The sequence below is a fragment of the Spirochaetota bacterium genome, from assembly GCA_035477215.1.
Taxonomy (GTDB): domain Bacteria; phylum Spirochaetota; class UBA4802; order UBA4802; family UBA5368; genus MVZN01.
Genome location: DATIKU010000041.1, coordinates 1 through 94753, shown reverse-complemented (window position 1 = coordinate 94753; position 94753 = coordinate 1). Strand labels below are relative to the sequence as shown.

Sequence of the window (94753 nt, the reverse complement as noted above, 5' to 3'; positions counted from 1 at the left end):
GGAATACGTCCGGACATCAGACTCTTTGCATCCGGCAAGGCCCCCCGGGGCCCCTGTACTTCGCAGGCCCGGGAAATGTGATTTCGTGAGATGTAAATATTCTTGTTGAAACTGAAGATGAGGAATGATACAAGAAAAATGGCGTGTGCGAACGGTTATCCGCGAAACAAATCCGGGGAAGGCATGGACGAAAAGAAAGAAAAAGCCGTAAAGATAGTCAAATCCATAAAGCTCCTCGAGGGAGTACAAAAAACGACCTCCGATCCGAAGCAGCGCGGCAGGGTTAAAAAAGACCTTGAAAGCCTAAGGAACTCGCTGCAGCAGATGTATCCCTCGGCTGTTGTCAAAGAGCTTGAGGATGCAATCTATTCCGAAACGATGCTTGCCCAGGGGAATTCCGCCGGTATGGATCATGGGACGCACATCGCGCTGCGCGATGTTGAGTTCGAGCAGGTGTCTCCGTATCCAAGTGACGAGGAAATCAACAGGGCCGCGAGTATCATGAAACACTTCGGCGAGAGGGTATGGGGCGTTATTTCCGACCAGCACACGAAACTGGATTTTTCGAACTCCGGTACACGCGACGCCCTGTATCGAAGGCTCGAGCAGTGCGGAAGATCTCTCGAATTGTTCTCTCAAACCATCTCGGATATCGGGAGGTCCCGTTCCCCGGAATACAGCAGCCAGCTCCAGATGATGCGTATCAAACAGGGGCGCGTTTTATTGTTCGATCTCCACGAATTTTTCAAGGAGGCGAGGGAATTCGTCACTTCGCTCCTGTCCGATGCCGAATTCGGCGGCACCATGGTCCTCAATCACGATGAGATCATTTCGTACGCGGATTATGAAACCCATCATACATTTGCCGGATTCAGCGTTGCCGAGGCACTGAAGCGTTTGAGACAGTTCATCGAGGAGGCGCTCGAGGTGATCAACCTGCCGGAGATCAAAAAACTTGAAAAGCCGCGCTGAACAAAAACGGTGGCCCGGCATAATTGCTGTTGACATTTTCCCTGACGGACATATTGTATTATCCCGTTATCGGAATAAACGAACTTTCAGGCCTCCCCGCCGGGTTCGGGCGCGTGTGCGTATGATCCTTCCGAGGGCGGGCGGTTGATCGGCGGTTTCTCCCCTGTGTGCCGGATGGAGAAATCATGGGGTGTTCATTTTGCAGCAAATCTACGACGCTTCTGAAATCTGAACGACAGGAAAGGGAATGCAATGGCGCTAACAAAGATCGGCGGCGATATCGCGAGCAACCTCATCGGTGAAAATTCCTATTTTACCGGCAGGTTCCTGATCAATGGATCGCTCAGGGTTGATGGGAGGTTTGAGGGAAAGTATTTGCAGGCCGACCAGCTTTACATCGGACCGACCGGAAAGGTGAAAACGAATATCAACGCGGTATCCGTAATCGTTGAAGGACTTATAATCGGCAATATCAACGCCTCGAACCGCGTGCTCCTCATGCCGACGGCGAAAATTTACGGCGATATCAAGACACCCGAGCTCATCATCCAGAACGGAGTTATCCTTGAGGGACGGTGCAATATTTCGAACGACCTCAAGTCATCGGCCAAGGACCTTATCGAGACGGAATATGAGAAGAATAAAATCATCCCCGAGGAGTTTCTTGGCAAGGACTGACATTCGCCTTGGGATAACCCTGGGCGATCCCGCAGGAATAGGCCCCGAGGTCATGATCGGGGCCGCCAATCGACTGGCCGACCCGTCTGTAGTTCCGGTGCTGATAGGACGCGCGTCCGTGGTCGAGCGTTTATACGGCGATCTCGCGACGGGTTACGAAGCCTTGGATGCCGGACGCTGTTCGCCGGCGGATTTTAAAGCCGGCGGGAGGTATCTCGCCGCGGTGGTTGGAGGCTGGGAGGAGCCCGCTCCGGGGAAGGGAACGGTCGCGACCGGCAGCGAATCGAAGGCATATATAGACGCCGGAATAGATTTATGGAAGCGCGGGGTAATCGATGCGCTGGTGACGGGGCCCGTCAACAAGGGTTTCATCGAAAAAACCGGTTGCAGCTTTACGGGCCATACCGAATATATCGCGTCCTCCCTCGGGGAGGACGCTCCGCGCATGCTGATGTTCTCCCGCGACTATCGGGTACTGCTTGTAACCACCCATATGCCGCTGGCCGCGGTGAGCGGGGCGGTAAATGCAAATGGCATCCTCACCGCGATACGTGCGGGAAGGGAGGCGATTGCATTAATCGATGAACGCGAGCCGCGCATCGCGGTCGCGGGACTGGACCCGCATTGTGGAGACGACGGGGCAATCGGTGAATTCGACGGAAAGGTGACCGCGGATGCGGTGAGGATCGCCCGGTCCGAGGGGATCGACGTTGAAGGGCCGATGGCCGCGGATACGCTTTTCCTGCCTGACCGCTGGCGCAGGTACGATCTGGTGATTGCACAGTACCATGACCAGGGGCTGATTCCGTTCAAAATGCTCGCGTTCGATACCGGTGTAAACATCACCATCGGCCTTTCGATAACGCGGACATCACCGGATCATGGTACGGCTTACGACATCGCCGGCAGGCGCATTGCGGCGAACGGCAGCGCGCTTGAGGCTATGAGGCTGGCCTGCCGCCTTGCCGTACAGAAACGTCGCTAACGCTTCGGAAGGATCGAAGTCCTGAATCCCGCCCCGGAGAGCCTTGCGGCGATTTCCCTTGCGGCGTTTTTCAGCAAGTGCTCGTCCCCCTCCCCGGATGCCTCGGCGAAAAGCACCCCCGTCGTAAACCCGGACTTTTTGATTTTAACCAGCACGGCGATACTCATGTTTTCCTCGATGTTTTTTACCGTTGCGTGTTCGTCGCCGTTGTACAGAAAAAGCTCCCTGCCGCGTGAATGCCCATAGACGAACAATTCGATCGTTGTGTCGGAACCGGCCGGCGCGCCGTCGAGGAGCAACTTCATGGATTTTAGAAGCATTGTGGTGTCGACAGGTATTCCCGGAGCGACGGTGATGGTAAGGGCCGCAATTCCGGAATTGTCACTAACGGTGCCACGGGCGCAGGCGGAGAGGAGGACGAGTATGACCACGACGGGGATTGCCGGCGACAATCGGCGCCGTACCGATGGGATAACGCCCGGCAAACCGGTTTTATGCCTGTTATGGGTTCGAGACATGGCCTGCGATTTTAGGAATCTCCCCTGTGTCGGTATCGGATAAATATTTATGGCTTAATTGCGGTATGCTATCTACCGATAGTGGATATTGTAAAGTTTTTTAAAAAGATACGGCTGACCCGGCAATGGAAAAAGCGCTTCTCGTAAAATCGATTTTCTTCTTTATCGCCCTGTGGAGCCTGACAACGGTATTCCTTTGGTTTCGACCGCGCATAGAGTTTTTCTGGAAAATCGTCGCGACGTTGATTTTCGGATTTTATGTCTGGTTCTTCTGGAAAGAAATCTCGGGAGGATATGCTGCATTCACCGCGAACTGGTACCCGATGACGATTGATTTTTTAAAAGAGCTGGTGGCGCTCGCGTTCGTAAACCTTTTCTTTTTCTGGCCGCTTGCGCTGGTGATCGTTTTTTACAAGGCCGATGAAATGGGGGCCGAACGCCTGTTAAAGTTGATGTGCCTTATCACACTTGTGCTATGGGTGGTTTTTGTGGGATATGTTTATTATGACAAGGGTATCGACAAATTTCTCTACGAGAATCTTCGAGAGATGATACCTGATGCGAAATAAGCCCATTGTGCTCGTCGCCTTCCTCGTCGCTCTGGTATTTGTGCCGGCCATCCATGCGCGAACCAATTCGACGGTACTGTATAAAGCCGCCGAGCGGATGGCCATGGATGGTGATATCGATGGCGCCATTACTGCTTTCAGAAAAACCCTACAAATGAATTCCCACTACGCATTGGGGCATTACGGTTTGGGAAAGGTCTGCCTTTACCGGGATGGAATGCTTAAAGAGGCGGTGTATCATCTGGAGCAAGCGGTCGATCTGGATAAAGGCCTGGCCCGTGGGTACTTTTACCTGGGTATCGGCTACATGCTGTCAAAGCGTTACGGTCAGTCGCTCAATGCCTTTCATACCGCGTACGAACTCGACCGGGGCCTGGTGGAGGCTCTTTACAATATGGCCGTGGTGTATGATCTGACAAAACAGGGCACGAACGCGGTCAAATCGTACGAACGCTATCTTTTGGAGAAGAATAAACGGGATTCTGATATTCTGTTTTAGAAGAAAAAAAAGAGGCGGCCGCCGGGGCGTCCGCCTCTTTTTTGCGGGGTTTACTTCTCTACGGTCTCGATAACCGACTGCGGCGGAATTATGTCAACAAAGACTGAAAGAATGGTGCTGTTGGACATGTTGCCCATTTTATCGACAGCTTTGGCTTCGATAAGATGGTCGCCGTTGGTTGTGAAAGCGATCGGCGCCTTGTAGGCCATAAAATCGCCCTTGCCGTCGATACGAACGAGTATCGATGCCACGCCGGATTCGTTGTCCTCGGCGGCAACTGCATATTTATAGTCGACCGAGGCAATCGCCTTGGAGTCTTTCACGACAAGCTCCTTGTCCGGTGTAACGCTCACTTTCGGTGCAATATTGTCGATGAAGAGCTTGACCGCGGTCTCGCGGAGTTCGATTTCCTTGCCGTCGGCGTCGTCGATTACTTTAAGTGAAAACATCTCGGACAGGTTCGCGACGCGGTCGACGGACTTGGCCTTGAGTTCCACTTCGCCGTCGTTGATGATATTGAAGGGGGCCACGTAGTCGGAATAGTCGCGGCCGTTTATCGAGTACAGGGCCGATTCGATGCCGGAAAGGGCGTCCTTGGCGATGACCGTGAAGTTGACGGTCTTGGTGCTGTAGAGTTTGTCGCCGATTTTCACCACTGGTTTGCCGGCGATAACCGTAATATCCGGCGCGGTGTTGTCTATGGTGATTCGGAAGGTCTTTTCATCTTCCTTGTTGCCAAGCTTGTCTGTTCCGAAGAAGACGATGATGTGCTTGCCTTCATTGTCGATCACGAATGGCTCCTGGTACAGCGCAAGGGCTCCGTCATTAATACGGTACTCGATCCTGTCGGTCATCACGTTGTCTTTGGTGGTGAGCTTGAAGAGGACTTTCGAGTTGGCGTAGGTTGTAACGCCGTCGTAATACGTCTTTGCCTGCAGAGCGCTGATCGCTGATGACATCGCAGCGTCCTTTTTTACCGCCTCGTCTCCGGCCATATCCATGGTCTTTTTCTCTTCTTTCGCCGCCGGGCTGCCCTGTGAGAAGGACGGCGATGATGCGAAAATGGCGAAACTCAGGCAGAGAATCAATATGGTAAACCTTTTTAGCATAACGACCTCCGTTTTTTATTAATACGCGTTTATTAAATGCGTGAAAGTACAGAGCGTCAAGGCTGAGTACTTGCCGATTAGTGAACGGTGATTGATCGCCTTTACGGCACCCGGCGACTTTACCGGGCCGCATATTGCAGGTCAGATTGTTGATCGCCGCAGATTGAGCACCACAGACTAATCAAATCGCACCGTACACGGAATTTTTTCTGCTGTCAATAGATATTTGCGGCAATTTCGCGTAAATTTGACGGCTTTTTCGCAAACCGTCAGGTATGCGGCCCCGGCCTGGACAGGCGGCGGTAATCGCGGTCCGTCCGCGATCACCCTTCCGATTGAACGCGCATGGAAGAGAAATAGAGGCTGAATGCGGCGACAATTATCGTATGGTTGATGACGCCCTTTTCGATTAAATCCGGTATCTGATCCCTCCCGTACAGTTCCACGTCGATGTCCTCCGCCGGATCGAGCTTCTGTCCGCCCGTCTTTCTGCAACCGGTTGCAAGGTAGAAATATATGTAATTTGTGAGAATGGCCGGATTGGCGGAAAGGCGCTTCAGTAAAACAATATCGGCGGCGGTATAGCCGGTTTCTTCCTGGAGCTCGCGGAAGGCGGCGGCCGCGGGTTCCTCGCCGGCGTTGATAAGACCGGCGGGCGTTTCCAGCGTGCACTCGTCGGTGCCGAGGCGATGCTGGCGGACCATTATAAACCGGTTATCGTCCGTCAGGGCGACGACATTAATCCAGTCGGGCGTATTTAGAAGGTAAAAAGGATGTTCGATTTTATTTACGGGATGACGGCATTGCAGCCTTTGTATGGAAAAAACACCGGTCGAGATCAAGTCGGCGCGATCGAGTATCTCCCATTTTTTCATCGGACCTCCGTCGCTTTACGGTCTGTCGTCAAAGACGCGAGTGGCCTCATTATACTCTTTGTCACCCTGCGATCAGACGATAAACGCCGAAATATAAAATAATCACCGCGAGAATGAAAGGCGAGATATACTTGATCGTAACGGCCCACAGCTTTTCGATAAAGACGCTTTTTGTGTCAACGTCGAGCTCGTGCATTGTTTTTTCGAGGCCGTATTTCCAGCCCAGGCAGAGCGCGATTAAAAGACCTCCGACAGGCAGCATGTAGAAGGTCGTGAGCTTGTCCATGAAGTCGAAATAGGTATTGCCGAAAAACGGCCGGAATTCGGCGAGAACGCCGAATGAGAGCGCGGCCGGAATTCCGAGGATGAAGATCGCCGTCCCGAAAATCAACACGGCCTTTTTCCTGCTCCAGCCTTTTTCGTCGGTTGCATAGGCAACGACAACTTCAACAAGTGAGATCGCCGAGGTGAGTGCGGCAATAAACAGCAGGATGAAAAAAAAAGCCGCGAAAACGGTGCCGTAACTCATCTTTGAAAAAACGACGGGCAGGATGTTGAATGTAAGCCCGGGGCCCATTTCGGGGGTCATTCCCACGGCGAAGAGCGCGGGGAAGATGGCGAGCCCGGAGAGCAGCGCCGCCAGGGTGTCGAAGGCGACGATTTGAAGCGAAGAGCCGAGGACCTTTTCCTTCCGGGAGAGGTAGCTCCCGTAGGTTATCATGGCGCCCATACCGAGGCTCAGGCTGAAGAAACACTGACCCATGGCCTCGATAATGGTTTTAAATTCAATTTTAGAGAAATCCGGTTTGAGATAGAAGGCAAGCCCGTCGAGAGCGCCGTCCATGGTGAGCCCCTTGCCGACCAAGACCAGAAGTATGACGAGAAGAAGCGGCAGAAGCACCTTGCTCCACTTCTCAATGCCGTTTTTTATGCCGCGTATAACGATGAACATGGTGGCGGCCATGAACAGAAAGTGGCACCCTATCGCCTCGACCGGGTTTCGCACGAAACCGTCGAACACGGCTTCGGCGGTGGAGATATCCTTGACGGCATTGATCGCGCCCGACAGGCTTTTTGCGATGTAACCGAGGGTCCACCCGCCCACCACGCTGTAAAACGTCATAATGAAGAAACCGGAGAGTACTCCCATGTAGCCGATAAACCGCCAGCGGCTTCCGGCGCCGATTATCTTGAACGCGCCGACGGGGCCTTTCGCCGTGTGCCGTCCGATAACGATCTCGGCTATCATGATGGGAAGACCGACGATAAGGATACAGACAAGATACACAAAAACGAACGCGCCGCCGCCGTTTGCGCCGACCAGAGATGGGAATTTCCAGATGTTTCCGAGGCCGATAGCGGAGCCCGCGGCGGCGAAAATGAACCCGATTTTAGAGCCCCAGTGTTCCCTTTCGGGATTATCGCTCATGGCTTGCCCTCGACCGGGCGGTTGTCATGGTGCGCATGGGCGTCGAGATTGTCATCCCACAGGTATTTACGGGTCTCGGCGACGATAACGCCGCTCAATAGTAAAAGTGAAACAAGGTTTGGAATGGCCATCATCGCATTCATGGCGTCGGCGAGGTCCCAGACCAGCGGGAGGGCGGCGACCGAGCCTACCATCACGCCGAGCACCCAGAGGTAGCGGTACGGGCGGATGGCCCGCTTGCCCATAAGGTATTCGACGGCGCGCTCGCCGTAATACGACCATCCGAGAATCGTGGAAAACACGAAAGTAAGCAGGCCGACGGTCAGAAGTACGGGCCCTATCACCGGGATCTTCGCGAAGGCGGACCTGGTGAGCGCCGCGCCGGTGAGACCGCCGAGGTCCGCGGGATTGAGAACGATTTCGCTTACGAGCACCAGGCCGGTCAATGCGCAAATCACGACGGTGTCCCAGAAGGTGCCCGTCGAGGAAACGAGAGCCTGTTTGACGGGATTGCGCGTCTGGGCCGCGGCGGCGACGATGGGGGCCGAGCCGAGCCCGGATTCGTTCGAAAAAAGCCCCCGGGCGATTCCGAAACGGGCGGCCATCATCACCGTCGCGCCCGCAAACCCGCCGCCGGCGGCCTGGGTTGTAAACGCGGATTTAACGATAAGCGCTACCGTTTCGGGGATAACGCCTGCATTGATAAAAAGGATTATGATGCATCCGGTGATATAAAAAAAAGCCATAAAGGGAACGAGCTTTTCGCATACGCGCGCGATGGATTTGATGCCTCCGAGGATGACGACGCCGACCAGAACGCTCATCAGCGCGCCGGTGATCCATGGTGACACCGCGAAAGTTTCCTCCACCATTGCGGCGATGGAGTTGGCCTGTACGGTATTGCCGATACCAAAGGCCGCAATTGCCGTAAAAAAACAGAAGAGCATGGCCAGCCAGCGGGCGTTAAGTCCGCGCTCGAGCGCATACATGGGGCCTCCCAGCATGCTGCCGTCCGATGTTTTAACGCGGTATTTGACCGCGAGCACCGCTTCGGCGTACTTGGTCGATATACCGAAAACGCCGGTAAGCCAGCACCATAGCACGGCCCCGGGCCCGCCAAGCGCTACGGCGGTCGCGACACCGACGATATTGCCGGTGCCAATGGTGGCGGCGAGGGCCGTGGTGAGGGCGCCAAAGTGACTTACGTCTCCGTGTCCGTCGGTGTCCCTGGCGAACGAAAGCCGTATTCCGAGGCCGGTGTAGCGTTGTATGAAACGAAGGCGGACGGTCAGGAAGATATGCGTGCCGAACAGCAGTATGAGCATGGCCGGCCCCCAGAGGTAGCCGTTGATCGATTTGATGACCTCGTGGAATTCCTGCATATTCCCTCCGAAGCATGCACTGTGAGTATCGGGTTCTGTTATAACCCGCGCGACGTTCGACCAAAAGCCCTCCCGGCGCGGAATAGAACGACCGGACGCCGCAAGCATGGTGCACCGACGATCGTTCGTCAAGAATAATTGGAAGTGTAAAATGTGTTGACATGCAGTTTAAGTGGCTGAATATAGTTCACTAAATGAACGATATTCTTTAAGTGCGATTATGGGAGGTTCTATGGCCGTACTTGCCGGAATGCTGCTGTTCTATCTTCTTTTCCCCGTGGTGGCGATACAACTCTGCAGGCGGTTTTCTTCCATTGACAAATTAGGCGCGGTAGTGGTCTGCTACGTCGCCGGGATCATCGTCGGGAATATCGGCGTGATCCCGCCCGATTTTTCAAAAGTGCAGCAGCCGCTCATGCTGGTTAATATTTCGCTTGCGCTGCCGCTCATGTTTTTCTCGCTCGATGTGCGCCGCTGGACCCGACTGGCGGGAAAATCCATGCTCTCGTACATGCTTCAGATTATTGCCATTATCATTGTCGCCGTGGCGGGATACTTCATCTTCGCCGGAATTATCGGCCAGGAAACATGGAAGGTCGCGGGTATGTTCGTCGGCGTCTATACGGGCGGCACGGTGAACCTGGGGGCGATCGCGACGGCGCTTCAGACCGACCAGACTCTGTACATCGCCGCTCACACTTCGGACCTGGTCGTTTCGTCCGTATATCTGCTTTTTCTCATGACGATAGGGCAGCGGGTTTTTCTTAAATTTCTTCCGGCTTTCAGGAAGGCCGATAACGCAAGCGAAGACGTTTCTTTTTCTTTAAATTCATACGAAGGAATTTTTTCCAGGGCTGTTTTCCCGCCGCTTCTCGGCGCTTTCGGCCTTGCACTCGCGATCTTCATCACCGGCGGCGCGTCTTTTTTGCTTTTGAAAGAGGACACCGCGTTCGTCGTGGCGATACTGGTCATCTGCACGCTGGGCATTATCTTTTCGTTCATACCGGCCGTGCGGAATATTAAAATGACCTACCAGGCGGGTAATTATTTCATATTGATTTTCAGTCTTGTCGTAAGTTCCATGGCCGATATGAGCAAACTGGTTACGACCGCGCCGATCATGCTGGTCTATGTGGCCTTCACCATCATCGCCTGCCTGTTGCTGCATGTATCGCTTGCCAGGATCTTCAAAATCGACGCCGATACGGTCATCGTCACCTCGGTCGCGGGTATATGCTCGCCGCCGCTTGTGCCGATGGTCGCATCTGCTCTCAAGAACCGCGAAGTGGTGATCACCGGCGTGGTCACCGGCATTGTCGGTTGGGTGGTTGGCACCTACCTCGGTATTGCGGTCGCGTATACTCTTCGCAGTATAGCCCTATAAAACGTCAGCGTCGGGCTGTTCGTCCATGGGACCGTCACTTCCCGCGGGCGCACAGCCCGGCTGCACGTTAAGAAATCATAAATAATTGACGCTCCGGAGCGAAAAATATTTGTCTCCGGCGGGTTCTGGTGTGAAGAATGGCTTACTATTGAAAGAGAGGCAGAGGCTCCCGTGTTTGAGATTCAATCGTTGGTCAATTTTTACGAGCTATACGGCTATATCGCCGTGTTCGGCGTGCTCCTTCTGTGCGGTTTCGGTCTTCCCGTACCGGAAGACATCTCCCTGGTTGCGGGGGGCATCATTTCCGGCCTGGGATACACCAATGTGCACTTTATGACCGTCATCGCGATGGCGGGCGTGCTTATCGGCGACGGTACCGTTTACAACCTGGGCAGAATATTCGGCGAGCGCTTTCTCCGCCTTAAATTCGTGGCCAGGATACTCACCCCGGCGCGCTATGCCGCCGTTAAGCGACGATTCAATCGTCATGGATACTGGGTCATTTTCGCGGCACGCTTCATGCCGGGCCTGCGAACGCCCATATTCGCGACGGCCGGTATTACGCGCTTCGTCAGTTTCCCCAAGTTTATTGCGATCGACGGTTTCGCCGCGCTCATCAGTGTTCCCTTCTGGGTGTACCTGGGCTATTTCGGCGCTTACGAACGGGACACGCTCATCCGATGGATCACCCGGAGCCAGTTCGGGGCACTCGCACTGGTGGTTGTAGTGGTCGTGGTGGTGCTGATAAGCGCGTACCTGCGGCGGCGTATTAAAGAGACCGCGGGGCTGAACGGCAGCGGCAATAACGGCGCCGACAATCAGCGGGTTGATGGGTAAGTGGCGGAAACGGTCGGTCTTACCAGCGGTTGTAGTGGATGCGGGAAGGGTCGTAGCGGTCCGCGGAAGGCTTCTCCTCGGCCGGCCGGCCAATGGGTATGAGTGAGAAGGGGATGATGTGGTCCGGCAGGCCAAACAGGCCTTTCAGCCCTTTTACGCGGTCTTCCCGCGGATACACCCCGAGCCATACCGCGCCAAGTCCGAGGGCGGTCACTGCAACGAGCATGTTTTCCGTAGCCGCGGCACAGTCTTGTACCCAGTAACCCCGGTGCTTTTCGGCCGAAACATCCCCGCAAACCAGGATGGCGACCGTAGCTTCGCGTATCATGGATGAGTGCGGATGATGCTCTGGTATCGCGTCGAGAACGGCGCGTTCGTCGAGTACGATAAAATGCCATGGCTGCTGGTTGCCTGCGGACGGCGCGGCCATGCCGGCCTCGATAATCATCCGTATCTGATCAGGAGCGATCTTTTCCCCGGTATATCGACGAATGCTCCGGCGTGACATTATTGACTTGAGTATTTCCATATAACCCCCCGCATATTATCAAGCGGATGAAAGAACGCCGTATTTTGTATTCAAGGCAATCTCGAGCGTGCTTAGCATCCTCCGGCGGTAAATCCGGGGGAAATTCCGGGATTGCCGTCTTTCCGATTATACACCCTGTCAATTTTCAGTACTATGACAGCCTGTATTCTTTCGCAAGCACTATACTGCCGACGCGATGATTTTAGCGTTTGCTTACTTGTTTTCCGTACCGGCATAAACCTTGCCCATCGTTTGCGGATTGGCGGCGGCATTGGTACGGTTAAAAATACGCGAAGCGTCGGCGGTTATTTGTCGAAAAGTATAGGAGCGGGAACGTTTTTTCCGGAAGGCATATAATGTATCGACGACCAGGTTTTACCGCAGCTCATGCGACGCTTCTGGCGTTTGTGGGAATCGCCGTGTTTGCGGGATGGGCTGGCCTTACGGGCAAAACGTCGCTGGAATCCATGGTCCAGCCGATTAAACGCCGCTGTTACGCCGCCGTTGTCGTCTACAGGGGCCGCATTGTACAGTATCATGCGCATATTGCAAAAAAAATAAAAACGCGATCGTACGGAAGAGCGATGCTTGATGGAGACACACCGGCGCTGCCGGATTCCCACGGCGCGGATGAAGCCATGCCGGGACTCGCAGCCGCGCCGGTCGTATTGACCTATGCTCCGGGTACGGAGAAGCCGCCGCCCGAAAGCCTGCTGGTAAAGGGTAGACCGCCGGTGGCCCCGGATGCACCGTCGCGGCCGGCCCGGCTCGCCCCGGAATTAAGGCGTAAGCCGCTACGGCAAATACTGCGTCCGCCTCTTGTGCCCGGGCCGCAGCTCGGTCGAGTAATGGAATTGCCGCCCGTCGCGCCCCGGGTCTGGAAGCACGGCCCGCGGGAACGTCCGCGCGTCGCACTCAGTTTCGATTCCGGGGAGATAAACGCGGGCCATGAAGGCTGTAGCCGCCTGATCGACCACCTGGTCGCGTCGAAGACACCCGCGACCTTTTTCCTTACGGGACGGTTCGCGGAGGGCTTTCCGGAGATGGTACGTAAAATAGGAAGCGTCCGGCATTTCGAACTGGGTAACCATTCTCATACCCATCCCGATCTCACCGGAAAATCATCAGAATCGGTCACCGAAGAGATCCTGCGCGCACAGAGCGCTATTCATCGGCTGACGGGCAGGCAGGGGAGGCTTTTCAGGCCGCCCTATGGGAAGGTCGATCCGGTAGTGAGGGAGGCCGCCGCGCGAAACGGATTCCACACCGTATTGTGGGATGTCGCGGCCGACGATTACCGGAATGACGTAACACCCGAACAGGTGACAAGGGCCGTGCTTGGCGGCGTCCGAAACGGGTCCATTATACTGCTTCATATGCATGGAAATAAGACCGCTTCATGCGTCGCGGTCCCCGCCATCATTTCCGGATTGCGAAACCGGGGTTTTGAACTGGTAATGGTGTCTTCGCTTATCGGCGATACGGTGGTGGAGTAAAGAAAAACGGGGGAAACCCGATGTTGCCGAGATTTGCAACAGGTCTATTGTACAGTGTGATTTATTTTAAGGATGTGAATGAATAGGGACGAGCTGTTCCAGGGTATAAACGAGGGCATAGCAACGGAGCGGCAGCGTGCCTTTCGCGTAAACCTGAGAAAGAACCTGCCGTATATCAGGCGTTTCGGCGGCCTCAAGCGGGTCGTAGGGCTGTTATCGGGCAAACATGTCGTTGTTATCGGCGCGGGCCCCTCCCTCGATACCGAGCTCCGGGAGCTTAAAAAATACGGGAACAGGCGCGAGCTCGTCATAATCGCCGCGGACATGGCGCTTCGGCCCCTGGTTAAACGGGGAATCCGGCCCGGCTTCGTCATCTCTTGTGAAACCACTCCGGCCGGTTTTTTCGACGGAATCGAGACCGCCTCCATGCATTTGCTGGCTTTCAGCTGCATGGCGCACAGCACGCTTCTGGCCTGGAGGGGCGATGTTTCTTTTTACAACTGGATGCTGCGCGGCGAGCTCTACGATGAGCTCTGGAGGGAGGCGGGCGAGGATCTGGGATTTGTGGCCACCGGGAGCATCGTGACCACACAGGCGGTATCGCTCGCACTGGGGTGTCCCATCGGCACGCTCGCCCTGGCGGGGAATGATCTTGCATTTCACCGCTCCTTCTATCTGCGAGGAACACTCCGCCACGCGCGGTACATCGAGGCCTGTGACAGGTTCGCCGCGCCCGAGACCCTGGAATTCTCCGCCATCCGACGCGCGCGCGAATATGTGGTCGACAGAAACGGCAGGGCTTATTTCACCAACGGCCAGTTCCTCGCGGCGAAGATGTGGCTTGAGGACTTATTGCCCCGGCAGAGCCTGCCGATAATTGATAGCAGTGAGCCGGGCTGTTCGGAAAGGGCGGTCCGGAAAGCCCGTCTCGAGGAGCACCTGAGACTTCTCGACAGAAGGCGGAGGAGGTGAAATGATACGTGTCCACCGTTTGAATGGAGAGGAATTCATCCTGAATCACAACCATATCGAGCTCGTCGAGGCGCGGCCCGATACGGTCATCACCCTTACCAACGAACATAAGTACGTGGTCGCCGATCCAATCGATGATATTCTGAAAATGATACGCGATTACAACCGTTCGCTGTTTTTCAAGGACGGGGAATGACCATCGACGGATGAACGGGGTTTGCGAAATAAATTCGCCCCGGACGGCTCGCATACTTGAATAATTGGGCGTAAAGGCCGATAAACAAGAGAGGATGCGTCTCTCTGGCGCAGGTGCAATCTGGACTCATAGCGGAGTGTCTGCATGGACATAGCAACCATTATAGGTCTTATAAGCGGTTTCGTATTTCTGATTCTCGGTATCCTTTTCGCCAGGGGGAGCCTGCTTCTCTTCTGGGACCCGCCGTCGGTGATGATCACCATCGGTGGATCGATAGCCGCCATGCTTGTATCGTTTCCGCTGGTGAAATTCCTTAAAATATGGGATTATTTCAAGATCGCCCTGTTCACCCAGAAGTACAATCCCGGGGAGCTCATCATCACCCTGGTGTCATTTTCCGAAAAGGCGCGCCGCGAGGGGCTTCTGGCCCTGGAGGACGACCTCGACGAGCTCGATGATGAGTTCCTCCGAAAGGGGATACAGCTGGTGGTGGACGGCACGGACCCCGAGCTGGTGCGGCGCATCATGGAAACCGAGCTCGAAAACATGATGACTCGCCACGAAAGCAACAAGCGGATGTTCGATGAATGGGGTAATTACGCACCGGCATTCGGTATGATCGGAACCCTTATAGGCCTTATCCTCATGCTTGTCAACCTGGAGGACAGGGCAAGGATCGGCCCCTACATGGCGGTCGCCCTTATCACCACACTGTATGGCGCCATTTTCGCGAACCTCATAGCGCTGCCGATATCGACGAAACTCGATCTGCGCACCGGCGAAGAGGTGCTCCTGAAGTCGATCATGATAGAAGGAGTGCTCTCGATACAGTCCGGGGACAATCCACGCATCGTGAAGGACAAACTGGTATCCTTCCTGCCGCCGGCTGAGCGCGAGGCGATCTCGCAGGAGGTCGGCGAGTAATGGCGAAGCAGATGAAAAAGGCCGGGCGGCGAAGCACGCCCGGCTGGATGGTCACCATGTCGGACATGAACACGCTCATGATGACCTTTTTCATTATTATGATGGGCGACGTCACCACGGTGAGCCAGGAGGAGATGCAGATGACGATCACCTCCTTCCGCGGGGCGCTCGGGCTTATGGAAGGCGGGGCGTCGATGTCCAAGGGGCGCCTCATGGAGCTGGGCCATAACATGATGGCGCTTCCCGCCACCGAGCGGGCCAAACAGCTCTCCAGGGCGCTCCGGAAGGCCGAGGAGGTATTTAAGCCTGAGATCCAGTCCAAGCAGGTGCGGATCAGGGAGGATGAGCGCGGGCTTGTCATCACCCTTACCGGCGATTCGTATTTCGACACCGGAAGCGCGCGGCTGCGGGACGATATTAAGCCCGTGCTTCGCAAGGTGGGCGGCATCATACGGTCCATCAGCAATTTCGTGAGGATCGAGGGCCACACGGACGACAGGGCCATTCCGCCGGCGGGCGTGCGCCAGGGATTCGAGACCAACTGGGAGCTTTCCTCGGCCCGCAGCGTCAATGTGCTCAGGTATCTCACCGAAGAGGAGAAGCTCAATCCGCGCCAGATTTCCGCGGTGGCCTTCGGGCAGTATCGTCCGATAGACGACAACAACACCCCGGAAGGGCGCGGGTTCAACCGGCGCGTCGAGATCGTGATTCTGAAAGAGAAGGCCGTGGAAGAAAGCAAACACAGGGATATCCAGCGGCCGCTGCCCGGCGAGGAATGGCGGTAGGCGGCATGAAAGCCTGGAGACATAATTATAAATTAATTGACATTTTTGAATTAATATGATATCGTGTCAACAAAATGCGCGAATTTATTCATGAAATTAATTGAGCTCCTCCGCCGCGCCGGGGAGGGAACGCTTCCGCACGCCGACAGCGGACGCAGCAGGGAGAGGATATGGGGGACAACGAAAGGGTAGGTGTCGACGAGATAGAAGAGGAAGAGGGTGGCCGATCGGAAGAGGCCGCCGCCGGCTCCCGGGCCGACGTTTCCAGGATCGTCAAGATACTCCTCTACGTGGTAGGGGCGATACTACTGGTCTTCCTGATGATCGGCATATCCTATCTGGTGACCAAGTACGTGCAGGAAAAGAAGTACGAAAGGGAGCAGGATATCGTGGTGGCGCCGCCGCCGGCCCCGCTCGCGCACTTTGACCTGCCCGCGTTCTCGACGACGACCAGGGACCCGGAACCCCATTTCGCGAAGATAACGGTCTCGCTCGGCTATGACAGCAATCCGAAAATCAATCAGGAGCTGGTGCAGCGGACGGTGCAGTTCCAGCACATCATCAATATCATCCTTCGCTCCAAGTCGTATGAGGAGATGGACTCCGTCGAGGAGATCATCAATCTTTCGGAGGAGATAAAGGCGCATGTCAACGTGATATTGATCGCCGGCAAGATCAAAGAAGTGTATTTTAAGGAGATAGTGGTCAATTGATGTCCCCGGATCTTTCAGGAGGAAACCATGGGTGACGGTTCGTTATCGCAGGATGAAATTGATGCCCTGTTGCAGGGGGCGGATGATATGCTCTCATCGCCCGGGGCCGGTTTGGCAGCGGACATGTCGATGGGAGCGGGCTCCCTCTCGCCCGTCGATCGCGATTCCCTGGCCGATGCGCTCAACCGCGCCATGGCCGTTGCGGCGCCGTCACTTTCGGCCTATCTGGGGAAGAACATTAAAATCACCAACGCCACCGTCGAGCTGAAGGCGCCCGACGCCGTGCGCGCCGATTTCGGCCGGCAGTATGTGCAGGTGGCCATGGGATACTCGGGGAGCCTCAATGGCAGGAACCTGATCCTGTTCAGTTCGAACGATGCCGGCGTGATCTCCTCGCTGATGATGGGCGATGAATCGGGAACCCCTCCCGCTGAACTCACCGAAGCGCACCAGAGCACCATTCAGGAGTTCGTCAGCCAGCTTTTATCCTCGTCGGCCAATCAGTTCGCCGACAGGATGGGACGTCCGATCAACACAATGCCGCCGGCGCTTTCCGTTGCGGCCGGAGCGGCCGACCTGAGGCTTCCGCCCGGCGGAGAACTGGCGAAGATCACCTACAATATAAGCATTGAGGGAATTCTAAACTCCAAGTTTTATCATATAATGGAAGCTCCCATGGCCTCCGACCTGGCGCGCGGCGGAGCCGCAGAAGCGGCGCCGGCCCAGCAGCAGTATGCGGCCCAGCAGCAGATGGGTATGGGCCAACAGCAGATGCCGCAGGTCGGCATAAGCCCGGTCAAGTTTCCGCCGCTGGGCGAAGGACTTCCCTCCGGAGTGAGTGGAAACATAGGGCTTCTGCTCGATGTCCCGATGACGCTGACCGTGGAGCTCGGGAGGACCCGCCAGCTGGTGAAGGACATCCTGGGTCTGGGGGAGGGTTCCATTATAGAGCTCGACAAGCTCGCCGGCGAGCCGGTGGACCTTCTGGTAAACGGCAAGCTCATCGCGAAGGGCGAGGTTGTGGTTATCGATGAAAACTTCGGTGTCCGTGTAACGGATATCGTCAGCCCGGCTGAGCGGCTGAACAAGATACAGTAAAGCTGGTTCGTGCGTTGGATCTCGGGTTGTCGGGGGTCGCGTACGGTGTTTTATTTATGGGAAGAAAGTACGGACATTAAAGAGACATAATGAGACGAAACGGAAAAGCAGGTATACCGGACAGGCCGCTGGGAGCGGTTGCAGCCGCGGCGTGCCTTATTATTTTTTGTGTGGTGACTGGATTATGTCCCATATATGGCGCAGAGGCCGCGCGCGAGCGTGCCAGGGTGGCGGCAGCCGAGGATATGAAGTCCGCCCGGAACGACAAGGTCGACAAGGCCGTCGAGCGCGAGAAAAATCAGGCCGATTCGGAAAAGGGGGTCCCCGGGGAGCAGGTTGCCGATAATGGCGCCGCGTCCGGGGAAAAGAAAGCGAAGGATGCGCCCGAGGCGGGCGCCGAGGACCTCTACCGCTATGAAGAACCTACCGTGGAGGAGGAGTCCTACGCCTGGACCATCATCAAGACGCTCATTGTGATCGGCATGCTCGTCGGCGGGTTTTATTACTTCTTTAGGTTTGTCACCCGGCGCGCGGGGATACAGCTTCCCGGGGGCGCCGGCGTGCAGACGCTCCTTGTTTCACCGATGGGGCCGAATAAATTCCTCCAGGTGGTGGATCTGGCGGGCAGGGTGCTGGTGCTGGGTGTAACCGATAGCAGCATTAACCTTATCATGGAGATAAAGGAAAAGGACGAAGTGGACCGCATTCGTCTTATTTCGACAAAAAGTCCCTCCGCGCAGCCGGGGGGGTTCCATGAATTCCTGACAACCCAGCTCGGAAAAATAATAAAAAAAACGATGCCGTCCTCGCGGGAGCGCGGTCACTTTTCCGCCCGCACCGATGAGGGCCGGTCCGACAGGATAGATTACATCGTCCGTCAGCGCGAACGACTAAAGAAGCTCAACGGTATGAACGATGAGGAATAAAGTCTCCACCGCACTGCTCGCCGCAGTTTTTATACTGGTTCCGGCCGTCCTGTTCGCCCAGGAGGCGGGGGGCGTGCGCATGCCGATACCGCGCATAACCTTCGACATCCGCGAGGCCGCCAATCCCAAGGAAGTGGCACTGTCGCTCCAGATGCTCTTCCTTCTCACAATCCTCACCCTCGCGCCGGCGATCGCGATGATGATGACGTCATTTACCCGCGTCGTGATCGTCCTTGACTTCGTGAAGCGGGCGCTCTCGCTCCAGCAGATGCCGCCGACCCAGGTGATCGTGGGCCTTTCCATCTTCCTCACGTTCTTCATCATGGCCCCGACGTTTACCGAAATCAACGAGAAGGCCCTGCAGCCCTACCTGCAGGGCAAGATTTCGAACGAGAAGTTTTACGAACAGGCGATGGAGCCGCTGCGCAAGTTCATGTTCAAGCAGACCCGTAAAAAGGACATAGCGCTCTTTATAGAGCTCGCAAAGCTCGAGCGGCCGAAAAGCGAGAAGGACGTCCCCACGTACTGTCTGGTTCCGGCGTTCATGATTAGCGAGCTCAAGAGGGCCTTCGAGATAGGCGTGTATATTTTTATACCTTTCATCGTGATCGACATGCTGGTGGCGAGCGTCCTCATGGCCATGGGTATGATAATGCTGCCGCCGGTGATGATCTCGCTGCCGTTCAAGCTCGTGCTTTTTATACTCGTAGACGGGTGGAATCTCCTTATTCACGAGCTCGTGAAATCGTTCGGCTGATGACTTCCGTTACGGAGATTTAATTTGACTGACGTTATGGTAATCAAACTGTTGCGCGAGGCGCTCATGACGATCATGATCGTCTCTGCGCCGCTTCTGGGGGTCGGCATGCTCGTGGGCCTGGTGATTTCGATTTTTCAGACCACCACCTCGATCCAGGAGCAGACGCTCACCTTCGTCCCGAAGATCGTGGCGATCTTCGTAACGTTTATATTAATGGCGGCCTGGATAATCCATACGATGGTGAACTATACAAAAAACATCTTTCTCATGATATCGAAGATCGGTGCGGGATAGGATGGAATACTTCGCCTATCACTTCCAGGTTTTCCTGCTCATCATGATGAGGATGAGTTCGATGATGGTCATTGCCCCATTTTACTCAAGTGGGGTGATCCCGTTTAGGATAAAGGCGCTTTTCGCGTTTCTGGTCACGATCGTTATTTTTCCCGTGGTGGCCCAGAAGGGTTATGCTCTTACGGGAAACATGGGGCTCTATGCCCTCCTGGTGTTGAAAGAGGTCGGGATCGGGATTTACATAGGCTTCCTGGTTGCGGTGATCGTCGCGGCGTTTCAGCTCTCGGGCGAATTTTTTTCGGTGCAGATCGGTTTCGGTATAAATGAGGTATTCGACCCGCTCGCACAGGTGTCGATACCGCTGGTCGGACAGCTTAAGAACCTTATCGGGATGCTCGTGTTTCTTTCGATCGGAGGACACCATTTTCTCATCAAGGCGATTTATCGATCGTTCGAGCTCGCGCCGCTTCTCACGCTCGATACGGGGGCGACGGGGACGCTCGCGAAGCATGTCGCCTATGTCTTCAGCGGCATGTTCGTAGTGGCGCTCAAGATCGCGATTCCGGTGGTCGCGACGATCTTTCTGCTATCGATCAGCATGGGGGTGCTCTCGAAGGTGGCGCCCCAGATGAACATCATGATGCTTGGCTTTCCGCTGAAGATCATGGTTGCGTTCGGGGTGATGCTCGCGATTACCCCGCTTATCGTGAGGGTGATGTCGGTGTCGCTGGACCGGACTTTCCAGTTTATATACAAGGTGCTCGTATACTGGCCCGCGTGAGCTTTGCGGCGCGGGTTTGGTGCGGGTCAAATCAACGGTGGATGATGGCGGGTCGATGCTGAACGAGTTGAACATCAGGACTTTTAATATCGTGGAGGATGTGCCCGCGCCAAGGGGTTTCCGCTTCGACCTGCAGCGTTTCGCCTCCGAGGACGAGGGGCGGACCGAGGATCCCACCGACAAGAAGCTCCGCGAAGCGCGCGAGAAGGGGCAGGTCGCCAAAACCCAGGAACTGCCGCAGGCGGTGGTCGTAATATTCGGTTTCCTGATCATTTTTTTCTTCGCTTCCTGGATTTACGATTCGATGGTGGCGATGACGAAGTATTACATGTCGTCGTTCTCGCGCTTCTCGCTTACCGAGAGGAGCATTCTTATCGAGCTGTACCATGTGTCGGTCGAGTCCGCGAAGATCCTGATTCCGTTGTTCATCGGAGTGAGCATCGCCGCCTTCCTGGGGGACGTGGTGCAGGTCGGTTTCCAGGTGTCGACCCATCCCCTTAAATTCGATCCGTCGAAGCTGAAGTTCGATCCGGCCACCGTGCTGCGCAAGATATTCTTCTCCAAGCAGGTGGCGATGAACCTCTTCAAGTCGTTGTTCAAGGTTGTGGTCATCGGCGGTGTCACGTGCCTGATTATTGCCAGCGATTACGATGAAATACTGAAAACCCCGGACGTTTCCATCGCGATGGCGCTTCAGATAATCGGTATACTGGCGCTCAAAATCATCCTGTGGGCGGCGGCGATCATGCTGCTCCTTTCGATCCCCGACTACATTTTCCAGAAACGGGAGTTCATCGACTCCCTCAAGATGACGAAGCAGGAGATGAAGGAGGAGATGAAGGAGACGATGGGGGACCCATACCTCCGTGCGCGTCTGCGCGAAATGCAGCGGGAGATCGTAATGAAAAACATGATCCGCGAGGTTCCCAAGGCCGACGTCGTGGTGACCAATCCGACGCACTTCGCGGTCGCGCTGAAATACGATAATGACGTAATGACCGCGCCGATGGTGGTCGCGAAAGGTGTGGACAGCATGGCACTGCGCATACGGCAGATCGCCCGCGAGAACGAGGTGATGCTGGTTGAAAACAGGCCGCTCGCGCAGGAGCTCCACAGGCGCCTCGAGGTGGGAGACATCATTCCCGGGGACCTTTTTTACGCGGTAACCCTGGTCTATGCCGAGTTGTACCGAAAACGCGGATACCAGCAGGCTATTTGAGAGAACGAGGCAGGATATAATGGCGGACGGAACACGAGGATTGGGCGATAACCTGGGCTGGATGAATAAGACCGATATCCTGATGGGGATCGGGGTTATCGCCGTTGTCTCCATGCTTATCATCCCCATCCCCACGTTTCTTCTGGACTTCCTGTTATCCATAAGCATCATGCTGGGGATACTCACTCTGCTCGTGGTGATGTTCGTGCCGCGCTCGTTCGATTTCTCGGTGTTTCCTTCGTTGTTGCTCGTGACAACCGTGTTTCGTCTTGCGCTCAACGTGTCGTCAACGCGGCTCATCCTGTTGCAGGGGGCGGCCTTCGATAGCAAGATTATCCGTACCTTCGGTGAGTTCGTTGTCGGGGGCAATTACGTCGTCGGGGTGCTCATCTTCATCATCCTCACCGCCGTGCAGTTCATCGTCATCACCAAGGGCGCGACGCGGACCGCGGAAGTCGCCGCCAGGTTTACCCTCGACGCTATGCCGGGCAAACAGATGAGTATCGATTCGGATCTCTCCAACGGCGTTATCACCGAGGAAGAGGCCCGCAAGCGCCGGGGCGAGATCCGTAAAGAGGCCGACTTCTACGGCGCCATGGATGGAGCCTCGAAGTTCGTCCAGGGCGATGTGAAGGTCGGCATCGTCATCATCCTCATCAACATCATCGGAGGATTCATAATCGGCATGGTGATGCGCGGTGAGCCATTCGACGTGGCGCTGCGAACGTACACCCTGCTTTCCATCGGCGACGGACTGGTCGCACAGATCCCATCGTTGCTCATCACCACCGCCACCGGTATCATCGTTACGCGCGCGGTCTCCGATGAGAACCTCGGCGATGACCTGGCGAAACAGCTCAGCCAGCAGCCCCGGGCGCTCATGATCACCGCCGGCGCGCTGGCCCTGTCCGCGCTCATCCCCGGGTTCCCGAAGTTCTCTGTTCTCCTGCTCGCCGCAGGGCTCGGCGCCCTTGGATACGTGCTCAACCAGACCCGCGAAGAACAGTTCGAGAAGGCGCGGGTGGATGAGAAACAGGCGGCGTTGAAGGAGCACAAGCCGGAATCGGTGATATCGCTGATACAGGTCGATCCGCTCGAGGTGGAAATCGGTTACAGTCTCATACCCCTGGTCGACCCCGAACAGGGGGGCACGCTCCTGGACCGCATCACCAACATACGGCGCAGAAGCGCGCTCGAGATGGGGCTCATCGTTCCGCCCATTCGTATTCGTGACAATATGGAACTTGAATCAAGCTCTTATTCGATCCTCATCAAGGGCGTCGAGGTCGGCGGCGGGCTCCTCCAGGTGGGGAGGCTCATGGCGATGGATTCCGGCGAGGTGACGGATAAGATTGAAGGATCGGAGTTCACCGAACCGGTTTTCAGCCTGAAGGCGATATGGGTAGACCCGGAAGTACGCGGCACGGCCGAGCAGCGCGGTTACACCGTGGTCGACTGTCCGACGATCATTGCCACCCACCTTACCGAAATCATCAAGCGCCATGCCGACGAGATACTCGGGCGACAGGAGGTCCAGCAGCTCGTCGATAACATCAAGAACGACTACCCCGCCGTGATAAACGAACTGGTTTCCGAGAGAAAGATGTCGCTGGGCGACATACAGAAGGTGCTGCAGAATCTTCTGCGCGAGCACGTCTCCATTCGCAACATGATCACCATCCTCGAGACGCTCGCAAGCTACGCGGAGTTCAGCAAGGATACGGGAATCCTGACTGAATACGTGCGGGTGGCGCTCTCCCGCCAGATATGCAAGGAATACGCCGACAAAACAAACACTATGTCGGTGATCACCGTTGATCCGGAGATAGAGAACATTCTGCGTTCATCGATTCACGACGACCCGATAGAGGGGCGGGTCCTGGGGCTGGACCCGGACACGCACGGAAGCGTTATCAAGTCGTTCACGGACTCGTATGTGAAGGCCCGAAGCACGGGGTATGTGCCGGTTTTTCTGGTGTCGCCGCACATACGCAGCGTCACGTTCAGCCTGCTGCAGCGCGAGGTCCCGGACCCGATAGTTCTTTCGTATAACGAGATAGTTCCGAGCGTGAAAATTAACGTTATTTCATCGGCCGCGATGTCGAGCGTGGCCTGATGAACGAGAAAAGATAGAAGGAGAGTCGAGATGAGGTATGTGAAGATAAAGGCCAAGACCTACAACGAGGCGATGATGAAGTTGAAGATGGAGCATGGCGACGACGCCATTCCGATCAGCCACAAGTACGTCAAAGAGGGCGGACTGTTCAACTCGAAGTTCCTTGCCAGGGAACTGGTGGAGCTCACCGCCGCGATACCGGAACGAAAATCCGCGGCCAGGACCAAGGCCTCGCCCAGGAGTACGATCGACTTTACGGTGGGGGACAACGATATTCTGAAAAAGGGTGTGCGCATGGAGACGGTTGTGCAGTCGCCCGTCGAACCCGTCGAGTCGCCGCGCTCTCCCGACCTGTCCGCCGCACGCTTCGAGAAGGTGCTCGCCGCGGCCCGCGCCATTCCTGAGGCGACGAGGCCCGCAATCGCGGCCGAAACGGCCGAAACGGTCGAAATCGAGCAAAGAGAGCTATCGTCTCTTCGAAAACTCGAAAAGGAATTCCATGAGCTCAAGGAGTCGCTTAACAGGATGATGGAGGCGAAAGGGGACGGAGGCGGGAAAAGAAGCGCCGTCTTACATGAAGAGGAATCGATTATGCGACCGTTCATGGATCTGCTTGAAAGCAACGATTTCGGCAGGGACGAGTGCAAAAACATCATCGGCGAGGTGAGGAACTCGGTCAGTCATGACGACCTCAACGACCGCTCCAAGATAGAAAAGACGCTGCGCGAGCTGTTGAAGAGCAGGATCGTTACCAGCGGTCCCTTCAAAAAGGGGAGCAGGAAAAAAGTGCTGATGTTCATCGGGCCGACGGGAGTGGGAAAGACCACGACAATGGCGAAACTGGGTGCGATATTCGCGTTGCGCGAGGGTTGCCGGGTCGCCTTTATTACGATCGATAATTACCGTATCGCGGCGACCGAGCAGTTGAAAAAGTACGCCGAGATCATGAAGATTCCCGTGCACGTGGTCAACGACCAGAAGGCGTTCAAGGAAATAATCGAACACGAGAAGGCCGAGATCATAATGGTGGACACCTCGGGGCGAAGCCACAAGAACGACCTCAAAATTTCTGAAATCAAGAGCTATGCCGATACGATCGAATACGATTTCGAGAAGGTCCTGTGCGTTAGCGCAAACACCAAGAAACACGACCTTGCGAGCGTCTTTAAATCGTTTGACAAAGTGAATTTTACCAGTGTAATAGTGACCAAGGTCGACGAGACCGCCTTCATCGGAAACGTTCTCGACCTGGCCGACAAATATAAAAAACCAATCGCGTACTACACAACCGGCCAGGAGGTTCCCAACGATATCGACATCGCGGACCCCGAAAAGCTCGTTAACATGATGATCGGAAGCATAAACCAGTAACGGGAGGCGTGCCGTGGATCAGGCTACAAATTTACGCCGGCTGGTTCTTGAAAGCGACGGTGTTCGGAAAACGCGGACTATCGCCATCACGAGCGGCAAGGGAGGGGTGGGGAAGACGAGTTTCGCCGTGGCGCTCTCCATCGCGCTTGCCCGCGACGGTTCCAGGGTGACGCTTCTCGATGCCGACCTTGGACTCGCGAATGTCAACGTGATACTCGGCATCATTCCGAAGTACAACCTCTACCATGTGATAAAGGGAAAAAAGAAGCTCAAGGACATCGTTATAGAGGTGCCCGAGGGCTTCAAGATCATTGCCGGGGCGTCCGGCTTCCACCAGCTTGCGAACCTCGAGGCAAAGCAGCGGCAGGATTTCATTGATGCCGTTTCAGACCTCGGCGAAGACGACTATATGATCGTCGACACGGGCGCTGGTATCTCGCAGAACGTGCTCAGCTTCGTGAGCGCGTCCGACGAGGTGATCGTCATCACCACGCCTGAACCGACCGCCATTACCGACGCTTACGGCATCATCAAATCGATCGCCTCGCAGGCGCCCGACAAGCCGGTCCGTCTCGTCGTCAACAGGGTGCAGACGGTGTCGGAGGGCAGGAAGGTCGCGGAACGGGTGATCAATATCGCCGGGCAGTTTCTCAACATCAAGGTGGAAAATCTGGGATTCATCTTCGACGATATATACGTGCAGAAATCGATACGGAACCAGAAGCCCTTTATGGTAACCTATCCGAAATCAAAGGCGTCAAGCTGTATCTTTATTATCGCCGACCGGATAGCGAACCGCGAAATCGGGGAATCAAAAGGCTCCGGAATCGCCGGATTCTTCAAACAGCTCTTCAAACAGGAGTCGCTGGAGGCCGATTAGCCAAAAAGAGCTTGATTTGCGCTGACAGCTTCTATTAAATAATTTGGACGGTGTTTTCAGAAGGCCATTTATGGTGAACATGGGCGACATACAGCTTGAATACCGGTCGGGGGCGCTTTTCGGAATTGTGGCGCTGGTTCTCTCGGTGACTGCGGGAATAGTGGCCGGGAACGGCGCGGGCCATATCCTGGGAAGGTCGCTTGTCCTTATGCTCGTTTTTGCCGCTCTGGGCTATATTGCGATATATGTATTTCGCAAATACGTCCCCGAGGTCTATGAGATGTTAAAAGCCATGTCAGGCCGCCAGGTTAGCGACGAGGGACTGAAGGAGCTTCCGGGCGAGGATCGGCGAATTCCGGCCGATGGAGCTTCGGCCGAAGAGGCCGCTCCTGACAGCGGCAACGAGGCGAATGCGGCGGCCTGGGGGGAGCCCGCGCGGACGGACGCGTTCGTGCCCTTGCAGGAAAGCGATTTCGTCGCATACAGTTCGGCCAAGCCGGAACAGGGTAAGCTCGGAAAGCACTTCTTCGAGCGAAAGAACATCAGGTATGAACCGAAGATAATGGCCGACGCGATACGAACCATGATTGCACGGGATAAGGAGTAAAATTCCGGTAAAAGGACTTTGTATGAACACTAAAAAAATAAAGGAATTAGACGCCATAAACGAAGATGATCTCTGGAAGCAGTTCGCCAAGACCAGGGGCCAGGACCTCCGGGACTACTTCGTTATCAAATACGCGCCGCTGGTCAAATACGTTGCCGGAAAGATATCCATGGGCATGCCCCAGAGTATAGAGTTTGACGACCTGGTATCGTACGGTATTTTCGGTCTTATCGATGCGATCAACAAGTTCGACCCCAACAGGGGAATCAAGTTCAAGACGTATGCCATGACGCGCGTCCGCGGCGCGATATTCGACGAGCTGCGCTCCATCGACTGGATCCCCCGCTCCATCCGGCAGAAGGCCAAACAGATTGAACAGGCGATCTCGGACCTTGAAAACAAGCTTGGACGAACCGTCGAGGACGAGGAGATAGCCCACGAGCTTGGAATAGGCATGGATGAGTTCCAGTCACTGCTCAACAAGCTCTCGGGAACGTCGATGCTTTCCCTTAACGACATCTGGTATCTGGGCGATGACAGCGACGAACTCTCGATCCTGGAGACGCTCGAGGCTCCCGAGAGCATGAACCCCGACGTATTGATTGAAAAAGAGGAGATACGGGACTATATTATTGATGCGATCAAGAAGCTTCCCGAAAAGGAGAAGAAAGTGATAGTGCTCTATTACTACGAGGACCTCACGCTCAAGGAGATCGGCGACGTTCTCGATGTCACCGAGAGCCGGGTGTCCCAGCTCCATACCAAAGCGATCATGCGCCTGCGCGGGCGGCTCGGACGCATCAAGTCGAATATTGTCGGTTGAGGACTGATGAGCACGCTGAAGGAACTGCTGAGGGAAATAGAGGACGAGGACGGGTCCTCCGACGAGGAGGTCGAAGTGCTGGCGGACTCGGTGCGCCAGGCCCTTGAAATCGCTTCCGGCGCGCTCAAGCTCGAAGTTTCGGCTCTCGATTACGACATCCTCCAGAAGGGTACGCGCGGCTTTATGGGAATGGGGCGCCAGCCCTATCGCGTTCTTGTAAGGGCATCAAAAACACGCGACGCGTACAGCGATTTTGATGAAATAGAACGCAAGCTTTCGAAGGCATCACCCTCCGACCTCTCAATCCGCGATGTCGTGAAATATGCCGACGGCACCTATAAAGTGCGCGTGACCAGATCCGGTATTTATCTGATAGTAAATCCGCCCAGCGGCGGAGGACAGCCGGCGAGCCTGAGCGATGTCAACAACAGACTCTTCGCCATGCGTATCAGCAATGCCGACATGAAGAAGGTGGAAAAAGAGGTCGGCAAGTCCTCGGGCAAACGCGTAAAAATCGGCGAATGGATGCCAAATGCCGAGTACGACGGCAGCATGTCGGTCGAGATAACCGAAGACGAAATGAAGGCGTTCGTGCACTTCGTGCCGCCGCGTTTTTTCGGCAGACACATGGAGCCCGAGGATGTCGTCGATTCCCTCAAGCGGGCCGGCGTGGTGGTGGGAATAAACGAAGAGCGTATCGGCCAATACCTTGACAAGATGGAATACGCGCACCCGCTTCTGGCCGCGGAGGGACAGCCTCCCCGCCACGGGAAGGACGCCTCGGTCGATTATAAGGTCAAGATAGATAAAACGAGCATCAACCTCGCCGAGGACGAGCGCGGCCAGGTGGATTTCAAGAACCTGGATATCCTTGAAAATGTGGTTGTCGGCCAGGTGCTCGCGGTCAAGATCCCCGCGCAGGAGGGCATACCCGGCCGCACGGTTACCAACAGGGTGCTGCCGGCCCGTTCGGGCAAGGACCATCCGATGCGGTACGGCAAGGGGACGATCCTCTCGGAGGACGGCATGGAGCTCACCGCCGAGATCAACGGCCAGGTCGTCTTCCAGGCCGGCAAGATCATAGTGGAGCCGGTTTTCTTCGTAAAAGGAGATGTTTCATTCGAAACCGGCAATATCGTTTTTCTGGGGTCGGTGGTAGTGGGCGGGAGCGTCCAGGACAATTTCATCGTCAAGGCGGCCGGCAATATTGAGGTCAAGGGATCGGTCCAGAAGGCATTTCTTGAGGCCGAGGGAGATATTATCATTCGCCAGGGGATTATGGGGCGTGAAGAGGCCAAAATCGAATCCACCGGCGGTTCCATCTTCGCCAATTTTGTCCAATCGGCAAATTGCTTTGCCGAAAAGGACATCATCGTATCCGAAGGCATTCTCCATTCGAGAGCTGATGCCGGAAGCCGTATCCTCTGCCACGGGAGGAGGGCTCGCATTGTGGGTGGTGTTATCCGGGCCGGGGAAGAGGTGAATGCCCGCATCATCGGTTCGGATTCCTTTACCCGCACCGAGGTTCGGGTCGGGATCAATCCGAAGGTGCTGCAGCAGGTCTCCGACCTCGAGGCCCTCAAACAGCAGGGGGGGGACGAGATCGAAAAAATCCGCAAGGACCTTACGACCCTTACCGTACTGAAAAACAATTCCGGAGGCCGCCTGTCGCAGGAGAAGGAGGAGCTGCTTCAGAAGGTCACCCAGCAGAAGCAGAAGCTTGAGACCCGGAACGCCGAGGTGAACCTTGAGCTGGAGGAACTCAAGGCATACCTGGGGATGCTCGAACAGAAAGGCAAGGTGTGCGCTGAACAGACTGTTTTCCCGGGAGTGGAGATTTATATAAAGGACCGCCGTTATCCGGTCAAGGACCCGTACAACTATGTCAAGTTTACCATGGAAGGTGGAGAGATCCGTCTTTCCGAATACGAAAAGCCCGATATGGGCGAGGGTATCGGCAAAATGACGATGCTCCGGAGGAGGAGGTAAAAATCACGCGTACAGGAAAAGGCCATGTCGATCAAACCTATTGACATGCAGACCAACATCGCCCAGATGCACGAGGTGGCTCGCAACGCGCAGGCGAAGACCGAGGCGGTCGTTGAGCAGCAGCATTTGCTTGATAAGGAATCGATCGAAAAGTCGAGGCTCGCCAAGGCCAGGCTCGAGGAAAACAAAAAGGCCGAGAAGAACACCATCATGCGCGAAGAAAAGCGGCATTCCCGCGGTGGCTCGAAAGAGGGGCGCGGGGAAGAGGACACGCAAAAGGAAGAAGAGCGCGCCCCGCAGCCGGACGAAAAGATCGGGCGAATCATCGACGTAAAAAAATAGCACTGCGCGACACGAGCGCGAAACAACAAAGGGAAGACTATGCAGTTTCTATTTATTTTGATTGTCAACGTGATCCTGTGGGCCCTTTTTTACCTTGTGATCAGTCTGAAGCTTGAACGTTCGGCTTCCGAGTTCCGGGAAAAAAGGCTGCGGCGCGAAATGGATGCCATAATTAAGGACTTTAACGAGACCGCCGAGAGGAACATCTCGCTCCTCGAAAACCGCATTACGGCGATGAAACGCCTCATGCAGCAGTCCGGCGCAATTAAAAACCTCGACCTGAGCGTGAGTGACCGCGAAGCAGTGTCTGCGACTGACGGAATTCCGCCGGGAATACCCGATAAGGACATCGGACCAGCCGAAAATGTTCGGACCGTATCGCAGCAGACGCCGGGCGATCCGGTCGAGAGCGCCGCGAAAAACCTCTCGAACAATCTGGCGCGGCTTGCGCACGGGGCGTTTGGCCTTATCCGCATGATAGCGGGACGGGGCGCGCTTTTCCTGCTCGAGCGTCTTTCGAAAAAAGATGAGGCGGCCCCGGTCGTGTCGAGGGGTCTGCCGCGCGATAACGACCATAGGGTCGGAATGGAAAAATCGAGCTCCATACAAAAGGATTTTTCGGAGTTGAGGGTTTCGCCGGCGCCGGAAACCGGGAAGCATGAAAGCAAATTAAGCGAATCCGATATCGCCGGTCTTTTCGGCGAATCGGACGATAAATACGCCCTTATTTCGGACCTCCATGGTAAGGGGTGTCCGATAGAGCTGATATCCCGCGGCTCGGGCATCCCCGCGGGGGAAATACGGCTCGTGCTGAATTTACAAGGAAAACAATAACGCGGCCCTTACCGTATCTCGCGCTTTTTTCATTGACGCTTTCTTTACCGATTATAGAAGGGAATGCCATGATAGATTTCGGTAACATCAAGCGCCTCAACGAGGATGAGTTTCACCGTTTCGCGAAGCTCATTTACGCGGAGAGCGGTATATTTTTAAAAGACACAAAAATCACTCTGCTTTCCAACCGCCTGAGGAAACGGCTCCAGGCGCTCAACCTCGAATCGTTTTCCGATTATTACGACCATATACAGCGCCTGCCGGACAAGGCAAAGGAGCTGGAGCAGCTTATCGATGTCGTTTCCACAAACGAAACGTATTTCTTCCGAAACGAACGGCAGTTCGATGCCCTGATTCAGCACTGTCTTCCGGATATTGCAAAAAAAAAGGCGAATAAAAAGCTGCGAATATGGAGCGCCGGGTGCTCGACCGGCGAGGAGCCGTATACGATAGCCATCTGTGTTCTCGAAATCATGCACCTTTTCCCAGGATGGGAGGTCGAGATCATAGCCACCGACATTGCACCATCGGTGCTCGATTTCGCCCGGAAAGGCGAGTACTCCGGCAGGAGGATCGAAAAGGTCGCGCCGGTAATCCTCGAAAAACATTTCACTCAGGACCGGCAATACCCGGAGCTTTTTACCGTCAAGGAGCGGGCCAGAAAGCTCGTTACCTTTCATTATCTAAATCTTTTTAAAAACCCGTACCCCCGGGACCTCGACATCATTTTCTGTCGAAACGTCATGATATACTTCGACCGCGAATACCAGCGGCGGCTGGTCGCGGGTTTCACCGGCGTACTTTCAAAAAGCGGTTATCTTTTCATCGGACATTCGGAAACCCTCCACTCCATCTCCGAGGATTTCGTTTATGTGAAGCTTCTGGATTCCCCGGTATATGTTCCGAAGGAGCGTGCAAATGAATTTTAAACTGGTTAACGTCGGAATCGCCGATCTCGGCCTGGCTTCGAGTCCGGATATACTGCGGACCATTCTGGGATCGTGTGTCGGGGTTTGCCTGTACGACCCGGGCGCGTCGATGGCGGGCCTTTCGCACATCATGCTTCCCTCCAAGAGCGACCGCAACTCCAATGATAGAAAATACGCGGATTCGGCGCTTCCGCTGCTTGTCGAGGAGATGGCGAAAAAGGGGGCGTTAAAATCGAGAATGGTCGCCAAGATCGTGGGTGGCTCAACGATGTTCAAGATGGCGGAAAACAGCATAATGGGAGAAATAGGCAGAAACAACGTTAAAAAGGTCAGGGAGGTCCTTGATGAGATCGGCATTCGCATCGTCGCCGAAGACGTGGGCGGAGACTACGGCAGGACCATCGATTTTTACGCCGAGGACGGCCGTCTGAAAATAAAATCGCTCGGAAAGCCCGAGAAGTCACTGTGAGGGACCGATGGAAAGCATGACCGGTTATGCCATGGTCGAAAAATCAACCGAACAGTTTTCCTTTTCGGTCGAGATAAAATCGGTCAACTCCAAGTATGTGGAGACATATCTCAACCTGCCGCGTTTCATGAAAGACGATGAATACGAGATAGAGCTTCTCTTGAAAAAGCGATACGCAAGGGGCAAGATCGAATTGTCCATCGACATCCATGACTGGCTTGAATCGCGACCCGTCATGATAAACAGGGAGTTGCTCGGAAAATATTACCGCGAGGTCAGGGCGGTAACCGATGAACTCGGCGTAAACGAGCGGTTTTCCATCGACGCCCTCCTCGCACTGGACGGTGTCGTGCAGAAGGAACGCTCAACGCTCTCGGAAAAGTCGCGGGCCGATATTTTCGCGGGTATTGATCTTGCGGTTGGAAAACATATTAAAATGCGTCTGCGCGAGGGGGATGCCACCAGAAAGGACCTGTTGAAATCGCTCGCGGCGATTTCCCGCTCCATTGCCCGCGTCGAAAAGCTTTCAAAGAATGTTTCCAGGGCGTTGTACGAAAAGCTCAGCGCGAGTATCGAGCATCTCATGAAGACGCGCCCCGAAGACACGCGCCTCTACACGGAGGTGGCAATCCTGGCCGACAAGCAGGACATCAACGAGGAGGTGCAGCGCCTGCGTGATCATGTCGATAAATTCAGGCAGCTTGCCGCGGGCGAGGGGCAGACGGGCAAGCAGCTCGACTTTTTGGCCCAGGAGATGTTCCGGGAGATCAACACGATTTCGTCGAAGTCGGCGAGCTCGGAGATAGCTCATCTGGTGGTGGAGATCAAAAACTTCATCGACAAAATCCGCGAGCAGTGCAGGAACATAGCATGAGGACAAACCTTATCAATATCGGCTTTGGAAACGCCGTGGTCGCCGAACGGGTTATAGCGGTTATTACTCCCCAGTCAGCGTCGGGAAAGAGGATACGGGAGGAGGCGAGGGGGAACAGCCTCCTGATCGACGCGACGCACGGCAGGAAGACGCGGGCGATTATCGTAATGGACTCCAACCATGTCGTACTTTCCGCCATGCAGCCTGAAACCCTTGCCGGAAGGCTGACAAGCAATGCCGAGTGAATGTTTTTCGATCGTGGTTTCCGCGCCGTCGGGAGCCGGGAAAACCACCATTATTAAAAGCCTGGTCGCCGTCGACGATCGCTTCGAGTTCTCAGTCTCCACGACCACCCGCCCTTCCCGGAAGGGCGAAAAGTCAGCACGAAGCTATAATTTCGTCGGGATCGAGGAGTTTCATGAAATGGTGCGCAGGGGGGAATTTGTCGAATGGGCGCAGGTTCATCAAAACTACTATGGGACCACAAAAAAAGAGGTTGACAGGATAAAATCGACCGGGAGAATCCCCCTATTCGACGTCGATGTGCAGGGCGCCCGTCAGCTTAAAGGCAGAATCGACGACGCCGTCTTCATCTTCATCGCGCCACCTTCCGTGGACTCGCTGCGGGAACGGCTGGTGAAACGAGATACCGAATCCACCGAGCAGATCGAACTGCGGCTGAGTAACGCAATAAAGGAGTTGCAGGATTATGTATTGTACGATTACGTAATAATCAACGATACAGTGGAGGCCTCGGTGGAAAGCGTGCGCAACATCGTCGGCGCCGAGGCGTGCAGGATGCACAGAATTAAATCGAGACTTTTACGACCCGGAGGGACGGATAGTGATAATTCCGCTGAACAAACTGATCGCATTTAACGAAAACAGATATGTTTTTACAAGGGCCGCGATGAAGTATGTAGACAGGATCGGAAATATCGAAGGGTATCCTGAAAAAGACCACAACTGGAAAGTGGTTCCAAACATACTGAATATGATTTTCGACGACAAGCTGAAGTTCGAAGTCAAAGAAGGACCGGAAACCGACGATTAACGCCGCGAGTGTCCTCCGTTTATGATAGAGTCCACGTTCATTATATAAGCGAGGTTTCCGCCCATTAAAGCGGCTGTATTGGTGGGGCCCACCGCGTCCGGGAAAACGGACCTTGCCCTGGGACTTGCCGGCGATATCTTTGAAATCATCTCCGCCGATTCGGTGCAGGTGTACCGTCGTCTCGACATCGGAAGCGGTAAGCCCTCTCGGACCCAAAGGGGGGCCGTGCGGCACCATCTCATCGATATCGTCGACCCGGACCGCAAGTTTACCGCGGGGGACTTCTGCAGGGAGGCGCGACTCGCCGCCCAGGACATCGAGAGGCGGGGGAAGGTTCCGCTTTTCGTGGGAGGTACAGGCCTGTATATCGATTCGTTTTTCGGCGGTCTTTCGGGCATTCCGCCGGTAGATCCGCTGGTGAACGCGGCGATAAAAGACGAACTCGAACAGCGCGGCCCGGCGGACCTGTATGCGGAGCTTAAGCGCGTCGATGAGGCCTTCGCCCTGCGCATTCATCCGAATGATCGCCAGCGGATTGCGCGCGGACTGGAGGTGTACAGGAGCACCGGAAGGCCCCTCAGCGATTATTTCGGCGAGAAGAGGGGTGCCGGCTCGGAGAAGACGGTTTTTATCGGCCTCAACCCGTCGCGAGAGGATCTTCGCGGCCGCATCGAGCGCAGGTTCGACAGGATGATGGATGAAGGTTTCCTGGATGAGGTGCGTTCGCTGCGCGAAAGCGGTTACGGGCCGGAACTCGGTTCGATGAGGTCCATCGGGTACCGCGAGCTTAATATGCACCTCGATGGGAAACTTCCACTCGATGAGGCGGTCAGAGCCGCCAAGCTCCAGACCAGGCATTATGCGAAACGGCAGATGACGTGGTTCGGGCGAAATGGAAGGATAACCTGGTTTGAGGGTTTTGAGATTGAAAAAATAGAAAAACTGCTGTATACTTGCAGGGTGGGGTGAGCGTGCCATGTCGGCGCGCCGGCGGTGTAGAATACGACGATCGGGGCAGTAAACAAAAGGAAGGTGCAATGGGAAATCAGACTAAAAATCTTCAGGACAGTTTTTTAAATGTCGTGCGAAAAGAAAAGGTGGAGATTACGATTTACCTCATGAATGGCGTCCCCATTAAGGGCAGAGTGCTCAGCTTTGACAATTTCACCGTTCTGGTTGAAGTCGATAAAAAGCATAACTTGATCTACAAACACGCGGTGTCCACCATCGTTCCGATAAAACCGATTCAGTATCGCGATGATGAGGCCTAAGGGGCCTTTAATCGAAACGCCATGAGAATATCCGGACGGAAAGTATTTGCGATCCTGTTGCTGTCGGCCGCGGTGTATCTGTATTGTACCTGCGTATTCAGGATCGGTTCCGGTGAATTCGCGCTGGCGCGCGACCGTGAATCCGGCGAGCGCCTGGTTCTGGGTCCGGGTTTCGGTTTCGTATGGCAGGGGGCCGTTTGGCGGCGGCTTGAAGTCGCGCGATACGCGCTGAGGGTTTCGGAATTCATCGAGGCGCGCGTGGCCGTCCCGCCGCTGGGCGAGCTCGAAAGCGATTATTACGCGATAAGGGTACCGGTTAATGCCGTGTACGAGATCGTCCCCGAGAGCTTCAGGCCCGGCTCGGTCCCGGCGGGACGCGAGGGACATCCCGGCTCGGCCTTTATGAACGATTTTATCGAGAAGGCCTTTTCGGCGAGTCTCGGGGCCTATCTGGCGCAGGGATATGACCGCAACGCAGTTATACGCGACCGCGATCGAATCGCCGCAGAAGCCGCGGAACTGGTGAAAGGCCGTGCGGCCAAAGCGGGCATTTCGGTTCTCGGTCTGGAACTTTCAGGCCCCATGGTGCTTCCGGAACGGGGGACATATCTGCAGGGATTGGCGTTTCTCGCGGACCTGCGCGAGATTGAGCATAACAATAAGAAAGAGCTAATTGTGCTTCAGAACCAGCTTGAAAGGGAAAAGCTGAGGAAAAAGGAATACCTCGAGAAGCTTTCAGACGTATCCAGACTGGTAAAGTCCAATCCGGACCTTTTAAAGTATATTTATATTGACAGATTGGGCAACGACGTAAGAGTGATACTGGCGCCGGAAAAATCGGGAATGCCCCTTGGACTTTCGCTTGATGAAGAAAAGACGGTGGGAAAGAGGAAGGGCGAGATCGACAATCTCAGATAGGCCGTTCTTCGCTGATGTCATTTTTAATTAAAGGAGATGCGTATGCCGTGCGGTAGAAAAAAGAAAAGGGCGAAGATCGCCAACCACAAGAGGAAAAAACGCCGCAGACAGAACCGTCACAAGAAGAAATAGGCGGTTTCCGTAAGAGCGACCGAAAAGCGGGGGGGATTGGTTTTTATCCGAAGCCAGTCTCCTTTGTTTATCAAACGGGGAATACCGGCACACAATGAGAAAAAGCCTTTCCCGGGGAAGTAAACCCGGCGGTGAAGGGAAAAAAGCCTCCTGGAAGCGGAGACCTTCGGAGATTCGGGGGTACCAGGCGGCGCTGTATACCACCACGGACGGGGGTGATTACCTTCGGGTGGATTACAACCTGAAGGACAGGAAAATTCGTATCTATATGGAAGACGCGGAAGAGGGGGGAAACCCCTATTACGCCGTCTTTTCCGGTGGGAGGGTCAGCGCGCAGCGGAATGTCACCACCGGCAGGGCCCACCAGGTAGTAGAGAAACTCAAGCTGCGTGGGGATTCATTACGGACCATCTCCAACAAGGAGGTGCGTAGAATCGTTACGGTGGCTTTGAAGCTCGAAGACGCCCCTCCCGCCGAAAAATCAGAACGCACCGAGACGCGCAAAGAGGTACTGGCCCGCACCCGCAAGCGGTATTTTCGTACCGACGAGACTCTGCCCGGGGCTTCGGCCGCGGGCGGGGCCATGACGATGGGGGCTTTCTTCAGGGGATTGCTCGATTACGTTGTCGGCATTTTACTCACCGTCGCGGTCTTTCTATATTATCACAGTTTTATCGCGGCGGGAGTCGCCGCCGCCTTTTTCGGGGTATTTGTCGGCATCATCGAGATTTTTCTCCGGGGGCGTGACCCCTCGGTTATAAAGATGCTTTTCTTTGTCGGCGCGGGAGCCGCGCTGTACGTATACGGATATTACTTTTTATAGAGTCGTGCGGTCGCGGTTTTTATTCTTGAATTATCGACTGCGTGCTGTATACTGTATGCCGGTTGCAGCAGGATTGTGAAGTTACCGATCATGCCACGCCGGTTCGGGGGTGATCGTTGGGTTTTATGTCTGCGCAACAGGCCAGGCGATGAGCCTTCAATATCGGCCGAAAGTATCAATGCTCCGCGGTTATTGCGGATTGCAATCGCACAAAGGAAAACCGTCGCGTTTGAGGAATAGTCCGTAAAAGTAAAAAAACGCGGCCAGGGGAAACTCCGATGGAAAAAATCGATAAGTCAGTGTCCGCGCTGCAGATCGTCTGCTTCAAGGTCGGGAAGGAAGAATACGGAATCGATATCCTGAAGGTGCAGGAGATATTGAAGCTCCCGAAAATCACACGGCTGCCCAAGTCTGCGGACTTCATCATGGGAGTGATGGACCTTCGCGGCAAGGTGATCCCGATCATCGACCTGAGCAAGCGCTTCCGCATTGAGAACGGCAGCGCGGGGGTGGGGAAACGGGCCATCGTGGTGGACATTCGGAACAAGCGGGTGGGGCTCGCGATAGATTCGGTAAGCCATGTGGTCAAGGTCGACGGCAAGGACATCGAGCCGCCTCCCCCCATTGTAAAAGGGATTTCCGGGCGGTATATCGTCGGAATCGCCAAGCTCGCCGAGGGTTTTGTTATCGTGCTCGATATCGAGCAGATACTGACAGTGGAAGAGCTTACATCCCTATAGGCCGCACTTCCTCCTGTATTCGTCCAGTGCCTGCGCCATTATAAGCTTGAGCGGTGCGCCCGATTCGCGGGCGGCCGTCGCGCAGTCTTCGTATTCCGGCTGTGCGCTGACCTCTCCGTCAAGGAAACATCCCCTTTTAATCCTGATCTCATGTCCGTCGACCACCACCGTTGTGAAAGATCGCTCGAGTTTTTCGCGGCCGACCGTCTGCACCCGTAGTCCCAGCGTGGTTGTCTCGGCATAGATGGTTCCGCGTATCGCGTCGAGCGCCCCCACCGGGGCGATGACGGTAAGCACGGTTCCCGGCCGGCCTTTCTTCATGTTGACGGAGGCAAGGTACGCGTCGAGCGCACCCCTTTGCAGCAGAAGATCCACGAGATAGGGGTAAATCTGCGGATTCATGTCGTCGATGTTGCATTCGATCTGATAGACTTCCTCGATCCCGGTTTCTCCGGCGTCCAGCAGCAGCACTCGCGTGTAGCTGGGAAACGGGTAGTTCCTCGAGCCGAAGCCGATTCCTGTCCCACGGATCACCGACGCGGATGAAAATGCCGGCTGAGAGCCAAGGGCGGTAAGCAGGGCCGCCGCCGTGGGAGTCACCAGTTCGCCTTCCCTGCCCGTAAACCGGCACCTGAAGCCTTCCGCCAGCCTGACCACCGCCGGGACGGGTACGGGTATCTCGCCATGGCGCGTCCGTACGGTCCCGGCCCCGAAGTAAAAGTCACTGAAGAAGACGCGCTGTACGCCGATCATGTCGAGAGCGACACAGAATGCGACGATGTCGATTATGCTGTCGATCGCCCCGACCTCGTGGAAATGGACCTCTTCCCTGCTTATGCCGTGCACGGCCGCTTCCGCTTCCGCAAGGCGGGTGAACACCCGCATGGCGCGCTCCTTCACCGGTCGGTCGAGTGCGCTCGATCCGATGATTGTCTCGATGTCGCCATAGCGGCGCTCTGTTTCGGCCTCCTCGCAACGAACACGGAGAGCGGTGCCGGCCATATGGTATTTGTTTATCTTTTCCGGCGAGATGCTCCAGCCGGGAAGGGAGAGCCTTGAAAGTTCAGTCACCAGCTTGTCGTAATTCAGTCCCAGGTCGAACAGGGCGCCGAGCAACATGTCGCCCGAGGCGCCGAATTGCAAATCGAACGCAAGCGTATAATTCATGGCGTTTGCGCCAGTCTTTCCAGGGTCTTGAGTGTCTTGAACGCAAGAAAGGCCGCGCCGAAACCGTTGTCGATATTCATCACCGCCACGCCCGGTACGCAGGAGTTCAGCATTCCCAGGAGTGAGGCGAGACCGCCGAAGGCGGCGCCGTAACCGGTCGATGCGGGAACGGCGATTACCGGCGAGGTCACCATGCCCGCTATAACCGAAGCCAGCGCCCCTTCCATGCCGGCGACGACTATGATGACCGCCGCCTCGAGTATTTCCTCGCGATGATTCATGACGCGGTGGATTCCCGCGACCCCGATATCCTGGGTCATGGAGATATCGAGCCCCAGCATTATCCCGGTCTCGAGCGATTCGGCCGCCACGGGGAGGTCGGCGGTTCCGGCGGTCGCGACGAGCACCCTGCCTTTAAGGATTACGGGCGTGTTTTTCACAAGGCTGATTGTTCGCGCCTCTTCATTATAGCGCGCTTCAGGGATCACCCTGGCGACGGCGTCGAACGCGTCGGCGTCAGCACGGGTGGCCAGGAGATTCGACCCTCGCTCCACGATCGAGCGTGCGATAGCCGCCACCTGGACGGACGTCTTCCCCTGGCAAAAGATGACCTCGGGGAAGCCCCAGCGAAGCTCGCGGTGGTGGTCGACCTTGGCGAAGGTGATATCCTCAAACGGCAGGTGTTTCAGATAGGCGAGCGCCTCGTCTTCGGAGATCGAGCCGTTTTTATAGTTTTCGAGCAGTTGTCTGAGGTTTTCGTTTCCCATGATCTCAATAAGCGGCAATCAGAATGGTTTCGAACTCGTCGCGGTTCAGGGGGCGCGGAGCGTTCTCGACAAAGGGGAAACCGATCGCTATCTCCGCGATGCGGGAAAACTCGGTTTTCGAGATATCGAACAGCGACAGGCGCTGTGGGATGTCAATGTCGAACTCCAGTTTGCGCACTCCCTCAACCGCTTTAATGGCCGCCTCGATTACGGTAATTTCCCGGACGTCCTCGTCCATCACCTTCGACATCTGAACGTACTTGCCGGGACTGGCGGTAAGGTTGTATTCCATTACATGCGGCAGAAACACTCCCATCGCCCGGTGGACCGGGATTCGCGTCCGCGATGAGAGGGCGAGCGACAGCGCGAGCGAAAGGGAAAGACGCGAGACCGAAAAGGCGATGCCGGTCATTACGGAGGCGTAGGACAGATGTCCCCTCGCGGTGATGTTTTGCCGATCCCGGTAGGCGGCGGGGAGGTTTTTAAATATAAGGTCGATCGATTTGAGCGCATAGGTGTTTACGAAGCTGTTGGTGCTTTTTGAGATTACCGCCTCGGTCGCGATTGAAAGGGTCGCCGTGTTTACTTGCGCGGTGGTTTCCTCATCGATCCGGGCGCTGATTCGCGGGTCGACGATGGTGGCTCTGGGATACAGGTAACGGTGGCTGTAAACCCTCTGTATATTCTGGCGTATGTCCGTAATGAAAAACATGGGTATGACCTCAAAGCCGAAAGATGGAAACGCCGGTATGGTGATCAGCGCAACCGGGGGCTGTATCGATGGGTTTTCGAAGAGGTCCTCGCAGAATAAATAATTGCCCGCAAGCACCGCCACGGCCTTGGCGGCGTTGAGAGAATCGGTCCCGCCGAAGCCGGCGATGACGTCGCAGTGGGTCTTGCGGGCGTAGCTTGCGGCGGTATCGATGTCCTCGGTGTTGGGGGAGTCCGCCATCTCGTCGTAGATGATAAAGCCAAGGTTGGCCTCGGCCGCGCTCTTCGCCATGATATCTATGGTGTCATGATACAGCGTAAGGTCTTTGGATGTTGTTATAAGGAGTATCCGCGATCCGATGGTCTTGAGGACTGTGCCGATTGAGGAAATGATGTCCTGCCGGACGTATATCTCCGACGGCACATGCAACTCGGGGCTCAGGCTCGTTGTTGCGCTGGTGGGCATTTCAGTATATGCAAAAAAAGCGGACCTCTCGCCTCTCCGCTTTTTTCCTCCATGTCGATCAGATTTGATTCGACGGGTCTATTTTCGAAGCAGATTCCTCGCGATTTTATCGGCCACCATGGACAATATCTTGTCGTCCTCGAACTTGTCGTAGGTCCCGTTCTGGATCTGCTCCTTTATTTCCCGCACCCTTTCCGTGCGAATATCGGGGGTTTCCCTCACGATCTGGGTATAGAGACCTATTTCGGCGGCCTTTTTCCCCTCGGAAGATATCTGGATCGAGTCAATACGGGTCGTCTCTCTGGTTCGCGATACCGATTTGCCTGCCTTCGGCTCGACGATATTGTTTACGTTCCCGATTTTATCTATAACCATGATCTCTATCCTTTACGGTATTCTGTTTCTAATATCGGTATAATCGGTCCAACCTTTAATCAATTCGCATACGCCCGGGTAAATTATACAAAAAAGACCCGAATAGAGCAAGAAATATTTTACTTTTTAGCAATCCGGCTCCGGGGCGACGCGGCCGGGTCCCGTCATTCCGTATCATCACCCCCGCCCCTGTTCCATATCGCGACGGTGAATTCGCCTTTTGCGATAATACTATCGGAACGATCGGCCATATCCTTTACCGGTCCGCTCAGTAATTCCTCGTGCACCTTGGTCATCTCCCTGCCCATCACCATTTTTTCGTCCGGAAAAACCTCGGCGACGGCGGCGAGCAGGCGCCCGATACGGTGGGGCGATTCATAAATTACGATTATCCCCCGGTGCCGACGGAGCCCTTCCAGTTCGCGACGGCGCCTGCCGTCCTTTTTGCTGAGAAAACCGGCGAAGATCACCGATTTTTCTGGAAATCCGGCAACCGAGACAATGGCTGAAAGGGCCGAGGGGCCCGGTACGGGGACTATGTCGATTCCGTGTTCCCTGGCCGTCGCCACGAGGCGGCTGCCGGGGTCGGAAACGGCCGGTGTGCCTGAATCGGTCAAATAGCCGATCGATGCGCCTTCATGCATGCGGCTTATGGCGCCCGTTATCCGTTCGTCGGACGAGTGGGCATGAAGGGAGAGCGTGGGGATGGTTATGCCGTAGTGATTGAGGAGCTTTCTGGTCTGGCGGGTGTCCTCGCAGTAGATGTACGAGACCTCCTCTTTCATGATGCGCAGCGCCCTGAGTGTAATGTCTTCGAGATTGCCGATCGGGGAGGCGATGATATAGAGCGTTCCCGTTTTACGTACCGCTTTTCCCATTAAAGTCCTCCCGCTCCTTTTTACCGCGCCTGCCCTGGCGGCGTTGTTTGCGCCTGTCTGTTCTTCAGTCTTCCTGGCCGTCGAATTCACCGTCCTCGAAGCGGCCGACCAGGTCGATCGCCTCGTCGAATGACTTGGAACGCACCAGCTCGCCGCGAAGTCGCGCCGCGTTTCTAAAACCGTGAAAATACCTGGCCAGGTGCTTGCGCATGAGCACAATCCCCCGTTCGCCGTAAAACTCCCTCATAAGCCGCAGGTGGACGCGAACCTCTTCGGCCAGTCCTTTGCTCGATGGAACCGTTCCGCTGAAGATCCAGGGATTGCCCACCGCGGCGCGACCGATCATCACCGCCGCACACCCGGAGGTATTAAGGCGGTCGAGCGCCTCCCCGTATGAATGAATGTCACCGTTTCCGATAACTGGCAGCTTCGACGCGTCTGCTATGGCGGCGATCGCGTCCCAATCGGCGCTTCCTGTATATTTCTGCGCGCGCGTCCGTCCGTGCACGGCGATAAGGGATACGCCCGCGTTCTCGAGCCGCGGGACGAGCTCGCGGTAGTTCCTGGACGAATCGTCCCAGCCGATTCGGATCTTCACGGATACCGGAAGCGCAACGGCCCCGGCAACCGCGGCGGCGATATCCTCGGCGAGCGCCGGGTTCCGCAAAAGTCCGGCGCCCGATCCGCCCATGCATACCCGCTGTGCGCAGCACCCCATGTTGATATCGATGACGTCAGGGCCGAGTTGCTCCACGCGTTTGGCGGCCTCGGCCATTACGCTCGCTTCCCTGCCGAATATCTGGATGGCGATCGGGCGCTCTTCCGGATGAAAACGCATGAGCTCGTGGGTCTTCCTGTTGCCGCGTGCTATGCCTTCGGCGCTGATAAGCTCGGTATACACAAGGGCGGCGCCGTGCCGGCGGGCGATGCGGCGAAACGGCGAGTCGGTGAAACCGGCCATTGGGGCAAGCACCAGCCTTCCCGTAATATCGGGCGGCTTCATCACGCGAGCTCCCCGGGGAGCTCCCTGACATAGATGAACTTGCCGTCCCCCTGAGAGTAGAAGTCTCTTAAAAAAGCCTCGCGGCGGTAGCCGCAGCGGGCATAAAAGCCCTGTGTGGATGCGTACTGGGCGCGCGACGAGGTCTCAATATAAAGGCGCCGCCCCCCCATCTTTCCGATGATCTTTTCGGTCCGCGTCAGGAGTTCCCGTCCGAGGCCGCGCCTGCGCAGCCCTTCATTTATGGCGATCCAGTACAGGTCGTAGCTCGACTCGGTTGCGGGTATTGGGCCGAAGCAGGTGTAGCCCAGCATTCCGGAAGGAGAATCCGCGAAGAGGAAATGATATCCGCTCGCGTCCCCACGCGCAATGCGTTCGTCGATGAGCTCCGCCGCTATTTCGATCTCCGCGCGCGAAAAATAACCCGAGGATTCGACGATTTTTCGGATTTCCGCCGGATCCGTCGCGCGGACCTCCCGACGGAATGTTGCGGTTGTATTCAGATCAGTCGCCATTGGAACCGTTCTCCCCGTCGAGCGCCCGGGTCCGCCCGATTTTTCCGGCGCAGGCGCCTTCCCACATGTTGCCGGGGCTGGTGACGAGTTTGATGCCGCCGGGAAGGCATTCCAAAAACAAACCTTCAGCGTCGAGCGGCAACGCCTCGTCGCGAACGCGCTGGTACAGGACCCCGCCTAACCCACCACCGCTGCCGCCCTTCCGGACGGATATGAAATCGAGGAAACAGAATCCGATGTCCAAAGCGTGCTGGAGAAGGGCGAATCCCTTGACGGTTCCGCGCGTATCGTCCGCGACGAAGATAATGGAGCGGAATCGATACTCGAGCGAATTCTCAATCTCCCGCAAAAGGCGATCGATCGCCTCCTCGCCGATGCCGCCGAACCGTGCGCGCAGAATCTCCGGAACCTGCTCCACGGCCTTCAGGTCGATATCGGTGGTGGTGTCGTATATGCGTCTGATGCGAAACACTGTGCGATTCCGTCAATATGTCCCGTGTGGTTAATAAAGGTCGCCGATGATCCGGCCGATCATCGCGTCGTACGAGAGCCCGGCCGCGAGCGCCGCCGCCGTAAAGCCGCCGTCGGGCGTAAGGCACGGGTTCGCGTTGACCTCCAGTATCCACGGCGTGCCGTCCGGGTCAACACGGAAATCCACCCGGGCGTATCCGCGCATATGGAAGAAGCGAAAGCAGTCGAGCGCCATCGTATCAAGCTTTGCGAGGAGGGTACGGTCTTCCGGAGGGAAATCGAAGGTGCGCGGCGTATTAACGTATTCAAAGCTGTCTTCCTGCCATTTGGCGCGATAATCGACGATCTTCGGCTTTTCAGGCGGATAGTTTCTGAATACGATCTCCGCCGGCGGGAGAACAACGGGCCCGTCCGGGCCCGCGAGTACCGACAGGTTGAATTCGCGGCCGTCTATGTAGGCCTCAGCGAAACAACCGCTCCCGTGTGAAGGCGCGCGACGCTTCATGTGGGCAAGGAGCTCCGAGTGGTTTTCGGCGTGTACCACCGAATCGTCCGTAATGCCTGCGGAGGCATGGTCCCGGATCGATTTTATGATGTACGCGCCGGGGTGAAACAGTGTCTCCCCATCCTCCTCGATGGTGACGTAAGAAGGGGTGGGAAGGCCCTGCGCACGCATGAGGCGCTTTGCAAGGACCTTGTGCGATGTAAGAAAAATCGCCTCGGTCGACGAGCCGGTATAGGGGAGCCCCGTTACATCGAGGAGGGCCGGGGCGAGATGGATCAGGCGGTCCTGTCCGTCCACCGCCTCAACGAGGTTGAATATGAATTCCGGACATATTTCCGCGATGCGTGTGCGCACCTCGTGCATGTTGAGGCCGAATTCCACGGGGATAGGATCGTATCCAAGGTTCGCCAGGGCGGCTGAGACGGAACCGGCCTGGATGAGGGTGTCATGCTCGTCGGGAGGGGCGCCGGGCGATATCTCCGCGCGGAGTATGACTGCCTTTCTCATGCAATCACCCGCTTCAGGCGCGTGCCCGGTTGATGTGAGAGGGGGCGGCCGGGCCGAGGCGCAAGAGAGCCGAGTCCATTATCGATCGGATGAGTTCGTTGTAGTCCATTCCGGCGAGCGTTGCGATGATGGGAAGGTCTGAATGAGTGGGGTGCAGACCCGCGAGCGGGTTGACCTCCATGAAGCCGGGCACGCCGTCGGCGTTTGAGCGCAGGTCGATTCTTCCGGCGTCGCGGCACTCCAGCCCGCGCCACGCGGCAAGGGCGAATTCCGCGGCCATGCAGGCTTCGGGATCGTCGGCCAGCCGGTAGCTTACGCGCTCCTCGCAGAGCTCCTTGTTCGAAAGCGAGTACACCGCCGCTTCGGCATTGTGGTTGAGGATGATCTCGGCCACGCCGATAACGCGGGCTTCCTCTCCCGTGCCGACGATCCCCGCGGTGAACTCCCTGCCGGGAAGATAGGTCTCGACGAGAACAGGCTGGCGGTGACGGGCCAGAAGCCCGGTAACGACCTCCCGAAGCGCATGGCGGTCGGTTATCACCGAGGCTGCACTTACTCCCTTACCGGTGCCCTCGGCAAGTGGCTTGGCGAAAAGCGGAAGGGGCAGGTCGATGGAATCGATTTCGCGGGGCGAGGCAATGCTGACGAAATCCGGCGTGGGGATCCCCAGGTCGCGGACCACCCGCTTGCAGAGCGCCTTGTGCATGGTGAGCGCGAGCACGGAGGTGTCGGAGAAGGTATAGGGGATGCGGTACGCGTCGAGCAGCGCCGGAACCTGGGCCTCCCTGGCGATGCCGTACAGGCCCTCGGTGACGTTGAACACCATGTCCCAGCGACTGCCATCGAGGAGGCGAGGAATGAGCGCTCCCAGGTGCCCGATCCGCTCGGTCCGGAAGCCCAATTCACGAAGCGCCGAGTCGATGGCGTCGATCGTCTCGATGCTGTCGAACTCGGCGACCTCCTCCTCTCCGTATCCCATCGCCCGGTAGTCGTCTCGAAGATCGTAGGCAAGAGCGATGCGCATTAGCGGTTCTCCATGCTGCATACCCCCGTTTCGGCGGTATCGGGATACCGGAAAAGAATATTCTCGTAGTTGCGAAGCAGTATATCATCACCCTGGCGTCCGGCCAGGTATTCCGGTAAAAGCGGTATCTTGCCGCCGCCGCCGGGCGTGTCGATCACGTACGTGGGAACGGCGAACCCCGTGGTATGGCCTCGCAGGCCCCGAATCATGTCTATTCCCTTCTCGACGGTGGTGCGAAAGTGTGATGAGCCGACAATGGGGTCGCACTGGTAAAGGTAATAGGGGCGGACGCGGGCGCGCAGCAGACCGTGGTACAGCGCGCGCAGGATCTCTATGCTGTCGTTGATCCCGGCCAGCAGTACAGTCTGGCTTCCGAGCGGGATTCCCGCTTCGGAGAGCCGCGCCAGGGCCTCCACAGCCTCGATGCTTAGCTCGTCGGGGTGCGTGCAGTGTATGTTCATCCACAGCGGATGATAGCGCTTGAGCATTCTTGTCAGGTTGGCGGTGATGCGCTGGGGCAGGACCATGGGTACCTTGGTCCCTATCCGAACAATCTCCACGTGCGGAATGCGGCGAAGGCGGATGAGGAGCCATTCGAGATCGTCGTCGGGCAGGGTGAGGGGATCGCCTCCGGAAAGGAGCACATCTCGGATCTGCGGCATCGCCTCGATATACGCCAGGGATTTTTCCCACTGTCTTTTTGAGCACGATTTGCCGTCAGAACGGCCCACCATGCGCGAACGGGTGCAATAGCGGCAGTAGGTGGAACAGAAATCGGTTACCAGAAAGAGCGCACGGTCCGGATAACGGTGTACGATGCCGTGTACGGGGCTGTCCGATTCCTCGCCGAGCGGGTCTTCGGACTCGCCGCGGGACTTGAAAAGCTCCGCCGTAACGGGTACGATCGACCTTCGCAGGGGCTGCGCCGGGTTATCATGTTCGAGAAGGCTTGAGTAATAGGGAGTGATTGACAGCGGCATGGCCCCGTTGCGCGAATTGAGGGCATGGCGCTCGTCTTCAGACAGCTTCAGGATGTCCGACAGCGCGGAAGCGTCCCGAATTCGGTTGCGAAGCTGCCATTTCCAGTCGTTCCACTCCGCGGCCGTGGCGTTTGGAAAGTGTTTCTTTCGGAAGCTTCGGGTTTTGGGACTGGATATGAACCTGGTGTATTGGATTACCGGCCTGGCGGGTTCCGGAACAAGGCTTCCGGAGTCGTTTATGAGTGAAAGTGCGGATAGGGAGGGAGGCTCCTCCACGTCACACTGTTCTTCCTCCTTTCCCTCGGAGTGCGCGACAAACGCGCTTGGAGGTTCTCCCGCTTCTCCGGAGATTTCAGTCTCTAAAAGTGAGGGCGTATCCTGCATTCACTTGCTCCTTGTTCACAAGGTTTTTTGCGACATAACGCAAAAATCCACCTTTTTTTATCGAGTCGAAAGTGCATTACTATTAAAATCCCAATATGTCAACTTGTATTCTCTCTTCGGGCGCGAAATGGAAATTTTTTTTCATTTTTTTCATCTCGAAGCATCTCACTTTATTTGTTCGACAAATTATTATAGAGATGTAGTAAATTTTCACGGTGAAGATATTTGTTCCGTCCACCGGGCATGCGATAGCCCGCCGGAAACCGTCCGTCGCTTTACCGTGAGACCGGGGTATTTTTCTTGCAATAGTCGGGCATGTGGCATAGAAAGAAGCGCGCCCGATGCGCATGGGTCTGCTCTACCCCACCATCCCACACGAGGAGATGCTCGATGAAAATACTAAAGTCACTTCTGGCGGCCGTAATCATCCTTCTCGCCCTGCCGCTGTACGCCGGGGAGAAGCTTTTAACGATCATCCATACCAACGATCTGCATTCGCACCTCATGGGCTTTCCGCCCGAACTCGATTATACGGCCGATAAAACCGGCGACGACGCCACGCTGGGCGGCTGGGCCCGCATGGCGACCGTCATCAAGCGCGAGCGCGCCGGTCGGACCAACCCCTCGCTGGTGCTGGATGCCGGCGACTTCACCATGGGTTCCCTGTTCCACATGCTGGCCCGCGAGGAGGCGATCGAGCTTTCCCTCATGAAACGCATTGGATACGACATGGTCACGCTCGGCAACCACGAGTTCGACCTCATGCCGGGGGGGCTCGCCCGGATTCTCGCCGCGGGCGTGCGTAAAGGTATGCCCGAGATCGTATTTTCGTCGGCGAAATTCAGCGCCGAGAGCGCAAAAGACGACACGCTCGAGGCGGCGTTCAAAAAGGGACTGGTCAAACCCTACAGCGTCAGGATCGTCAATGGCATTAAGATAGGCTTTTTCGGAATCATGGGCGAAGTGGCGATCGGTGACGCGCCGTTCGCATCGCCGGTTAAGTTTACCCCGCCGCTCGAGGCCGCTCGGGAGATGGTAAAGGTGCTCCGTGAGAAGGAAAAGGTCGACATGGTGATCTGCCTCTCGCACAGCGGGCTGTATCTGGGCAGCAAGTCCGAGGACGAGGTGCTCGCCAGGGAGGTAAAGGGCATCGATATTATCGTGAGCGGCCATACCCATACCCTGTTAGAAAAGCCCCTGGTGGTGAATAATACCATCATCGTACAGGCCTGGGAGCACGGCACGCGGGTGGGCGTACTCGATGTGGCCTGGAACGACGGCAAAGCCGCCATCAAGAACTATAAGATGATAACGGTCGACGACTCAATCCCCGCCGATCGGGACATCCAGCGAAGGATCGATTCGTATATTGGCGACATAGACCGCAGGGTCCTGAAAGAATACGGCCTTTCCTACTGGAAGATAATCGCCCGCACCGGCTTCGACATGCCGATCATCGAGGATGAATCGCCGCTGGGAAACCTCATCGCCGACTCCATCCGCTGGTACGTGAACAAATACGATTACGATCCCGCCGATCCGGTTACGAAGGTGGTGGCCTCCATCGAGGCGAACGGCGTCATCCGCGACAGCCTGTTCAAGGGCAAGACCGGGAATCTCGCCGTGGCAGACATCTTCCGGACCATTCCGCTCGGCATCGGAATGGACGACACCATGGCGTATCCGCTTGTTTCGTGCTACCTCTACGGATCCGAGTTAAAGAAGGCCATGGAGATACTCACAAGCGTTTATCCTCTCAAGGGGAGCGCCTATTTTCTCCAGATATCGGGCATACGTTTCAGCTATAATCCCCGACGCGCCATATTCGACCGCGTAACCGAGATCTGGATCGGCTCCGAGGAGGATGGATACGTGCCCCTGGACTATTCGTCGTCGAACAAGACCCTGTACCGCATCGCGGCGAACATCTACGATACGACCTTCCTCAAGGTGATCGGAGGGTTTACGTTCAATATTCTCACCATTATCCCCAAGGACCGCCAGGGAAATCCCATCAGCGACCTCGTCGCCCACCGTGTCGACGCGGATAAGCGCAAACCCGGCATACAGGAGCTCAAGGAGTGGGTCGGCTTGATGGAGTTCATTAAAAGATTTCCCGACCTCAACAGCGACGGGCTGGCGGACGTTCCCGAAAAATACCGGGGCGCCCTGGGACGGATCGTAAAAGCGCCCAGCCTCAATCCGTTCAATCTGCTGTCGAGGGGGACGGCCGTTACCTGGGTGATATTCGGGATTTTCGTGCTGATTCTGTCATTGACCGCCTTTACCACGAGGTTTTTTATTAAAAAATTTAGGAAATAGGAAAAAATTTTAATAAACCGCCCCGCCCGTTCGTATTAATTGCAGGGTGCGTAGTTTTGCCGCGGGAAAGCCGTGCGTTCCGTGGGTTACCGTGGGGAATGCCGGGTACGTCCCGGGTCTCCAGGGTTGGCCCGCCGGATGCCGGGTTCTCTCCGCGGCTGTTTTTTCCCGCACCGGTCAATCCTGAGTTACCGGACGAGGTTGGATGCTTTCCAGTGCTGTTTCGGTCGCGGTGCAGGGTATCGACGCGGTGATCGTCGAGGTCGAGGTCGATATCGTAAAGGGCCTGCCCGGCTTCACCATCGTGGGCCTGCCGGATTCAACTATAAAAGAGGCGCGCGAGCGCATCCGTTCGGCCGTCGAGAATTCAGGTTTTGAGTTCCCGCCGAGGAACTTCGTGGTGAACCTGGCGCCGGCCGGTTTTCGAAAGCAGGGCGCCAATTTCGACCTTCCCATCGCCATGGCCATTCTCGCGACGACCGGCCAGGCCGACTGCGATCACTCCTCCATCCCCATGGTGGGCGAGCTTTCTCTTGACGGAAGGATCAAGCCCGTGCGAGGGGCGATCGCCATGGCGATCGGGCTCTACCGGGCGGGATACCGGCGCGTCATCGTCCCCTTCGACAATCGCCAAGAGGCCGCGGCGATCGAGGGCATTGAGGTTTACCCGGCGCGGACCATCATCGAGGCCATGGAAATATGCAGGGGCGGCCTCGCGCCCTTTACGGCGAACGACGAGCACCCCCCCCCGCGTCGCCATCGCTACGATTTCGGCGACGTTCGCGGGCAGGAAACCGCCAAGCGTGCGCTCGAAATTGCCGCCGCGGGGCATCATAATGTTTTGTTATACGGGCCGCCCGGCGCGGGCAAGACCATGCTGGCGAAGCGCCTGCCTTCGCTTCTTCCGGAGATAACGCGCGACCAGGCGATCGTCACCACGATGATCCATTCGGTGGGAGGGGCGCTTTCGCCGGGCACGGGGCTCATCCTCTCGCCGCCATTTCGCTCGCCGCACCACACGGCCTCCGATGTCGCGCTGGTGGGAGGGGGGCGCCTGCCTTCGGTGGGTGAGGTCTCGCTGGCGCACAACGGGGTCCTGTTCCTCGACGAGTTCGCCGAGTTCCCCGGCAACGTGCTGCAGGCGCTCCGGCAGCCACTCGAGGATTGCGAGATCACCGTTTCGCGCGCTTCGGGGAGCGCCACCTATCCGGCCGACTTCATGCTGGTCGCCGCGAGCAATCCCTGCCAGTGCGGGTACCTCTTCGATCCGGAGATCTCGTGTAAATGCTCTCCGCTGCGGGTGGAGGGCTATTTCAAGAAGATCGCGGGCCCCATCCTGGACCGCATCGACATCGAGGTGCTGGTTCCCCGGGTCCCCTGCCGCGACCTGCTCGATGACGGACGAGGCGAGCCTTCGGCCGCCATCCGCGAGCGCGTCGACCGCGCGCGGGAGATTCAGCGCGGCCGCTTCGCCGGCGGGCGGACCGTCTACAATTCGCGCATGACCAATGATGAAATAAAGGAACACTGCGCCATCGACGCCCAAAGCGAAAGGATTTTCGAATCGGCGGTAAAGACTATGAACCTCTCGGCGCGCTCGTTCTTCAGGGTGCTCAAGGTCGCGCGCACCATCGCGGACCTCTCCGCGAGCCTTTCCGTAACTAAAAGCCATCTTCTCGAAGCGCTATCGTACAAGAACCTTCAGCGGCACTACGACGTATAGTCACTCCCTCGGCGAGATATACATGGTGATCGTCGCGCGAACGACCTCGGTCCCGGCAGTGTCGGTAACACTGACGATAACCGGGAAGTCTTTCTTTACGTCAAGGCCTTCGGTCCCGATCGAACAGCGGGCGGTGAGGTCGGCGCGCGCGAGCTTGAGGTACTCGATGTTCATGCTCCGCGGAATCCAGCGCATCTTCGGCGGAAGGGTGACATCGAGCGTCATGCCGGCGGCGAGTTCGCAAAGGTTGCCCATGGCGAGCGCGTGCACCGTGCCGAGATGGTTCTGCACGCGGCGGCGTTTCCTCATTCGTATCTCGCCGTACCCCGGCCGAAGCTCCGCGAAGCGCGGACTGATCGTGCCGAAGTAGGGCGCCTTGAAACATACGAGCCGTGAAAAAAGTGATTTTCCGAGAGGCAGCCTCGCGAAACGGTCGTACAGGGACAGTGAGCTGCTCATGATTTATTTTCCTCCATTCGTTCTGGTCGCCGCGTGCGTCTATCTGAATTTGTCGAAGAAGGCGGAGAGTATTCGCACGAATACCGCTACATCCTCCGGGCTGAAGCCCTCCCTGATCGCCTCGTTGGTCTTCCTTGCGACTTTCGCCGCCCTGGCGGCCTCGTCCATTCCCTGTCTGGTTATGGCGATCGGCGACTGGCGCCGGTCTTCCGGATTCGGCGTGCGCCGCACGAGACCCTGGCGCTCCATGCGGTCGACCAGTCCGGTTATTGCGGAATTGTCGATGTCAAGCATGCGGCCCAGCTCGTTCATCGGCCGCGCGTCGCGCTGCTTCAGCAGAAAGAGTATGCCCATCTGGGCGGGTGAGACGCCCACGCCCGCAGACGCGAATTCCCGTTTGAGGTGGTTTTTCAGCCTGTGCTGGGCGCGCGAGAGAAGATAGAGCAGCCGGTCTTCCATTGTTCAGCCCCCCGGTTTATAGTTGATATCTCAAATATTTAGGTATCAACTATATGTCAAGCATTATAATGCGCGGGGGATCTCAATTTAACAGGGTATGCCGGCTTTCGTGCCGCGCATGAAAGTTCGGCATGGTGTCGGTTCTTATCGTAAAACGTTATGCGCGGAGGTGATGGTGTCGGCTGTGAGGATCAGACTCTAATGCAGCGCACGGCATGTCCTTTGCGCTGGACGAGCGGGATGGGGGCGCGGAGACATTCGTCGGCCGCGTTGTAGCAGCGGGGATGGAACGCACACCCTCTCGGCTGCTCTGAGAAGGTCGGCACCATGCCCGGGATGGTGGCCAGGCGCCGCACGCGTTTGCCGATGCGCGGGATGGCCTCGAACAGGCCTATCGTGTAAGGGTGGAGGGGGGATTCGAACAATCGCTTCACCGCGCCGGACTCGACAATCTCGCCGGCGTACATGATCGCGACGTCGTCGGCGATGTTCGCGACGACGCCGAGGTCGTGGGTGATCAGCAGGAGCGACATCCTCCGCTCCCGCTGGAGGCCGAGCAGCAGGTCGAGTATCTGGGCCTGGATGGTCACGTCGAGCGCCGTTGTGGGCTCGTCGGCGATGAGGACTGACGGGGATGTGGAGAGCGACATCGCGATCATCACGCGCTGGCGCATGCCGCCTGAAAGCTCGTGCGGATATGCCGCATAGCGCCGGGCAGGGTCGCCGATTCCGACGCTCTCGAGCAGATCGACGGCCCTTTCCCGCGCCTGGGTATCGGACATGCCCAGATGTATGCGCAGCGGTTCTGCGATCTGGTAGCCCACCGTGAGCACCGGGTTAAGGGATGTCATGGGTTCCTGGAAGATCATGGCGATCTCCCGGCCCCGAATGGCCGTCATATCCTCCTCGGGCAGCGCGAGTACATCCCGCCCATCGTATTCAATGCGCCCGGACGCGATAACGCCCGGAGGGCGTATCAGGCGCAGGACCGAATGGGCGGTGACGGACTTCCCGCAGCCGGACTCGCCGACAAGTCCCATGGTCCGGCCCTCCCCGAGCGAAAAGGAGAGGTCCCTCACCGCGAGGAGCCGTCCTCCCCGCAGGTCGAAATGGACGTTGAGCGTGTCTATGCTCAGGATGGGGAGCGCTTTGCGATGGTCCTGATCTTTTACGGTTCCGGTTTTTCCGGGGGTTTTAAGGGCGTTTTTCATGTGATATTTCTGCTGCGCCGGGCTATCTCGAAGCCTTCGGCGACGAGCCGGTCGTGGATACCGTCGAAGTCCGCATCAAACAGTTTACACTTGTATATGGTCGGTCTGTTATAGGCGAGTATTTCGAGCAGGGCGATGTCGACAACTTGAAGAAGTTCGGGCCCAACCTGCATGGGGCGTTTCTCCCTCGTTTCGGCGAAGGCGAGTTTCGTTATGCCGAGGAGTTTTATATTTTCCAGAAAATGTTCCAGTTTATCGTAGCATATTTCACGCTGCATATCATCCTCCCGGCGGCGTTGAGGCGCCGCCAATGGTCTTAATTGGCCTGTCGTTTCGAAATCCGCACACTGCCCGCGATGAAATAGACCATGTAGTACTGGTTCTTTTTGCGGAACTGGTCCTCGCGGTTGAATCCGCCGCTTCCCGCCGTTATGCAGAGTATATCGCCGCTTCGCGCCGTGTGGGCGAGTGCCGGCTGCCCGGAGAATACCGCTTTTACGGGATACTTCGCGAAGAGCGACAGTATTTCCGCGGCCCCCTGCACCGGCGTGGAAGCCTCGTGTTTCGGCGGAAGCATTGAGTGGTGCGAGAAGACGAAAATAGCCGGGGCGTGGCGATACCGCTCCAGATCGGCCTCGAGCCAGGAGCGCTGGCCGGGGCTTATGGCTCCGGGTATGGGGTCGGTCGTATCGAGTACGATAAAATGGACGTTGCCGTAGTTGAACGAGTAATAGGGCGCGCGCCGGAGGTGTTTGCGGTAGAGGTCGGCGGTGTCGTTATAGGTGTCCATGTCGCCCTTTACGGTGTAGACAATGGAGCGTAAGGCGCGGCAGGCGGCGACGAACTCGCGATACTGGCGGGCGACGTCGCTTTCCTTTATGCCCATCCACTGCTTCCCGCCGTATACGATGTTGCCCAGGTGCACGGTGAAAACCGGATTGTCGTTGTTGATGCGTGCGAACGCGTCAGCGACGCGGGGACTCATCTTTCCGTAGGGTGATTCGGGCAGGGTGTTTCCCGTAAGCGCGAAGGTTATATCGTCGGCCTCCCGTTCCACTACCGGACGCGCGCAGGCGCCGGCGAATACCAGGGCCAGCGCGAGGCAGACGACCCTGAAAGCCGCCCGGGGGCCGGCGTATCGCGCGCGTGTGGTGCGAGGCCGATCCATGCCATCATTAGCCTCGCTCGCCGGGAATCTGTCAAGTAAAAGCGGGCATAAAAATCTTGACTATCACCGGGGTGCTTCCTTTAATGCACCCATCAATCGGGAAAGCCGATACCTCCGGGAGCCGCTACATGAATACCTGCACAATCAGTGAAGCCATCGAAGAAATCCGCAGCGGACGGATGATCATCCTGGTCGACAACGAGGACCGCGAAAACGAGGGCGACCTTGTGGTGGCGGCCGAGTTATGTACGCCCGAAATCATCAACTTCATGGCGACCTACGGCAGGGGGCTCGTCTGTGTGTCTATGACGCTGGAGCGGCTGGAGGCGCTGGGCATTTCGCTCATGGTGCCCGAGAACTCCGACAAGTTTTGCACGGCGTTCACCGTGTCGGTCGACGCGAAAGAAGGGACCACGACCGGCATTTCGGCCTTCGACCGGGCGCGCACCATAAGCGTACTCATGGACGAAATGTCCGGGCCCGACGATCTGAACCGGCCCGGCCATATCTTTCCACTGGCGGCCAAGAAAGGCGGGGTGCTCGTCCGGGCCGGCCATTCCGAGGGATCGCTCGATCTGGCCCGTCTGGCAGGGCTCAAGTCCGCCGCGGTTATCTGCGAAATCCTGAACGACGACGGAAGCATGGCGCGCCGCCCCGACCTCGATATATTCGCCGAAAAACACGCACTCAAGATAGCCACCATTGCCGACCTCATCAAGTACAGGCAGCACAAGGAGCGCCTGGTCAGGCGCGTTTCGGAGGCGCAGCTTCCCACCGATTTCGGCGACTTTAAAATCTTCGCTTACGAAACTGACGTAGACAGCGCCACGCATGTGGCCATGGTAAAGGGCGACGTGACCGGACGCGAGAACGTGCTGATACGCGTGCATTCCGAGTGCCTTACCGGCGACGTCTTCGGCTCGCTCCGGTGCGACTGCGGGTCTCAGCTCCACCGCGCGCTCGAGATGGTGAATGCCGAGGGCGTGGGCGTGGTGCTCTACATGCGCCAGGAGGGCCGCGGTATAGGCCTGGGGAACAAGCTCAAGGCGTACCACCTGCAGGAGCAGGGGCTCGATACCGTCGAGGCGAACATCAAACTGGGCTTCCCCGCCGACCTCCGGGATTACGGCATAGGCGCGCAGATTCTGGTTGACCTGGGTCTGCACACCATCCGCCTCATCACCAATAATCCGAAAAAGGTCATCGGCCTCGAGGGATACGGGCTCGAGATAGTCGGGCGCGTCCCGCTCGAAATACCGCCGGTCAAAGAGAACCTCAGTTATCTGAGAACCAAAAAAGAGAAGATGGGGCACATCCTCTCCGGCAAGTACGACAAGGAAATCGAATCCTGATGGAAACCGGCGTCCCGCGATCGGTTGTCATCATCGACGACGACGAGGTGATCCGCTACACCCTTCAGAAAAAGCTCTCGAGAATGGGATATAACGTCATCTCGCTCGAGCGCGCGGAAGACATGATCTACCTCTTGAAAAACGAGGATAGAGAGGTGGATCTCATCATAACCGACGTCAAGCTCAAGAAGATGGACGGTATCGAGCTGTTGCGCCACATCAACGCGCTCGAGAACCCAATCCCCGTGCTCGTCATCACCGGCCAGGGCAATATCGAGGACGCCATAAGGGCCCTGCGCTACGGTGCCTGCGATTTCATCCGCAAACCCTTCGACATCAACGAGGTGGCGTCCGCCGTGCGCGGAATATTGCGGCGCAAGCAGGAACAGAAGCTTGTCGGCAGCTCGGCAAAATACCTTCTTCGGGAAAAGAGCTGTTACAGAATACCCATCGACGCCACGCTGTGCAATGTCATATCTTATATCCTGACCAAAAACCTGGCGCCTGCAGGCATGTGCAACCATACCACCGCCGAGAACCTCGCGCTGGCGCTCCGCGAGGCGCTGTCGAACGCCATGTTCCATGGCAATCTCGAAATCCCCTCGCGCCTCAGGGAAGAGGCGGGCGTCAAGGGGTTCAACGAGGAGGTCGAGCGCAGGAAGGGCGATCCCGCCCTTGGCGCCCGGACGGTTCTGGTGGACTACGATCTTACCCCGGAATACGTTGAATACGGAATCGAGGACGAGGGCCCGGGATTCAACTACCGCGACCTTCCCGACCCGCGCGACCCGGAGAATTTCTTCAAGGACAGCGGAAGAGGGCTGCTCATCATCCGGATACATATGGACGAGGTTGAATGGAACGCGAAGGGAAACCGTATCCGGATGAGAAAGTACAGGATCGCGCGAAACAACGGAGCTTGAAGGAGAAGCGATATGTATTATACGATAAAGTGGAATGGCGATTCCGTTTCGATGCTCGATCAGCGGCTGCTCCCGATGGAAGAGGCGTACCGCACCTACCCGAATTACCACGACGTCGCCGAGGCGATCACCGACATGGTTATCCGCGGGGCGCCTGCGATCGGCATCGCGGCCGGCATGGGAATAGCCCTGGCCGCGAAGAAAATGGAAGTGTCCGACATCGCGTCCTTTAAAAAGGGGATGGAGGGCGTCTTTACGGTTTTCGGGAAAACGCGACCCACCGCGGTCAATCTCTTCTGGGCCATCGACCGGATGCGCGGCATCATCGAGGGAAAAAACGATATCGGAGAGATCAGGCAAATCCTGGAGGCCGAAGCGGTCAGGCTCCTTGAAGAGGACGTGAAGATCAACAGGCTGATCGGAAAGAACGGCGCGCGCTATCTTGATGACGGCGACGTCGTGATGACGCACTGCAATGCCGGGGCGCTCGCCACCGGGGGCTATGGTACCGCGCTTGGCGTCATCCGCGCGGCGGTTGAGGAGGGCAAGCGAATTGAGGTGTACGCCTGCGAAACGCGTCCCTACCTGCAGGGAGCGCGCCTTACCGCCTGGGAGCTGTTGAAAGATGACATACGGGTGACCCTGATAACCGACAACATGGCGGGATATTTCATGCGCGCGGGCGTGGTGAAAAAGGTCGTCGTCGGCGCCGACCGCGTGGCGGCCAACGGCGATACCGCTAACAAGATCGGCACCTACACCCATTCCGTGCTGGCCCGCGAACACGGCATCCCGTTCTACGTGGCGGCGCCTCTTTCGACGCTAGACCCGGCGACTCCGGACGGAAACGCGATTCCTATTGAGGAGCGCGCGGTCGACGAGGTCGCGTATTTCGCGGGAATCCAGGTTGCGCCCGAGGGGGTGTTCATCAAGAACCCCGCGTTCGACGTAACGCCCGCGGCGAACATCACGGCGATCATCACGGAAAAGGGAGTGATCGAGAAACCCGCCGGTAGGGGAATAGGGGAGTTCTTCTGATGTACGCATTCGCATGGGGGTAAGCCATCGTCGATTTAACTGGTAACGATCCCGGAAACGGCTTATACGGGGTGCGGGCCGGTCAGGCTCCGTTTCCCGCTTTTCACCACACAAGGCTTTTATACAGCAGAATGATCTCCCTGCCGTAGAGCACGGCAACGCCGAAACCAAGCGCGAGAAACGGGGCAAAGGGGAAACGGATCCTCAGGCCCCTTCGCGTTATAAGGGCGTATGCCGCACCCGCGACCGCGCCGGTAATAAGCGCCACCTCGACCGCAACGATTGACAGCTCCCATCCGCAGAAAAGCCCGATGGCGGAAGCGAACTTTAAATCACCGCCGCCGAAACCGCCCGGGAAAGCGAGCAGTATTATCGCAAAAAAACCGAACATCCCGGCCGCGCCGATGAGATGATCGACGATGGGTCCGAAGGCGATCGCGGGGTAGAAAGCGAGAAGGGCGATTGCGACGACAAGCGCCCCGGGTATGGTGAGCGTTTTGATGTCGACTAACGAGATCGTCGCGCTCGCGGAAAGGGCGATGAAGACGACCGCCGAATACGCGCCGGGTCCGAAATGGCGCACGACGAACACAAGGAGCGCCGCGTGGAACAGCTCGGAAAGCGGATAGAGCGGGGATATGGAGGCGCCGCAGTGCATACACCTGCCGCGCGCGAACGCGTACCCGGCCAGCGGAACGAGCGCGATGGCCGGGATGGGTTCGGTGCAGGCGGGACAGCGCGAGCGGGAGACGAGCGCACCGAGCGGGCTGCCGGCGAAGTCTCCGCCGGCGATACGGAGAGCGAGCGTATGCGAAAAGCTCCCCCATACGGCGCCAAGGAGCGCGACTGCGAACCAGGCCCACGGGCCGAAAGCGACCGGCATCTTTTACCGTTCCCGCAGCGGGGCCACGAGAAAGGCGTCGACCCTCCGCGCGGTCTCTTCTTTCCCGCCTGCGCCGATGCCGCGGTCATTCGGTAGTATGATCCGCGAGACCGGTATGCGGTGTTCGGAGACGAGGAGGCGGGCCACTTCACGCACCCGCTGAGCGGAAAGGTTTCGCCATCTTTCCTCGCCGGTATCTTCGCCGCCGTAGAGCGCGATCGCGCAGCCCGGGAAAACATGGGCGTCCCTGGCGAATCGGGCCAGGCGTCCCCTGGAGGCGAAACCGGGAACGGAACGGTTTTCCGGAAAATAGAACGAATGCCTTCCCGGGAGCGCCGTCCCGCCCGGAACGGGCGCGGCAGGTTTATCACGCCCTGGTGCGGAGAACATTTTAAGATCGCCTTCGAGCGCGACAAGGAGATCGGTGTTGCGCGCGAAGCCGGAGATCGCCGGGCCCTCGGCGGCATCGCCGTGGTGCAGGGTATATGCCGTGTCGAAGAGGTGCGGGAAGCCCCCCCACTCCGAATCGTCGATCAGGAAGAACATGCGGTTCTCGGCGTAACCGGCAAACGCGTAACGCCCGATCTCGGCGCGCGCTTCTACCGCGTCCGTGCCGAGTTCACGGGCAAGCAGCGCGGCGGACGCCTCCGTATCGCGCAGCAGCGACGCGAGGCCGTCGAACCAGCCCATGATGAATTTGCCTACCTGGTCGCGCCGGAAGAGGAGAGTGGACTCACGGGCGATGAACAGTCCCGCAACAAGCCTTGCCGCCTCGCCCGTGGACGAGACCATGGTTATTTCCGTTTTGCCGTCAATTGCCGGAGCCAGCGCGTAACGGGGGGCGGCGCAAAAGTCGGCCCTTCCCCGCGCGAAAAGACGCACCGCGTCAACCGGTGTGCGCGTGAAAGACCAGTCGACCTCCGATGGCTTTACGCCCGAGAGCGACAGAAGGTACAGCGCCATGAAGTGCGAAGGCGTGTTGGCCGCGCAGGCAATGGTTGCGCCCCGGTAGTCGTCGGGTGACGACGGGGCCTTGCGGGCGACGAGCAGGTCGTCACCGCGCGAATAGCCGCACAGGAGGAAGGCGACCGGATTGACTGAACGCATGCGGGGGTAAGCCCGGGCGAAGGAGTCCGCGCCCGCCCAGACGATATCGGCTCCGCCTGAGACGAGGCGCTTCAGACAGACGTCGAAATCCTCCTCCACCTCGAGCACCACCGAAACGCCGTGGTTTTTGCCGAAAAGGCTTTCATCGTGCAGGCCCGTGCCTGCGTTTGCGACGATCGCCGGCGCGTAGAGCGCGCCGGCCGGCACCAGTACCCGCAGGGGGCGCGCGACGGGAAGACCGCGGACAAGCTCATCGTTGAGTATGGTTGCCGTCCTGTCATACCCGCCCGTAAGCAGGCCGCCCGCGACGGCGGCGAGAACAAGAATCGCGCAGCCGAGCGCGGCGACAATGAACTTCCCGCTCCTGCGAATAACGACGGCCTTCACTTCTGGTTCCCTCGCACCGGTGGGTTCATATCTGGATATAATAACTTACGCCGAAGAGGAGTACGTCGCCCTTTACGCTGATGGCCTTTTTGGGGGAACTCGTGGGATTTCCGGCGGAGTCCGTTCCGTGGTTGTTGATGGGGTATGAGCGGCCTTCCTGGTGTATCCACTCGGTGGTCATCGTCACCTTTTCCGAAAGCGGGACCTCCGCGCCGAGAAGGAGGTGGTAACCGACAAAGGTCTTGAAGTAGCTGTCCTTGCGGTTGTCGTCCCCTATGTCGATGCCGGCCGCGTCTGGTGCGGACTGGCTGATCTTTATATATGCCTGGTGCAGGGTCCCGCCGCCTCCGATGTAAAAATAGGTGCGCTTTTTTACCGGCATGAGGAGTCCGATCGTGGCCGGGATGGAATTCTGGAAGGCCGAGATTCGTATGGTGTTTTTATTACCGCCGACGGTGATGCTTCCCTTCGTCGGCACGACTGGAGTGGCGAGGTGGCATCCGATACGGAAGAGCAGATAGTTGAACTGGTACCGAAGGTTGATACCCACCACCGGCACATACGGAGTGTTGAGCTGATTGACATCGGCGCCCGCGGTCGTCATCATTTCGCCGTTATAGCGGGCGATTATATCATCAGTGTTATTGGGCGCATAGGTGAGGCCCAGGTTGAAGCCGATGCCGAATTCGCCGATGGCGTACGCGCCGCCGGGCACCGCCGCGATCGCCGCAATGAGAAGGGTATGCAGGATGATCTTTCTTGTCGTATTCATAATGCCGCGTGCGTATCGTCGCAACTTCTATTCATTATTGCGGCCTTCGGATGCCGCATGATGCGCCGTCTATCGCGAATAAAAATGCCGGCTCGCTCCCATGCCGAAACGGTACCCGGTAAAATCGATCCGGGCGTAGTCGATGTCGCCGTCGGTACGGTGCCGATCTTTACGTATATCGGTCGAACCCCGGTAATGGGCGAGCGACGCGGTGATGGATACTCTCTCGTTCAGGAAATAATCGCCCTCGACAAGGAGCACGAGCGGAAACCCGTATCCCCGGAACTTCCCCTTGGCGTCGCCACCCGATTCCGGCCTGAACGAATTCTTGTAGTTCCCGTAGGCGAAGGCGGCGCCGACGCTGAAGGCAATGCGTACATCCTTCCAGAACGGGACGGCAAGCCCCACGGTGAGCGGCGCGTCTATTACATGCATTGAGTACGTGCAGTCGAGGAGCGCGGGTGCGCCCGCGTTATCATAAACAGTTGTTCCCTTGCCGCCCCGCACATCCATGGTGAAACTGCCGCCCAGGCGCACGAGGAAATAGTCGAAAAGGGTCGCCTTGAGTACGATTCCACCGCTCGCGCCCAGGAGCCGGTCGATGGTGCCGGTATCATAGCCGTCGAGCGTTTTGTTAATGCCGTCGATGCCGTTGTACACCCCGATCGATTCGTGCGTGGAGGAATGCAGGTTGCCGCCGAGGGAGGGCATGAAGCCCGCCTGCACGCCGACCGAGAAGCTCGTCGCTGCACGCAGCGGTCCGGCCGCCAGGGCAAGGACTACAAGGAGCGCCGCGCGCAGGATGTCCATTCGGTTACATGGCATAATACATGATCCCCAGGAGAATGCGGTGTCCCGTAAAGTCGATGTACAGGTTGTCCCAGGCATGCGGTCCGGTTACGGTGTTCATGGATGCCCCGGAGCGCGCGTCAAGGTACTCCCATTCCATGTAGAGCCGCATAGACGCCGTAAGGCGCAGCTGCATGCCGGCGATGAATCCGAAGCCGAGCGCCGAGGCGGAGATGTCATCCTCGGTGCCGCCGTGCGTAACGGTGCCCGTGGCGAGAAAATACGCGATGCCGCCGCCGAGATAGAACTCGCCGATGTCGAATACCGGAAAATTGACTCCGACAAAGAGGGGCAGGCCAGTATAGCTGATGGAGTATTTCTCGATCGGATCGGTCGCGTCATAGTTTTCGATCACGTCGCCTTCGATCAGTGGGAAGGCTATGTCGACGCCGGTGCGAAGAAACAGGAAGTCAAGGTTCGCCTTGAACGAAACGCCCAGAATATAGCTCGTCTGCGGTTCGACCTCGAATTTCGAATTGTAGGATGACATGTTGCCGACATCGTGGTGCGCGCCCACGTGAAACCCCACGCCGAGATACTGCTGCGCGCGCGCGCCCGCCGGAAAAAGAAAAACGACGACCGCGCAGCAGACGGCAAGCCACCTGGGTACGGCACGGGCTATGTCATTCCGCGTCGAAAGCACGCCTTTTTGTGCACCCTCGAGCCCTTTACGTCAAGAAGAATATTCGGGCTTCATACGTTAAACAGGCTCTCGGCCTTTTTCTTCCCGCTGATACGCTCGTAGTCGTCATAGTCGACGAAAACGAGATGTGGCAGTTTCTTCCGTATGCGGCCGACCATCTCGAAGCCCTTCGCCCCCCTGGATTCGTGGGCGGTGACATACTTGAATTCCCTGTCGCATTTGGGGCATTTTTTCAATCCCTCGAGCCTTATGCCCATCTCTCTGCAGCCCGGGCAGAAGCCGAACTTGTCGTCGACGGTGATGATATGGCTCTGTATCTCGGCGAGGTCGACCTCGCTCCAGACTCGAATGTGGTCCATGATACGCTCGTGCCTCCATTGCGCCATCCAACCTCGCAGGGGCGGGATGGCTTGTATCAAACATGTATAATGACGGCCTCTTTTGCAATTACTATTTGGGCCGGCAGACCGTTCATAAGCACTTGACAAGCGGGGCGTCGCCGCATAGGGTGCGGTATGCAAAAAAAGCCGGACGAACGAAACATGATACGGATTGGAACGCGTGGAAGCGAGCTCGCGCTCTGGCAGGCCAATCACGTGGCCGAACTGGTTGGAAAAGAACGCTCGCGGATTATCGTGATAAAGACGAAGGGAGACCGTATCCAGAATATCTCCTTCGATAAAATGGAAGGAAAGGGCTTTTTCACCAGGGAGATCGAGGATGCGCTCCTCTCCGGCGGGGTGGACGCGGCCGTTCACTCGATGAAGGACCTGCCGACGGAGCACACGCCGGGGCTCGCCATCGCCGCGGTCATCCGGCGGGAAGACCCCTCGGACGTGCTCCTGGTGCGCGCGGAACGCTATCTGGAGGGGAATGTTCTCCCGCTTTCCAACGGCGCGGTGGTGGGGACCAGTTCCCTGCGCCGTGCCGCGCAGCTTCGCAACATACTGCCGTCCCTCGAGATCAGGCCGCTTCGGGGAAACGTCACGACCCGCATCCGGCGGCTTCGCGAGGGGAGATTCGATGCGATCGTGCTGGCCAGGGCGGGACTGGCGCGCCTCGAGATCGATACCTTCGGACTTGTCGAGTTTACCCTGCCGTACAGCTATTTTCTTCCGGCGCCCGCGCAGGGCGCGCTTGCCGTACAGGTGCGCGAGGACGATCACGATTTATACCGTGTGATGCGCGGCCTGAACGACCACGCGACCGAGGATTCCGTCACGGCGGAGCGGCGCTTCCTCGAACATTTCGGCGGCGGCTGCCATGTGCCGCTGGGGGCGCTCGCCTACCGGTCCGGCGACGTGCTGCATCTGACGGGCCTTGTCGCCTCGATCGATGGTACGCGGTTGATCAGGAGGTCGGTCGACGGCGGCGATCCCGCCCTGATAGGGGAAAGGCTCGCGGAGTTACTCAAACAGGAGGGGGCCGACGGCCTGCTATGAAAAAGGGCATGGTGTATCTGGCGGGCGCGGGCCCGGGCGACCCGGATCTCCTGACGCTGAAGGCGCTCGGTGCGCTCGAGCGGGCGGACTGCGTAATCTATGACTACCTGGCGAGCCCGGCGATTGTAAACGGGCTTGACTGCGAAAAAATATATGTCGGCAAGCAGGGGGGAGACCACGCCCTCTCGCAGGAGGAGATAAATGATCTCCTCGTGAGGAAGGCCTCCGAGGGAAAGACAGTGGTGCGCCTCAAGGGGGGTGATCCCTTTATCTTCGGTCGTGGCGGCGAAGAGGCCGAGGAGCTTGTGAAGGCGGGCATTCGCTTTTCCATCATCCCCGGCGTATCGTCGTTCTATTCGGCCCCCGCTTACGCGGGTATACCTGTCACGCACCGGGACCACGCGAACGCGTTCGAGGTGATCACCGGCCACCGGCGCGACGACGCCTCCGTGGACGAGGACATCAATTATCCCGATTACGATCCGGACAAGACGTTCGTCTTTTTGATGGGGATGAAGAACCTGGCCCGCATTGCCGCGACGCTTGCCGGCGAAAGGGGATTCCCTGAAGACACGCCGGCGGCGGCGGTGAGCTGGGGGACGACGCCGCGCCAGCGCGTCGCGACAGGCACGCTCGCGACCATAGCCGATGCCGTGGAGCGGGAGCGGCTGAAACCGCCGGCGATCATAGTGGTGGGCGGCGTGGTGGAGCTCCGCGAGCGGCTGCGCTGGTTCGATGCGCTCCCGCTGTTCGGGAAAAAGATCGTGGTGACGCGAACCCGCGAGCAGGCCTCGGCGTTCTCCCGAAAGCTCACCGAGCTGGGCGCGGACGTTATGGAATTTTCGACGATCCGTATACTGCCGAAGGCCGACATGGAGCACCTCGACGCCGCCATCGGCTCGATCGACTCCTTCGACTGGATCGTCTTTACCTCGCAGAACGCGGTTAAAATATTTTTCGATCGACTGTCCGAGCTGGGAAAAGACGCGCGCTGCCTCCACGCGGCGCGGATTGCGGCCATCGGGCCGGCGACCGCGCGCGAGATAGAGCGGCATTCGGTCCGCCCGGACCTCGTTCCCGCCGAATATATCGCCGAAGCGGTCGTGTCGGCGATGGGTGAGGCGGGCGTTTCGGGGGCGCGGGTGCTTCTGCCCTGCGCCGAGGAGGCGCGCGACGCGCTGAGGGACGGCCTTTCCGCCCTCGGCGCAGAGGTGCGAAGGATCGCCGTGTACGACACGGTGCGTCCGGAGCCGCCGGCCGGGGACATCCTCGAGAAGTTGAGCACCGCCGATGTCGTCACCTTTACGAGCTCGTCGACGGCGAGGAATTATTTCGCAATGGTAAAAGAATCACGCGCGGTGCACGCGAGCATAGGGCCGATCACATCCGGTGCGGTCCGCGATGCGGGACATAACGTGGACATTGAGGCGTCGGAGTACACCATCGACGGCCTGGTGGACGCGCTCGTTCGCGCGTTCGGATGATCCGTCCCCGTTTTTTTAATTGCCCTGATGTTTAAACTGTGCTTGCATATCGTCGATCCCCCGCACATTGTAAAGAGTGACGGCTTTTCCGGGGATGGATGCCGGTTTAGGGATCGGTGGGTCTTCGCGCGAATAGGCCGGCCGCGCGCGCGGGAGGGCGCCCGTATGCCGACGGGGATTATGTCGTTTCTCCGGGTGGTTATTCGATTTTCCGGCGGTCGCGCATATCAACGAGGTGAGGAATGTCCGGATGGCACATACGGCAAATCGCGGCGGCGGCGCTGTTTGCGCTGCTTTCGGGGACGGGTCCGGTGATCGCTGAGGATGCGGCGCCGTCCGTGGTGCGGCAGGCCGGTGCGGCGGGCGTCCGGCTGGATCTGACGGGCGACTGGCGCATCGTCGCCCCGTCGCACGACCGGGTCGCGCGCTGCGCCGCGGCGGAGCTCGCCCAGGCGCTCGGGCGTATTACGCGAAAACGGTTTCCTGTTATTTCGTCGGGCGACCGCGGAGGTCCGGCCGTCGTTTTGTCGCACGGCAGGGACGGGGATGCCTTCCGCTGGCGCGCCGCGGCCGATCGCGTGGAGATAAGTGGCGACGGGGCAAGGGGCCTCCTGTACGGCGTGTACGATTTCCTCGAGGCGCTGGGTTGCCGGTGGGTCGAGCCGGGGATTCGCGGCGAACGCCTGCCTTCCGGGACCTCGCTCACGCTTGCGCGGTCGTTCTCACGCCAGGCCCCCTCGTTCAAGGGGCGCTGCCTCGTCATCGGTCACGCGGCCTTTTTGTCCGACGCGGACGGGTGGACCGTCTGGGCCGCGCGCAACCGCATGAATACCGTATTCGTTCACGTCACCACCGAGGCGCTCGCGTTCGGTGCCGCCCCGGAAAAACAGTGGGAGAAAAAACGCGACGCCGCGCTCGAGTTGATGAAAGACCGGGGGATGATGATTGAGTACGGAGGGCACCGTCTGGCATCCTTCCTCCCGCGGGAGCTTTTTAAAAAAAGCCCCGGCATGTTCAGGATGGCCGGCGGGGAGCGTACGGCCGATTTCAACCTGTGCCCCTCAAGCCTGGAGGCCCTTGCCGTTATTCAGCGGAACGCGAAGGAATACTTCTGCGAACATCCGTATGCGGACATCTTCCATGCCTGGCCCGACGACATACTCGGCGGCGGCTGGTGCTCGTGCCCGAATTGCGCGCGCTACACGCCGTCCGAACAGGCGCTGCTGGCCGTCAACGCCGTCGCCGCCGTATTGCAGAAGGTGAATCCGCGCGCACAGCTTTCATTTCTTTCATATTACGATACGGAGGAGGTCCCCCGGAAGGTGAAGCCGCTTCCGAATATCTGCATGCTCTGGGCCCCCCGCAAGCGGTGCTATGCGCACGCGCTTTCGGTCGATGCCTGCGGGGTAAACGCGCCGCGCTATACAAAAGGTTTCGAGGCCCAGGTAAATTATTTCCGTGCACGGGGAGGACAACCGGCACGCGTCTTCGAGTATTACCTCGATGCGATACTGTTCAAATCGGTGCTTCCCCCGCTTGCCGTGGTGATGCGGCGCGATCTTGCCTTCTACCGTGCGGCCGGTGCCCATACGGTGCAGGCCCTCATGACGGGAGGCTTTCAATGGGTGAGCGCCCAGCCCAACGCGTGGATTTTCGCCCGCCTTGCGTGGAACGCCGACGAGGATTCCGGTTCGCTCCTCATGGACTTTTGCGCCTCCACGTTCGGAAAAGACGCCGCGGCGGCGATGACGTCGTATTATTCGTCGCTTGAGAAGGCCTTCGCCCTGGCGCTTGAGATCAGCCCGGCCATGAAGCTCGCCGAGGAACAGACGCCGATGCTCCGGCTCTTCGATTCGCCGCCGGTCGACCTGGGCGATCCATTCTTCGAACCGCCGGCGGAACTCGAGAAAAAGGCGGCGCGGGTAAAGGACATCTACGCACTTATAATGAGGGCGGAGGAGGACATGGAATCCGTCCGCGACAGCGCACTGCCGCTCGCGTGGCGCCTGGAGCGAAAATCGTTCGAGCTGATGAAGGCCTGGCTGAGCTTCGATGCCGCGAGGGTGGGCCTCTACGCGGGGCTCTCCGGCGGAGTCCCGAAAGATGAACTGCTGCGCCGCCACGGGGCCGCCGAAAAAGCTATGAACGCAGTCTTCGACTGGAGGCGGGAGGGCATCACCGGATCGGCCTATCGCGATAATTTCGAACTCATGCACGCGTATTTCTGGCGCCTGCGGCTGGATAAAATCAGGTATGATCACTTCGAGGACGGTATCGGAAAGATATTCGTAAAGTACAGGGCGATGGCGCGGATCGGCTGGCTCTATTTTAAGCTGCTTCGCGCCTACGAATGAAATAGTTTTGCCGCATAACCGTAACGAGTGGAGGCGTCTGCGTGCCTGGGATTCGCGGTAAACAGAATGGCACGCGATTATACGATGTAAAGGGGGAATCATGCTGGAAGCCGACATCAACCACCTGGCGGTACTCGCCTCCGCGATCGTGAGTATGGCCATAGGGGCCGTCTGGTATTCGCCGTTCATTTTCGGTAAGATATGGATGGCGCAGAGCGGACTGCGGCCCGAGGACATGAAGGGCAAGGGGCGCGCGATGGCCATTGCCGCCGTCTCGGCCCTTGCGGCGTCGTATGTGCTGGCACATTTCGTGGATATCCTCGACGCCCGGTCTCTGCAGAGGGGGCTTGCCGTGGCCTTCTGGATATGGCTGGGTTTTGTGGCGACGGTGATGGCGCTTGAAATGGGATTCGCCGGAAAATCATTCAAGGCTTACCTCATCGATACCGGGAACCAGCTGGCATCATTTCTTGCGATGGGGGCGATCCTTTCGGTCTGGAGATGAAGGCATCGGGCGGAACTTTTTTCGGTGTTTCGGATTTTATATCAAACGACAGTTGCCGATCATTAGAGTCGTGGCGTAACTGGGAAATTAAGCCGGTCCCCCCCGCCGCAGGCGGGGGGAAGGACGATATCACAAAGATTTGCAACAGGTCTATTCCTAAAAGTGAGATAAGGAAGGGAATGCCGGATAATACTGGAAAACGGATTTCGGTACTGCGGATGCTGCCCGTGCTTTTGTCGTTTTTTGGCGGCGCCGTGGCGCTCGTTCTGGCCGGCGTCGGCGGGCTTGGGGCCGGCACGACGGGTGTCCTCGCGCTCGCGCTTGGATTGATTGCCGCACAGGGGCTTCTCGGCTTCATTATCATCGGCCGCCTGCTCGGGCGCGAGCGCGAGGTGGCCGTACGCCTCGCAAGGATTGCGGGCGGGGATGCCGAAGCCGCGGGACGTGGAGACGTGCCGGTGCTTGCGGTCTGTGATGATTTCTCGAAACGCATCGATGCAATGATGAGCACTCTGACGCATGCCGCCGAAGGGCTCTCCACCGCGGCGGGCAGCCTGTCCGAAACCGCTTCGAAAGTGTTCGAAAACGCGAAATCGCAGAGCGTGTCGGTCGTCAATATCGCCGCCTCGGTCGAGAAGGTCGCCGTCGGCATCAACTCGGTGGCCGATAATGCGGCCTATCAGGCGGAGGGTCTGCAGACGCTCGTGGGTCTCATACGGAGTCTCATGGAGACGGCGGAGGCGCTGGCGCAGCGGATCGAGGAGGCGGTCTCATCGACTCACGAGGTCGCCGAAAACGCAGAACGGGGGCGTGAGCGGCTCAACGAGGCCTCGCAGGGCATGCTCCAGATAATGAAGGATTCGGGAGCGATCAACGAAGTGGTTGAAGTGATAGGCGAAATTTCCGACCGCATCAACCTGCTTTCGCTCAACGCGGCGATCGAGGCGGCGCGGGCCGGCGACGCGGGCCGGGGATTCGCCGTGGTGGCCGACGAGGTGTCGAAGCTCGCCGACCGCACCTTCTCGAGCGCGCGCGACATCGGCGAGATGATAGCGGGACGGGTAAAAATCCTCGAAGGGAACACCGTTACAATCCAGGAAGCGGTGAAATCGGCCGGCGGAATCATGGAGACGATCGAGCGGATCGGCGATGACGTCAAAAAAGTGGCCAATACCGTCAAGGATCAGGCGCAGCTCAATTCGATCGTGGCTCAACAGGCGCAGATGATCAGCGGAAAGTCCGAGGAGATCGACGATGCCACAACCGAGCAGAAGATCGCGATCTACGATGTGTTGGTGAATGTTAACGGCATTAACGCCCTGTTCAAGGAAAATCTTTCGATGGCGCGCGAGTCGATCGATGCCGCCCGCGCGGTTGCCGGTTTCGCCGGCGGTATCCGCGACGCGCTTGCAGTTTTCATGAAGACGCGTCGCGGCGGCTGACTAAAGGGCGCCTTGATTTCATCGAAGCTTTTGCCGGGGATGAAGCGCATAAAGATCCCCGCGTACATAAGGGACCGCCATTCGGAATATGAGTGGCGCTGGGGGCGGGGGTTCGCTTTCAGATACGCCGCCATCTTTTCGTTAAGGGGCGGGTACGCGCATTTTTCGCACCGGGCGACGTCGCGTATCACCGGGCTGCGCCGGGATTTAAAGAAGGGCCATATCAAATGCCCCAATCAGTGTCTTTGCGACGTGACTTCCGGCCTCATCGTCATCGACACGCTCGCGGGCTTCGAGAAGGCAGGCGACCACGCCTTCAATGTCGCCGAGGGGATCGGCGGTGCCCGCGTTTTCCGATAAGGCCGTTATGCGTTATATTTACAGATATTTCTTTTCAAGTTCCGCGGGCGGGATCGGTCTGCTGTAATAGTACCCCTGGATGAGGTCGCATCCCAGTTCGCGGAGGATTTCGAGCTGCTCGCGCGTTTCGATACCCTCGGCGATTGTGCGCAGATTGAGCGAGTGCGCCATCAAAATGATCGCCGAAACGATTGCGCGGCTGTCCGTGTCGGTGGCTACATCCTTCGTGAACGAAATGTCTATTTTAAGGGTGTCAAGCGGATATCGCTTGAGGTAGCCGAGAGAGGAATAGCCGGTTCCAAAGTCATCTATCGAGACCGTAAAGCCGGCCTCGCGAAAGGCCTCGAGAGTCTTCCGCGTGAATTCCGGATCCCTCATGAAGGTGCTCTCGGTGATCTCGAGGGTCAGCATCGAGGGGCTCACGCCGCACTCGCCGACCAGGGCGACCAGCCTCTCCGCAAAATCCTTCTGCCTGAACTGTAGCGGCGAAATGTTTATCGCAACAGGCACATCACGGCAGCCCCGGTCGCGCCACTCTCGTATCTGGCGGCACGTCTTTTCCATCACCATATAACCCACCCGGAGGATGAGCCCCGATTCCTCGAGCACCGGAATGAAACGGGCCGGCGGCACCGAGCCGAGCTCGCCGCTGTTCCAGCGGAGCAGGGATTCCATGCCGGCGACTTCTTCGGTCGACGCTGAGAAATAGGGCTGATAATGTAGCTCGAACTCGTCGGAAGCGATGGCGTTTCTAAGCAGTGCCTCCATGTTTAGAAACTCGTAGGCCTTTTCGTTGAGGTCGGTCGTATAAAACCGGTAGGTGTTGCCCTGGTTCTTCGCCCGAGCCATCGCGATGTCGGCGTTCTGTAAAAGGACACGCGCGTCGTCGCTGTCGTCGGGGCATATCGAAACCCCCATGCTCGCCGTCAGGACAATGTCCTTTTCGTTGATGCTCATGGGCTCGGAGATGATGTTACGGAGCTTCTCGGTCATGAGAATGAGGTCGTCCCGGTGCGCCATGTCGTCGAGGATGAGGGCGAACTCGTCGCTGCCTGAACGCGCCAGGGTGTCACCTTCGCGTATGGCGGCGCCGATCCTTTTGGACATCACGCGGAGGATTTCGTCACCGGCGCTCATGCCTAAGACATCATTGAGGAACTTGAAGCGGTCGATGTCGAGCAGTATCACCGCCACCACGCGTTCCTTGTATTCGGCCCGCGCGATGGCCTGCCCCAGCCGGTCGATGAAGAGATTGCGGTTGGGGAGCTCCGTGAGCAGGTCATAAAAGGAAAGAAAATTGAGCCGCTCTTCCATGGCGAGCTTTTCGGTGACGTCACTGCCCCTTGCGACCAATTGGAGGATGGCGCCCCCCGGGTCCCTGATCGGTGAGATTGTCGTGTCGAGGTGGAAGAGCTCGCCGCTTTTTTTTCTGTTTGTGAACAGCGCGGTGTAATTTTGCCCCGAAAGCGCCGTTTCCCACAGGGCCCGGTAGAACACCTCGTCGTGTACCCCGGATTTCCACAGGCGAGGGGTCCCGCCAATGAGCTCATCGCGGGAGAAGCCGGTCAGCGCGCAAACGGTATCGTTGGCGTATTCGATGGTGCCGGTGCTGTCGGTGATGACAATCCAGTCGCTGGACTGTTCCACGACCATGGAGAGTTTCCGCATTTCTTTTTCTGCGGCGAGCCGTTCGGTGATGTCGCGTACGAAGCCGGCGTAGATCGGGGTGCCGTCGCGGTTGATCCGCGACAGACTGAGCTCGGCCGGAAATACGCTCCCGTCCGAGCGGTACGCGCCGGTCTCCGCCCGCCGGTTCAGGAAAAAGACTGTGGCATGTTCGATCCAGTCCCGCCGGTCTTCATCGGCTCCGGCTTCGTCGCGAGCCCGGTTGAAAAGCTGCGCCGCATGCTCGCCGATGATCTCTTCCGGCCTGTATCCGAACATCATCGAAGCGGCCGGGTTGAACTCGAGGATCATGCCGTCGTCGCCGCTGAAGGTGATGATCGCGTCGAGCGCCGACCGGAGAATGGCCGCCCGGCCGAGCTCGAGCTCGTGGAGGTTGTGCTCCGCGGACTTGCGTCCGGAGATGTCGAACACGATGCCTTCGTATATACGCTCGCGCTTTCCCTTGCCGACCACCCGCACCGTAATGGAAACCCATATCCTGCTTGAATCGCGCCGCAGAAGCTCCGTCTCGTAATTTTCGACCGAGGAGTTGTAGATCAGTCTTTTCAGAAATTCGCGCCGTTTTTTGTCCTCGGCGAAAAGGTGCGTGCCGATGTTCGTGACGGCCGTCGCGAGTTCATCGACCGACTCGTAGTAGAGCATATTCGCAAGCGTGGAATTCGCCGTAATCAGACCGCCCGCGGCGGTAATCTGGAAAATGCCTACGACGGAATTTTCGAAGAGCGTGCGGTAGCGCTCTTCGCTTTCCATCACCCGCATTTCGAGACGGTGCTTGTGGAGTGCGATGCCGATATTCGCCAGAAGCTCGCGTCGCTCGAAGGGCTTGAGTATATAGCCGTATGAGCCCGCGAATTTGAGTTTTTCGATTGTTTCGGTGTCGGAATACGCGGTCAGAAAGATGACGGGAACGCGGGACTCGGCCTGTATGAGGCGGGCGGCCTCAATACCGTCCATCTCGCCCTGCAGCATGATGTCCATCAGCACCAGGGAAGGGTTGTCTTCGCGGGCGGCACGCACCGCCTCCTCTCCCAAGCCGATGACGCCGCTGATCTGGTAGCCGAAGCCTGTCAGGGTGTGCCTGAGGTCCTCCGCGGTGAGCGCTTCGTCCTCTACTATCAGAATGCGGATCTGTTCCAACTCGGGCGTTCTCCCCGGCGAGTCTTCCCGGTCGTGCATTCGAATGTCCTCGGGGTTTCGATGATTGTTCCGGCGTTCCGGTGGCGCGAACCGTACGTCCGGATTCTTTATTGTAGACGCGTCGAAAACAATGTCAAATTAATATTTGCCAGCGGCGGGGCGGTGGCGGCGGCAGCGGAAGACATCGGAGGGGTGAGCGACGGAACGCCGCGGCGATGAAACCGCGGCGCACCGCGGAGCGCGTCAGTCGCTCATTTTATACTGTCCCTTCATCGCGTACACGTGTTCCTTCCAGATTTTGTCGAAACGCGCGGCGTTGACGACGGGCTTCATGATCATCTTCAGGCAGATTTCCTGCTGCTTGTCGCTCGCCGACGGCTTGGAATACAGTTGCAGGGCGAACTTGGAGAAGTCGCGCACCATGAAATCGAAGATCTGGTCGATGAGGTCGTCTTCCACGATATAGAACTTCTTGTTTTCAAGGATGAGCTGTCCGTATGCCACCAGCGTAAAGAGCTCGCCGATGATGAGCAGAAAGTCGATGTCCTTGCTCTGAGCCTCGGATGGCGTCGCCACGGCCAGAAACTCCTTCAGCACCCCGATCTGATTCTTGAAGACCCCGACATTGGGGATGTCCACGCCGCTATAGGCGATGTTGTAATCGTGGAACTGGATCTTGCCCAGTCCCTTCGTGGGGCCCTGGTCGAAGAGGAAGTCGTCGTTCTTCGCGTCGCGACGCTGCGGCACCTCGGGGAACCGGCCCGGGTTGAAGAAGTAGTTCGCCATGAACTTGATGATGAGCGCCATGTTCACGTGCACCGTGCCTTCGAGCTTCGGAAGCGCCCTGATGTCGCGCGCGGCCATGTGGAAATAGGTGTCCTTCTCGAAGCCCCTGGCGGCGATGATGTCCCAGAGGAGGTTGATGACCTCTTCGCCCTGGGTGGTGACCTTCATCTTCACCATGGGATTGAAGAGGAGGTAGCGCTTGTCTGTGGCGTTTGCCGAGCGCATGTAGTCGGTGGCGCGCAGCGCGAAGAGTTTCATCGCCGTAAGACGGCAGTAGGCGTCGGTGAAGAGCTGCTTGATGTGCGGGAAATCGGTCACGTACATGCCGTAGAGGTTGCGGTTGGCGGCGTGTTCCATGGCCTCGTAAAAGCTGTGCGTTGCGATGCCGATTGAGCCCCAGCCCAGGTTGAACTTGCAGACGTTGATCGTATTCAGGGAGGCGTCCCACGCATCGCGGCCCCTATCGGTTATCTCAGCCTCGGTGATTGGATAGTCGTGCAGCAGGTATTCGGCCACGTACGACTGGTTTTCGATTACATTCTTCACGCACTCGTATTTCTCGTGCTGCGAGTCGACCACGAAGAAAACGTAGTCGCCGGTGTCGGCCATCTTGGCGAAGGTGGAGACCATGGCCGCCTTGTTGCCGTTGCCGATGTAGTACTTGTCGCCGTTGGCGCGGTATGTGCCGTCGCCCTGGGGGTAGAGCATCATGTCGCTGGAGTAGATATCGGCGCCGTGCTCCTTCTCCGAAAGGCCGAAGGCGAAGATGGCGCCCTCTTCAAGGAGCTTCGCCGCGCGCTGTTTGATCTCCTCGTTCTTGCCGATCCAGATCGGCCCCAGTCCCAGCGCCGATACCTGGAAGGTGTACCAGTAGGCCAGGCCGTAGAAACCGAGGATTTCGGCGTAATCGGTGATGCGAGAGGTGTCCCAGCGGGAATCGGCGTCGCCGTAGCCGGAGGGCGTGAAGAGCGTCTTGAAAATGCCCTCCTTCTTCTGGAACTCCAGAAAGTCCTCGTACCACACATACTTGTGGTCGTCGTCGAGCACCTTGGCGAGGCCCTTTTTCTCGAAAAACTCAATCGTCTTCAACATGATCCGCTTCGTCTTTTCGTCCGGGTAGGTGGTGGCGAACTTCTTCGGATTGAGTAGGATCATAGCATGCTCCTTCGTTTTTAGTAGGATGGGGATATGATCTCCCCGTCCGCGCTCCCGTCAAGACGAAAACAATGTTTCCATTTAAGGCTATTTATGGCAATAAAGTTTCCGCTTGGATTGATGATGGAATTGTAGCATAGGTGAGCGCAAACGCAATTATTTATACCGCCCCCAAGCTCTGCGCGGCGAAGCGGTCGGTCACCGTCGGCGGCGGCTGCAAGGGGCTGTAACCCCTTGCCGTGCGATGCCAGAGGCGGACACTTGCCCTGGGTGGGTGGTGGCGTCCATGTCATCGTGCGAATTGCCCGTCCGACCCTGGGCGAGACCCTTTGCCGCCGCGCGCCTGAGGTGTGATCCTCCATCCTAAAATGGTTGACTCTGCGGTCGAATGGGCCACACTGCACGAGCGGCAGGCGCCGCGTAACGACACGTCCGGAGAAAACGCATGTATCCCGATATACGTCCCCGAAGGCTGCGCGCGAGCGCGGCCATAAGAGACCTGGCCGCGGAGACCGCCGTCGATAAAAAGCGCCTCATCATGCCCCATTTCGTCACCGAAAGCGGCCCCGATCGCGAGCCGATAACCTCCATGCCGGGCATCGAGCGTGTTTCGGTCGATACCCTGGTGCGCGACGTGGAGGCCGATCTTAAACTGGGAATTGCCCATTGCCTCCTCTTCGGCATACCGGCGGCGAAGGACGAGGCGGCCTCGGGGGCGTACGCGGCCGACGGCGTGGTCCAGCGCGCGGTGCGCGAGATCAAGAAAAGGACGCCCGAGGTTTGCGTCATTACCGACGTGTGCCTGTGCGAGTACATGAGCCACGGACACTGCGGAATCGTGAATGATGGGAAAGTCATTAACGACCCGACCCTCGAGCTCCTCGCGCGCACCGCGGTCTCGCACGCGGACTCCGGCGCCGACATCGTCGCCCCCTCGGACATGATGGACGGGCGCGTGGCCGCCATTCGCGACGCGCTGGATGAAAACGGCCTTGTCGACACGCCCATACTCTCGTACGCGGCCAAATACGCCTCGGCCTTCTACGGGCCCTTCCGAGACGCCGCCGGGAGCGCGCCGCAGTTCGGCGACAGGCGGAGCTACCAGATGGACTGCCGCAACGCCCTCGAGGCGGAGAAGGAGGTTATGCTCGACATCGACGAGGGGGCGGACATCGTGATGGTGAAGCCGGCGCTCGCGTACCTGGACATCATCCGGCGCGTGCGCGAGATCGTCAACGTGCCGGTGTGCGCCTACAACGTGAGCGGCGAGTACTCGATGGTGAAGGCGGCCGCAAAGCTCGGGTACGCCGACGAGCGCATGCTGGTAACCGAGATACTTACGGGAATATTCCGCGCGGGCGCCGACATGGTGATCTCGTACCACGCGCGCGACATCTTCCGCCAGGGCTGGCTGTAGGGCGGCCGGCGTGGGGGTTTTAAGGACGACCGCAACGCCGTGTCCCGGCGCGCGTGTAGTGGCGCCCGAAGCGGGGCGCGCTATCGCCGTGTCGTGAGGCCCGTCACGATTCCGGGGCCCCCGCCGAAGATGTGTTCCAGTCGCAGCGTGAGCACTTTACGTCGCGGTACTTGTAGATGGCGCCGCTTGAGGTGCGCACCACGGCGGCCATAACCAGCGATTCGCACTTCGGGCAGTGCTTTGAGATGATCTCGTACTCGTTCTGATGTATTCTTTCACCGTGTTTTTTCCTTGCGGTCACCATACCTCCGTTAGTCCGGATACGTATAAAAAAATAGGTAAAATTCCGATAAAAACGGTTACACCCTTTGGGAAATCGTACTTATCGGTTTGCCGTCCCGCCCGCCCAGCCGCTGATGCGTTCAATCAAGCGGTTGAGCGTATCCGCCGCGTTCCCCTCCATAAAGCACACGCCGGGCCTGCCGTAGAGGGTGTTTTCCACCCCGGAATATCCGGGCTTTCGGTCCATGTTGCAAATAATTATGCTTCGCGCGTCCTCGGCGCGAAGCACCGGCATGCCGTCAATCGGCGTGCCCTCGGCGCTGTTGGCGGCCGGGTTCACCACGTCGCACGCGCCCACGATGAGCGCCGCGTCGGTGCCGGCGAACTCGGGATTGATGGTCTCCATGTCGATCAGGCGCTCGTAGGGGATGTCCACCTCGGCCAGGAGCACGTTCATGTGCCCGGGCATGCGGCCCGCAACCGGGTGAATGGCGAAACGGACGGTCGCTCCGCGCGATTCGAGCAGGTCGTAGAGCGCTCGCACCTGGGACTGCGCCTGCGCGAGCGCCATTCCGTATCCGGGGATGATGATGACGCTCGACGCGGAGGCGAGTATCGACGCGGGGTCCATCCCGCGCGCCGTTTGCCGTGCGGCCGGCGCCGTGTCGGCCGCAGGTGAGGCCGGGGCAAAGCCGCCGGCTCGGGCGGCGCTTCCGGTCAGCACGTCGATGAGCGATCGGTTCATGGCGCGGCACATGATGCGTGTGAGGATGAGGCCCGCCGCGCCCACCACGGCCCCGACCGAGACGAGCAGGATGTCGCCCACGGCGAAGCCGCAGATCGAGGCGGCGAGCCCGGAGTACGAGTTGAGGAGCGAGATGGCCACCGGCATGTCCGCCCCGCCGATGGGGAGTGTGAAGTGCACACCGAAGCCGAGCGCGAGCGCGAGGACGACGAGCGACGCGATCGCGGCGGTGTGCCCGTCGGCGACCGTCGCGTACGCGGCCAGCGCGCCGAGCGTAGCCAAAAGCACGACCGAAACCGCGCCCGCGCCGTGAAAGCGCACCGGCCGCTGCGGGAGAACGCCCTGGAGCTTCCCGGCCGCGACCATGCTTCCGGAAAGGGTGAGGGAGCCGATAATGAGCGCGAGCTGACCGGTGAGGCGCGCGGAGAGCTCCATGGCGTCGTGGCTTTCGAGTATCACCGAGAGCGCCACCAGAAGCGACGCCCCGCCGCCGAGGCCGTTCAGGAGCGCGACCATCTGCGGCATGCGGATCATCGTCACGCGGAAGGCCATGATCGCGCCGACGATCGCGCCGACCGCCATGGCGATGTAGAGCGTGCTTGCGTCGACGATGCCGTTGTGCCACAGGACGAGCGCGATCGCCGCGAGCATCGAAAGCGCCCCCAGCCTGTTTCCGAGCGCCGCGCGCCCGACCGAGCTCATGAGCCGTATGCCCGCGAGCATGGCGAGGATGACGGCGATGCCGGTTATTTCATATATGCCGAATGTCATGGCCTCACTTCCCCTGTCTGAACATGCGAAGCATCCGGTCGGTGACGAGGAAGCCGCCGACGACGTTTATAGTGGCGAGTACGATCGCGGCGATGCCCAGTATCCTGCTTCCGGAGTGAAGCGCGAGCGCCGCCGCGACGAGCGCGCCGAGCACCGTAACGCCCGAGAGGGCGTTCATGCCCGACATCAGCGGCGTGTGCAGCAGGGAGGGGACATTGCTGATGAGCCTGTAGCCGACCGCGGCCGAAACAAGGAATACCCCGACGAGCACCAGGAAGCCCATGGTCAGGCCCCCTTCTTCGGGGCCGCCATCGCCTCGAGCGCACCGGCGTGCACCAGTTTGCCGTCGATCGTTACGAGCGTTGAGGCCACGATCTCGTCGCTCCGGTCGATGCGTATCTTTCCATCCTTTACGAGATACGAAACGAGGTTGTAGATGTTATGCGCGAACATCCATGTCGAGCTCGTCGGAACGTAGCCGGGAATGTTCTTGGTGCCGATGATCGTCACGCCGTGCTTTACGCTGGTGCGGCCGGGGTCGGTCGCCTCGCAGTTGCCGCCCTGGTCCACGGCGATGTCCACGATCACCGAGCCGGACTTCATCTCTTTAACCATCTCTTCCGTGACGAGTATGGGCGCGATCTTGCCGGGAACGAGCGCAGAGAGCACGACGATATCGGACTTTTTGACCGTCTCGCGGATCGCCGCGCGCTCCTTTTCGAGCCACTCGTCGGGCAGTGCGAGCGCGTATCCGCCCGTGCCGACCGCCATGTCCCGGGGGACGAGCGTGTCCACGATCTTCGCGCCGAGGCTTTTGGCCTGCTCGGCCGCCTCGGGCCGAATATCGGCGGCGAAGACCATCGCGCCGAGGCGCTTGGCGGTGGCGAGCGCCTGGAGTCCCGCCACGCCCGCGCCCACAACGAAGACCTGCGAGGGCTGGAGGACGCCCACCGCCGTGCCCACCATGGGCAGGAACTTGGTGAGGTCGTCCGCGGCCATTATGACGCCCTTGTAGCCGGCCACCGTGCTCATGGAGGTGAGCGCGTCCATGGACTGCGCGCGCGTGATGCGCGGAATGCCGTCGAGCGTGAGACCTGTGACTCCCTGGCGGGCGAGATCGCCTATCATGCCATGATTGGAGGGCGAGGCCGGGTGCAGGAAGGTGACGAGGAGCTGTCCCTTCTTCATCAGGGCGACCTCGTGCTTCTTTTTCGCCTCGTTGTAGAGCGGCTCCTTGACCTTCATGACGATGTCGGCCTGGGCGTAAAGTTTCTCGCAGTCGTCCACGATCTCGGCGCCGGCGGCGCGATATTCATCGTCGTAAAAGTGGGCGCCGCTTCCCGCTCCGGCCTCGACCAGCACCTTCGCGCCTTCGGAGACGAGTTTTTTAACGGTCTCGGGTATCGCGGCCACCCGGAATTCATGCTCCATTATTTCCCTTGGTATGCCCACGGTCAGTCCGCTGAAATTCATTGCCGTCCTCCGATCTATCAATAAGTATATACGAGCGCTGTTCGCCGGTCAATATCACAAACTAAAGTGAGTAAGCGCTCACTCGTTCTATGCCCCGGAGGGGCCTGCCTGTCAATATTAATTTGGGAATTTTTACGGGGATCCGGAGGGTTGCGAAATCCGGGTGTACCTGTGCCATCCTATGGTGGAGCCAAAGAAATATTTTGGCTCTGGAAATAAGGAAGAAGAGAGCAAAGCGAAAAGGTGGAGAACTGAACCGGTTCATCGCGGGGAGCCGAGCGAGGTGGCGGTCTCATGAGGCAAAAGGCCGTAATCATGAAAACGCTCAACTGTACGTCTCCATCTCGGAGGAGGGAAGCCGGAATAGCGCGTTTGGAAGATGGGCGTGCCCTCTGTGCCCGTGCACGCGCGTGGCGCCCGTTTCGCCGCCGAGGAGCCCCGCGAGCCCGTAAAGCCGGTCGAAGTTCTTTTTTGAGCCCAGGCCCCCTCCCGCATTCAATGGAAAGACAGAAGAAAAGAAAGACGATGCGCGGAAAAGCGGAAAGGAGCGCGTATGTCGGGTAAATCTGCTATGTATATATTGTGACAAACGCCGACAACAGGGCCCTCCACATGGGCGTTACCGACGACTTTAAGCCGATTATCGGTACGGAAAGCGAAGTATTTTTCTGCACCGCGGAGTATCTTGCATCCGGCTATTTCCATAAGAGCCAGATTACGGCCGTGAATCACGCGAAGAAGACCGTCATGTTCCGCTACAAGAGCTGGCTCGATGTACGCGCCAAGGAGAAAAGCTACAAAACCGTCACCATGGATGTATACGAGTTCATGGCCAAAATGCTCCACTTTCTGCCGAAAAAGCACCAGAAGATGATCCGCTACTACGGCATCTACGCGCACGGAGTCGTGGAGAAACTCCAAACGAGTACCAGCGCCACCTAAAAGTCGGCGATTGAACACAGTTACGATGCAGATCCTGAAAAATGCCCGGATTGCGGAACGGAAATGCACCCGTCGGTGGTGTATGGCTATAACGCCGAGCAGGTCTGGCACCGTATGAGGAGGGAATACTGCCTCTACAAAGGCTATTTCAGGCCCATGATACGAGGGCCGTGAAACTCACGAATATCGTTACTTGCCAAAAGAATATAATTATTGACTTTTTTCTGCTGGTTGCATCATATGATAAACTGCAGTGATATGCGCATTCATGGGGCATTAAAATGCCGCGATTTTGAGCGGGGCGAAATTTTAAAGGCCCCGGACAGGGGGTTTTTTGTCGACAGGAGAAGGCTTTTCCAAAGGGGGAACTTCCGATAAGCGGTATTATGCCGAAGAGCTTTGCGCCGCAGGGGAGACGCAGTTTCCTGGATATTAAAAAAGGAGAGCTAAAGTGGAGAAAAAATTAATCAATCGTTGGGGTATGGTTTTAGTAGCATTTATTATGATGCTGTGCGTAGGGGGAGTTTACGCCTGGAGCTTGTATAATATTCCTTTATTAAAAGCGAATCCGAGTTGGGATTTGGGAGGTGTAGCCTTAACTTTCGGGATTACTATTATCTTTATGTGTATAGCGGGAATAATTGGTGGCGGGATCTATGATAAGGTAGGCCCCAGAAAGGTTGCTACGGCAGGTGCGATATTATTTGGTATCGGGTTAATGTTATCCAGTACTGTTGCACAAATGTGGCAACTATATTTATACTATGGTGTTTTAGCCGGTTTGGGGACAGGCCTGATTTATGGTCCTGCATTGGCAACCTGTATAAAATGGTTCCCGGATAAACGCGGTTTAATCAGTGGAATAGCTGTTACAGGCTTCGGCGCTGGTGCAATGTTATCAAAACCTATAGTCTTATCTCTCATAGCAAGTTATGGGGTGGGCAGTACCTTTTTGTATTTAGGTATAGCGTATTTTATCATTCTTCTGGTAGCAGCTCAATTGCTGACCACGCCCCCAGTCGATTACAGGCCTTCGGGCTGGACACCGCCAGTTGGATCGGCAGTGGCTGAAAACGTGAATTTTACAACCGGGCAGATGGTCAAAACTAAACAGTTCTATTTAATTTGGCTTATGTTTCATTTTGGCTGTATAGCGGGTCTTCTGGTAATCAGTGTAGCCGTAAATATTGGAACGGATTTAGTTAAACTGGATGCGGTTGTTGCCGCTAATGTTGTAGTCGCAATAGCTTTATTTAATTCAATGGGAAGAATTATTTGGGGTGCTATTTCAGACAAAATTGGCAGAATCCGGGCATTAACGGCAATGTTTGCTTTGATGGCATTGGCAATGTTTTTGATGAGCCATATCGAAATGAATTATGTAAGCTTTTTAGCTCTGGGTTCATTGGTAGGTTTTTGCTTCGGAGGGTTTTTGGCAACTTTTCCAGCGCTTACGACAGATTATTTTGGCACTGAAAATATGGGGAAAAACTACGGCGCTGTTATATTTGCTTTCGGGGTCGCAGGTATAGTAGGAACCCGTTTAGCCGGTAAATTCGAATTTACTCAAGCATTTACAATTGCTTTTGTCTTATGCCTGATTGCAGTTGTTATGGCTTTTTTTGTCAACAAGCCGCAACTAAAGGAAAGTTAAGTTAGAAGTTAAATAAAAAATTATTCTAAATTTTAAAGGCCCCGGACAGGGGTCTTTTTGTTGGCAGGAGAAGGCTTTTTCAAAGGGGGAACTTCCGATAAGCGGTATTATGCCGCGGAACCTTGCGCCGCAGGGGTGACGCAGTTTACTGGATATTTTTAAGTTTAACGGATAAGGCCGCGCTTCCTGTTCATGCCGCTTCCCTTGCGGAGGCGTGATGGAAAAAGAACGCGAAGAGCCATACCACCCGCAGTATCTCCATGATCGCGTTGAGTCCCATGGAAATATCGCCGTGACTGAGGAGCGGCGTTATGACCAGGCGCGACCTCACCTTGTGGTGCCTGAGACGGTCGTTCAGCAGGATCGATTCCGTCGGCGGTATTACCCGGTCTTCTGCCCCGTGAATAAGGGCCACCGGCGCCCGGAGTCCCTCGAGCCTCGACACCACCGAGAGATCCCGGAGTAGCTTTCGGATCTTGCGCGAACGCTCGAGAATGCGCTGCCACTGCATCAGGCGGAAATCGGGCTCGCCGAGGAGCCTTGTTAGCTTACGCCGTTCCCTGCCGGAGAGACGCTCCAGGTGCAAAGGCAGCTCCGGAACGCTCCGGTGGAGCCCGTTGTCAAGGATGCCCGCATGCAGGACATCGGGTATATTTTTGCTGAACCCGGGGGCATGGGTGATAAAATTCCTGAGGATGATAAGCCGCCCGTAGTCGTCGATATCCTGTCCCGCCAGCAGGTATTCCACGGCGGAATCGACGTTGCTGTAGGTACCCACGGAGCAGATGGAATCCACCATATCCCGGACCTCCGCTTGCGAAGCGGCGATCATGGCCATGCCGGCCGAGAACGAGGGCGCGAAGATCGACAGCTTTCCGCCGGGGCAGAGCCCTTTGTCCGCCGTAACCGCCTTTACCGTGTCCACGATCCGGTCGATCGTTCCGGAATCGATCCTGAAACCGGCGATATCAGGGTACAGGGGAGATACCACCGCGTACCCGCAGGCCGAGAAGGCCCTGCAGATCACGCTGAGCCTCGGATCGTTATGGGCGCGCGCCGCCATGCCATGGATCGCGAGGATCGTGCCCCTGGGCGTTTTCCGCCTTGGCAGGTACACGAAGGAGTCCAGCAGTTCATCGCCGGCGCCGAGCGGCTGTTCCTTTACGGTGGCTTTCAGCCGGTCGCCCAACAGGCTGTGTACAATAAATTTGACCGCATCGATATACGAACGCATATCAGGCAATCTCCCTTGGATCAGGATGTTTCGTAAGGCCGGTAAACATACCGTTTATGACCGGCCGCGGTTTTCGTACGCGGACATCACCGCTATTTCACAAACCTCTCTTCCCTATACGAGTCATTAAGGTTCTTCATGTCCAGAATAGTGAACACGTCCATGCATTTGAAATTCTTGTCGACGGCGGGCTCACCGCATATCCTGGCACCGAAGGTGAAATAGTCTTGGATCAGCCTCGGTACCAGTTTGCTTGCCGCCTCCTTGACGGCCGCTTCCCCGAGCAGGTCGATCACCTTCATGTTGCTTTCGAGATCCTTCACCAGGTATTTCTTGCGGGGCTGAATGCCCAGGTCGGTCCTGTGGAACCCGGAACTTGTCAGGTAACGGTGTACCAGGGCGATCTGCAAAGGCTCCGTGGTCGTGATGCTTGAGCACCCGAACACGTAGCGCGCCTGTATCTTCGCAAGGTAGGCGTAAATCCCTTCCCAGAGCAGGCCCATCATGTTGCTCTTGCGGTACTCCTGCCGGATGCACGCCCTGCCGATCTCCAGCTTCTCATCCGGAAGGCCGGGCAGCGTCCCCAGATCGAACTCCGTCTGCGAGTAAAATTCCGTAGAGTACCTGCTCGAATTGAGCCGGTAGGTCCCGACACACTCACCGCTCCGCTTGTCCATCACAAGCAGGTGGTCGCACATCATGTCGTAGCGGTCCATGTCGATGCCGAAGAATTTTTTCCTGCCGAGGAGCTCCACGATGAACACGTCGTGCCGGAGCCGCAGCGCCTGTGCGAGCTCGTGCTGGTCTTCGGCGGCCTTGACTATATACTCTCCCTTGTCCATGAACAGGCCTACTTTGGCCCTGAATCCCATGAGCGGCATCATGTACGGACGCATGAGCAGCGCCCCTATACTGCTGTCGGTTCTATTGGTTTCCAGTATTCGCGAATGCTGTTCGTATTCCATTTTTTATTCTCCATTCACGGATTTATGTTTTTCTCCGTGTTGAAGATCGCCGGGACTTTTGAAGCAAACATGAATAAATTCTGAAAATTCCAAGAATTGTTCCTGCGCGGGATAATAGCGGGTGATCTGTGGCGTGCATTATGAACACCACAGATCAGTGAGAGTAAAATATTTTTCTGATATGATTCTCGATCGGATGATTTTGTTATATTTCTTCTGAAAACCGGCAGCAAAAGGAATTTTTAGAGGTTCACTTAATTTTATCTTGAATTCTTCGGGGTAATGCGTTCTTTTTATCATGTCCGTATTCTCCGAAAACCCTCGGTTTTGTCACTCCGGTTTCAGGGGGTCGGTCCAATTTTAAAATTTTCACAGGCGCACTGAATGAATAGTAAAAACAGATCGGCACTTGTAGTTGAGGGGGGCGGTATGAGGGGAGTATTCTCCGCCGGAGTGCTTAATTCTTTCGGCACATCAGGATTTGATCCCTTTGATCTGTACATAGGAGTCTCGGCCGGGGCATGCAACCTGGCCGCGCATCTTGCACAACAGCACGAAAGAAATTATCACGTAACAGTAAATTACTCCGCCACAGCCGGATTTATAAATCCGCTGAGGTTTATTTCCGGAGGTCATTATATGGATCTCGACTGGCTCTGGGATATTACAATCAGGGAGTGCAGGCTTGATCTTGAACGGATTTTCAGCGGGCTCTATGATAAAGGGAAAGAGTACTTAGTGGCTGCAACATCACTCGATTCCGGATTGCCGCTTTATCTCAAGCCGGACAGGTCAAATCTTGAACATTATATAAAGATCTCAAGTTCGCTCCCTGTACTCTACCGGAATATTCTTTATGCGGATTCTGTCCCTGCACTTGACGGGGGAATTGCTGATCCGATACCCGTTATCGAAGCATATAAGCGTGGGGCGAATGAGATTACAATTATACGTTCCCGTCCGTCCAGTTATATAAAAAAAAAGAGTCCTCTATCATTTCTTTTTCCATTATTTTTTAGAAAGTATCCCGGTTTGGCGGATGCTATGCAGAGACGCCACAGGGTTTATATGGATGCTGTTGATTTTATAAAAAATCCACCGGCCGGTGTTGAAATATATGAGATAGCTCCACCAGAAGGTCTTAATGTCGGCAGGGCAACAAAGGATGTTCACCTCCTGGGCGCGGCCTATAAGTCGGGAATAAATTCCGGGAAGTGGTTTATTAAGAGCAGAGAGTAGAGATCGAAAATTTTAAGGCCACTGTAAAGGGGCTTTTTGCAGGTGCGAGGGACTTGTTTCGTGTGTGAACTTCCGATATCATGTCTTATGTCGGGAGGAAACATGCTCTGGAGAGAGGGTACTTTCCTAAGTATTTTAGATTAACGAGTCTCATATCCAACTGCGGCCAACGCATAGCTTCGTCAGACCGGATGCAATGTGCGGATTTTATAATTTATTGCAATAATATCCTCAATTTGTAAGGATTTAACTTATTTCATTTTTAAAACCACCACGGAATCGGTTTTTATCGAATTATCAGTATCTAAAGCACATTCACCCGGTACGGATATGTAATTTAAGATATAGTATAATAACACCATGATAATGACAATAGCAGTTTTTCTATTCATACGATCCCCCTTTTATTGATTTTGAAAATTGCGGAATTTCCGCAAGTGGGATTGAGCATGGCATCCACGAAGGCGCACAAACGCTTGTGCGCCTTCGTGCCCCCTCATACCCGCTTCAGCACATGCGAAAACGGATGCGGTACGCGCGAGGTCGAGCCCTTCAGACGCGCGGTGAGGTACTCGAAAAACGTGACGAGCGGATTCACAGGCACGTACGTTGCCGGGTTGACCTTCATTAAATGAAACAGTGCCTCGGCGGTGGCCGAGAGGTCGTTGCACTCGCCGCTCAGGTAGACATTTTTCCGGCCGAGCCGGCGGATGAGCCGTTCGGAAACCTCCCCGACGGCGCAGTGCCCGGCGACGAGCACCCGCCCGCTGATGGAGCCGATCGTAGCCTCGTCGTGTCCCTTTCCCATCAGGAGAGTCCAGCCTCCTTTGCCCGCGGTGTCGAGGTACATCGTCTGCATGGCGCAGAGCGGATTGTTGACGCAGCCCTCGCGGCAGGCGAGCTTCGTTCCCTTCACAATGCGCACGTCGTCCGGAAAGAGCGGATAGAGGTCCCAGGGATAGTGCCCGGAGGCCGGCATGTCGCCGATGAGGTCGATGTTCTTCAGGCTTTTAAGGTCGCCGCTAAGGGAAATATCACGCTCGCTCTTTACGCCGTTCGAGAGGCCGCGCTCAATCGCGAGCGCGAGGTGCGGCACATCCTTTATGCCAAGGCCGAAGACGCGAGCGCCCACTATGTCGGCGGCGACGACATTGGTGCTCGCCAACATGACGCAAAATGGCTTGACCTGACGGTCGGCGAGCGCCGTGGCGAAGTAGTGGCCGTGGATCGTGCCCTCCACCCCCTCGATGAGCGTGACATCGGGCCGGATGTAGCCGAGTATGTCGACGAGTTTGTGCGGCAGGTTGTAGTTGTGGTCATAGCCGCGGCTGCGCTGCATAGGGAAGCCCCACTGGTTTTTAACGCCGAGCGTCACCACGCCCATGGAGTGGGTCTTGAGCTTCGGCACGTTGATGTAGAGGTGCCTTTCGCGCTCGCGAATGAGCTTCATGACGGTGTCGGGCATAAGGAACGAGGTGAGGTCGTAGCCGTCCGGATTGGCGGCGGAGGCCGGTGTGCGGCCGGTGAAGGAGAGCGCGTGGCCCCTCTCCTCGTCGAGGAACACGGGCACGGTGCCGGTCTCGCGGCAGAGGCGGGTGTAGCCCGCGGCGCGGTAGACCAGCCGGGTGAAGTTCGCCTGCGTGGCGTTTTCGAAGAGGTATATCTTTTTAGCGCCGGCGCGTTTCCAGTAGGATATGATCTCGCGAAGCACCTCGACCCTGGTGTGGCTGTAGGGCTTGGCATCGACGGCGTTGGGCTTGATGTACACCTCGCGGCTCTCTTTAAGGAGAGAGGCTCCGCCGAGCTCGTCGAAAATACTCCCGACAGCGTCGCGGACCGCGCCCGGCATTCCGTCACCCAGCGGCATGAAGCGCGTGAAGGGCTCCCTCTGGTGCGGTGTGTCGAGCTTTTTGACGATGACGGTGGCTTTCATATCGGTTTCCCCGCGAATTTTTATCTTTATCTGATTGCGACAGCATATAGCGGCGTCGTCGTTAAAAACCAGAAAAAAATTGTAATTGGCGGGATTTCTTTTGTATGGCGCACCGGCCCTGCAGGGAGTGCAGTGTTTCGATTCGAGCTTTTCCATGATGACACCGCCCGCTTTGATTATCGCAAGCTGCGGCACATGCCTGATGAATATCGCCGACCCCCGCCTTCGCCGGACGGATGCATCGAAATTCACGGAATGCCCGTCCGATCAATGCTGACAATTAGATATACCGATAGCCGGAGGTAAAGTAAACACGAGCGGTGGAAGGCCGTATCCGGGGCCGCCCTCACCGCAGGCAGTGGAAGAGGCCCGTGCACCACAGGCAGGAGGCGCACGGGACTCCGGTGATGTAACAGTCCTGTTCGAAGTCTTCGGTCTGGACAAGGTCGCACAGCGCAAGGCTGCAGTCGTAGCAGAAGGGGAAATTGTAGCGGATGACGTTTTCCCTGAATGTGCGGAATTCCGCCGCGTTCCATATGGCGAGGATGCCATCGCGGCCCAGGTCGCCGAAAACCATCGGCTTAATGTTGTTCTCAACACCGCCCAGGTAGCACTGGAAGCGGTGCCAGAGGAAATGGCAGGGGTGGACCTTTCCGTCCCAGGATACGAAAACGGAGCCCTCTTCAACGAAGTCGCAGCGGCGAACGCTTTTCGGCACCGTGCCGGGAAGCGTGAGCTCGATGCCGTTCTCGCGGGCGATGCGTTCGGCCTGCTCCAGCGCCTTTTGCACACCGGTGAGCATCGCTTCGTCCCGCGCCATGAGGGAGTTGAGGTTGAGGGATATCCCGTGGGCGGCGGCGTCGGCGACCATCGCGTCTACGTGCCGTACGATCCGCTCCTCGGAATCATCGCGGATGAATTTCATGAACACGTTGAAATAGCGGGAGATGTCGATCTTTTCGGCGAGCGCCTGATGCCGCCATTTTTCGTAAAACACGAGTGCCGCGTCGGTGCTGGTGTCGTATGCGGTTCCGGAAAGCATCGCGGGCTGGTACGGCAGAAGCTGGGTGATGATGGCGAAGCGTATGCCCAGGCGCGCCCCCCACTCCATCACCGCGGGAAGCTCTACGATGTTTTCGCGCATCGCCACGAACTCGATTCCCGGCATAAAGTCGCCGCGCCCCTGTTCGCCCGCGGCCCTTGCAAGCGCCGCGAGCGCACTCCCGACGACGGAAGGGTCGCCGACGCCGCGCACGGCGCTGAAGGTCTTTGCGGACACGGCGTCGACCGAAACGCAGACGCGTCGCGCGCCCGCTCCCATAATCGAATCGGCGCGCCGCTGGTCCAGAAGAAATCCGTTGGTTTGAAATCCCACCCACGAGTGTGCCGGCATGAGCGACCCGGCGCGGCCGATGAAGTATTCGAGGTCCGGATGGAGCAACGGCTCGCCGATACCGTTAAGCACCAGCGCATCGAGGCCCCCCATGCACTCCTCGAGCGAGGCGAAGTGCGCGCGCGAGAGGTCGCCTTCAGGAAGGCACGCGGCGCCGCTCTGCTTCACACACATCGCACAGCGCAGGTTGCACCTGGTCGTAATCTCGACGAAGAGCTTCGAGGGGTGTTCTTTCAGTGCCGGATTCGGACGCGTCAGCACGATTCCTCCGTGGTATTCGCTTCCCCCTGTTGGTTTTACCGGTCATGGCCATCGCCTGATGCGGGCGGAAACGTCCATGCGCCGGGAATACCGAACCGCTTACGGTAGAGTTGTTGCTTGGCTGGATATAAAGCCGGTTTTCCCCCGCCGCAGGCGGGGAAAATCCAATATATCCGGGAGATGCAATATATCCAGTATATAGAACGCATTTTGATATTTCAAAAATAATTATCGGGAATTATTGAGTTAAAAGTATTTGACTAATGACCAATTCGATGGCAATACTGCATTCGATCAAGCGTGCGCATCCCTCGCGTCTTTTCGAGCGATACGAGGGATTTGTCCCCATCTATTTCCATCGCACCCTTCACCAAGGGCGGACGGTCCCGCGGGATGTATGGCGGTCTCGAGCGCTCCCTCGAGCGGGAGGGAGGCGGTTCGTCGGATCATTCGCCAGAAACCCGCCGCACAAAACCAATTCAGGAGGGAGCCAATGGACAAGATTCTCAGGATCGACATGGGAGCCAAGGGAGGGCCTAAAGTCAGCGAAGGGCCCCTTGGCGATTACGCGGGCCTCGGCGGGCGGGCGATGACCTCGTCCGTGGTATCGAAGGAAGTGCCTCCCCTGTGCCATGCATTGGGGGCGGAGAACAAGCTGGTTATCGCGCCGGGCATGCTCACCGGTTCGGCGGCGGTTATCTCCGGACGCCTTTCGGTTGGATGTAAAAGTCCTCTTACCGGTACCATTAAGGAAGCGAACTCGGGGGGGCAGGGCGGAATCGCGCTCGCCCGTCTTGGTTATGCCGCCGTGATACTGGAAGGGAAGCCCCCCACGGACGACCTGTATAAGATCCATATCAGCAGCAAGGGCGTTAAGGTCTCGGTGGACAACGGCCTCAAGATGCTTCCCAACTACGATCTCGTAAATAAAATGAAGGCCGAGTTCGGCGAGAAGATCGTCTGCATCTCCATCGGACCGGCCGGGGAGATGAAGCTCGGTTCGGCGTCCGTGGCGGTCACCGACATGGAGACACGCCCGAGCAGGCACGCGGGCCGCGGGGGCGTCGGCGCAGTGATGGGCGCCAAGGGCGTGAAGGTCATCGTGATCGACACCGCCGACACCAAAATACGCCAGCCGAAGGACGCGGAAAAATTCAAGGAAGCCAACAGGAAGTTTACCGAGGGGCTGCGCTCGCACGCGGTGACAGGGCAGGCCCTGCCGAAGTTCGGGACGAACGTCCTCACTAACATACTTTGCGAGGCGGGGGGATATCCCACCTACAACTTCAAGGAAGGCACGTATAAGGACGGGGCCAAGATAAGCGGCGAGACCTTCGCCGAGATCGAGACCAAACGCGGAGGAAAGGCGACTCAAGGGTGCCACACCGGCTGCGTCATCCAGTGTTCGGGGACCTATGTCGACAAGGACGGCAACTTCATCTCCAAGCAGCCCGAGTACGAGACCGTATGGGCACATGGCGGCAACTGCGGCATCTGCGATCCCGATACCATCGCAAGGCTCGATTTTATGGACGATAACTTCGGGGTCGACACCATCGAGATGGGCGTGGCAATCGGCGTCGCCATGGAGGCGGGGCTCATACCCTTCGGCGACGGAGAGGGCGCGCTGAAACTGGTGGAGGAGGTCGGAAAAGGCACACCGCTCGGCCGTATCCTCGGAAGCGGCGCGGAGGTGACGGGCAAGGCCTTTGGCGTGGAGCGCATACCGGTCGTCAAGGGCCAGGCGATGCCGGCCTACGACCCGCGCACGGTGCAGGGAATCGGTGTGACCTACGCCACCAGCACCATGGGCGCCGACCACACGGCCGGTTATGCCGTGGCCACCAACATCCTCAAAGTCGGCGGGTTCGTCGATCCGCTGAAGCCGGAAGGACAGGTGGAGCTCTCGCGAAACCTGCAGATCGCCACGGCGGCGATCGATTCAACGGGGATGTGCCTTTTCATCGCCTTCGCGGTGCTCGACCAGCCCGAAACCTTCCAGGCCCTGGTGGACATGATCAACGCATTCTACGGACTTTCGCTTACCGGGGACGATGTCACCGCGCTCGGCAAGAATATCCTCTCGATGGAGCGCGACTTCAACGCGAAGGCGGGGTTCACCGCCGGGCACGACCGCCTGCCGCGCTTCTTCTCCACCGAGAAGCTGCCGCCGCATAACCTCACCTGGACAATGAAGGACGAGGAGCTGGACCGGGTCTTCAACTGGTAAAGTGGCAAGAACCGGAAGGGGAGGGGTCGCGGGGGCCTCTCCCTTTTTTTATAAAGGGGACCGTTGAATTAAAAAATATTCCGGGGACGGGCCGTTTTCGGGTCGTACTTTAAGCCGGCTGGGAGGTCCGGGTGGGATGAACAGGAAGAATACGAAAGCGCGTGGAGCGGAAGAAAAAGCCATATGCATCTCCATCGATACGAATGAGCTTTCCCGTTTCCATCCACTTTTCCAGGAGGGAGTGGCGGTTGAAACCGACACGGGGATCAGCGTCCGCGAGTTCCTGTGCGCGTCGCTGGGGATCGACGAACGGTATGTGGAGGAGCGAATCAGCACCATCTTCCTGAACGGCAAACCCGTGGACGATCTGGACATGTCGATAATCGGCGATGGATCGGTGCTCGCCCTCTCGGCGGCCATGCCGGGTCTGGTGGGCGCGACGATGCGGCGCGGCGGATATTACGCGGCGATGCGCACCACCATAACCCACCGCGCCGACGAAAACCGGCCGGCTTTGCACAGGGGCAGGATACGACTCAAACTTTTCAACATGATTCTCGACGAGATCGGGCCCTCGCTGCTTCAGGCAGGGGTCGTCGTGCGCGCCGATTCGCTCGGGAGGGTGCTTGAAAACCTTGTCCGCGACGGTCTGTCCCAGGCCGTGGCGCTCCCGGAGCGCGGTGATGAGGTGCGGCTCATCGTCGGGTCGCCGGCCGTGACTGAAACCGTAAACGCGAGAGGAAAAATCCACGGCAAATGGGCCCGAAAGAAATGAATGAAATCACTGTTACGGTGAAACTCTTCGCAACGCTGCGCGAGGGGCGGTTCGATATCAGGACTATGAACATGGTATCCGGGGCATCGGTCGCCGATGTGGTGCGCGTTCTTGGAATTCCCGAGGAAGAGGTATCGCTGATCCTGGTCAACCACCGGCACCATGAGATGGACCACGTGCTCGGCAACGGTGAGACGCTCGCGCTCTTTCCGCCCGTGGGGGGGGGCTGATGGACATACGAAACGAACTGCTAAAAGCCGCCCGCGAGGGATACATCCACGCGGCCGACCTGCGTAAAATCGCCGCCTCGGCGGGCCGTGTTTAATATCACTTCCCGATACCGGAAACAGTCCGCAATGATCTTGCGAAGAAGAAAATAGAACCCGGTATGAACCGTTGTTACAGGCACGGTAAAAAGTATTGTTTCACATTTTAACGAATTGCTCTCTTTTCGCGTTGCATACAGGGCAGACATCCGGTTCGATGAAGTCAGAGATATACCCGCAGACTTTGCAAACGTAATAGTCCGTTTCGTTTTCGTCGAGCATATGGTTCATTGCTTTCTGGTACAGCTTCGCATGGGTTTCTTCCACGTCCTTACTCTGACTGAAGATGGTCTCGGAAACAGCGTCTCCTGCCTCGATAGCGGCTTTTATAAACCCTTCATAGGCGAGACCTGCCACCTTGGTTTCAGATTCGAAGCTCGCAGCAAGGTTTTCCTCGGTGCCCTTGATTTCCCTGAGCGCTCTAAGGGAGCGCGAAGCATGGATCTCCTCGGAGAATGATATAACGCGGAAAAGTTTCGCTATCTGCGCATAACCCTCCTGGTCGGCTTTATCCGCGTAGATCTTCAGCCTGATGGCCGCCTTTGCTTCACCAGTGTACGCCTGGTGGTGCAGGTTTTTAATGTCGGACATACCTATACTCCTGGTGGCTTGGAATATACGGCGAATGCAAAATCAACCTTTCTTGTATGTCTTTTCTGGAAATATGTCGCCGGAAACCGGAAAATAATTTCCATAAAAAGATGGTAATATGTTGTACATGAAACAACACCACTTTCATAGAAAGTGAAGAGACGTGATGACTGTTTATCTGAACCGGCCCTGAAAAAAAATAAAGCTTTTTTCAAAAACCGGGCTGAAAACCGTTCAAAAAATGTTCGTGTTTTGCCAGGGCGCAGCGAATGGCAATGTTCCCACCATGTGGTGACCACATTTCCGGAACCCCACCGATGGCAGAAAGGGAATGGTTTCTATCAGTCCATTCAAGAAATGTCCTCGATGTAATTTCAGTTCCGTTTTCGACTACGAACTGACGAGGCAATGGCCTTGTGCATCCTCCCTGCGGACCGCACGTTTTGCGCCGGGGAATGAATTCTTGTTGACAATTATATTGTGTAAAATAATATTGTATACAATATTATTTTACACGGGAGAAACTCTGATGAAAACGACAGGCGAAAGCGTATATGATTTCGAAGTGAAGGCGATAACGGGTTTTAACAGATCGATGGCTGACTACCGAGGGAAGGCACTCCTGATAGTGAATACCGCCAGCAAGTGTGGTTTCACTCCCCAGCTTGAAGGCCTTCAGAAACTGTATGAAAAATATCGTGGACGTGGTTTCGAAATACTGGGTTTCCCCTCAAACCAGTTCATGAAACAGGAGCCGGGGAATGACGATGAGATACAGGGCTTCTGCCAGGTGAATTTCAACGTAACGTTTCCCATGTTCTCAAAAATTGAGGTAAAGGGGCCTGGTGCTCACCCCCTCTACAAGCATCTCAAAAACAGCGCCCCGGGAATCCTGGGCACACGGGAAATAAAGTGGAACTTCACTAAATTTCTTGTGGACCGTGCGGGGAAAGTGGTGAAAAGATACGCGCCTGCCACAATACCGGAAAAAATTGACGGAGATATCGAGAAGCTGTTATGATT

The 94753-nt window shown here is 57.3% G+C and carries 96 protein-coding genes; 57 read left to right on the top strand and 39 right to left on the bottom strand.

From position 1 onward, the window contains the following. The first annotated feature begins 183 nt into the window (after positions 1 to 183). The 3 genes from VLM75_09805 to pdxA all read left to right on the top strand — a co-directional run bounded on the left by VLM75_09805 (position 184) and on the right by pdxA (position 2635). Positions 184 to 972: a hypothetical protein gene (locus VLM75_09805; GenBank protein HSV97217.1), complete on the top strand. Its 789-nt coding sequence runs from the start codon at positions 184 to 186 to the stop codon at positions 970 to 972. Between the two features lie 252 nt (positions 973 to 1224). Further along, on the top strand, positions 1225 to 1650 hold the full coding sequence (locus tag VLM75_09800; GenBank protein ID HSV97216.1) for a polymer-forming cytoskeletal protein: 426 nt from the start codon (positions 1225 to 1227) through the stop codon (positions 1648 to 1650). Beyond that, positions 1637 to 2635: a 4-hydroxythreonine-4-phosphate dehydrogenase PdxA gene (pdxA, locus tag VLM75_09795; protein ID HSV97215.1), complete on the top strand. Its 999-nt coding sequence runs from the start codon at positions 1637 to 1639 to the stop codon at positions 2633 to 2635. The genes VLM75_09800 and pdxA overlap by 14 nt, the downstream gene beginning before the upstream one ends. Here the strand turns inward: pdxA and VLM75_09790 are convergent. Then, positions 2632 to 3066 (bottom strand): hypothetical protein, encoded by a 435-nt coding sequence (locus tag VLM75_09790; GenBank protein HSV97214.1) that lies wholly within the window; start codon positions 3064 to 3066, stop codon positions 2632 to 2634. The two genes, pdxA and VLM75_09790, sit on opposite strands and share 4 nt — an antisense overlap. Before the next feature lie 212 nt (positions 3067 to 3278). Here VLM75_09790 and VLM75_09785 point away from each other — a divergent pair, with 212 nt between their 5' ends. Continuing rightward, on the top strand, positions 3279 to 3722 hold the full coding sequence (locus VLM75_09785) for a hypothetical protein (protein ID HSV97213.1): 444 nt from the start codon (positions 3279 to 3281) through the stop codon (positions 3720 to 3722). Next, positions 3712 to 4221, top strand: a complete 510-nt coding sequence (locus tag VLM75_09780) for a tetratricopeptide repeat protein (GenBank protein ID HSV97212.1) — start codon at positions 3712 to 3714, stop codon at positions 4219 to 4221. Before VLM75_09785 ends, VLM75_09780 begins: the two co-directional genes overlap by 11 nt. A 50-nt stretch (positions 4222 to 4271) precedes the next feature. Here VLM75_09780 and VLM75_09775 read toward each other — a convergent pair whose 3' ends face one another. The 4 genes from VLM75_09775 to VLM75_09760 form a co-directional block, all read right to left on the bottom strand. Then, positions 4272 to 5330 (bottom strand): hypothetical protein, encoded by a 1059-nt coding sequence (locus VLM75_09775; GenBank protein HSV97211.1) that lies wholly within the window; start codon positions 5328 to 5330, stop codon positions 4272 to 4274. A 323-nt stretch (positions 5331 to 5653) separates the two neighbouring features. Continuing rightward, the gene (locus VLM75_09770) at positions 5654 to 6205 is read right to left on the bottom strand and encodes an NUDIX hydrolase (protein ID HSV97210.1); all 552 of its coding nucleotides are present in this window, start codon (positions 6203 to 6205) and stop codon (positions 5654 to 5656) included. 61 nt (positions 6206 to 6266) lie between these two features. Beyond that, on the bottom strand, positions 6267 to 7634 hold the full coding sequence (locus VLM75_09765) for a sodium-dependent transporter (protein ID HSV97209.1): 1368 nt from the start codon (positions 7632 to 7634) through the stop codon (positions 6267 to 6269). Then, a complete protein-coding gene (locus tag VLM75_09760; protein ID HSV97208.1) occupies positions 7631 to 9016 on the bottom strand; it encodes a sodium:alanine symporter family protein in 1386 nt (461 codons plus the stop codon). The genes VLM75_09765 and VLM75_09760 overlap by 4 nt, the downstream gene beginning before the upstream one ends. A gap of 232 nt (positions 9017 to 9248) precedes the next feature. Between VLM75_09760 and VLM75_09755 the strand changes: the two genes are divergently transcribed. Both VLM75_09755 and VLM75_09750 read left to right on the top strand, forming a co-directional pair. Then, entirely contained in the window at positions 9249 to 10400 is a 1152-nt protein-coding gene (locus tag VLM75_09755; GenBank protein HSV97207.1) for a DUF819 family protein, read from the top strand. Positions 10401 to 10571: 171 nt separating this feature from the next. Further along, positions 10572 to 11237, top strand: a complete 666-nt coding sequence (locus tag VLM75_09750; protein HSV97206.1) for a DedA family protein — start codon at positions 10572 to 10574, stop codon at positions 11235 to 11237. Positions 11238 to 11256: 19 nt separating this feature from the next. On the opposite strand, the gene VLM75_09745 is transcribed toward VLM75_09750, so the two are convergent. Further along, positions 11257 to 11766 (bottom strand): nitroreductase family protein, encoded by a 510-nt coding sequence (locus VLM75_09745; GenBank protein HSV97205.1) that lies wholly within the window; start codon positions 11764 to 11766, stop codon positions 11257 to 11259. A gap of 356 nt (positions 11767 to 12122) precedes the next feature. Between VLM75_09745 and VLM75_09740 the strand changes: the two genes are divergently transcribed. The 31 genes from VLM75_09740 to VLM75_09590 all read left to right on the top strand — a co-directional run bounded on the left by VLM75_09740 (position 12123) and on the right by VLM75_09590 (position 38102). Then, positions 12123 to 13262 (top strand): polysaccharide deacetylase family protein, encoded by a 1140-nt coding sequence (locus VLM75_09740; GenBank protein HSV97204.1) that lies wholly within the window; start codon positions 12123 to 12125, stop codon positions 13260 to 13262. A 78-nt stretch (positions 13263 to 13340) separates the two neighbouring features. After that, the gene (locus VLM75_09735) at positions 13341 to 14234 is read left to right on the top strand and encodes a 6-hydroxymethylpterin diphosphokinase MptE-like protein (protein ID HSV97203.1); all 894 of its coding nucleotides are present in this window, start codon (positions 13341 to 13343) and stop codon (positions 14232 to 14234) included. Between the two features lies 1 nt (position 14235). Next, a complete protein-coding gene (locus tag VLM75_09730) occupies positions 14236 to 14430 on the top strand; it encodes a flagellar FlbD family protein (GenBank protein ID HSV97202.1) in 195 nt (64 codons plus the stop codon). A gap of 144 nt (positions 14431 to 14574) precedes the next feature. After that, on the top strand, positions 14575 to 15354 hold the full coding sequence (locus VLM75_09725) for a motility protein A (protein HSV97201.1): 780 nt from the start codon (positions 14575 to 14577) through the stop codon (positions 15352 to 15354). Beyond that, positions 15354 to 16139, top strand: a complete 786-nt coding sequence (locus VLM75_09720) for an OmpA family protein (GenBank protein HSV97200.1) — start codon at positions 15354 to 15356, stop codon at positions 16137 to 16139. The genes VLM75_09725 and VLM75_09720 overlap by 1 nt, the downstream gene beginning before the upstream one ends. Positions 16140 to 16309: 170 nt before the next feature. Further along, entirely contained in the window at positions 16310 to 16852 is a 543-nt protein-coding gene (locus tag VLM75_09715) for a flagellar basal body-associated FliL family protein (protein ID HSV97199.1), read from the top strand. A 27-nt stretch (positions 16853 to 16879) separates the two neighbouring features. Continuing rightward, positions 16880 to 17950 carry a flagellar motor switch protein FliN gene (gene fliN / locus VLM75_09710; GenBank protein HSV97198.1) on the top strand — a complete coding sequence of 357 codons (1071 nt, stop codon included), beginning with the start codon at positions 16880 to 16882 and terminating at the stop codon, positions 17948 to 17950. A 245-nt stretch (positions 17951 to 18195) separates the two neighbouring features. Continuing rightward, on the top strand, positions 18196 to 18876 hold the full coding sequence (locus VLM75_09705; GenBank protein ID HSV97197.1) for a flagellar biosynthetic protein FliO: 681 nt from the start codon (positions 18196 to 18198) through the stop codon (positions 18874 to 18876). After that, complete coding sequence (gene fliP / locus VLM75_09700; protein HSV97196.1) at positions 18866 to 19633, top strand: flagellar type III secretion system pore protein FliP; 768 nt, start codon at positions 18866 to 18868, stop codon at positions 19631 to 19633. Before VLM75_09705 ends, fliP begins: the two co-directional genes overlap by 11 nt. 24 nt (positions 19634 to 19657) lie before the next feature. Next, positions 19658 to 19930, top strand: a complete 273-nt coding sequence (fliQ, locus tag VLM75_09695; GenBank protein HSV97195.1) for a flagellar biosynthesis protein FliQ — start codon at positions 19658 to 19660, stop codon at positions 19928 to 19930. Position 19931: 1 nt separating this feature from the next. Next, on the top strand, positions 19932 to 20711 hold the full coding sequence (gene fliR / locus VLM75_09690) for a flagellar biosynthetic protein FliR (protein ID HSV97194.1): 780 nt from the start codon (positions 19932 to 19934) through the stop codon (positions 20709 to 20711). A 19-nt stretch (positions 20712 to 20730) separates the two neighbouring features. Next, a complete protein-coding gene (flhB, locus tag VLM75_09685; GenBank protein ID HSV97193.1) occupies positions 20731 to 21930 on the top strand; it encodes a flagellar biosynthesis protein FlhB in 1200 nt (399 codons plus the stop codon). A 19-nt stretch (positions 21931 to 21949) separates the two neighbouring features. Then, positions 21950 to 24046 (top strand): flagellar biosynthesis protein FlhA, encoded by a 2097-nt coding sequence (gene flhA, locus VLM75_09680; GenBank protein HSV97192.1) that lies wholly within the window; start codon positions 21950 to 21952, stop codon positions 24044 to 24046. Positions 24047 to 24076: 30 nt separating this feature from the next. Next, the gene (gene flhF / locus VLM75_09675) at positions 24077 to 25417 is read left to right on the top strand and encodes a flagellar biosynthesis protein FlhF (GenBank protein HSV97191.1); all 1341 of its coding nucleotides are present in this window, start codon (positions 24077 to 24079) and stop codon (positions 25415 to 25417) included. 13 nt (positions 25418 to 25430) lie between these two features. Beyond that, positions 25431 to 26297, top strand: a complete 867-nt coding sequence (locus VLM75_09670) for a MinD/ParA family protein (protein HSV97190.1) — start codon at positions 25431 to 25433, stop codon at positions 26295 to 26297. Between the two features lie 70 nt (positions 26298 to 26367). After that, on the top strand, positions 26368 to 26904 hold the full coding sequence (locus tag VLM75_09665) for a hypothetical protein (GenBank protein HSV97189.1): 537 nt from the start codon (positions 26368 to 26370) through the stop codon (positions 26902 to 26904). Positions 26905 to 26926: 22 nt separating this feature from the next. After that, positions 26927 to 27727, top strand: a complete 801-nt coding sequence (gene whiG, locus VLM75_09660) for an RNA polymerase sigma factor WhiG (protein HSV97188.1) — start codon at positions 26927 to 26929, stop codon at positions 27725 to 27727. A 6-nt stretch (positions 27728 to 27733) separates the two neighbouring features. Further along, positions 27734 to 29716, top strand: a complete 1983-nt coding sequence (locus VLM75_09655) for a FapA family protein (GenBank protein HSV97187.1) — start codon at positions 27734 to 27736, stop codon at positions 29714 to 29716. A 24-nt stretch (positions 29717 to 29740) separates the two neighbouring features. After that, positions 29741 to 30058 carry a hypothetical protein gene (locus tag VLM75_09650; protein HSV97186.1) on the top strand — a complete coding sequence of 106 codons (318 nt, stop codon included), beginning with the start codon at positions 29741 to 29743 and terminating at the stop codon, positions 30056 to 30058. A 159-nt stretch (positions 30059 to 30217) separates the two neighbouring features. Then, on the top strand, positions 30218 to 30892 hold the full coding sequence (locus VLM75_09645; protein HSV97185.1) for a hypothetical protein: 675 nt from the start codon (positions 30218 to 30220) through the stop codon (positions 30890 to 30892). A gap of 68 nt (positions 30893 to 30960) precedes the next feature. Further along, a complete protein-coding gene (locus VLM75_09640) occupies positions 30961 to 31821 on the top strand; it encodes a protein-glutamate O-methyltransferase CheR (protein ID HSV97184.1) in 861 nt (286 codons plus the stop codon). Then, positions 31811 to 32290 (top strand): chemotaxis protein CheD, encoded by a 480-nt coding sequence (locus VLM75_09635; GenBank protein ID HSV97183.1) that lies wholly within the window; start codon positions 31811 to 31813, stop codon positions 32288 to 32290. Before VLM75_09640 ends, VLM75_09635 begins: the two co-directional genes overlap by 11 nt. A 7-nt stretch (positions 32291 to 32297) precedes the next feature. After that, the gene (locus VLM75_09630) at positions 32298 to 33164 is read left to right on the top strand and encodes a YicC/YloC family endoribonuclease (GenBank protein ID HSV97182.1); all 867 of its coding nucleotides are present in this window, start codon (positions 32298 to 32300) and stop codon (positions 33162 to 33164) included. Beyond that, a complete protein-coding gene (locus VLM75_09625) occupies positions 33161 to 33409 on the top strand; it encodes a DUF370 domain-containing protein (protein HSV97181.1) in 249 nt (82 codons plus the stop codon). Before VLM75_09630 ends, VLM75_09625 begins: the two co-directional genes overlap by 4 nt. After that, entirely contained in the window at positions 33399 to 34043 is a 645-nt protein-coding gene (gene gmk / locus VLM75_09620) for a guanylate kinase (GenBank protein HSV97180.1), read from the top strand. The genes VLM75_09625 and gmk overlap by 11 nt, the downstream gene beginning before the upstream one ends. 31 nt (positions 34044 to 34074) lie before the next feature. Next, positions 34075 to 34218 carry a hypothetical protein gene (locus VLM75_09615; GenBank protein HSV97179.1) on the top strand — a complete coding sequence of 48 codons (144 nt, stop codon included), beginning with the start codon at positions 34075 to 34077 and terminating at the stop codon, positions 34216 to 34218. Positions 34219 to 34299: 81 nt separating this feature from the next. Then, entirely contained in the window at positions 34300 to 35187 is an 888-nt protein-coding gene (miaA, locus tag VLM75_09610) for a tRNA (adenosine(37)-N6)-dimethylallyltransferase MiaA (protein ID HSV97178.1), read from the top strand. Between the two features lie 68 nt (positions 35188 to 35255). Next, complete coding sequence (gene hfq, locus VLM75_09605; GenBank protein ID HSV97177.1) at positions 35256 to 35489, top strand: RNA chaperone Hfq; 234 nt, start codon at positions 35256 to 35258, stop codon at positions 35487 to 35489. Between the two features lie 21 nt (positions 35490 to 35510). Beyond that, positions 35511 to 36407, top strand: a complete 897-nt coding sequence (locus VLM75_09600; GenBank protein ID HSV97176.1) for a hypothetical protein — start codon at positions 35511 to 35513, stop codon at positions 36405 to 36407. 226 nt (positions 36408 to 36633) lie between these two features. Further along, the gene (locus VLM75_09595) at positions 36634 to 37362 is read left to right on the top strand and encodes a hypothetical protein (protein ID HSV97175.1); all 729 of its coding nucleotides are present in this window, start codon (positions 36634 to 36636) and stop codon (positions 37360 to 37362) included. A 278-nt stretch (positions 37363 to 37640) separates the two neighbouring features. Continuing rightward, entirely contained in the window at positions 37641 to 38102 is a 462-nt protein-coding gene (locus tag VLM75_09590; protein ID HSV97174.1) for a chemotaxis protein CheW, read from the top strand. On the opposite strand, the gene larC is transcribed toward VLM75_09590, so the two are convergent. The 11 genes from larC to VLM75_09535 all read right to left on the bottom strand — a co-directional run bounded on the left by larC (position 38097) and on the right by VLM75_09535 (position 47852). Beyond that, complete coding sequence (gene larC / locus VLM75_09585) at positions 38097 to 39269, bottom strand: nickel pincer cofactor biosynthesis protein LarC (GenBank protein ID HSV97173.1); 1173 nt, start codon at positions 39267 to 39269, stop codon at positions 38097 to 38099. The genes VLM75_09590 and larC overlap by 6 nt on opposite strands. Continuing rightward, on the bottom strand, positions 39266 to 40036 hold the full coding sequence (gene larB / locus VLM75_09580; protein HSV97172.1) for a nickel pincer cofactor biosynthesis protein LarB: 771 nt from the start codon (positions 40034 to 40036) through the stop codon (positions 39266 to 39268). Before larB ends, larC begins: the two co-directional genes overlap by 4 nt. 4 nt (positions 40037 to 40040) lie before the next feature. Further along, positions 40041 to 41213, bottom strand: coding sequence for an iron-containing alcohol dehydrogenase (locus VLM75_09575; protein ID HSV97171.1), 1173 nt, complete (start codon positions 41211 to 41213; stop codon positions 40041 to 40043). 78 nt (positions 41214 to 41291) lie between these two features. Beyond that, entirely contained in the window at positions 41292 to 41588 is a 297-nt protein-coding gene (locus VLM75_09570; protein ID HSV97170.1) for a flagellar biosynthesis anti-sigma factor FlgM, read from the bottom strand. Positions 41589 to 41752: 164 nt separating this feature from the next. Beyond that, positions 41753 to 42466 (bottom strand): 16S rRNA (cytidine(1402)-2'-O)-methyltransferase, encoded by a 714-nt coding sequence (rsmI, locus tag VLM75_09565; GenBank protein HSV97169.1) that lies wholly within the window; start codon positions 42464 to 42466, stop codon positions 41753 to 41755. Between the two features lie 64 nt (positions 42467 to 42530). Then, on the bottom strand, positions 42531 to 43469 hold the full coding sequence (gene dusB / locus VLM75_09560; GenBank protein ID HSV97168.1) for a tRNA dihydrouridine synthase DusB: 939 nt from the start codon (positions 43467 to 43469) through the stop codon (positions 42531 to 42533). Further along, the gene (locus VLM75_09555) at positions 43469 to 43981 is read right to left on the bottom strand and encodes a GNAT family N-acetyltransferase (GenBank protein ID HSV97167.1); all 513 of its coding nucleotides are present in this window, start codon (positions 43979 to 43981) and stop codon (positions 43469 to 43471) included. The genes dusB and VLM75_09555 overlap by 1 nt, the downstream gene beginning before the upstream one ends. Then, complete coding sequence (locus tag VLM75_09550) at positions 43971 to 44453, bottom strand: hypothetical protein (GenBank protein ID HSV97166.1); 483 nt, start codon at positions 44451 to 44453, stop codon at positions 43971 to 43973. Before VLM75_09550 ends, VLM75_09555 begins: the two co-directional genes overlap by 11 nt. A gap of 30 nt (positions 44454 to 44483) precedes the next feature. After that, positions 44484 to 45464: a D-alanine--D-alanine ligase gene (locus VLM75_09545; GenBank protein ID HSV97165.1), complete on the bottom strand. Its 981-nt coding sequence runs from the start codon at positions 45462 to 45464 to the stop codon at positions 44484 to 44486. Positions 45465 to 45477: 13 nt separating this feature from the next. After that, a complete protein-coding gene (locus VLM75_09540) occupies positions 45478 to 46488 on the bottom strand; it encodes a D-alanine--D-alanine ligase (protein ID HSV97164.1) in 1011 nt (336 codons plus the stop codon). Then, on the bottom strand, positions 46488 to 47852 hold the full coding sequence (locus VLM75_09535) for a KamA family radical SAM protein (GenBank protein HSV97163.1): 1365 nt from the start codon (positions 47850 to 47852) through the stop codon (positions 46488 to 46490). Before VLM75_09535 ends, VLM75_09540 begins: the two co-directional genes overlap by 1 nt. A gap of 390 nt (positions 47853 to 48242) precedes the next feature. Between VLM75_09535 and VLM75_09530 the strand changes: the two genes are divergently transcribed. Continuing rightward, positions 48243 to 50174, top strand: coding sequence for a metallophosphoesterase (locus tag VLM75_09530; GenBank protein HSV97162.1), 1932 nt, complete (start codon positions 48243 to 48245; stop codon positions 50172 to 50174). Between the two features lie 205 nt (positions 50175 to 50379). Continuing rightward, the gene (locus VLM75_09525) at positions 50380 to 51897 is read left to right on the top strand and encodes a YifB family Mg chelatase-like AAA ATPase (protein ID HSV97161.1); all 1518 of its coding nucleotides are present in this window, start codon (positions 50380 to 50382) and stop codon (positions 51895 to 51897) included. Here the strand turns inward: VLM75_09525 and VLM75_09520 are convergent, their stop codons facing one another. The 5 genes from VLM75_09520 to VLM75_09500 form a co-directional block, all read right to left on the bottom strand. Next, positions 51898 to 52356 carry a hotdog fold domain-containing protein gene (locus VLM75_09520; protein HSV97160.1) on the bottom strand — a complete coding sequence of 153 codons (459 nt, stop codon included), beginning with the start codon at positions 52354 to 52356 and terminating at the stop codon, positions 51898 to 51900. Between the two features lie 39 nt (positions 52357 to 52395). Further along, complete coding sequence (locus VLM75_09515; GenBank protein ID HSV97159.1) at positions 52396 to 52815, bottom strand: MarR family transcriptional regulator; 420 nt, start codon at positions 52813 to 52815, stop codon at positions 52396 to 52398. A 191-nt stretch (positions 52816 to 53006) separates the two neighbouring features. Next, positions 53007 to 54026 carry an ABC transporter ATP-binding protein gene (locus VLM75_09510; GenBank protein HSV97158.1) on the bottom strand — a complete coding sequence of 340 codons (1020 nt, stop codon included), beginning with the start codon at positions 54024 to 54026 and terminating at the stop codon, positions 53007 to 53009. Beyond that, positions 54023 to 54304: a hypothetical protein gene (locus tag VLM75_09505; protein HSV97157.1), complete on the bottom strand. Its 282-nt coding sequence runs from the start codon at positions 54302 to 54304 to the stop codon at positions 54023 to 54025. The genes VLM75_09510 and VLM75_09505 overlap by 4 nt, the downstream gene beginning before the upstream one ends. Before the next feature lie 38 nt (positions 54305 to 54342). Next, complete coding sequence (locus VLM75_09500) at positions 54343 to 55194, bottom strand: metallophosphoesterase (protein ID HSV97156.1); 852 nt, start codon at positions 55192 to 55194, stop codon at positions 54343 to 54345. A gap of 128 nt (positions 55195 to 55322) precedes the next feature. Here VLM75_09500 and VLM75_09495 point away from each other — a divergent pair, with 128 nt between their 5' ends. Genes VLM75_09495 through mtnA form a run of 3 tightly spaced genes read left to right on the top strand, consistent with a single transcriptional unit; the run spans position 55323 to position 58507 of the window. Next, positions 55323 to 56546, top strand: coding sequence for a bifunctional 3,4-dihydroxy-2-butanone-4-phosphate synthase/GTP cyclohydrolase II (locus VLM75_09495; GenBank protein HSV97155.1), 1224 nt, complete (start codon positions 55323 to 55325; stop codon positions 56544 to 56546). Next, complete coding sequence (locus VLM75_09490) at positions 56546 to 57469, top strand: response regulator (protein ID HSV97154.1); 924 nt, start codon at positions 56546 to 56548, stop codon at positions 57467 to 57469. The genes VLM75_09495 and VLM75_09490 overlap by 1 nt, the downstream gene beginning before the upstream one ends. A gap of 12 nt (positions 57470 to 57481) precedes the next feature. Then, positions 57482 to 58507, top strand: a complete 1026-nt coding sequence (mtnA, locus tag VLM75_09485; GenBank protein HSV97153.1) for an S-methyl-5-thioribose-1-phosphate isomerase — start codon at positions 57482 to 57484, stop codon at positions 58505 to 58507. Positions 58508 to 58610: 103 nt separating this feature from the next. On the opposite strand, the gene VLM75_09480 is transcribed toward mtnA, so the two are convergent. From VLM75_09480 to VLM75_09455, 6 genes are all read right to left on the bottom strand, one after another. After that, positions 58611 to 59390, bottom strand: coding sequence for a prepilin peptidase (locus VLM75_09480; protein ID HSV97152.1), 780 nt, complete (start codon positions 59388 to 59390; stop codon positions 58611 to 58613). 3 nt (positions 59391 to 59393) lie between these two features. Then, the gene (locus VLM75_09475; GenBank protein HSV97151.1) at positions 59394 to 60884 is read right to left on the bottom strand and encodes a PhnD/SsuA/transferrin family substrate-binding protein; all 1491 of its coding nucleotides are present in this window, start codon (positions 60882 to 60884) and stop codon (positions 59394 to 59396) included. Positions 60885 to 60909: 25 nt separating this feature from the next. Continuing rightward, positions 60910 to 61656: an outer membrane beta-barrel protein gene (locus tag VLM75_09470; protein HSV97150.1), complete on the bottom strand. Its 747-nt coding sequence runs from the start codon at positions 61654 to 61656 to the stop codon at positions 60910 to 60912. 69 nt (positions 61657 to 61725) lie between these two features. After that, positions 61726 to 62481 (bottom strand): hypothetical protein, encoded by a 756-nt coding sequence (locus tag VLM75_09465; GenBank protein HSV97149.1) that lies wholly within the window; start codon positions 62479 to 62481, stop codon positions 61726 to 61728. Next, a complete protein-coding gene (locus tag VLM75_09460; GenBank protein HSV97148.1) occupies positions 62471 to 63148 on the bottom strand; it encodes an outer membrane beta-barrel protein in 678 nt (225 codons plus the stop codon). The genes VLM75_09465 and VLM75_09460 overlap by 11 nt, the downstream gene beginning before the upstream one ends. A 50-nt stretch (positions 63149 to 63198) precedes the next feature. Beyond that, positions 63199 to 63507, bottom strand: a complete 309-nt coding sequence (locus tag VLM75_09455) for a hypothetical protein (protein ID HSV97147.1) — start codon at positions 63505 to 63507, stop codon at positions 63199 to 63201. Between the two features lie 156 nt (positions 63508 to 63663). On the opposite strand from VLM75_09455, the gene hemC reads away from it, so the two are divergent. The 6 genes from hemC (at position 63664) to VLM75_09425 (ending at position 70735) form a co-directional block, all read left to right on the top strand. Further along, positions 63664 to 64590, top strand: coding sequence for a hydroxymethylbilane synthase (gene hemC / locus VLM75_09450; GenBank protein ID HSV97146.1), 927 nt, complete (start codon positions 63664 to 63666; stop codon positions 64588 to 64590). Beyond that, positions 64587 to 66074 carry a uroporphyrinogen-III C-methyltransferase gene (gene cobA / locus VLM75_09445; protein ID HSV97145.1) on the top strand — a complete coding sequence of 496 codons (1488 nt, stop codon included), beginning with the start codon at positions 64587 to 64589 and terminating at the stop codon, positions 66072 to 66074. Before hemC ends, cobA begins: the two co-directional genes overlap by 4 nt. A gap of 242 nt (positions 66075 to 66316) precedes the next feature. Continuing rightward, entirely contained in the window at positions 66317 to 68428 is a 2112-nt protein-coding gene (locus VLM75_09440) for a DUF4838 domain-containing protein (GenBank protein HSV97144.1), read from the top strand. Between the two features lie 100 nt (positions 68429 to 68528). Then, a complete protein-coding gene (locus VLM75_09435) occupies positions 68529 to 68933 on the top strand; it encodes a DUF1761 domain-containing protein (GenBank protein HSV97143.1) in 405 nt (134 codons plus the stop codon). Positions 68934 to 69112: 179 nt separating this feature from the next. Then, on the top strand, positions 69113 to 70375 hold the full coding sequence (locus tag VLM75_09430) for a methyl-accepting chemotaxis protein (GenBank protein HSV97142.1): 1263 nt from the start codon (positions 69113 to 69115) through the stop codon (positions 70373 to 70375). A 12-nt stretch (positions 70376 to 70387) separates the two neighbouring features. Next, positions 70388 to 70735: a hypothetical protein gene (locus VLM75_09425; protein ID HSV97141.1), complete on the top strand. Its 348-nt coding sequence runs from the start codon at positions 70388 to 70390 to the stop codon at positions 70733 to 70735. Between the two features lie 18 nt (positions 70736 to 70753). Here VLM75_09425 and VLM75_09420 read toward each other — a convergent pair whose 3' ends face one another. Further along, on the bottom strand, positions 70754 to 73597 hold the full coding sequence (locus VLM75_09420; GenBank protein ID HSV97140.1) for an EAL domain-containing protein: 2844 nt from the start codon (positions 73595 to 73597) through the stop codon (positions 70754 to 70756). A gap of 204 nt (positions 73598 to 73801) precedes the next feature. Beyond that, positions 73802 to 75499 (bottom strand): acyl-CoA dehydrogenase, encoded by a 1698-nt coding sequence (locus VLM75_09415; GenBank protein ID HSV97139.1) that lies wholly within the window; start codon positions 75497 to 75499, stop codon positions 73802 to 73804. Positions 75500 to 75944: 445 nt separating this feature from the next. Here VLM75_09415 and hemB point away from each other — a divergent pair, with 445 nt between their 5' ends. Then, on the top strand, positions 75945 to 76916 hold the full coding sequence (gene hemB, locus VLM75_09410) for a porphobilinogen synthase (protein HSV97138.1): 972 nt from the start codon (positions 75945 to 75947) through the stop codon (positions 76914 to 76916). A 103-nt stretch (positions 76917 to 77019) separates the two neighbouring features. Here hemB and VLM75_09405 read toward each other — a convergent pair whose 3' ends face one another. The 4 genes from VLM75_09405 to VLM75_09390 form a co-directional block, all read right to left on the bottom strand. Then, positions 77020 to 77217, bottom strand: coding sequence for a hypothetical protein (locus VLM75_09405; GenBank protein ID HSV97137.1), 198 nt, complete (start codon positions 77215 to 77217; stop codon positions 77020 to 77022). Between the two features lie 81 nt (positions 77218 to 77298). After that, a complete protein-coding gene (locus VLM75_09400) occupies positions 77299 to 78714 on the bottom strand; it encodes an NAD(P)(+) transhydrogenase (Re/Si-specific) subunit beta (GenBank protein ID HSV97136.1) in 1416 nt (471 codons plus the stop codon). Positions 78715 to 78718: 4 nt separating this feature from the next. Continuing rightward, complete coding sequence (locus tag VLM75_09395) at positions 78719 to 78997, bottom strand: NAD(P) transhydrogenase subunit alpha (GenBank protein HSV97135.1); 279 nt, start codon at positions 78995 to 78997, stop codon at positions 78719 to 78721. A gap of 2 nt (positions 78998 to 78999) precedes the next feature. Then, complete coding sequence (locus VLM75_09390) at positions 79000 to 80187, bottom strand: NAD(P) transhydrogenase subunit alpha (protein HSV97134.1); 1188 nt, start codon at positions 80185 to 80187, stop codon at positions 79000 to 79002. Positions 80188 to 80769: 582 nt separating this feature from the next. On the opposite strand from VLM75_09390, the gene VLM75_09385 reads away from it, so the two are divergent. Then, positions 80770 to 81129 carry a transposase gene (locus VLM75_09385; GenBank protein ID HSV97133.1) on the top strand — a complete coding sequence of 120 codons (360 nt, stop codon included), beginning with the start codon at positions 80770 to 80772 and terminating at the stop codon, positions 81127 to 81129. A 451-nt stretch (positions 81130 to 81580) separates the two neighbouring features. Beyond that, positions 81581 to 82783, top strand: coding sequence for an OFA family MFS transporter (locus VLM75_09380; GenBank protein ID HSV97132.1), 1203 nt, complete (start codon positions 81581 to 81583; stop codon positions 82781 to 82783). 190 nt (positions 82784 to 82973) lie between these two features. Here the strand turns inward: VLM75_09380 and VLM75_09375 are convergent, their stop codons facing one another. Both VLM75_09375 and VLM75_09370 read right to left on the bottom strand, forming a co-directional pair. Continuing rightward, positions 82974 to 84017, bottom strand: coding sequence for a hypothetical protein (locus VLM75_09375; protein HSV97131.1), 1044 nt, complete (start codon positions 84015 to 84017; stop codon positions 82974 to 82976). Positions 84018 to 84109: 92 nt separating this feature from the next. Beyond that, positions 84110 to 84982 (bottom strand): GNAT family N-acyltransferase, encoded by an 873-nt coding sequence (locus VLM75_09370; protein ID HSV97130.1) that lies wholly within the window; start codon positions 84980 to 84982, stop codon positions 84110 to 84112. A 384-nt stretch (positions 84983 to 85366) separates the two neighbouring features. On the opposite strand from VLM75_09370, the gene VLM75_09365 reads away from it, so the two are divergent. After that, on the top strand, positions 85367 to 86221 hold the full coding sequence (locus VLM75_09365; GenBank protein ID HSV97129.1) for a patatin family protein: 855 nt from the start codon (positions 85367 to 85369) through the stop codon (positions 86219 to 86221). Between the two features lie 496 nt (positions 86222 to 86717). On the opposite strand, the gene VLM75_09360 is transcribed toward VLM75_09365, so the two are convergent. Then, the gene (locus VLM75_09360; GenBank protein ID HSV97128.1) at positions 86718 to 88310 is read right to left on the bottom strand and encodes a DUF362 domain-containing protein; all 1593 of its coding nucleotides are present in this window, start codon (positions 88308 to 88310) and stop codon (positions 86718 to 86720) included. A gap of 190 nt (positions 88311 to 88500) precedes the next feature. Next, complete coding sequence (locus tag VLM75_09355) at positions 88501 to 89808, bottom strand: radical SAM/SPASM family putative metalloenzyme maturase (protein HSV97127.1); 1308 nt, start codon at positions 89806 to 89808, stop codon at positions 88501 to 88503. A gap of 493 nt (positions 89809 to 90301) precedes the next feature. Between VLM75_09355 and VLM75_09350 the strand changes: the two genes are divergently transcribed. The 3 genes from VLM75_09350 (at position 90302) to VLM75_09340 (ending at position 93043) form a co-directional block, all read left to right on the top strand. Beyond that, the gene (locus VLM75_09350; GenBank protein ID HSV97126.1) at positions 90302 to 92038 is read left to right on the top strand and encodes an aldehyde ferredoxin oxidoreductase C-terminal domain-containing protein; all 1737 of its coding nucleotides are present in this window, start codon (positions 90302 to 90304) and stop codon (positions 92036 to 92038) included. A 136-nt stretch (positions 92039 to 92174) separates the two neighbouring features. Then, positions 92175 to 92813, top strand: coding sequence for a hypothetical protein (locus VLM75_09345; GenBank protein HSV97125.1), 639 nt, complete (start codon positions 92175 to 92177; stop codon positions 92811 to 92813). Then, positions 92810 to 93043, top strand: a complete 234-nt coding sequence (locus VLM75_09340) for a MoaD/ThiS family protein (protein ID HSV97124.1) — start codon at positions 92810 to 92812, stop codon at positions 93041 to 93043. Before VLM75_09345 ends, VLM75_09340 begins: the two co-directional genes overlap by 4 nt. 195 nt (positions 93044 to 93238) lie before the next feature. Here VLM75_09340 and VLM75_09335 read toward each other — a convergent pair whose 3' ends face one another. Then, positions 93239 to 93730, bottom strand: coding sequence for a rubrerythrin family protein (locus VLM75_09335; protein ID HSV97123.1), 492 nt, complete (start codon positions 93728 to 93730; stop codon positions 93239 to 93241). A 529-nt stretch (positions 93731 to 94259) separates the two neighbouring features. Here VLM75_09335 and VLM75_09330 point away from each other — a divergent pair. Further along, positions 94260 to 94751 carry a glutathione peroxidase gene (locus tag VLM75_09330; GenBank protein ID HSV97122.1) on the top strand — a complete coding sequence of 164 codons (492 nt, stop codon included), beginning with the start codon at positions 94260 to 94262 and terminating at the stop codon, positions 94749 to 94751. The last annotated feature ends 2 nt before the right edge of the window (positions 94752 to 94753 follow it).

Coding starts and splice junctions, on each gene's coding strand:
- VLM75_09530 (HSV97162.1), top strand. CDS start 48,243: ATGAAAATACTAAAGTCACTTCTGGCGGCCGTAATCATCCTTCTCGCC.
- fliP (HSV97196.1), top strand. CDS start 18,866: ATGAGGAATAAAGTCTCCACCGCACTGCTCGCCGCAGTTTTTATACTG.
- VLM75_09775 (HSV97211.1), bottom strand. CDS start 5,330: ATGCTAAAAAGGTTTACCATATTGATTCTCTGCCTGAGTTTCGCCATT.
- VLM75_09495 (HSV97155.1), top strand. CDS start 55,323: ATGAATACCTGCACAATCAGTGAAGCCATCGAAGAAATCCGCAGCGGA.
- hemB (HSV97138.1), top strand. CDS start 75,945: ATGTATCCCGATATACGTCCCCGAAGGCTGCGCGCGAGCGCGGCCATA.
- VLM75_09735 (HSV97203.1), top strand. CDS start 13,341: ATGAATAGGGACGAGCTGTTCCAGGGTATAAACGAGGGCATAGCAACG.
- VLM75_09330 (HSV97122.1), top strand. CDS start 94,260: ATGAAAACGACAGGCGAAAGCGTATATGATTTCGAAGTGAAGGCGATA.
- VLM75_09430 (HSV97142.1), top strand. CDS start 69,113: ATGCCGGATAATACTGGAAAACGGATTTCGGTACTGCGGATGCTGCCC.
- VLM75_09365 (HSV97129.1), top strand. CDS start 85,367: ATGAATAGTAAAAACAGATCGGCACTTGTAGTTGAGGGGGGCGGTATG.
- VLM75_09570 (HSV97170.1), bottom strand. CDS start 41,588: ATGGTTATAGATAAAATCGGGAACGTAAACAATATCGTCGAGCCGAAG.
- whiG (HSV97188.1), top strand. CDS start 26,927: ATGAACACTAAAAAAATAAAGGAATTAGACGCCATAAACGAAGATGAT.
- VLM75_09540 (HSV97164.1), bottom strand. CDS start 46,488: ATGCGCATCGCTCTTGCCTACGATCTTCGAGACGACTACCGGGCGATG.
- VLM75_09720 (HSV97200.1), top strand. CDS start 15,354: ATGGCGAAGCAGATGAAAAAGGCCGGGCGGCGAAGCACGCCCGGCTGG.
- VLM75_09340 (HSV97124.1), top strand. CDS start 92,810: ATGAATGAAATCACTGTTACGGTGAAACTCTTCGCAACGCTGCGCGAG.
- VLM75_09740 (HSV97204.1), top strand. CDS start 12,123: ATGTATCGACGACCAGGTTTTACCGCAGCTCATGCGACGCTTCTGGCG.
- VLM75_09595 (HSV97175.1), top strand. CDS start 36,634: ATGAGAAAAAGCCTTTCCCGGGGAAGTAAACCCGGCGGTGAAGGGAAA.
- cobA (HSV97145.1), top strand. CDS start 64,587: ATGAAAAAGGGCATGGTGTATCTGGCGGGCGCGGGCCCGGGCGACCCG.
- VLM75_09630 (HSV97182.1), top strand. CDS start 32,298: ATGGAAAGCATGACCGGTTATGCCATGGTCGAAAAATCAACCGAACAG.
- VLM75_09535 (HSV97163.1), bottom strand. CDS start 47,852: ATGCAGGATACGCCCTCACTTTTAGAGACTGAAATCTCCGGAGAAGCG.
- VLM75_09555 (HSV97167.1), bottom strand. CDS start 43,981: ATGGCGACTGATCTGAATACAACCGCAACATTCCGTCGGGAGGTCCGC.
- fliR (HSV97194.1), top strand. CDS start 19,932: ATGGAATACTTCGCCTATCACTTCCAGGTTTTCCTGCTCATCATGATG.
- hfq (HSV97177.1), top strand. CDS start 35,256: ATGGGAAATCAGACTAAAAATCTTCAGGACAGTTTTTTAAATGTCGTG.
- VLM75_09335 (HSV97123.1), bottom strand. CDS start 93,730: ATGTCCGACATTAAAAACCTGCACCACCAGGCGTACACTGGTGAAGCA.
- VLM75_09345 (HSV97125.1), top strand. CDS start 92,175: ATGAACAGGAAGAATACGAAAGCGCGTGGAGCGGAAGAAAAAGCCATA.
- VLM75_09770 (HSV97210.1), bottom strand. CDS start 6,205: ATGAAAAAATGGGAGATACTCGATCGCGCCGACTTGATCTCGACCGGT.
- VLM75_09455 (HSV97147.1), bottom strand. CDS start 63,507: ATGGACCACATTCGAGTCTGGAGCGAGGTCGACCTCGCCGAGATACAG.
- hemC (HSV97146.1), top strand. CDS start 63,664: ATGCAAAAAAAGCCGGACGAACGAAACATGATACGGATTGGAACGCGT.
- VLM75_09785 (HSV97213.1), top strand. CDS start 3,279: ATGGAAAAAGCGCTTCTCGTAAAATCGATTTTCTTCTTTATCGCCCTG.
- VLM75_09435 (HSV97143.1), top strand. CDS start 68,529: ATGCTGGAAGCCGACATCAACCACCTGGCGGTACTCGCCTCCGCGATC.
- VLM75_09655 (HSV97187.1), top strand. CDS start 27,734: ATGAGCACGCTGAAGGAACTGCTGAGGGAAATAGAGGACGAGGACGGG.
- VLM75_09500 (HSV97156.1), bottom strand. CDS start 55,194: ATGGATCGGCCTCGCACCACACGCGCGCGATACGCCGGCCCCCGGGCG.
- VLM75_09640 (HSV97184.1), top strand. CDS start 30,961: ATGATAGATTTCGGTAACATCAAGCGCCTCAACGAGGATGAGTTTCAC.
- VLM75_09510 (HSV97158.1), bottom strand. CDS start 54,026: ATGAAAAACGCCCTTAAAACCCCCGGAAAAACCGGAACCGTAAAAGAT.
- VLM75_09705 (HSV97197.1), top strand. CDS start 18,196: ATGAAGTCCGCCCGGAACGACAAGGTCGACAAGGCCGTCGAGCGCGAG.
- fliN (HSV97198.1), top strand. CDS start 16,880: ATGGGTGACGGTTCGTTATCGCAGGATGAAATTGATGCCCTGTTGCAG.
- VLM75_09615 (HSV97179.1), top strand. CDS start 34,075: ATGAAGTATGTAGACAGGATCGGAAATATCGAAGGGTATCCTGAAAAA.
- VLM75_09490 (HSV97154.1), top strand. CDS start 56,546: ATGGAAACCGGCGTCCCGCGATCGGTTGTCATCATCGACGACGACGAG.
- VLM75_09360 (HSV97128.1), bottom strand. CDS start 88,310: ATGGAAAAGCTCGAATCGAAACACTGCACTCCCTGCAGGGCCGGTGCG.
- VLM75_09505 (HSV97157.1), bottom strand. CDS start 54,304: ATGCAGCGTGAAATATGCTACGATAAACTGGAACATTTTCTGGAAAAT.
- VLM75_09470 (HSV97150.1), bottom strand. CDS start 61,656: ATGAATACGACAAGAAAGATCATCCTGCATACCCTTCTCATTGCGGCG.
- VLM75_09730 (HSV97202.1), top strand. CDS start 14,236: ATGATACGTGTCCACCGTTTGAATGGAGAGGAATTCATCCTGAATCAC.
- VLM75_09420 (HSV97140.1), bottom strand. CDS start 73,597: ATGCACGACCGGGAAGACTCGCCGGGGAGAACGCCCGAGTTGGAACAG.
- mtnA (HSV97153.1), top strand. CDS start 57,482: ATGTATTATACGATAAAGTGGAATGGCGATTCCGTTTCGATGCTCGAT.
- VLM75_09525 (HSV97161.1), top strand. CDS start 50,380: ATGCTTTCCAGTGCTGTTTCGGTCGCGGTGCAGGGTATCGACGCGGTG.
- VLM75_09545 (HSV97165.1), bottom strand. CDS start 45,464: ATGAGAAAGGCAGTCATACTCCGCGCGGAGATATCGCCCGGCGCCCCT.
- VLM75_09805 (HSV97217.1), top strand. CDS start 184: ATGGACGAAAAGAAAGAAAAAGCCGTAAAGATAGTCAAATCCATAAAG.
- VLM75_09715 (HSV97199.1), top strand. CDS start 16,310: ATGGGGGACAACGAAAGGGTAGGTGTCGACGAGATAGAAGAGGAAGAG.
- VLM75_09395 (HSV97135.1), bottom strand. CDS start 78,997: ATGGGCTTCCTGGTGCTCGTCGGGGTATTCCTTGTTTCGGCCGCGGTC.
- larB (HSV97172.1), bottom strand. CDS start 40,036: ATGGGAAACGAAAACCTCAGACAACTGCTCGAAAACTATAAAAACGGC.
- VLM75_09635 (HSV97183.1), top strand. CDS start 31,811: ATGAATTTTAAACTGGTTAACGTCGGAATCGCCGATCTCGGCCTGGCT.
- dusB (HSV97168.1), bottom strand. CDS start 43,469: ATGAAGCCGCCCGATATTACGGGAAGGCTGGTGCTTGCCCCAATGGCC.
- larC (HSV97173.1), bottom strand. CDS start 39,269: ATGAATTATACGCTTGCGTTCGATTTGCAATTCGGCGCCTCGGGCGAC.
- VLM75_09650 (HSV97186.1), top strand. CDS start 29,741: ATGTCGATCAAACCTATTGACATGCAGACCAACATCGCCCAGATGCAC.
- VLM75_09520 (HSV97160.1), bottom strand. CDS start 52,356: ATGAGCAGCTCACTGTCCCTGTACGACCGTTTCGCGAGGCTGCCTCTC.
- flhA (HSV97192.1), top strand. CDS start 21,950: ATGGCGGACGGAACACGAGGATTGGGCGATAACCTGGGCTGGATGAAT.
- VLM75_09465 (HSV97149.1), bottom strand. CDS start 62,481: ATGCCATGTAACCGAATGGACATCCTGCGCGCGGCGCTCCTTGTAGTC.
- VLM75_09600 (HSV97176.1), top strand. CDS start 35,511: ATGAGAATATCCGGACGGAAAGTATTTGCGATCCTGTTGCTGTCGGCC.
- VLM75_09645 (HSV97185.1), top strand. CDS start 30,218: ATGGATGCCATAATTAAGGACTTTAACGAGACCGCCGAGAGGAACATC.
- VLM75_09725 (HSV97201.1), top strand. CDS start 14,575: ATGGACATAGCAACCATTATAGGTCTTATAAGCGGTTTCGTATTTCTG.
- VLM75_09350 (HSV97126.1), top strand. CDS start 90,302: ATGGACAAGATTCTCAGGATCGACATGGGAGCCAAGGGAGGGCCTAAA.
- VLM75_09370 (HSV97130.1), bottom strand. CDS start 84,982: ATGGAATACGAACAGCATTCGCGAATACTGGAAACCAATAGAACCGAC.
- VLM75_09800 (HSV97216.1), top strand. CDS start 1,225: ATGGCGCTAACAAAGATCGGCGGCGATATCGCGAGCAACCTCATCGGT.
- VLM75_09665 (HSV97189.1), top strand. CDS start 26,368: ATGGTGAACATGGGCGACATACAGCTTGAATACCGGTCGGGGGCGCTT.
- gmk (HSV97180.1), top strand. CDS start 33,399: ATGCCGAGTGAATGTTTTTCGATCGTGGTTTCCGCGCCGTCGGGAGCC.
- VLM75_09390 (HSV97134.1), bottom strand. CDS start 80,187: ATGAATTTCAGCGGACTGACCGTGGGCATACCAAGGGAAATAATGGAG.
- rsmI (HSV97169.1), bottom strand. CDS start 42,466: ATGGGAAAAGCGGTACGTAAAACGGGAACGCTCTATATCATCGCCTCC.
- VLM75_09415 (HSV97139.1), bottom strand. CDS start 75,499: ATGATCCTACTCAATCCGAAGAAGTTCGCCACCACCTACCCGGACGAA.
- VLM75_09375 (HSV97131.1), bottom strand. CDS start 84,017: ATGCGTTCGTATATCGATGCGGTCAAATTTATTGTACACAGCCTGTTG.
- VLM75_09765 (HSV97209.1), bottom strand. CDS start 7,634: ATGAGCGATAATCCCGAAAGGGAACACTGGGGCTCTAAAATCGGGTTC.
- VLM75_09480 (HSV97152.1), bottom strand. CDS start 59,390: ATGCCGGTCGCTTTCGGCCCGTGGGCCTGGTTCGCAGTCGCGCTCCTT.
- VLM75_09745 (HSV97205.1), bottom strand. CDS start 11,766: ATGGAAATACTCAAGTCAATAATGTCACGCCGGAGCATTCGTCGATAT.
- VLM75_09590 (HSV97174.1), top strand. CDS start 37,641: ATGGAAAAAATCGATAAGTCAGTGTCCGCGCTGCAGATCGTCTGCTTC.
- flhF (HSV97191.1), top strand. CDS start 24,077: ATGAGGTATGTGAAGATAAAGGCCAAGACCTACAACGAGGCGATGATG.
- VLM75_09575 (HSV97171.1), bottom strand. CDS start 41,213: ATGCCCACCAGCGCAACAACGAGCCTGAGCCCCGAGTTGCATGTGCCG.
- VLM75_09780 (HSV97212.1), top strand. CDS start 3,712: ATGCGAAATAAGCCCATTGTGCTCGTCGCCTTCCTCGTCGCTCTGGTA.
- VLM75_09400 (HSV97136.1), bottom strand. CDS start 78,714: ATGACATTCGGCATATATGAAATAACCGGCATCGCCGTCATCCTCGCC.
- VLM75_09515 (HSV97159.1), bottom strand. CDS start 52,815: ATGGAAGACCGGCTGCTCTATCTTCTCTCGCGCGCCCAGCACAGGCTG.
- VLM75_09440 (HSV97144.1), top strand. CDS start 66,317: ATGTCCGGATGGCACATACGGCAAATCGCGGCGGCGGCGCTGTTTGCG.
- VLM75_09760 (HSV97208.1), bottom strand. CDS start 9,016: ATGCAGGAATTCCACGAGGTCATCAAATCGATCAACGGCTACCTCTGG.
- VLM75_09625 (HSV97181.1), top strand. CDS start 33,161: ATGAGGACAAACCTTATCAATATCGGCTTTGGAAACGCCGTGGTCGCC.
- VLM75_09755 (HSV97207.1), top strand. CDS start 9,249: ATGGCCGTACTTGCCGGAATGCTGCTGTTCTATCTTCTTTTCCCCGTG.